The organism is Botrimarina mediterranea (assembly GCF_007753265.1).
Classification (GTDB): Bacteria; Planctomycetota; Planctomycetia; order Pirellulales; family Lacipirellulaceae; genus Botrimarina; species Botrimarina mediterranea.
Genome location: NZ_CP036349.1, coordinates 3,269,129 through 3,384,471, shown reverse-complemented (window position 1 = coordinate 3,384,471; position 115,343 = coordinate 3,269,129). Strand labels below are relative to the sequence as shown.

Below are 115,343 nucleotides of genomic sequence, written 5' to 3'. Positions count from 1 at the left end.
GTACCCGGCGTCCGAGGCGATGCTGGAAAGGATCCCGACAAACGCCAGGATGTACGTGAGCGCCCAACCGGGCGAGATGGCCACCAGCGTACGGATCAGCACATTGATCAGCCCCGACTCTTCCGCCACGCCGACGCCGAGCATCGCCACGATCAAAAGCCCGATTGCCGAGAAGCCCATGAAGTTCGGCACCAAGCCAGTCACCATGTTGCGGACGCCGTCCGCGGTCAGCAGGCTGCGGGCCGCGGTGGTGGCTCTTTCGATCTTGTGCGTCTCCGGGTTGATGACGTCATAGTTGACCTCTGCGCCCGTAAGGTAGAGCGCGTGCGAGAGCCCGATCACTAGCAGGATCAGGGCCAAGAAGATTAGCACCGGATGCGGGACCCGATTGCCGACGCGTTCGACGAGGTCGAGCGTCCTTTGCAGCAGCGATAGACGTTTCTCTTCCTGCTCGCCCGCCATCGTGATCCTGCCAGCGGTCTGAGTTTCGAAACGACGTTATTCTTCCAATCAACTGAAATCGATCGAGCGCCAGCAGCGCTGGATTAGAAAGCCAGCGAAGAGCGTGTTCAACGATAGGCCGCGGCTATTTGCAGCAATAAAGTCACGGAAGCGGTGGAGCCAAGGGAAGCAGCAGCGGCACCAGCAAGACGCTCGCCACCAGCACGATCAAAGTGAACGGCACCCCGACCTTGACGAAGTCAAAGAAGCGGTAGTTGCCCGGGCCCACGACCAGTGTGTTCACCGGCGAAGAGACGGGCGTCATGAACGCCGCCGAGGCGGCCAGCGCGACAATCATTGCAAACGGGTAGGGGGAAGCGTCCAGGTCCCCGGCGAGCGTGATCGCGACGGGCGCCATCAACACTGCTGTGGCGGTGTTGGAAATGAACATGCCGAGGATCGCTGTCAACGCGAAGAGCGTCGCGAGCACAACGTAGATCCCCGCTTCGCCGATGAGGTCCATCAGGCCGTTGGCAGCCAGATCGACGCCCCCGGTGCGGTCCAAGGCGATTGAGAACGGGAGCATACCGACGATCAAGACGATGGTCTTCCAGTCGATCGCTTTATAAGCGGTGTTGAGGTTGATGCAGCCAAGGGCCCCCATCAGCAGGCAGCCGAGGAGCGCGGCCTGGACGTTGGGAATAAGGCCGCTGACCATCAGCCCCACGACCAGCAGCAGACACCCTACCGCTACGGCGGCCTTGCCCGGGACCGGCAGCACCTCGTCCATTTCCGCAGGCAGATTGAAGACCACTAAATGGCGTCGATCGACTTGTAAGCCGCGGACAGCGTCCCACGGACCAGTTACCAGCAGCGTATCGCCGGCGACGAGCGGCTCGTTCTCGATCGACCGCGTAATGGCCGTGGTCCCGCGCCGCAAGCCGATGACGGTCAGCCGATAGCGGTGACGGAAGTCCGATTCGACGAGCGACTTACCGATCAGGTTGGACGAGGCCGGGACCACCACCTCGGCCATACCAATCTGCTGCTGGTAGTCGCTGAAGTACGCTCCGGTCAGTGGCAGCGGTTCGAGAGAGAACTGTCGACGCAGAGCGTCCACGTCGGGGTCTTCGGCGTAGAGATCGACAAAGAGCACGTCCCCGTCGTGGAGTTCGGTATTGGCGTGGGGTTCGATAAGCCGGCCATGGCGTTCGATTCCGATAAGGCTCGCGCCGGACGTATCCCGCATCCGTGCCTCGGCCACCGTGTGGCCTACAAGCGAAGAGTCCGCAAGGACCCGCAGGCGGTGCTCTCGGGCGGACAAGCCGTACTCCCTGATCCAATCCGAAAGCGTCGGCTTGCCGCTGGCGGCGGCGCCCCCCTGTTCACCGGCCGGCAGCCAGCGCTGGGCGATGAGCATATACACCACCCCCAGCACGAGCACTACCGCGCCGAACGGCGTGAAGCTGAAAAAATTAAACCCGTCGAACCCGTGGCGCACCAGTTCGCTATTGACCACCAAGTTTGGCGCCGTAGCGATCAGCGTCATCATGCCGCTGATCAAGGCGGCGGAGCTGATCGGCATCATGAGTTTGCTAGGTGCTACGCCCGTGTTCTGAGCGATGCGCAACCCGACAGGAACGAAGATCGCTGTCACGGCGGTTGAGCTCATGGTGGCTCCTAGGCCCGCGACGACAACCATCAGCAGCATCAGCAGCAGCGTGTTGCTCTCGCCCGCGCGGGCCAGCAGCCAGTCTCCCAATGCCTGGGCCACCCCGGTGCGCACCAGGCCATCGCCAAGCACAAAGAGCGCGGCGATCAGCACGATGTTCGAGTCGCTGAATCCCGCCAGGGCTTCGCTCATCGACACCACCCCCGTAAACGGGAGCAGTGTGAGCATGATCAGCGCCACCGCATCCATCCGCGGCTTATTGACCGCGAACATCACGATCGCTGCCGACAGCAGGCCAAGAACGATTCCGAGCTCGGTGCTCATACGCAGACGATTCGTGGTAAGAAAGTCGCCAGCTCAGCTGAACACGTCACGGAGGGCGCTCAATAGCTAGGTGGCAAGAGGCCACACAAGCTGTTTCACGTGCAAGGAGCAGGCCGGACGCAATCGGCGAGCGTAGCTTAACCCGCACCCTGCGAATGTCCACCATAAACCCGGTTAGCCACGCGGTTACCCGCCGCGCCCCGTCGACGGTTGCGACTAAGAACCCATCAAGAGGTCATCACCCCGGACAATGTGCGAACTCGTTGTGCGGGTCTAGCTGCGCGGATTAGAATCGGCTCTAAAGCGGCATTGCGTCTTTCGTGTGCGGAGGCGATCCCCAGAGACCTCATGTCCGAACCAATGGTTCCGCTGACCTTCTGGCAACGGATATCCCGCACCTACTTGACCGGCATCCTAGGCGTTCTGCCCCTAGCGCTCACGCTGGCGGTGTTGGCCTGGCTTGTTGTGTTTCTTCACAATCTTGTCGGCCCTTCCAGCAGCTTCGGCAAGCTGCTTCGCTCGGCAGGCATGACGGTCTCGGCGTGCGAAGCCACCGCCTATGTCATCGGGCTGGTGGGCGTGGTGCTGATGATCTACCTCGTGGGTATCTTGGTCGAACGTGGCCCCGGCCGGAGTCTGCGCGTCGTCATGGACAGCGCGCTGGGTCGGGTCCCGGTCGTCAACACCGTCTACGATGCGTCGAAGAATCTCACCAGCATGTTCGATCGCAAGCAAGATTCGATCGAGGGGATGGCGCCCGTCATCTGTTACTTCGGCGACGACCTCTCGGCAGGCATCCCCGCTCTCATGCCCACCGCCAAGCTCATCCACATGAACGGCGTGGACTACCGGGTAGTGATCGTTCCCACGGCGCCCGTCCCCTTCGGTGGCGCCCTCTTGTGCGTCAAGGCCGAGTGGGTCAAACCTGCCGGCTGCTCCATGGACGAGTTATTAGGGATGTACATGTCGATGGGCATGAGCGCGCCGGCGCATCTCAACGAAGAACGTTCCGAGAACGAGACCTCGTCCACTTAACACGCATCGAATTGGTCCCGAGCCAAGTCACCTTTGAGGACTCCCAGCAATGTCCAGCCCAACCATCGAGTCGGTGGCCGCTTCCTTTCGACGGCTCGGTTGGACCGGGGTCTTCGTTCAGTTGGCGCTGGCCATCGTGCCGCTGGCGACGCTGGGCTACTTCTTGTTTGGCAGAGCGACCGGCGTCCGCAGCGATCCCAGCGTTACCGACGTGCTCGCGATCGGCGGGCTGGCGATCCTGCTGTTCACCACCTTTTGGTCGTACCGCTACGCGTCGCTGGGCGCACGTATGGCTGATCCCGCGCGGCGTCCCCCCTACAAGAAGTTGGCGCGCGTGCTATGGGTCGGGCTGTGGGCCGGCGTGCTCGGGATTGTTGCTTCGATGCTGCTGCTCATCGTCGGGGCCGCGCGTCTGCTCTACTTGTTCATGAAGGCGCCCCAAGGGGGCGTGCCGGTTATCCAGACCTCCGCCGAGAATCGCAGCTACTGGGTGTCGTCGATGGACATCGTCAGCCAGCTGGCGGAACTCTGCATGCTGGCCGGCGAGCTACTGGTCGTCGGCATGACGCTCTGGCTGCTATACCGCTTGTCAAAGACGGCTAGCCTTTACAACGGAGGCAATGCCACTCCCGAGAGCGAAATAGCAGCGGACACGACTTGAGGCGGAGATTCGAGGAGTCTCTGAGGTCGGAGACGCTAGGCGAGCTTGCAAGGACAAGGTGCTAGCCAACTCGCAGCCCTACTTTTGCTTGGCATCTACAACCGTAAGGCGCCTTCTATCTATCGATTTACGTAGCCGCCGACAAAATTAGACTAATGGAGAGATGTCTTGCGGACTCACCGGCCCGCAGGCCAGTGAAGCAAGCCACGGCAGAGAAAAGACGTCTTCGGCGCCCGAAGGCGCTAGACGACGCCGGGCGTGAAATCCCGGCAAGAAAAGTGGAGGCGGCGGGAATCGAACCCGCGTCCCGCGATCGCTCCACGGGAGCTTCTACGTGTGTAGTCAGTTGATTTGATTTTGCTTATCGGGCGCCCTTCCTGACACGGCTACCGACAAACTATCCGAGTACTTCAGTTAGCAGCGGGCGTGCCCGGAGGGTTGACCCGCAAGCGATCCGGAGGGGGTTATACGTTCCGTCCACAGGCTCCGGCGGCCCGTGGGGGTACGTTGGCTATGGCCTAGCGTTAACTAGGCAGCCAAAGCGTAGTTACCTTCGGCAATTGAAGGTGTGTAATCGGCTTTTTACGTGGGCCACCGATCAACCACGACACGCCACTCACGCTTCGACAACCCGGTCGAACCCAGTTCGCCCCCAGGAGGTCAGCGGACGCCACGGCGGCATCCGATCCCGCATTCTAACAGCTACGGACTCCGAGAGAAGCCGTCTCTACGCGGACGCTATCTTTACGGAGATAGCCGTCGATCGGTTCAAAACGAGGCGCCACGGCGGTAGACGATGCGGCGCCAGCCGGCGAAACTGGCGGCTCAGATTAGTCGATCCCCTGCCCTGCCCTCGCTCCTGGTTGCCGATGTCGCTCCCTCCGATCCTCCTCAGCGGCTTTGCCGACGAGACTTCTTCCACCAAGCTCGCCGGCGAACAACTGGCCGCGATGGCCGCTCTTGGGCTGCGTCGCTGCACCCTACGGTTCGTGGACCTCGGCGACGGCGTCAAGAACGTCATGGCCCTCACCAAGCGCGAGGTCACGCAGCTCTCGAAGCTGCTAGCGGACTTCGGCCTCGAGGTCGCCACGCTCGGTTCGCCAATCGGCAAGGTCAAGCTGCAAGACGTCGAAGACGGGACGGCGAACAAGTACGTGTCGTTCGACAAATACCTCAAGCAGGATGTCTCGAAGGCGTGCGATCTGGCGGCCTCGCTGGGGACGAAGCTTGTCCGTGGCTTCTCGTTCTACCACCCGAAGGGGACCGATCCCGCCGAGCACCTGCCGCAGGTCGTCGATCAGCTCGGCCAAATCGCCGAGGCGTGCGCCGCCGCGGGGCTGGTGTTCGGCCTCGAGGTCGAGGCGAACCTCGTCGGGCAGACCGGACAGCTTCTCAAAAAAGTCCACAAGCAGGTCAACCACCCGGCGATGGTGTTGATCTATGACGCCGGCAACCTGCTGACTCAGGGGTATTCCCCCGACGAGTGTTTTGCAGAGTACGAGGCGATGAAGCCGGGGCTCGGCTGGATTCACGTCAAGGACTACCGGCCGCTTCAAACATCGTCGCGCGGCGGTCATATCGACGAAGAAGCCCTCTGCGAGTACCGTCCCGTCGGCCGCGGCAGCGGCGTCTACGAACGCGTGCTACGCGACCTCATCGAAGGGGGCGCTACGCCCGTGCTCAAGCGAATGAAGAAGATCGGCCTGCCCGGCGTGCTGCTGGACCTCGAGCCGCATGTGAAGGGTGGCGGCCAGTTCGGCGGCTACAGCGGCGCCGACGGCATGGGCATCGCCCTGCGGTCGCTCACCGACCTACTCGACTACCTCGGCCTGTCGCACGACCTGAAAACGGCCGACAACCTTTCCTAGTTCGATTCTCGATATGCCCACAGCGTTGAAAGAAATGACCAATGACCAATGACCAATGACCAAGCCCCAATGACCAATGCAGGCTCCTGGATTCATTGGTCATTCTCAAATTTCTTGCTCTGTGGTTAACCTGTACCCACGATAGACATGCCCAAACACCGCATCGGGATCATCGGCGTCGGCGCTATCGCCGGGATGCACGCCAAGGCGATCCGTGACATCGACGGCGCCGAGGTTGTCGCCGCTAGTTGCCGCACCGAAGAGACGGGCCGCCACTTCTGCCAGGAGTATGGCGGTGAGTGGTACGGCTCGTATGAATCGCTGCTCGACGAGGCGAAGCCCGACGTGGTGACGATTTGCACGCCCAGCGGCGCGCACCTCGAGCCGACACTTGCGGCGCTCCAGCGCGGCGTCCATGTGCTGTGCGAGAAACCGATCGAAATCAATCTTGACCGCGCGCGTCAGATGATCGAGGCGGAAGCCGAATCAACGGCGACGCTCGGTGGGATCTTTCCGCAGCGTTTCAACCCGGTCGTGATGGCGGCGCACGAAGCGGCCGCGGCGGGGCGGCTGGGGTCGCTTGGCGTGGCGTCAGCGTATGTGCCTTGGTGGCGCGACGACGCTTACTACGCGCCGTCGCGATGGCAAGGGACGAAGGAACTCGACGGCGGCGGCGCGCTGATCAATCAATCGATCCATGCGATCGACGCGATGCTTTGGCTCGCCGGAGCATCCGGCGCCGGACGCGTCGTCGAGGCTTTCGGCTACACGGCCCAGCGTGGCCATGACCCTTCGCTGATCGAAGTCGAAGACGCCGCCGTGGCGTCGGTGCGTTTCGAGAACGGCGCGCTCGGCGTCATCCTCGGATCGACCGCCATGTGGCCCGGCGGGGCGATGCGGTTTCATCTCGGCGGCCGCGACGGCACGATCGAGATCCACGAACAGGAACTAGTGACCTGGAAGTTCCGCGATGAGAAGGACAGCGACGTCACGACGCGCGACCAGTTCGGCGGCAAGAAGGGCGTCGGCGGCGGCGCCGACCCGATGGCGATTGACTACTCGAACCACACCCGCAACATCGCCGACTTCCTCACCGCGATTGACGAAGGCCGCCCCTCCGCGATCAGCGGCGCCGAAGCCTGGAAGTCGCTCGCGGTGATCCGCGCGATCTACGAGTCGGCCGAGAGCGGCAAGCCCGTCGCTGTGGCTGCCATCTAATTGATGCAATGTAGGAGGGGTCTCCAGACCCCGATTACGCGCACCATGCCGTATTGGAATGGATACCGTATTCGGCGTCTGGAGACGCCTCTCACAGCTAATATCACCACGGAGCCACAGAGGGCACTGAGCGACGCAGACAGAAGGGTCCTCTGTGCCTTCCTCCGTGCTCTCTGTGTCTCCGTGGTTAATAAAAGCCCGACGAGATTGTATTCGCCATGAAGTTCGCCATTTGCAACGAGACCTTCGCCGACCGTTCGCTCGCTGACGGCTTTCGTCTGGCGGCGGAGATTGGCTATACGGGCGTGGAACTGGCGCCGTTTACGCTCAGCGACCACGCCGCGACCGGCGCAGGTGAACTGAAGGACGTGCGGCAGTTGTCAGCGTCCGATCGCGCACGCATCAAGTCGGCTGCCGCGGACGCGGGCGTCGAAGTCGTCGGCCTGCATTGGTTGTTGGCAAAGACCGAGGGCTTCTACCTCACGTCACCGGACCCCAAGGTGCAGCACGCGACGGCCGACTACCTGGCGTCGCTGGCCGTGCTCTGCGCCGATCTCGGCGGCAAGGTGATGGTGCTCGGCTCGCCGCAGCAGCGCAACCTCTTGCCGGGCGTTTCTCTGGAAGAGGCGACCGATCACGCGGCGACCGTGCTCGGCGCCATGCTGCCGATCTGCGAGGACCGTGGCGTGACACTTGCGCTGGAACCCCTCGGCCCCGCCGAAGGTGATTTTATGAATACGGCCGCGGAAGCCGTGGCGTTAGCCGATCGTTTGGGTTCACCCGCTTGCCGCGTGCACCTCGACGTGAAAGCGATGGCCAGCGAGCCGACGCCGATCGTCGAGATCGTCCAGCTGAACGCCGCCCACACGGCCCACTTCCACGCCAACGACCCGAACCTCCTCGGCCCCGGCATGGGCGAAGTCGATTTCCCGCCGATCTACCAAGCCCTGCAAGCAACCGGCTACGACGGCTGGGTATCGGTCGAAGTGTTCAAGTACGAACCGACGCCCGAAGCGATCGCGCGGACGAGCTACGCGAACTTACTTGCCGCAGCCAAAAGTTAACCGCAGATGAACGCGGATCAACGCAGATAGCAATCATCCACGAAGAACCATCTGCGTTTATCTGCGTCCATCTGCGGCTAAATTCTTAGATCGTCCAAAGGCCGAGAGCTGGGTTGCGGATGAAGTAGAACGGTTTGCCGTCGGGGGCGTCTTGCCAGCCGTCGGGCGTGGACTCGTTGACGCCGAAGGCCGCCATCACTTCGGCGAACGGGCGGTGGTTGTAGCCCACGCTGCGGACTTCTTCGGCCGAGAGGCCGTCGCCGGTGCAGTAGGTGACGTTGAACCGTCCCTCCGTCGAACCGTGAATGAGATGCGCGGCGGCCGACAGGTTGGCGGCGATCTCGGGATCGGTCTCTAACGCCGCCAGTGTGCCCGGCGTGCCGCAGTAGCCGTGGCGGCGGATCAGTTTGTCGATCGTCTTGTCTTCGCCGAAGGTGTCGACCGCCGGCGCGAGGACGATGAGCTCGCCGCCGTCCGCCATCGCCTTGCGGGTGCGGTAGACCGATTTGTTGCCGAGCCACGTCGAAGTGAACTCGCGCGGGTCGAGCCACACGACGCAGCGAGTCAGCGGGCGATCGACGCGGTTGAGGTTCTTCTCGGCCGAGATCGCGGCCGCCCAGTCGAAGCACGCCGTCCCCGCGCCCGCGGTCATCGCGGCGAGCTGCGGCCCGGTCGGTTTGTCCTCGACGACGGTGAGCACGAACCGCACGTCGGCTTGGGGGCGGACGAACTCATAGAACCCCTGGTTCATCAGGCGGCGGACCGGATTGTCGGCGACGCCCAGCACATCTTCGATACCGCACACGGCGCCGAGGAAGTGCGACTGGTGTAGCATGCCGCCGCCGCCGCAGCCGATGCAGACGTTCTTGCTGTGGTTGGCGAAGCCGATCACCTCGTGCGGGACCACTTGGCCGATCGATAGCGCCAGATCGTACTCGCCGCTGACGATCCGCTTGTTGACGGCGACCTCGACGGGGTCGGTCATCCGTCCGCCGGAGAGCTCGCTGAGTCGTTCACCAGGGATGATTCCGAGCGGCTCGAGGTCATCACGCCAGTTGTGCGCGATGAAACGCTCCAACGGGATGTCTTCACCGAACATCATCCGCAACTGCGCGGGCTTCATCGGATGGTGCGTTCCGAGCGCCGGCATCACGTCGATCGCGACGCGGTCCGACAGCAGCCGCCATAGCGCCGCGGTGATCCGCCCCGCCTGCGAGTAGAGTCGCGTATGGTCGGGCGGCAGCAGCAGCAGACGTTCAACGCCCGCCTGCACCACCCACTTGTCGGCGATCCGTTCGACGATGTCCTCAAAATTGCAATCGTCGAGCCCCTCTGACCCAGGGTATTCAGACAACAATGACGGTTCGTCAGCGGGGTTCATTCGGGATGCTGGTGGATGAGTTTCGGAGAAGGAGATAGGGGGATGTTGGTGATAGGGGGGATCGCAAGCGGAGGGTTGTGCTATTCGGTCAGCAATCTACCACCTACTGGCTAAGTCGAATGATGTGCCTTTGGAGATAGCTGGGCACTCGCTTTGCGAATGCCCAGCTATCTTCAAATCGAAGCAGTGAAGGCTCACTGGCTAAGAAAAGCATCGAAGCGAGTTCGAAGTAGCCACCCGCTTGCGATCCCCCCTATCACCAACATCCCCCCTTATCTCCTTTACACAAATCAGCCTAGCGACTGAGCAGACTGGCGACGTTGCCGTGGAGGAGGCGGTGAGCGTCGCGCTCGATCATTCTATCGGTTATCGGCAGGCCGGCGTCGGCGAGTTTTGCATACTGGTCGCCCAACACCGCAGCGATCGCCCGCCGCGAGTGGTCCCACTTGTAGATCAGCTGCTCCAGCACGCGGCAGTCGGAGTGCTGCGGGATGAACGTGGGGCCGAGCAGTTCGAGCCGCATCCGAGTGATCTCGTCGATCAGCGACGGGTTGTTGAGGAACCACCAGCAGCCGAACGGCGTCAAGTTGGCGAACTTGCGGGCCGTTACGGCGAGCTCGTGCTGGTTCTCGCGCGACAGCATTGTCACCAGGAATCGCTGGTGCGGGAATTCGCGGCAGAGGTGCGCGACCGACGCGACATCGGCGGCGCCGACCGTGTCGCCGGCGAGCTTCGCCTCCGGGTTGATCTGCCGCGTGACGCCGATCATCAGCGCCAGCGGCAGGCCGTGCTCGCCACAGGCGGGGAGGATGGCGTCGGTGAGGCAGCGGGCGCCCTCGTCGGCGCCAGGGAACCGCCACGTTGGCGGCAGGCTCATCGCGCAGTAGACAGGCCGCAGACGGGCGATCCACTCTTCGAGCATCCGCCGCACTTCGTCGATCGCGCGGGGCGAAAGCTCTTGATCGACCTCGTAGCCCCACGATTGCAGCCGCGGCACGGCGTGCTCCCAATCGGTCACCAGCGCGTCGAAGCGCAGCACCGTCGGGAATCGTGAGTCGGCCCGCAACAAGTCGGCGTCCGCCAGCCAGCGCTCGCGCTCGTTGCCGTCGAACAGGTCGTTGGTCATCGTGACCTTTTCGACACCGGCGATCTCGAGGACGCGGTCGATCTGTTCGTCGGGCGATTGCTCGGCGAACCACTTGCGGTACGCGTCGAGCGTCGTCTCGCCAGGATCGAGCCCGAGCCGCGTCAACGTCGTCACGACGCCGCGGCACGCCTCGGAGAGGGGCGTCGCCTCGACGAACAGCTTCCGCCAAATCAAGTCCGCCTGCTCGGTCTTCGAGAGCGAATAGAACCGCTGCGGCGTCAGTCCTTCGCCGGCGCCTTCGCGGAGCACCTCGGCGATCAGGTAGTGGTAGGTCAGCAACTCGTCGATGCCCCACAGCATCAGGCCGCGCGGGTCGTGATCGACGCCGCGGCCCATCGGCGTGCCGAACGCGGGCGTATAAAGATGGGTGTGAAAATCCCACACGGGCGCCTGGGCGACGGCCTTTTCTACCGCGGTTGCAAGATCGGGCCCTGCAATATTGGGAAGGCGGATTTCGCTAGCGGGCATCGGCATCGTCAATCGGGGGTCTCGGTGCGGGTGGCGTCCTAGGCCGTCTCCGTACAGACTATCCGGACGGGACGCCGGGCGGTACGGCGTCCCCCGCCCTACTCGATACGTGGAACAGCAGTCCGATGGCGTCGATCTTTGAACTTAATGGCCGGGTGGCAGTCGTTGTCGGCGGCACCGGCACGCTTGGCGGAGCTATGGCCGACGCGCTCGGGCAGGCGGGCGCTCGGGTCGTCGTCTGCGGTCGCAATGAAGAACGGGGCCAGGCGCGTGTCGCCGAACTCGCCACGTCGGGCGTTGACGCCAAGTTCTTCAGCCTCGACGCCCTCGACCCTGAGGCGGCCGCCGAGACGGCCGCGCGCATCGAGTCGGACTTCGGACCCGTCCACACGCTGGTGAACGCCGCCGGCGGCAACCGCCCTGACGCGACGCTCCCGCCCGGCGCCGACTTTTGCGAGCTGCCGCTCGACGCTTGGCGTGACGTGTTCGACCTCAACCTGGTGGGCGGTTCGCTGCTGCCGTCGCAGGCCTTCGGCCGCAAGATGGTTGAGCGCGGAGCCGGGTCGATCATCAACATCGCGTCGATGAGCGGGATGATCCCGCTGTCGCGCGTCGTCGCTTACTCGGCCGCTAAGGCGGCGGTGATTAATCTTACAATGTTCCTCGCCCGCGAATGGGCCGAGCGCGGCGTCCGCGTCAACGCGATCAGCCCGGGCTTCTTCCCCGCCGATCAGAACCGCCGGTTGCTGATGAACGAGGACGGCAGCTACACCGACCGCGGCCAGCAGATCATCCAGCACACGCCGATGAAGCGGTTCGGCCGGGCCGAAGAGCTCGCCGGCGCGGTGGCGTGGCTGTCGTCCGACGCGTCGTCCTTCGTGACGGGCCAAAACATCGTCGTCGATGGCGGCTTCTCATCGACAACGATCTGATAGGCCACGACGTCTCGCGCAGAGACGCGGAAACGCAGTGCAACAATCCATTGCGAAAGACCCCAGCCGCGGGCGGAAGCCAGCGGCGGCGCCACAAACCGCTTCGCCCCCTCTCCAATTTTTCCGCGGCGCCCTCGCAGGGGCCACGGGTTAGGGAATCCAGACGCCTGTCCTGGACCTCCCTAACCACCCCAGCACTTCGCATGAAGTCCGCTCTTCACTGCGCAACGGCCGCTACCTTCGCTCTCCTGCTGGCGCCGCTCATCGCCCAACCGCCCGACGGCTTTGGCGGCGGGCCTCCAGGGGGTCCCAGCCGTGAGAAGGCCAAGCTTGTCGAGGAGTTCGACGACAACGACGACGGTTGGCTCAACTCCGACGAACGCGCAGCCGCCCGCAAAGCACTCGCCGATCGTCCGCAACGTGAACGGCGTGGTGGGCGCGGCCCGGGTGGGTTTGGCCCGCCGGGGGGCTTCGGCCTGCCGGGCGGCTTCGGAGGTGGCGGTGACCGGACGCCCCCTGAACCCGGTCCGCCGATCGACGCTGGCGAGGTCGTCCCCTACGCCGACGCGCCGCTCTACGACACGGACGTTCTGCGAACTGTCTTCATCGATTTCGAGTCGGACAACTGGGAGACCGAGCTCGAGGCGTTCAAGGAGACGGATGTCGAAGTCCCGGCGACGCTGACCGTTGACGGCGTGGAGTATTCCGGCGTCGGCGTCCGCTTCCGCGGGATGTCGTCCTACATGATGGTTCCAAGGAGCTTTAAACGCTCGCTGAATGTCTCGCTCGATCTGGTTGACTCGGGCCAGCGTCTTTACGGGTACAAGACACTCAACCTGCTCAACGGCAATGGCGACGCTTCGATGATGAGCACGGTGCTCTACTCCGAGATCGCCAACCAATACACCCCCGCGCCGAAAGCGAACTTTGTCGAGGTCGTCATCAACGGCGAGAGCTGGGGCCTCTACACCAACGTGCAGCAGTTCGACAAAGTCTTTCTCAAGGAAAGTTATGGCTCGTCCAAGGGAACCCGATGGAAGGTCCCCGGGAGTCCCGGCGCTGACGGGGGCTTGCGGTATCTCGGCGACGACCTCGACGAGTACAAGTCGCGCTACGAGATGAAGTCCAGCGACGGCAAGAAGGCGTGGCGGGCGCTGGTAGAGCTGTGCCGTGTGCTCAACGAGACGCCGCTCGACCGCTTGGAGGAAGAGCTAGCGCCGATCCTCGATATTGACGGCGCCTTGCGTTTCCTCGCTCTCGACGTGGCGCTAGTGAACAGCGATGGCTATTGGACTCGCGCGAGCGATTACTACCTCTTCCGCGACGGTGAGGGCGTCTTCCACCTCATCCCGCACGACATGAACGAAGCCTTCCACGGCGCCGGCGGGCCACCCGGATTTGGGGGACCTCGTGGCTTCGGACGCGGTCGGCCACCGGAAGGCTTTGGGCCGCCGCCGGGTTTTGGTCCGCCGGATGACGCGTTGGACCGTCGGGCTGAGCGTAGCAATCGGTCGGGCGAAGGGCGACGCGGTGGTCGTGGCGGTCACGGCTTCGGCCCTCCAAACCATGGTAGCGTCGATCTCGACCCGTTCGTCGGCCTCGATAACGACCGCACGCCCTTACGCAGCCGACTGCTGGCAGTCCCTGCGCTGAAGGAGCGTTACTTGGAGTACGTCCAGCAGATCGCAGGCGATTCGCTGGCATGGGACCATCTCGGCCCGCAGGTGCACAAGTATCGCGAACTGATACACACCACGGTCGAGCGCGACACGCGCAAGCTCACTTCGACGGAAGCCTTTCTTGCCGCGACCTCCTCCGATGCGGTGAAGCCGAAAACAGGCCTCGAAGGGAAGGGCCGAGGCGGCGTCTCGCTGCGAGGGTTTTCCGAAGCGCGGACGCGTTATCTACTGAACTACCAAGAGCCTCCAGCCGCACCATCCGAAGTGTCACGCCCGCCGCGAAAAGAACGCAGCGATGATTGAGCCCCCTGCGTCGTTTCGCCGCGTTCGTACAAATCGGAGTGACTACGGTCACCGCCAAGCGAATAATGGGGTGAGCGGCTCCTGGGCGTCATCGCTTCTACAAGAGCGGCAGAGACCTGTCCCGTGGCGGCGCGATCAACGAGGAGCCTACTCGTCATCTCGAACCGGCGCTCAGCGCCAGGGGGCTCCTCATGACCGCGGAAAAGATCCTTTACGCGACCGACTTCTCTCCCGCCAGCGACTCCGCCCTCGGCTTCGCCTCGTCGCTTGCTTCGGATTCTGGAGCGGTGCTGCACATCGTGCACGTTGGCGTGTCACACGCGGACGCTTTCGCCACCACAGCGCCGTACGGTTACGCCATCTCCGAAGAGGTAGAGCTGCGCGAGCGTCGTGAGCGGCAACAGAAACTCAACAGCCTACAGCCGACCGTGGCCGGCGTGACCTGTGAGCACCACGATCTCGAAGGAAACCCCGCAGAAGAGGTGCTTCGCTTCGCCGAGGAAGAGGGGGTTGATATGATCGTCGTTGGCTCCCACGGCCGAACGGGCCTGTCACGGATGCTGATGGGAAGTGTCGCCGAGGAGATCGTCCGGCGCGCCGACTGCCCAGTGCTGGTCGTCAAGCACGCGGCCTCTCTCACTGAGTGACAGCGAGGATTTAACTTCTCCAGGCTTTGGCCCGGCAATTGCATCACCGTGCCGCAGGCTGAACTTGTCTCTTTACGTTCGATCGCCCTGAGCCAGTGCGGTCCAGCACGGCTCGGTCTATCGATGCGTATTTCTATTCTTGCAAGGATGACCCCGCTTGATGGCCGTTACAAAGACTCTCTGCGCGCCTGCAACAATCAAGACGCTGCAATCATCGACCGCTGCGCAACTTGCCGCCTCAGGATCGCTCCTCGAATCGCTTCGGCTGACCCATTGGGGGGCTGGCTTCAGTGATATCAGCGTGGTGATCGAGGAGAACGTCGTCTACTTGCGCGGTAGCGTGCCGTCTTATCACTTGAAGCAGATGGCGCAGACGCTTGCCGCGCGACTCAGCGATGGCTTGCCGGTGGTCAACTGGCTCGTCGTGCGTTCGGCCGATTGGCCGTCATTCGAGCAGCCCCATCGCCCGCGGTAACCAGAGCGACAGGTCGGGCACGGCGGCGATCACGGCGACCGCGGCGATCATCGCCAAGATGAGTGGCGTCAACGGCCGTACGATCTGCGAGATCGATGTCTTGCCGACGCCGCAGCCGATGAACAGGCACGTCCCCACCGGGGGGGTGCAGAGGCCGATGCAAAGGTTGGCGATCATCATCACGCCGAAGTGAACCGGGTGCATGCCGAGCTGGACCGCGATCGGCAAGAAGATTGGCGTGAAGATCAGCACAGCGGGCGTCATGTCCATGAAGGCGCCCACGACCAGCAGGATGAGGTTGATGATGATCAGGATCACCCAACGATTCTCGGACAGCCCCAGCAGCGCCGCGCTAACGGTCTGCGGCAGATTCTCGGCCGTCATCACCCAGCTCATCGCCTGACTGGCGGCGATCAGAAAAAAAATGACCGAGGTGGTGATCCCCGTCTGCAAGCAGATGCGCGGCAGGTTCTGCAGCGGGATTTCTCGGTAGACCAGCACCGACAGCAGGAACGCGTAAAGCACCGCCACGGCGGCCGCCTCGGTCGGCGAGCACACGCCACCAAGGATCGCCCCTAGGACGATGATGATCAGCAACAGGCTCGGCAGCGCGTCCAGCGCGGTCTTCAGGATTGAAGGCTGGGCGCACGAGTCGTCGTCGAGTTCCTCTGGGCAGATGAAGCGGCAAGCGATCATGATCGCCAAGCCGACAAGAATTCCCGGAAGGACGCCGGCCATGAAGATCGCCGCGACCGACACACCGCCCGCCACGAGGGCGTAGACGATCATGATGTTGCTCGGCGGGATAATGAGGCCCGTTGTCGCCGCCGTCGTCGCGATGGCGACGCTGAGCGGCCGGCTGTAGCCTTTGCGGGCCATCTCGGGGATCATCATGCCGCCGACGCTCGAAACCGCCGCCGCGGCAGAGCCGGAGATAGCGCCGAAGAGCATACAAGTGATGGTGCTCACATAGGCCAGCCCCGCGCGGCGCCTTCCAACGATCGCCGAGGCCAAGCCCACCAGCCGTCGGGCCATGCCGCCCTCGCCCATGAGGAAACCGGCGAGAACGAACAGCGGGATCGCCAGCAGCGGGAAGCTCGCGATGCCGGTGCTCATCCGCTGGGCGACCGTGTAGAACGCCGGGCCGTCTCCCATCGAGATCAGCGTCAGCACCGCGCAAACGCCGATCGCAACAGCGATCGGGGTACCGAACACGAGCAGGGCAAAAAACGACACCAACAGGATGGCGACTTGCGGGTCCACTACGGTTGCGGCGCCTCCGGCTGAGAGTCGCTGGCTGTTGCTAGGAGGCGCCACAGCCGATCGACGCCAACCAGCACCAAGCCAAGCCCGCCGATCGGTGTCGCCAGATAGGCGTAACCCATCGGGATGTTGAGCGCCGGGGTATTCTGCCCAGCCCGTAGCGTCTCGGCGACGAGGTAGCCGCCCCCAATCAGAAGCACGGTCAGCGAGAAGACGAGCACGACGATCTCACTGAAGAGAGCGACGCGCCGACGCGTTGCCGGGTCGAGCGTATCGACGAACACTTCCAGCCCCAAGTGCTCGTGTCGCGCCAACGCGACCGGGGCGCCGAGCATCGTCAGCCAGATCAGCAGCAGCCGCGCGGTCTCTTCGGTCCACCAGCTCGGCGCATCGAACAGAAACCGCGTCGCCACTCCCCACAGAACGATGAGCACCAGAGCCGCGACGATCGCCGTGAGGGCAAACTCCAGCAGCCGACACAGTCCGCGGCACGACGTTGAGAAAGCTTGTTGCATGGCGCCTACTCCTCGGCTTTGATCCGTTCCATCAAATTGCCCACGACCGTCCCCTTCAGCGCGTCGTGCATCGGCTGGACCCGCTCGATGAACGGCCCCTTGTCGGGACGCGTGACGTTGACCCCAGCCTCTTCGACGATCTTTAGCGATTCGGCGGTCTTCTCGCGCCACAGCTGACGTTGGAAGACAGACGACTCTTCGGCCGCCTGTTCGACCCAAGCTTGCTGCTCGGGGGAGAGCCGATCCCACCAACGGGTGCTGATCAGCAATACGTCAGGCACGAGCGAATGCTCGTTGAGCGAGTACTCTTTGCAGACCTCGAAGTGCCGGCTGGTCTCGAAGCTTGGTGGGTTGTTCTCGGCGCCATCGACGAGCCCCTGCTGAAGGCCCGTGTAGAGCTCGCCGAAGTTCATCGGCGTCGGCGAGCCGCCAAGCGCCGTCACCATCTCAAGCGCCGTGCGGCTGTCTTGGACGCGGAGCTTGAGTCCCTTGAGGTCGTCGGGCGAATGGATCGCTGTTGATTTGGTGTAGAAGCTCCGCGCGCCGGCGTCGTACCAGCAGAGGCCATGCAGTCCGCTGTCTCTGCCGGCTTGCAGCAGTTCCTCGCCGATCGGCCCGTCGAGTGTCTTCCAAAACTGCGTTTCATCCCGAAACACGTAGGGCACCCCGAAAACCGACATCGAAGGGATAAACGCTTCGAGCGGCGCCGTCGAGGTCTTGGTCATCGCGAGCGCGCCGCGTTGCAGCAGTTCGATGCACTCGACTTCCGATCCGAGCTGACCGTTGGGCGAGATCTGCACCGTCATCGTGCCGCCCGACTTCTCTTTCAGGCGATCGGCAAACTCGACGATCGCCCGGTGGACCGGGTGCGTCTGGTCGAGCCCGTGGCCGAGCGTCAGCACCAGCGGACCGCCACTCGAACCGCCGGCGGAGTTCTGCGACCGTTCAATGAACGCGTACCCCAGCGTGGCGAGAAACGCCCCGATCACAACGCCGGCGAAGAGGGTTGAGGCAGCGGCCTTGTTCACAACCGACAACTTAGTTTGAAGGAAAAGAGAGGTTCACCGGCGGCGACCCGGAAGTAGCCTAACGGCCCCTGTCGCGAATGCCAGTAGCCACCCGCAGGGCTCGGGTACGCTTGAAGTCGCAGCCAACCCCCTACTGCTGCCAAAAGCGCTGGCCCAAATCGAGTAGTCCGCCGCGGTAAACATGGTCCCCAATCCGTCACGCCAGACGGTGTAGTCGGCGGCGTCAACCGAGCCGTCGTAGTTGAAGTCTCCCGGCAGCGAGGCGAGGTAATCGCTCAGCGTTGCAGAGTTGGCGTCGATCGTTAGCAAGAAGCTCCCCCCGGAAACTGGTATCCGGTCACCGATCGCATTGTCGAAGGCCCCTGACACCGCGGCCGCTTCGATGATCGTGTAGGTGTCGGACGGCGTCGGCGTGAAGCCATTGAGGTCGACGACAAGGCCTCCGCCGAGTGTTACCGAGTGTTGGGCGAGGATACTCGTTGCTCCGTCGAGAGGCGTGATATCGATGAGGATAGCGCCGTCGTTGACAGTGAGGCCGCCGGCAATGAGCAGAACCCCCGTGGTCGCCCCGGGCGCCAGCGTGCCGTCATCGACGACGAGGTCGAAGTCCGCCGCATCGACATGCAGTTCTCCACCGGTCAGTGAGAATGAGCCATTGGCGTCCTTCGATAGTCCCGGAGTGTGCAGCGCCCCGCCGCTGACGGAAAGCGAGCCCGCCGGGCCGATCGTCGTCACCTCGGCGACCTTTAACCAGCCGTCCGTCACGCTCAGCGACCCCGCCGCCGCCGCGCCGACCGTGATGTCGCCGGCGTTCTGGCCGACGGAATCGACGACCGCCAGGCCACTGATCTGGACTACGTCGTAGTGCGAGGGCTGCCAATTAGAACTTGTGGTAACGGTCCCTTTTCCTTGGATCGGCAAGGAGACGCCCGACACCGTCCAGTTCTGTATCTGCGCGTAGCGGCTGTTCACTCCGCCTGTGAACTGGATCGGCGCCGGTGCGGGCCAGGCGGCGACATCGTTGAGATACTCTTCGAGGTTCGTGTAGCCGTCGTTGTCGAAGTCGCCGTTGTTGTCGCTTGCCAGTGGGTCGAGGCCGTGTTCAAGCTCCCACCAAGTCGGCATGCCGTCGCCGCCACCGGCCTCTTGATCCCAATTGGTGTCGCGCGTGAACGGCGCCGCGCCGGTCCCCGTGTCAGCGCGATACGAGAGCATCTCGCGCCACTCGGTCCCTTCGGTCGGATCGGGATCGAACGGGTCGTCCGCCCAGGCTTTGATCTTGCCCGTGCCGGTTCGGACCTCATTGATCAGCCGTGTGTCGACGGGACTGCGATTCCACCAGTTGGCGCCGACATGGTCGAGCACGTTGCTGTAGGCGGTCGTTGCGGATGTCGTGACACCGATGTTGACGTCATACGCTTGAGTAACGTTTGCCGAGCTGAGGGTCGCGGCGGACGCATCGAGGGCGTCGCCATCTTTGTTGATGTCGCGGAGATTGCCGTTCTGATAGACCTGATTGGTGCTGTTGCCACCACCAACGCCGGTGCCGCCCGCGCGGTTGGTGACGCCCGGATTCGACCCGCCTATTGGGTCTTCACCGCCGGGGCCGGCGAGGTAGAAGTTGCCGATGAAGTTGTTGAAGCTGCGCTGCCCGCTGCCGGCCTGCGTGGTGCTGCCGAGCCAGTTGTAGAAGACGTTGTTGCGGAAGTCGTTGAACGGCCCCGACCCCACTTCGCTGCCGACCCGCGGCAGCCGGGCCTTCATGTGGGCGAGCAGGTTGTTGGCGACGGTGATCTTTGCATTGCTACCGGCTTGCAGCAGCATGCCAAGGCCATGGCCAGTGAAGCTGCCGCCCCCTTCGGCGTCGGCTTGCGGATAGTTTTGCGCCTGCGCCATCGTCGAATACTGGATCGTGACGTTGTTCGCCAGCTCGTTGGCGGAGATCGTCTCGTCGGTCGCGTAGACGGTCGTGACGTGGTCGATCATCTGATCCGTGCCGCTGATGTCGATCGCATCGTAGACGTACGAGTCGGGGAAGTCGCCCGGCGTGGGTTCGATTCCTTCATCGGGCTTCGAGAAGTTCCGCATGCCGTAGCCCGGCGCGATGGTGACATTGCGGAGAATCGTGTTGTTACCGCCCGCTTTGACGACGCCCCCCATGATGTACACCGGACCCGGCGCGGTCTGGCCGGCGATCGTGACATTGCTTCCAAGACCGATGCGTGACTGCGTGTCCCAGCCGTTATCGTGGCCCTGGTCGGCGCCGAAACGCCCTAACCAGAACGTCCCGGCGACATCGAAGACGATTGTCCGCGGCTGGCTACCGAAGTTGGAGTCGTTCAGGCCGTAGCGGAGCGTCCCCGGCCGATTATCGCTGTAGTTCTGGTCGAGTAAGGTGACGTGGTAGACCAGCCCGCCCCGACCACCGCTGACGTTCGCTGCCGCACCGTCGGCCCCCGGGAACGCCGGCAGCGCTTGTCCCAACGAAACAGCAGGGAGCGCCATCAGCAGTGTATGACCAGCGAGCCGTTTCATTCGACTCGCCAATGTGCAACTAGCCATACGATCGCGGAATAGATGAACGATAAGGGGCCGCGGCGACGCCGACAGCGAGCACGCCTGTTCCGACAGATGCGTGCCAATCTTTAGTCTTATCGAACCGGCCGCCGCGGTCGACCACAGCGCCGCAGGGCTGCGCGATTTCAACCGCCCTTTGCAAACAGACGCAGGTGTATGAACAGTTCTAGAACAATTTGCGACAATTTTAGAGCAGTTTGCGATAGTCGCCTGGTGTCACCCCGAACGCCCGCTGGAAGGCCGCGGACAGCTGCTTAACGGACGAGAACCCGGTTCGCTGGGCGATGCGATAGACCTTCGCGTCGGGCTCTTCGGTGAGCAGCCGCTTCGCCAGCAGCAGCCGCTGTCGTTGCAGATACTGGTACGGCGTCTCTCCCAATGCGTCGCGGAACGCGTACTCCAGCCAGCGGCGCGACACATCGACGTGCTCCGCCAGTTCTTCGACCGTGATCGGGTCGGTGACGTTGTCGAGCAGGTATTCCAGGGCCTGACGCAGTCGCGTGTCGGCGACGGCAAACGCCGCCGTCGACTCGCGGGAAACGACCTCAAGCGGCGGCACGGGTTCGTCGGCGTCGGCGGGGGCTTCGCCCCGTAGGCAGCGGTGCAACAGCTCGGCGGCCCGGTAGCCCTCGAGCGTGTCGTTTCGGGCCACGCTGCTGAGCCGGGGCACGACGTGGTCGCAAATCACTTGTTCGTTATCAACGCCGAGCACCGCCACCTGCTGCGGCGAGGGGATGCCCGCCTGCTCGCACGCGTCCAGCACGTGCCGCGCTCGGTAGTCGGAAACGGCGAACACCCCCACGGGCTTCTCAAGCGACTCGAGCCAGGCGATCAATTCCTCATGTTGCTTGATCCAGACTTTGCCTATGAAGCCGAAGGTGGGCGTCGCCAGGTGCTTCTGTGGCTCGAAGCCGTTCTGGGCCAGCCGCTGGTTGAAGCCCATCCAACGCCTTTTCGAGTACTCCACATCGCGGAGTCCGTAGAAAGCGAACTGCTGCAGGCCTCGCGTCAACAGGTGCTCAGCCGCGATCCGCCCGACCGCGACGTTGTCAACCATCGAACGTGGCGAAGGGGATTCCGCCAGCGTGCTGGAGATGTTCACCACAGGAATCGACATTGCCGCGGCGTGCTCGGCCTCCTCGGCCGTGTTAAGAGCCGCCAAGACGCCGTCACCTGGCCAATCCACGAGGTCGAGGACCGAGAGTGTCAGCGATTCCGGCGCGATCGTGTAGGACCAGCCGAGATTGTGCTCGGCGGCGTAGCGGAATACCCCCTGCATGAAGGCCTCTTGATGGGCCCCCCGGGGAAAAGCAAGTGCGATGCGGGGACGTTTCGCCAATGTCGTTTCTGTCGGTCGCCAAACAAGCAGCGGGTGAAAAGCGGGGACTCGCAGTCCCCTAGGGTTACCAGCCCGCCCGTCCAGTGACAACGACGCCCTACGCAAATCGGGGGCCGCTCGTTGCTAAGTTGGCTGGTTCCGAGGCGAGAAATATCGCTGTGGCTCTCTAGTTTACTTAACCCGACCGTCCAAAGATCCCTGCCGTCCCAATTCAGTCCCCTTGAGTCCCCCTCAGGAAACTCTGATCCCCAAGTGCTGACTCTTGACGTCCCCCGGCCCCCTTTTCCGCCAATGCGGTGGGACTCGGCCGTTCCCTGTGCGAAACTAGGGGATTGCTCCTCCTGTTTCCGTGGAACCCGCCGGTGACTCTTTCGTCGCCACCACCGATCGGCGTCGTCGGCTTGGGCCTGTTAGGCTCGGCCCTGTGCGAACGGCTGCTCGACGCCGGACGGCCCGTGCGTTGCTGGAACCGCACGCGCGACAAGGCCGAACCGTTGTTGGAACGCGGCGCCGTGTGGTCGAACAACCCACTGGCAGAGTGCGACGAGGTCGTCGTTTGCCTCTACACGTCCGATGTGGTGCGCGAAACATTCGAGGCAATGGCCGAGGGCGTTCATGCGGGGCAACTGATCGTTGACGCAACGACGGGCGGCGTGGAGGACGCTCGGCGAATCGGTGGCTGGCTCGCCGAGCGTGGAGCAGCCTACCTAGAAACCCCGATCGCCGCATCAAGTGAACAGACCCGCCGCGGCGAGGCGGTCGCCTTTGTCGGGGGCCCACACCGCGACTTCGACTGCGCCGCCCCGCTGTTAGCCGATCTGGTCGCCCAGGCCCACTATGTCGGCGAGTGGGGCGCCGCTGCGAGCTTCAAGCTCGTTAATAACTTGATTCTCGGTCTCAACCGCGCCGCCCTAGCCGAGGGGCTTGCGCTTGCTGAAAGACTCGGACTCGACCTTGCGCAGACACTGGCGGTCTTGCGACAGAGCAACTCCTACTCGGGCGTTATGGACACGAAGGGCGACAAGATGGCCGCCCGCGACTACGCCACGCAAGCGAAGCTCACGCAGCACGCTAAGGACGTCCGCATCTTCGTCGCCGAGGCGCGGCGGCGTGAGTTGGAGCTACCAATGTCCGCGACGCATCTCGCTCTACTGGAAGCCGGAGAGCACGCCGGTCTGGCGGACGCGGACAACTGTGCGATCTTTGAGGTGATTTCCCGAGGGATGAAACCGTGATGGATGTTCCACGTCGAACCTTCTTGATGGGCATTGGCGGCGCTGCGGTCGCGGGCGCGGCCAAGCGATCGTGGGGCGCGAGTCCCGCTGAGCGGGTGCGTATCGGCCTGATCGGGTGCGGCGTCCGCGGTCGGGCCTTTCACGGCAAAGTCTCAGCGGTCTGCGACCCCGATCCGAAGCGCCTCGGCGAGGCGGCAAGGGCCGCGGGTGTGGCGTCGAAAGACGCCGTTAGCGACTTGCGCCGGCTGCTCGACGATCCGACTATCGAAGCAGTCGTGATCGCTACGCCTGACCATTGGCACACGCCCGCGGCGCTGCTAGCGCTCGACGCCGGGAAGCACGTCTACGTCGAGAAGCCGTGCGCTCACAACTTCCGTGAAAGCCAGTTGCTGCTAACCGCCGCTCAGAACAGCAACCTTGTTGTTCAACACGGCACCCAGTCGCGATCGCGGCCAGCCATGCAGGAGGCGATCGCCAAGCTTCGTGACGGCGTGATCGGCGAGGTCCTTGTCGCCAAGGCCTGGAACATCCAGCAACGCGGCACAATTGGGCATGAGAAGCCGACGTCGCCGCCGGCTGGCGTCGATTACGACCTGTGGGTCGGTCCCGCCGAGTGGGCGCCCTACCAGGCGAACCGGTTCCATTCCGATTGGCACTGGTGGCACAACTTTGGCACGGGCGATATTGGCAACGACGGCGCCCACGAGATCGACTACGCCCGCTGGGGACTCGGCGTCGATTCGCTGCCGTCACGTGTGATGGCGATTGGCGGCAAGAGTTTCTACGACGATGAGCAGCAATGGCCCGACACCGCCACCTGTGCTTGGGAGTACGACATCCCTGGCGGCAAGCCGAAGCAACTCGTCTTCGAGATGCGGCTCTGGTCCACCAACTACCCGATGAACTGCGATTCGGGCGTCGAGTTCTACGGGACCGAGGGCCAGATGTTCCTCAGCAAGCGTGGCAAGTTGCGGGTCCTCGGGCCGCGGAACGCAAAGATTGAAGAGGCCGCTTTCGGTCGTGAGTGGGGCTTCGCCCACTTCGACAACTTCCTTTCCGCCATCCGCGGAGCCGCGAAGCCTAACGCGCCGATGATCGACGCCCATCGCAGCGTCGCTGCAATTCACTTAGCGAACGCCGCGATCCGCTCCGGTGCGTCGTTCGACTTCGATCCACAGAACGAGACGATTGTCGGCGACAGTCCGGCGAAGGAGTTCCTGGCTCGCCGCTACCGCGCGGACGGCCACTGGGCGATCCCGGAGAACGCATGATGTGGTCAGTTCTAATTCTGCTCACCGCGCTTCTCAGCGCGGCGCCCCTATCGGCTTCCGCAGCGAGCGGCTGGTCGGTCGAAGAGGCGGATGGCGCGTTGCGAGTCAGTTGGCAGAAAACAGCGGTCGCGCGATACGTCTACGACGATCCGAAGATCACGCGGCCGTACTTCTGTGACCTCTGTTCGCCGGCCGGTGTTCAGGTGACGCGGAATCATCCGCCGCTCGCCGACGCCGATCGGATGGACCATCCCGAGTTCCACCCCGGCGTCTGGCTGGCGTTCGGCGATCTCAACGGCGCGGACAACTGGCGTTTGAGAGCGAGAGTTGTTCACGGTGCTTTCATCGCCCGAGCAACGCAGCAACCCAACGGACCCCTGAGTTTCATTGCCGAAAATCACTATCTCGACGCGGACGGAAAGCTGATCTGCAAGAGCAACGCTCGTCACACGCTCGAAGTCACGCCACGCGGATTGCTCGTCACCTATGACGAGACTTTTTCTTCGGAGGAGGTATTCGTCTTCGGAGATCAAGAGGAGATGGGTTTCGGCGTTCGCTTGGCCACTCCCCTGCGTGTCGAACTTAGCGGGCCCGACCCAGCGCCTCCGGGAACGGGAGAGATGGTCGCCGATGGCGGCCGCCGCGGTTCGACAGAGATCTGGGGCCAGCCCGCCAAGTGGCTCGACTACCGCGGCCAAATCGATGGCGAACCCGCAGGCGTTGCCATCTTCTGCCACCCCGACAACTTCCGCCCTTCGCGGATGCATGCCCGCGACTACGGCTTCGTCTGCGCCAATCCCTTTGCAACCGCCGCCTTCAAGGGCGGCGACCCTAGCCGCACGGTCGTACGGCCTGGCGAATCGCTACGGCTACGTTACGCGGTGCTCTGCCATAGTGGCACGGTGCTGAACGAGTCGCAACTCGATGCGGCTTACAAGCAGTACGCCGATGGTGCTGAGGAGTAGTCGAAAGAACCGATGGAGGGGATGCAATCGATCGACTGGGCGATGCTGCCGATCTATCTAATCGGCGTGACGGCGCTCGGCATGTGGACGGCGCGGAAAGTAAAGTCGTCAGGCGACTTCTTCATGCCGCGGCGCTTCGGCAAGGCGATGATGATTACTTTCGCCTTCGGAACCGGCACGTCTTCCGATCAGGCGGTGTCGGTGGCGTCGAGGACAATCACCAACGGCCTCTCCGCGATCTGGTGGCAATGGCTTTGGCTTCCGGCGACGCCGTTCTACTGGCTTCTGGCGCCTATCTTCCGCCGCTTGCGAGCGACAACGACGGCCGATGTGTACGAGTTGCGTTTCGACCGCAGCGTGGGCGTCCTTTTCGCGATCGTCGGAGTCATTGGCCTTTCCGTGAAGATCGGCTTGTTGCTGAAGGGCGCCGGCGCGATGGTCGACTCCTGCACGGGCGGTGTCATCGACGCCAATTGGGCGATCGCTGTCACGACGGTCTTATTTCTTGTCTACGGTATGGCAGGGGGGCTCGGCGCCGCGGTTGTGACGGACTTTGTCCAAGGCCTGATGACGATTCTGTTTTCATTCCTGCTGTTGCCCTTCGTGCTACAAGCCACCGGCGGCATCGCCGGCATGCGCGAGACGGTCGCCGCCCACGACCCCGCAATGTTGTCGCTCGTGGCCCCACAGACGATCGGACTGTTTTTCATCACGATGTACTCCATCCAGGCGCTGGTGGGCATCGTGGCCCAGCCGTTCATCATGGGCGTCTGCGGCGCCGGCCGGAACGAGATGGACGGCCGCGTCGGCTTCATGGTCGGCAACATCGTCAAACGCGTTTGTACGATGGCCTGGAGTCTGACGTCGCTCGCCGCTGTCGCGTGGCTCTTAAATCGCGGCGTCGAACTTTCCACCGTGAAGCCCGATCACTTGTATGGCGAAGTCGCCCGGGCGTTCTTGCCAAGTGTCTTTCCCGGGCTACTCGGCGTGTTCCTGGCTTGCCTGTTGGCGTCGATCATGAGCTCGTGCGACGCAATCATGATTAGCGCGTCGGCTCTGTTTACTCAGAACCTCTACCGCCCGTTGGCGCCCGACCGGCCCGACCGCCACTACATGAACGTCGGCCGCATCTCCGCCGCCGGGGTCGTGGCGATCGGCGTCGCGTTTGCTTATTGGGTGCCGTCGGTTGTCGAGGCTCTCGACATCTGGTTCAAAGTGGCGCCGCTGGTGGGTATACCGTTCTGGATCGGTCTCTTCTGGCGAGGCGCGACTCCGGCGGGGGCATGGGCGAGCGCCATCGGCGCCATCGTGACATGGCGACTGGCGACGCTGCCTAGCGTAGCGACTTGGATGGCGGGGTCCCCAACGCTTGTTGAGTGGGGCGTTGTCAAACCGAGTGAAGCGGACGCTGCTGTGAACGACGCATGGCTGATCCTCGCTTACCTCGTTGTTGGCGTCGTCTCCTGTGTGTTGGTGAGTCTTGTCACCGAGCCGACCCCGGATGAGAAACTCAATCGCTTCTACACCCTGACGCGGACGCCGGTGCGAGAGGACGAGGTGGTCGAGGCGCCCTGCACGCTGCCGGTCGGGGCTCCGCCGCCCAACCGCCGCATGCTCGTCACGAGTTGGGGTCTCGAGATCCCGGCGCCGTCGACGACCGCCGTGGTGGGCTTCTTGGCGGGCTGGGTGATGGTCGCGGCGCTAGTCGCCGGGTTTATGCTGATGGTTGGCTAATCTTCTCTGCTGCGGAGTCCTCCGATGCCAATACGCTACTCGCTCATGATTGCGCTCGCGGTTGTCGCTGCTCTTACTGTCGGGGCGACGGCCATTGAGGTTCAAACTCTACGCTGCGAGCAGCTAAACAACCCTCACGGCATTGACACCCCGGCTCCACGGCTCAGTTGGACGTGCCGATCGAAGACTCGCGGAGACAAACAGACGGCCTATCGCGTCCTCGTCGCTACGACCGCTGAGAAGCTCGCTACGGGCGCCGGTGACGTATGGGATAGCGGGAAGGTGGAATCCGATGATAGCGTGCTGGTTCTCTACGGAGGTCGCCTGCTGCGGAGCCATGAGCGGCTGTATTGGAAGGTCCGCGTCTGGGACGCCGCCGGCGAGCCGTCCGCATGGAGCGACCCCGCCGACTGGTTGATGGGTGTCCTCGGTGAACAGCGTTGGAATGCCCAATCGTGGGAGGCGCAGTGGATTGGTAAGCCGGTCCCCGATCGAGAGAGATTCCTCAGCGACGCCCAATGGATTTGGTTTGACGAAGGCGACCCGCGTAAGTCGGCGCCGCTCGGCCACCGCTGGTTCCGCCGTACGTTCGAGCTGCCCGCGCAGGCGATTGTGACCGGCGCGGTATTCCGTATCACCGCTGATGATCAGGTCGATATCTATCTCAACGGCCGCTTGATGGGATCGCGCAGCGGGCATACTTCGTTGAAGGAACTCGACGTCACGCACCTCTTGCGAGCGGGTCGTAACGTCATAGCCGCCCGCGCCGAGAATCGTGGTAACGCCCCCAATCCTGCCGGCATGGTTGCTTGGTTACAAGCCGAACTCGCCGATGGATCGAAGGTGACGGTGACGAGCGATAGGGATTGGCGTTCCCACAACGAAGAGGTCGCCGGGTGGGAGCGGTTCGACTTCGACGACGGCGCCTGGCCCGCAGCGAGAGTGCTCGCCGAAGTGGGCGCCGAGCCGTGGGGGCAAGTGCGATACGCCGAGTCACGCCGCTTGCCGGCCCGCTATCTGCGGAAGGAATTCAAGCTCGGTAAGCCCGTCGTCCGCGCGACGGTGTCGTTTGCCGGGTTGGGCCTTTCCGAACTCTTCGCCAACGGCGAACGCGTCGGCGATCAGGTGATGTCCCCCGCGATGTCGCAGTACCCCGAACGAGTCTATTACATCACGCGCGACGTGACCGACGCATTGAGACAAGGCGACAACGCATTGGGCGTCACGCTCGGCAACGGCCGCTTCTACTCGCCACGCAGCGACGTGTACGCCGGCATGCCGAACTACGGCTCGCCGACGCTGCTCTTGCGCCTAACCGTCAAGCATCCCGATGGCACGACAACCGTCGTCACCAGCGATGATTCTTGGCGGCTGACCGATGAAGGGCCGATCCGGGCCAACAACGAGTACGACGGGGAGAGCTACGACGCCCGCCGCGAATTGGGCGACTGGTCAAACGCCGGCTACGACGACAGCGAGTGGGCGAGCGCGCAGCGGCTCGATCCGCCGACGAAACGAGTCGTCGCCGAGCCGATCGCCCCGATGCGCGTCACCGAGACCCTGCCCGCAATCGCGATGACCGAGCCGAAGCCCGGCGTTTACGTCTTCGACCTTGGCCAGAACATGGTTGGCTGGGCGCGTCTCCGCGTCTCGGGGCCCGAGGGCACGAGGGTCCAACTGCGACATGCCGAACGGCTCACCGCTGACGGCGAGCTGTACGTCGAGAACCTCCGCGGCGCCAAGGCGACCGATGACTACACCCTGCGCGGAGGTGGCGAAGAGGTCTGGGAGCCGTGTTTTACGCTGCACGGCTTTCGCTATGTCGAGGTGACAGGCTATCCCGGCCGTCCTGAACTCAGCGCGATCGAGGGCCGTGTCGTGCACGACGACATGGAGCCCGTCGGCGAGTTCGAGTGCGCGAACGGAATCGTCAATCAGGTCTACCGCAACGCCGTGTGGGGCATCCGCGGCAATTACCGCACCGTGCCGACCGACTGCCCGCAGCGCGACGAGCGACAGGGTTGGCTCGGCGACCGGCTTGAGACGGCCCGTAGCGAGAGCTACGCCTACGACGTCGCCGCGTTCTATCGCAAGTGGCTCGCCGACATCCGCGACTCGCAAAAAGAGAACGGCAGCCTTCCCGACATCGCCCCGGTTCACTGGCCGCGTTACAGCGACAATGTCGTGTGGCCGAGCACCTCGGTTCTATTGCCAGGCATCCTCTACGAGCAGTACGGTGATCTCCGCCCGATCGCCGAGCAGTACGAATGCAACACTCGCTGGATCGACCACATGGCGAGTTATATGCGTGACGACGGCCTGATCGCCCGCGACTCGTACGGCGACTGGTGCGTGCCGCCCGAATCGCCCGAGCTCATCCACTCGCGCGACCCCGCGCGGATCACCGACACGACGTTCTTGGCGTCTGTCTTCTTCTACTACGACCTGAAGTTGATGGAGCATCACGCTTGGCTGCTTGAGCGGAGTCGTGATGTGGTGCGATTCAATAGGATGGCGGCTGAGCTGGGGGAAGCCATTAATCGTGCCTACTACGACAGCAAGGCGTCGCAATACAGCAACGGAACGCAGACATCGAGCGTTTTGCCGCTGGCCTTTGGGTTGGCGCCACAGGGAGAAGCCGAAGCGCTCGTCGCGACACTTGCCCGCCATGTAGATGAACGCGACAGTCGGGCGATTGCCACGGGGCTCGTCGGCGCGCAGTTCCTCTGTCGGACGCTGACCGATAACGGACGCTCCGATTTAGCGTTCGCGATCGCGTCGCGCGAGGAATACCCAAGCTGGGGTTACATGGCGAACCAGGGCGCCACGACCATCTGGGAGCTCTGGAACGGCGATACGGCGGACCCGGCGATGAACTCGGGCAACCACGTCATGCTCATCGGTGACCTCGTGACGTGGCTCTACGAAGACCTGGCGGGCATCGCCGCCGACCCCTCGGCGCCGGGCTTTCGCCGTATTCAGATGCGACCGCAGATGGTTGAAGGTCTCGACTGGGCGCGAGCAAGTTTCCAATCGCCTTACGGAAGGATCGAGAGCGATTGGCGCCGCGACGGTGATACGCTCCGCTGGCGGATCGTCGTGCCGCCAGGCGCCACAGCCCTGGCCCACCTGCCAACCGCCGATGAGTCCGCCGTCACCGAATCGGGGAAACCGGTTGCCGAGGTCGCAGAGATTACCGACGCCCGCCTTGTCGATGGCCGTGTGGTGGTTGATGTCGCCAGCGGGTCCTACGAGTTTGCGGTGAGAGAGCCTTAGAGAGTGCTTCACTTGGCCGTAGCGTTTCTAGCCTCGCTCTGATCCACGGAGCAACGTGGGGACGTCTCGCGCAGAGACGCAGAGCTGGATGCCTTCAAGACTCGCGCAAAGCCGCCAAGACGCGAAGACAAAGTCGTTGAGAAATGAGCGCAGCCGCAAACGATCAAACAGCAACACGTTCTTTGCGCCTTGGCGCCCTTGCGTGAGTCTTCGCTGCTTACCCTCTGCGTCTCCGCGTCTCCGCGCGAGACGCTACGGCAATATGAAGTACGCTATAAGAGTTGGTAGGATTAGCTGTGCAGAACCCTCGCCACACAGCCGAGTCAGCCACACGCAGAGTCAATAGTGCGGTCCGTTCAGCGGACACTACGAATCGGTTTACCAACCGTGCTGATCACGTAGCCATTGGACCTGCGCTGTATGGTGCTTCGCGTGCCAAGGATAGTAGTTCAGCGTCGTCCAGAGGCTAACGTTCTTGCCCGACTGCGGGTGATGGAACTCCCGGGCGAAGTCGGCTTCGCCCATCGTCTCCATGAGCTGCGTCCACTTGGCGTGCAACGCCTCCAGCAGCGCGAGCGCCGGCGCCGTGTCACCGAGTTTCGAGTCGGTGAGCTCGACCCAGTCGGCTTCTTCGTAGGCCTTGATCGTCGGCGTCGCTTCGGTGAGCGTCCACTTGAAGCGGATGTAGATGTGGGCGTGGCTGTCGGCGAGGTGATGGACGATCTGGCGGATCGTCCAGTTCTTGTAGCGCTGGTCTAGCTGCACGTCGGATAGCCCCGCGACCGCCGCCTGCAACCGCGCTGGCGCCGAGCGGATCGCATCAATCAGTGCGTCCCGCGAGTCGTCTGAGTAGGACGGCGTTGGCGGCGGCGGGCCGGCGGGGTTGTCGGGCGGCGTGGACATCGGTCGGAGACGCGTTGAGGACGCGTCGATGGCGGGAAGGGGCGTCACCGAACAGCCTAGCGAATCGCCGCCTGACGGTCATGGCGCCGGGCGAGTCGGCCGCGTATCGTTGGAGAGTCGAGCCGCTGTCAGGCGAGAGGAAGTCCCCACAGGAACACAAGCAGGAGGTCCCGCAATGAGCGACACCGTCAAGCAGCAAGAGGGCTTTGTCTACGTCCAAGACGGCAAGCCGATCACGATCGAGCAGTTCTGCGAGAGCCAGACCGAAGCCGAAGCGAAGGCGGCGGCCTTCGCCAAGAACAGCAACCTTCCCGTGATCGTACTGCCGGCGGTGGTTTACCATCCTTAGCACGTAGACGTTCCGCGATACTCTGATGATCCGGCCCTACCAGCCCGGCGACCACGAGGCGATCGCCGAGGTCTTTACCCGCGCGATACATGAGATTGCATCGCAGCGTTACACGACACGGCAGTGCGAGGCGTGGTCCGGTCGCAAGCCGAACCCGGAGCATTGGCGGCAGCGTTGCGATACAAAGCAACCGCTGGTCTACGTCGTCGATGGCCAAGTCGCTGGCTTTCTCGAACTCGATCCCGATGGCCACATCGACTGCCTCTTCGTGCACCCAGCTCACGGCCGTCGCGGAATCGCTAGCGCTCTAGTGCGACGTGCTATAGAGACTTGTGTCGCGAAGGGGCTTCCGCTGGTGTACGTCGAGGCGTCGCTCTGTGCGAGGCCGCTCTTCGAGGCAATGAGGTTTGTGACGCTGCGTGAGAACGTCGTGCGGATTGGCGATGAAAAACTAGTGAACTTTTCCATGGAACTACGGCTAGTTCCCGAGGGCTCATCGAGTGCAACGTACTAGAGGGGTCCGAAGCCCTACAGCTCGATGTGCATCACGCCGCCCACCTCGTCGAAATGGGCGATCTTGTGTAGCACGCCGGGTTGGCTGGGGAACTCGGCCACAAACGCCGGGTCGCACGCCGCCACTGCGGGCGTAATGGCGATGCCCCACTGGTAGAGGTTGTAGGCGTGCCAGGCGCCCATCGCGAGCGTCGCCCACCACGGGGACGATCCGGCGGCGAGCAGCAGCAGCTGGTCGCGCTTCGCCTGCGACAGTTTCTTGTCGATGCTGTACTTCTCGATGACCCGGGCCTGCTGCACCGGGTTGGTGAGTGCGAGCATCTCGTCGAACGTGCAGCCGTTGGTGCGGCAGCGGCGGTGCATGTTGACGGCGTCCATCGCCGTCTTGCGGCGCTCGAACTCTAGCCGCGCTTGGAACGCCGCGATCGCTTGCTGCCGTTGGCGGACATAGAAGTTCATCAGATAACGCGGCGCCGCCAGCGTATAGTTGGCGGCGATCCTCAACACGTCCTGCGTCCGACGGAACGGAGCGCGGCGCTTGTACTCGGCGAAGATCTCGTTCTGGACCTTGGAGACAACCGCCATCAGGTCCTCGCGCGAGGTGAGGATCAAGTCGTCGCCCACCTCGACGCACAGCGGCTTCAGGTACGAGACCCGCAAACCGGGCTTATCGCCATGTTCATAGAGGAACTCGTCGAGCCGCGTCTGCACCGAATCGGGGATCGTGTCGGTGATCTTGTCGAAGTTCTTCTGCTCGGTGACGGCGACAAAGAACTTGCCCTGCGGCAGCCGGATCGAGGCCCGCGGCAGATCGATTTCACGGACCTGGGTGAACTCGTTCTTGTGCTTGCGAACCACCGCCTCCCAGCGCTTCTCCATCGAGGTGAAGGGCTTCGATAGCTTCACCATCTCGTCGGCGAGCGTCTCGGCCGAGTCTAGCGGCGGCGCCCAGATTGGTTCACTGGCCCACGCGCCGAACGTATCGAGCTCTTGCCGGGGCGATTGCCATTGCGGGTCGTCCTGGCGGAGTGAGCTCGGCCGGACCGACTCCGAATCAAAAACGCTGCGCCGCGACGCGGTGCGATCGAGGACGAGGGGCATGCGAAACTCCTTGGCGACAGCGTGAGGGGGACTCCGCCGCTGGCGTCGTTGTGACGCCGGCGGCGACGGGCCGTGGCTTGATCAAAGGAGTCTTCGTCGCGGGTGATTTGTTCTTGTCTTAGCGGATTTGTTTGGAGAAGTCGAAGCAATTCCGCAAGGATAACCCGGCAGAGGGGCGTGCGGCTCGTTCTCCGCCTTAATCGACCTTCGAGACAACGACAACGGAGTTCGACAACGCATCGCCGAAGCGCTCGAAGTCCTTGTATTGCCAAACCACTCGTTTGTCGCGCGTGACCTCGAGAATCTGCGGGTTGTCGGGGCCGGCGTGGCAGTTGCCGACGATGACGTTGCCGTTCGCAAGCGGCTGCAACGTGGTCACCCAGGCGAGCGTGACGCCCGGCAGGTCGTTCTGCTTCAGGCGCCAGACGATCTCCTTCTGCGGCGTCACCTCGATAATGCTGTGCCCGTTGCCGGTCGCGATGAGCGTGTTGCCGCTGGGGAGTCGCTCGGCGGCGAACACGGCGTTGCCCCACGCCGCGGCGCCGTGACCGCCACGCGGCTTCTTCCCAAACAGCGGCACGGCGTAGTCCCAAACGACCTTGCCTTCGCCGTCGTACTCCCGGATCGCGCCGTCCCCTTCCTGTGCGACCAAGTAGTTTCCGCTAGCGAGCTTGCGCACCAGCCGCGTGTCGCGGTGCGGATCGGGGTGATCAACCTTGAGGGCGAACTCTCGCTGGAGCTCGCCGGCCGCGTTCACCTCGATGATCCGCCCCGGTCCCGACTCGGCGATCATCGTGTCGCCATTCGGCAGTCGCTGGAACGAGTGGACCTCGACCCGCTTGCCGCGGTTGCCGTTCGCCTCGGCCGCGTCGTACTCCCATACCACGTCGCCACTGAGGGGATCGACCTCGACGATCCGCGTCCAAGTTGTCTGGAACAGCACGTGGCCGTTGGGGAGCCGTTGCAAGTCATGGATCGACTCGATCGGGTATTCCCATTCGACGCCGCCGTCGACGTCGATGATCGCAATGCGGCGCGTGCTGTAGTCGGCCGCGAGCAGGCGGCGCCCCGGCGCGGCGGGCGGCTCGGCATGGGTCGCCGGCGATAGCAAGAACAGCAGGAGGGCGGCAAGCCGAATGCTCACAATAGATCGATGACGCATCAGGGGGTCTCAACAGAGAAGGAAATCGGACGATTGCGCAGCTTGATTCCGTAGTGCCACGGCGGCAGTTCACGCGCTTCTTCGACGGGAGACAGGCCCGCTTCGCTCGCCCATTCGATCACCTGTTGAGGCGCCGGGCGTATCGATAAGTCCGGGCCACGGGGGGTGTCGCGGTGTTGCCAATGGATGACGTGAATCTGGCCCTCCAAGTTCAACGCCTCCGCCGCCAGCCTCAGCAGTCGAACCGGGTGGTCGCAGTGCAGGATATTGAACAACAGCACCCGGTCCGCCCGGACGCCGAAGCCGTCAGCCAGCACGTCTCGCTCCCGGCACTCGACCCGAAGCGACGCCGCTCGCTCGCTGGTGCGAGCCAACATCACCGGGTCGATATCGAAGGCGTGTACCACACCGTCGATCGCTTTGGCGATCGGAATGGTGAACGTGCCAAAACCGCATCCGAGCTCGGCGACCGAGTGCCTGTGGTCGAGGTTCATCCAGGCGAGGATCGCGGGGATATCGAACAGCGATTCCCAATACGTCTCCTCCGGCATGCCGCTGTCACGTACCTTCATGCCGCTACTTTAACGCATCGGCTGACCGGTCGTAACGATACGGTCGCAACGGGACAAGACGCGGGTTCACTCGACGTAGAACGCGTACTTCCCCGATTCAATTCGGAACACCGCCCTCCCCTCCTCGCGGCCGAGCGCTGTTGCGCCTACCGCTTGCGTAATCGGCTTGCCCGATTCAGTGACGGTTTGGTCATCGCTTGCCGGTACATAGACCGTAGCCGTGGTGTTCGCTGGGATCGTGACGGCTAGTTTGAACGCGTCGCCGTCCTTCTCCCAGCGGACATCAATCGGGCCGCGGACGGAGTTGTGTGACGCCTCGGCCCACTTCAGGTCGCTCACCGGAGTCGGCCGGATAACGATCTTCTCATAGCCCGGGCCCTCGGGGTCGCACTCGATCCCCACGAGGTCCTTGTAGAACCACTCGGTGATGTGGCCGAGCATGAAGTGGTTGTGCGACGAATTGTGATTGGCGTCCCACGCTTCCGTGAGGCTCGTTGCGCCGTGGGCGAGCTGGTAGCCGTATCCGGGGCGCTGCGTCTGGTTGATCATGTCGTAGATAACGTCCGAATGGCCGCCCTGCGCCATGGCTTGCAGCAGGTAACGGAACCCGACATCGCCCGCCGTCATCGCGTCGCCGCGGTCGCGGACATCCTTCACCAGAGCCTGGAGCGTGGCGTCACGGTCACGCTCTTCGGCAAGGCCCATCACCAGCGCGATGGCGTTTGAACACTGCGAGTCGGTGGCGTACGTGCCGTCGTTGTTGCGGTACTTCTTACGCCAAGCTTCTCTGATCGTTTCGGCGAGCTCGTCGTACCTCACGGCGTCGTCATCCTTGCCGATTAGCTTGGCAATCTGCGACATCGTCTGGACGACTTCGTAATAGAATGCGGTTGCCGTGATCGCGGGCGGCGTGAGGTGGGGGAATCCGGGGCGTTTGCCGGGCAGGATGTCGTACCAATCGCCGAGGCCCTCTTCGACGATCGAGTCCGTCGCCTTCGAATCGAGGTATTCGACGTAGCGTTGCATCGTCGCGTAGTAAGTTTCGAAGAGTTGCTTGTCGCCGGTCGCCTGGTAGTGCTGCCACGGGACGAGCACCACGGCGGCGCCCCATTCGGCGGCGGCGCGGAACGTACCGTCGAACTTGACGTACTCCGGCGCAATGTTCGGCACCAAACCGTCCTCGGTCTGCGAGTCGGCCATATCACGCATCCCCTTGATGAACAGGCGATGCGCGTCGAACTCGTACCGCACGCCCGGGCCGTTGAGGTGGTACTGCTCAAGCCAGCCGAGCTTCTCCCGGTGCGGGCAGTCGGTCAGCACCGACACGAGGTTGGACCGCTGCGCCCAACGCACCAGCGTACGGATGCGGTTGAGCAACTCGTTCGAACAACGAAACGCCCCCGCGGGTGGCGCGGTGGTGTGGACGACGACGCCCTCGACACTGACGATTTCTGGCAACGCTTCTCCCTCCGCTGCCGGCGTCTGGTCGACCTGCAGGTAGCGGCAGCCGGCGTAGAAGAACTTGGGGAACCATGTCTCTTCCCCGTCGGACGCCTTGGTGTACTGCCAGTACGCAGGGCCACGGTTGCCGCCGCACGTGCCCCGGTCAATTTGGCCATTCTCGTCAAGCACCTCGGCGTGGGTGAGCCGCACGCTGCTGCCGGCTGGACCACTAACGGTAACGCGCGGCATGAACGACGCGTTTTGTCCAAAGTCGAACACACTACACGAGTCACTCGAGCGGCTGATCTGCTTGGCGGGCATCTTTTCGATCGCCCCGATCTCCGGCGCCGAGAAGGTCAAGCCTCGCAGCTCGCCGCTGGGGCGAACCAGTTCAACCGCGTGCGGCCAATCCGAATCGTTGAAGCCGCCGGTATCCCAGCCCTGCGGCAACCGCCGGGCGTCGTAGTCCTCGCCGCCGTAGACGTCGTTGTAGGTGATCGGTCCCGCGTCGACACGCCACGAGTCGTCGGTGACCACGCGCTCGGTCGAGCCGTCGGCGTACTCCAGCTCGATCTGTAGGATCGCGCGCTGTGGGCCGAAGGTGCCTTGGAACTTGCTGAAGCGATGGCGACGTTCGGTGTGATACATGCCATCCCCGAGGACAAGGCCGATGGCGTTGGCGCCCTCTGTAAGTAGCGGCGTTACGTCATGCGTCTCGTAGAGGCAGGTCTTGTTGTACTTCGTCCAACCCGGCGCCAAGAGCCCGTTGCCCGACTTCTGGCCGTTGAGGCTCATCTCGAAATGCCCCAGCCCACAGACGTGAGCGATCGCGCGCTGGAGGCCCGGCTTCACCTCGAAACCCTTCCGCACTAGCACCGACTCGGTCTGCCATGGCGCGACGATCCACTTCGCCGACCAGTCCTCGGGCTCTAGGACGCCCATCGTGAACGACGCGGGCTTGCTCCATTCACTTGCTGCACCGTTCTCGTCCCAAGCTCGCACCCGCCACGAGATGCCTTGTGATGAGCGAAGGGGCTCGCCAGTGTAGGGAATGAGCTGCGACGACGGGCCGTCAAGCTTGCCACTGTCCCAGAGCTTGGCTCCGTTGTGATCGGTGGCGGTGATCTGGTAAGCCGTTTGTTTGGCGCCCCGGCGGTCGGACTGTAGCCGCCACGAAAGCCGCGGCGCCGCCACGTCAACTCCCAGCGGATCAACAGCAAACTCACACGTCAGCCCGATGACGCGCAGCGGCTCGTCGGCGTACGTGATCGCGGCGAGCATGACGACGCCAAGAGTCAGAACGCAGCGGGACACAGGCAGGTGCATCGAGAGCATCTCTAAGAAGTGGTTTCAACAAGTTAGGGCGCCAGGGTATCGGCAAGTTTCTCGACGGCGGACTCTAGGGTCGCCCCGGGTCGTAGTCGGATCAAGCGTTCGGCCGCGCCCGCAGCAGCGTAGGCCTGTGTGGCGATCGAAGGCGTGTCGTCCGCCGGTTCACTGAGTACGATCGTCGGCCGCGGGGCGCCTTGGGCCAACAGACCCGGCACGTCGCCGTACTTCACGGCGCCGGGCAAGAAGTCGGGGTCACGCCATGAGCGGACCTCGTCGAATCGGAAGCCGCCCGTATCGATCACCGCCGCGTCAACCGCGTCACCGGCCACCGCAAGTGCAGCGGCGCCATACGACGCCGCTTCGGGTTCGACGATCACAACGACCTTTTTGATCGACGGCTGCATGTCCTTCGCGGCCGCGATCGTTGCGAGCAAGTCACTCGCCCGGTGCGCGACCGCCGTGCGGTTGTAACCGAAGGTGAGCGACGCGACCGGGCGTTGGTTAGCGACCACCGGCATTTCGGTGAGGGGGCCATCGTCTGGCGCCAGTTCGCCTTGGGCGAACAGATCGACGCCCAACACACCGATCCCCTGCTCGAGCAGCGCCGCGGCGAGAGCTGTGGGCAGTGTGTCGACGGGCCCGATCGCGGTCTTGCCGGCGTCGCTGACGACAACGGCGATCGTCTCGACGTTCCTCGGTAGCCGCGCAAGCGCCGGCAGTTCGACGCCCGCTTCGGCGCCCGTGATCAAGAGGGTGATGACCGCATGACCGTCCGCACGCTGCTGATCGATCGCGTTGGCCTGGGCGTCCCTCAGCGATTTCTCAGCGCCGTCGAGCAACACATGCAACGCCTTGCCGATGATGTTCTTGTACTTGTTCAGAGAATCGGCGTCCGTCGGCGTGAGCTTTGCGAGGGCATCGGCGGAGCTGGCTTCTACCGCCTTCATCAGCGCGACCTCGTGGCCACGGCCGATCGCGGCATCCTCGATCGGCGCGACACTGCGAACCTCGTCGGGAGTGACCGAGACATAGTCGGTCTCTACAGCGAGGTCGCCTGCCTCAAGTCCCAGCCAGCGGTCGAGCCACGGGTACATCGCCGCTCGGCTGGCATAGTTGTAGTTGTGCGGAAACTGGATGAGCGACGCGTGCATGACGCGATCAGGAACACCCAACAGTGCGTAAAGCTCTTGCAGCTCGGGGTACCCATCGGTGGCCGTGTTCCGCGTCCAGTCATCCGCCGACGCCATTCCCAACGGCCGCGGCGCCATCAGCGCCGCGAATTCGACGTTCGAGGTTCCCAGCCGCAGGCAGCAGGCGTTCTCGCAGCCGCAGCCCCCCTGCATCGCGGTCGAGACCATCACCACCGGGAACGCTACGGCGGGGCGATCATCCACCGCGCAGAGCATGAGGGTCTGCGTGGCGCCGCTGCTGCCGCCGGTGACGCCGATCCGCTTCGGGTCCACCTCCGGCAGCGATTCGATCCAGTCGAGCACGCACAGCGAGTTGTAGGTCTGCACACCCAGCGGGTTTTGCATCCGCAGCTCGGCCTGCGTGCTGTAGAAGCCCCAGGCGTTGTCGGCCGTGAGAATGGAATCCTCACTCGGGGCGTGGATCGCTTGCTGCGAGAGTTGCCGGCTGTCGCCGTATCCGAGCATGTCGTAGAGGAAGACCACGCAGCCCATCCGCGCGAGCGTCACGCAGCGCGCTTGTAGGGGGGTGCGGCCGCCGGCCTCGTAGCGCTCGGCCCCCGACTCGATCTGATCGATGAGGGCGTCGTCCTGGAACGCATGGAACCGACCCTCGGGCCAGTGCCCATGCGGGCAGAGCACCGCGGGCCGGCGTGATTCCGTGGCATCCGCGGGTCGATAAAGACTGCCGGTGACGTAGTGCCCCGGATAGCTCTCGAGCCGCACCGCCTCGACCGTGTAAGCGTCACGCTCGACTTTTCGCAAGACTTCGGCCTTGGGCGCCGGACGTTCGGGCATCGGCCACAAGCCGGCCGCGACGAACACCTGACGCCGCACCTCTGCGGATCGCTGATTCCACTCTTCAACCGACGTTGGCGGCGTGAAAGGGAAACGGTCGGTCCGCAGGTTCACGAGTCGGCCCAGCCGCGGGTCCGCCGCCTTCACCGTTACACCGAGCACCGCGAGGCCCACAGCCAACAAGAAGCATGCGTAGCGTGCGTAAGGGCCCGGCCCGAGGGATTCCGGCATTTCAACCTTTGGCACCCGGACGGCGGGATTCGATCCGTTTGCGATAAGTTTCGACATCGTCCTGGCGGATCGGTTCTACGCTGATATGGATGGCGCCCCGGCCAACGACCGGCAAAAACTCTTCTTCACCGCGGCAGAGGTAGCTGACCATCTTGACCGCCTCGTAGCCGTACTTGTACGCGTCTTGAGCGACAGCCGCGAAGACACGGCCTTCTTCGATCGCTTGCAGTATTTTATCCGATGTGTCGAAGGCGATCATCTTAACTTGGCCACTATTTTTGAGTTCTTGAAGAGCATCGAGCACCACGGGCCCTTGCCGTGAATTGAGCGTCACCACACAGGCAAGGTCCGGGTGTTCTTCGAGCACCTCGGCGAGCTTCGCCTTGCAAACTTCGTCGTCGCCGCCGTCTGGATAGAAGCCGACGATCGTGTAGCGCGGATCGACCGGCGACTCCGCCGGATCGGGAGACTCGGCGATGCGCGTCCGCAGGCCGCCCTGGCGTTCGATCAGGTTCTCTTTGGTCTCGTTGGCCATGAAGACCGCGATCTTGCCCCCCTCGGGAATCGCCGTTTTCACGAGGGTCCCCGCGACCAGCCCCGCGCTGAAGTTGCTCGTGCCGATATAGCCGTGACGGGCGGACTTCGAGGCGTCGGAGTCGTAAGTCACCACCGGCTTGATGCTGGCGATCTGGGTGATGAGCGGCGTCACCCGCTCGGGGTCGATCGGGCTGATCGCCACGCCGTTGGCGTTCGACATGCTGGCCACCGACAGCGCCTGCATCTGCTCTTCAACGCTCTCGGGGCTCTTCAGCTTGACGACGCTGAGCGTGATCCCCTGCTGTTCGGCGGCGTCTTCCGCGCCTCGGACCGCCGCGTCCCAGTATTCGCCGGCTCCCGCAGTGATGAAGGTGATTTTCAACGGCCCGTTCTTCGGCTCTTCGGTGGGACTAGCCGCCGAGCGTACGTAAACAACGGCGGCGATCGCCGCCACGACCGCGAACCAGAAGGCCTTATTCTGCAACATGATGAGCTTTGAAAAGAGAGAAGAGGCGAAAGAGACTCAAAGCCCAATTTCAGCTTTACGTGTCGCGTTTGCAATACAGAGTTTGAGTTAATGCCGCGTTTCACCATCGTTGCGGCCGCCGAGCAGTGCAAAAGTGATCGGGTCAACGTCGAAGCCATACAAACGCACCGATCCGTCACAAAACGCCATCAGAATTCCAGCGGGATGCGCCGAGCCGAAACGCAGTTGCATGACTTTGTTTGGCTCGCCATCTTTGACTGGCGGGAACGTCATTTGAGGGTTGCTTTCTGCCGAACCGAGCCAAAAGCCTTCTCCCGTGTACGCGGCATTGTCCTTGTCGTGCCCGGAGTAGAGGCATTGATCGTTCGCAGCGTCGGTTCCGGTAGCGTAGTCCTTCGGGTGCAGCGCCTTCTCACCAGCGAACACCGTACGCGACGTGCCATCGGTTATTTGCCCGACGCGGACCTCACTACGCAGGTAGCTGACGCCGTTGTAGATCGTCGGTTTCGGCTTAGCGAGAAAGGAGGCAATTTCACCCGGCGCCGGCCCGTTGTTGTCCGCGCGGTTCTTATTGCCGGCACAGACGCGGTAGTCGCCTCTGGCGACCGAACACTCATTGGCCTTGCAGTCTTCGGCGTTCCAGGCAACCACCCCCAGCGATCCGTCAACAAAGGGGTAGGCGATGACTTCTCTTTTCGACGGGCACATAAAAAGCTCTAGCGGCGTCGTGACGAGTGTTCGCATCTCGGCCCGTTGCTGGTCGGTACGGGGCTGACCTCTCGTGAGAGCTGCGAGCACTCCCTGACCGAGGTCGCGCAGCGCATAGTGCTCGGTATACGCCAGTAGGTTGTAGGCCCAACTGCCGGGCTGCTTCTCGCCGTAGCCCGAGTCCGCGGCGCCTACCCAGTGGAAACCCCATCCTCCCGTAGGAAAGTGGCCGTGCGTCGAAACATGGTTCAACGAACCCAGCGCCAGCTGTTTGAGGTGATTAGCGCATTCGGTCCGCCGCGCCGCTTCTCGTGCGGCTTGAACAGCGGGCAGCAGCAACGCCACCAGCGTGCCAATGAGTGCGATCACCACCAGCAGCTCGATGAGGGTAAAAGCCCCCGCAAATTGCCGGGGCCTGTTGCGACGGAATCGTCGATCCGCTTGCATCGAGGCTTAGCGTAACGTCACACCGGCGCTGCAGTGGGACTGACGACTTTCGTCAGGTCTTCCGCGGCTTCGACATCGCGAAGAATGGCCCGCACCATGTCGATCTCGCCGTTGCACAGGGGAGAAAAGGGGCTGCAAAGCGTCGCCGCACAGACGCCGCGCTCAGCGAGCGCGGCCTTGATGCCTTGGATCACCGACAACGCGGGATTCGAGCCCAGGCGGTAGAGGTCGCCAAGCCGATCGACGCGGCTGCATAGGGCCTGCGAGGCAGCGGCGTCGCCGGAGACGCACGCCTCGAAGAGGCGAACGAAGAGCCTTGGGAAGACGTTTGCGCCGCCACAGACGCCGCCATCGCCGCCGATAGCGACGGTCTCGGCGAGCAGGTGCTCGGGCCCCGCCATCAGGCTCCAATCGCTTCGCTGCCGCATCACCTCGCGCATCTGGCGGAAGTAGGCGAGGTCGCCCGAGCTGTCCTTCAGTCCGATGACGGTTGGTTCATCAGTCAGCTGACGGACCGTTTCGGGCTCGATGATCGTCTTGGTGAGGGCCGGCATGTTATAGAGCATCACCGGCAGCGGCGACTCAGCCGCCAAGCGGCGGACGGCGCTCGCTAGGTCATCCTGGTCGATCGGGAAGTAGCACGGCGGCGCGAAAACCACGGCGTCGGCGCCCGCCTCGGTGGCGACGAGTGACATGTCGATCGCCTCGGCTAGCGAGGTATCGGTTACGCCCACCAGGACTGGCACACGGCCCGCAGCGATCTCGCAAGACGCCTCAACCATAGCGCCTCGTACGCTGTAGCTGAGCGACGGACCCTCGCCGGTCGTTCCAAGGACAAACAACCCGTGAACGCCGCCGGCGATCACGTTCTCGACTAGACGTTCTAGCGCATCGCGGTCGAGCTGCTCGTCCGGTGTGAGCGGCGTGACGAGCGGGGGCACAATGCCGCGCAGTGGTCCGTCAGTGAGTCGTTGGCCCATGCCGAAATCCTATGCAGCAACGCGTTGTTAGGAAGACGCTCGCACCGAGGCGACCATCGTGACGTAAACCAATAAGCGGCCCCCAGCAGCCACGCCGTAAGGCGCATCCGCGGCGAAATCATCGAGCTTCATTCGACGCCTGCTTCTGTGTTGGGCCATTCCTCGCCGGTAATTGGGGGGCCATCGAGTTGCTTCGGGTCGAGCACCACGTGTTTGATCCGCTCCCGACGCCAAGTGTACGTGATGTGGACAAGCCCGTCGCTCGACTGGATGACGGCAGGGTACGAGTAGCCGGCGTCGTGCTCTTTGTCGTCCTCGAGCACGAGCGCCGCCCGCCAGGACTTCCCGTCATCCGAAACAGCGACATTCAGCGGCGAGCGGCCCTTGTAGTTGGGGTTGTGGTTGTAGACGAGCAAGTGACGCCCATCGGCGAGGGTTACCGCGTCGGTTCCCGAGCTCGGGTTCGGCAAGCCCGTGGTCGACATCTCACCCCAGGTGCGGCCATTGTCGCACGACCAGACCTGGAAGACGCCGCTGTCGCGGGTGCGGCCGATCGCCTGCAAAACGCCGTCACCGTGACGCAGCAGGCTCGGCTGGATAGCGCGGATATCTTCGGGGTCGTTGACCGGCGGTGTTACTTCCCAGGTCTTGCCATGGTCAGCGGTGCGTTCGAAGTGGACACGCCAGCCGTCATGTTCGCTGCTCGAGGGGCACAAAAGGACGCCGCCCTCGAGTTCGATCGGTTTGTTCTTGATTGGACCTAGCACCTCATCCGGTAAACGCTGCGGTTCCGACCAAGTAAATCCGCCGTCTTCGGACTTGATGAGCATGCCCCACCAATCCTGTGGTGTCGGGCCTACTTTGTAGAAAAGCAATAACGGGCCTGCCGACGGCTGGAACAGAACGGGGTTCCAACTGGGGTAACGCTCACCCTGGAACACGCCGTTGGCCACTTCAATCGGCTCTGACCAGCCCTCCCCCTCGTTGCGGGCGACCCAGATGCCGACATCGGGATGGCGTTCGTGCGTGCCGCCGAACCACGAAGCCACCAAGGCGCCATCGACCTCGGCGATCGTCGAGGCGTGGCACGAGGGGTACGGCGCTGTCTCGTATAGGAACCCGCTCGACACCACGGCCTCACGCCCCTCGCAGCGAACTGAGCCACCCGTAAGCAACATCGTAATGGCACAGCCCATTAGGGTGCGGAGGCGGGTCGAGCGGAAGGATGTTGCGACAAGGTGGACCAAATCCCGCTCCGAGGATGAGTGACATCACGAAACGCGACCGTTTGTGGGTGCGCGGCTCGTCAAATGTTCCTTCAGCATATTCGCAAGTCTTTTGTCTGTGCGTTTGTAAGGCAGCCCCTCTTTAAGACACCGCACCGAGCAGAGCTTTCGCGACAGTTTCAGCTGCGCATGACAACGCAAGCGGCAAAGTTCGCGGCCGGCAGGGCAGCCGGCCGTCGAAACCTGAGATGCGTTGAATCGCACTGAGAATGCAATCGGGCGCCCCCCGCGTTTGTTGACGATCCCCTGCGACAAACTGACACTACAGTGAGACGCTACTGGAATTCCAGTGACGTGGTAGAGCGTTCCGCCCTACATCTGCTTTTCCCCTAACTTTTCCAAAACGCCGAGAAATCCCCTCTGAAGAGTGGTGTCCGGTGGCCTACTTCTAGCGGCTTGTAGCGATGCACAAGCGTGTCAGTCGATCGAGCGAGGCCTACAGCCGCCTCCGCGAACGGATCACCACCGGGCAGCTGCCGCCTGGTTCGGTGGTCTCTGAGGCGGCCCTGGCGAAAGACCTGGGCCTCAGCCGCACCCCCATCGGCGAGGCCCTGCGACGGCTGTCCCATGAAGGGCTGGTCGAGCAGGTCCCTCGTTACGGCACGATCGTTCGCGAAGTCTCCAGCAGTGAGCTGGTTGAGCTCTTCGAGATCCGTGAGGCCCTGGAGGGCATGGCGGCGTCGAAAGCGGCCGAGCGAATCAGCCCCGAGGCTCTCGGCGAGCTTGGGTCGCTCTGCGATTCGATCGAGGCCGAAGTCGCCTGCGCTACCGCCGCGAACAGCCTCCGACTGGATGGCGAGTCGCTGCGGAGATTCCTGGCAGCGGACATGGCCTTCCACATGTTGATCATCGCCTCGGCCGGCAACCGTCGCCTAACGGACCTCATCGAGAATACCCGTAGCATCTCGTCGATGTTCAACGCCCGCCGCGGCGAGCACTCAGTCGAACGTATCCGTAACGCCAATACGGCCCACCGCTCAATCGTCGAGGCCCTCTCGGCACGCGACTCCGACGCCGCCCAGCGTCTGGTGGTGAACCACATCCGCACGTCGCGCGAGCAATCGCTCCAACAGCGTGAGAACGGATCACCTGTGCGACTGGGAACGATCAACCTGCCCGACTTCGTCCGGCAGGACCTGCCGGGCGCCTAACGCCGGGCCTTTGCTGCTGCTTTTCGCTACCGCTTTTCTACACCGTCGATTTCACCCCCTTGGACAACGCCATGACCACGATCTGCTCGGGCGTTCTCATCAATCGCAGCGAGATTACGCGTCTCGATGTGCGACCCACTGCGAAGCGGTCGGGACGCGAATCGGACCGCGTTCGCCCCGCCCGCGTCACTGGACCGGGTCAGGGCGCCGCGCGGTTCTTCCGTTACCTCCCCGACCGCAACGGTGATGTCACCCAGAACCGCGTCACCGGCGTCGGCCGCGACGAGGTCCGGCCCGGCGACTGCTATCCCCCACGCAACCATCCGACGCTTTATGCCTACAGCTGGCGGACCGGACGGACTTTGCCGGAGCATCAGGTGCTCCTACTGACGGGCGCCAACGGCGAGTTCGAGTCCGAGGCGACGGGTCCGATCCGCCTGATGGGAGATGTCTTGATCTTCCTGCTTCCCGGCGTCTGGCATCGCTACCGACCCATGCCCGGCGGTGGTTGGACGGAGCGTTGGGTCTCACTGCACGGCGATGCGGTCACCCGTCGACTGCGCGCGGCTCGTGTCAGCCCGACTAACTGCGTCTTCGGAATCGACCAGTCCGCCCGGCTGCGGGGCGGCTACGACGGCTTGATCGATTTGGTGCAGCGAGGGCAAGCAACGGGCGTCGGCGTCATGCCGTTCGCCTTCTCTCTGCTCGACGAAGCCCTTCGCCAGTCAACGGAAACCCAGTGCCAGGCGACAGAAACCCAACCGGTTGTGGAGGAAGTCATGGCCCCTCAAGAAGAGCAGGTCCAAGACGAGATCGTACGGCAAGCGTTGGAGATCATTTGGAACCACGAGCACAACCCGCCGTTGGGAGTGAACGATGTTGCCCGCAAGTTGCCGGTGACGCGGCGGACGCTCGATCGGCGGTTCTCCGAGGTGCTCGGTCGCACAGTGCTCGACGAAATCAACGCCTGCCGCTTGAGCCGCGCGAAGCGTCTTCTGGCGGATACCGACTCGCCGATCAAGGCGGTGGCTTACCTCGCTGGATTCCCAAGTCGCGAGCGGCTCCGATTGGCGTTCCTGACGCACGAAGGGATGCCGCCGAGCGAGTACCGCGAAGCGATCCGCAAGGCTCGTCCCGCCTCAGTAAGCGAGTAACGCCGTGGCGGATTGTCTGGAAAGCAGGCTGCCGTTCTGCAGCGATTTTAGAAGCCAAAATGATACGATTGGAACAATCAAGAGGCGTCGGCCCGCGTAGGCGCGGGTCGAGCGTCAGACTCTTCTGGAGTGCTCGTCAGATGAATTGCGTCACCTTGCGTTCAGGTCTCCTCCGCGGTGAGAAGCCCCGCGTCGGCTTCACGCTCGTCGAACTGCTGGTCGTGATCGCGATCATCGGCATTCTCGTGGCGCTATTGCTCCCCGCCGTGCAGGCGGCACGCGAAGCGGCGCGGCGGAATCAGTGCAAGAACAACTTGAAGCAACTGGCATTGGCATGCCTAAACTACGAGTCGACGCATAAAGAAATGCCTTCAGGTGGATGGGGATTCCAGTGGACAGGCGATCCCGACTGGGGCGTAGGGCAGAAGCAGCCGGGGAGTTGGATCTTCTCCATCACTCCTTTCATTGAGGAAACTTCAACTCAGCAGATCGGAGCCGGTTTGGGAAATTTCATTGGCGCCGAGACTACCCCCAAGAAAGACGCCCTAATGCGTCTGATCGCAACACCGATTGCTTCGGTTCTCTGCCCGTCCCGTCGCGCCGTGAAGGCGTACCCCGTGTCAGAACAGAACTTGATGTTCAATGCGTCTCGGACTCCCACTGGAGAGTATGCAAAGAACGACTATGCAGCCAATGGTGGCGCAACTCCGCACACACCTGGCCCGGGCCCGCAGTGCTACACCCTATATCCCAATTGCGGCACGAATGGTGCTGAGGTCAAGCCGTTTCCTCAAAACGGAGTCGTAGGGCCGCGGTGGGGCGTGAGATTTAGTCAGATCACGGACGGCACTTCAAAGACTGCCATGGTTGTTGAGAAGTACTTGCCCGTCTACCTCTACGAGACTGGTACGCATGGCGGAGATGACAACACCGTGTATCACGGATTCGACACCGACAACGCGCGGAGTTTCGGCGAGAGGCCAAGGCAAGATAGCGACCTGCCGCCCAACATGAATCCAAGCAACTTGGATAGTATACGGGGCGCCTACCACAAGGCAGCAGGGTCGGCTCACCCGGGAGTCGTCCAGGCCGCTCTCTGCGATGGCTCCGTCCACACCTACGGATTGGATGTAGAGAAGTATGTATGGAATAACCTCGGCGACCGCAACAACGAAGAGTCAGCCGATCCCGCAGCCGCATGGCCGGACTGAGTTCACGGCATATGGTATCTACGGATCGCATTCTGCGACTGGCTCGTCAATTGCTGCGACGGCACGGAATGGCGCTGCTTGCGGTTGCCTTGTGCTTTGCAGCTAACGGACAGCCGGCCTATACCATCGAGGCGGCGGACTCCGTTTTCCTCTTCACGTCCTTCGAAGAACCTGCCGACGCCGGTCTTCGGTTTGTGTGGAGTAAGGACGGGTTCAACTGGAAACGCGTCCCCGGTGTCTTCCTCAAGCCCTGGGCTGGGTCGGGTCAGTTGATGCGTGATCCGAGCCTCGTCCGTGGGCCGGATGGAACCTTTCATCTGGTATGGACGACCGCTTGGCGCGGCGATCCGGGCTTCGGCTACGCCTCGTCTCAGGATCTCGTGCACTGGTCGCCGCAGCGCTTCCTGCCGGTGATGGAGCACGAGCCGACGACGGTCAACGTCTGGGCGCCAGAGGTTGTCTACGACGAACCCCGCGAGCGGTTCATCATCGCCTGGGCCTCGACGATTCCTGGCCGCTATCCCGATGGTCAGGAGAAGCACCACAACAATCATCGGATGTACTACACGACGACGCGTGACTTCCTGGAGTTTACGCCCGCCGAGCTCTTCTGCGAGCCGGGCTTTAGCGTCATCGATGCAATCATCGTGCCGTGGAGTAGAGAGGGCGAAGCTTCCTACAAGCTGGTGCTTAAAGACAACACCCGGCCCGTGCTCGCGTTACGCGTCGCCGAAGGGGATTCTCCTACGGGCCCCTGGCGTAACGTCTCTGATCCCATCACCGAGTCGATGACAGAGGGACCCACCGTCGCCCGCGTCGGCGAGGAGTGGCTTCTCTACTACGACAACTACGGCGTCAAGAAGTATGGCGCCCTAGCGACAAAGGACTTCGTCAACTTCACCAACGCGCCGGTGACTTTCCCTGAGGGCCACAAGCACGGGACCGTATTCAGGGTCACGCAGAAGGAACTCGACTACTTGCTGCGTGTCGGCGCGGAGCAGACCCCGGGCCTGGGGCAGCCATTTGTACCGCAGCTGTCGCCCGAAGAGATCACAAAGCGACTGGAGGAGATCGATCGTGTCGCTGAGGCCGGCCCATTCAAGCCGACCTGGCGGTCCCTCAAGGGTTTCGAGACGCCAAGTTGGTACGCCGACGCCAAGTTTGGCCTTTTCATCCATTGGGGCGCTTACAGCGTGCCGGCGTTCGGCAGCGAGTGGTACCCACGCAACATGTATCGCAAGGATTCGCCCGAGTACGAGCACCACCTCAAGACCTACGGTCCGCACACGAATGTCGGCTACAAGGACCTCATCGAGCAGTTTGAAGCTGAAAAGTTCGATCCTGCAGAGTGGGCTGAGCTATTTCGCGAGTCGGGTGCTCGATATGTCGTGCCTGTGGTGGAACACCACGATGGCTTCCCGATGTTCGATAGCCGGCTCACCGAGTGGAATGCGGCGAAGAAAGGACCCGAGCGTGACTTGATCGGCGACCTCGCCGCCGCGTGCCGCGAGCAGGGAATAACCGTCGGCGCTTCGTCCCATCGTGCAGAGAACTGGTGGTTTTACGGCGGTGGCCGTCAGATCGAATCGGACGTGCAGGACGAGGATTACGCCACACTCTACGGCCCGGCGCACGGCAAACGCGTTGCGGAGAACCAATCCGAACCGCCATCGAAAGAGTTTCTCGACGACTGGCTGCTGCGTTCGTGCGAGATTGTCGATAAGTTCGAGCCCCGCGTCATGTACTTCGACTGGTGGGTCTGCCAGCCAGCGTTCCAACCCTATCTACAGCGCTTCGCGGCTTACTATTACAACCGGGCCGCTGAGGCAGGCTACGAGCCGGCAATCAATTTCAAAGAGTGGGAGGGCTATTCGTTCCCCCGAGGCACGGGCGTGCTCGACGTCGAGCGCGGCAAGTTTGCCGGCATCCAACCCGAGCTGTGGCAGACCTGCACCTCCGTTTCGCGAAACTCCTGGGGCTACATCGAAGGACAAGACTACAAGCCGACGGGCGAGATTATCGACGATCTCGTCGATGTCGTCAGCAAGAATGGAGTCATGCTGCTGAACATCGGCCCCAAGGCGGATGGCACGGTACCCGAACCGGAGCAGCAGATGCTGCGTGAGATCGGCGCGTGGTTGCGCGTCAATGGCGAAGCAATCTATGGCACGCGGCCGTGGAAGCGGTTCGGCGAGGGCCCCACGAAAGAGGCGGCCGGCTCGTTCACCGACGGCGAACGCCCGGAGTTTACCGGCAACGACATTCGATTCACAACGAAGGATGACAAAGTCTATGCAATCGCCCTTGCGTGGCCCGATGACGGCAAGTTGGTGATTGAGTCGCTTGGCGAAGCGGCGGTCAAGGCTTCGATGGTACGGCTGCTCGGCAGCGATGAAGCCGTCCGCTGGCATCAGAGCGATGAGGGGCTTGAAGTAACCCTTCCGGTGGAAGCACCAAGTCGGTTTGCTCACGCCGTTGAAGTGAAACTGGAAGAGTCTGCTAATAACGCCACTCGGCGCGAATAAGAAGTGAGACAACAGGTCACCTACTGCAATCATTCGTGCTTGCACTCGTCATTCACGGGCAGAGAACGATCTAGTTAGATTCACACATATCCGTTCGCAAGACGCGAGCAACTCATGCCAAATCGCGGCGTTAAATCAGGCGGCGTGCCCAAGTTGGGCGTCATCGTCGGCAACCGAGATTTCTTTCCCGACCAGCTCGTTACCGAGGCGCGGGCCGATCTCGCTGCGCTCCTTGCTAAGCTGGGTCTTGAACCGGTCTGGCTGGGGGAGGAGGATTCGAAGCTCGGCGGCGTCGAGACGCACGCCGACGCGCGGCGGTGCGCTGAACTCTTCCGCCAACGCCGCGACGAAATCGATGGGGTACTGATTTGCTTGCCTAACTTTGGCGATGAGAAAGGCGTTGCCGACACGCTCAAGCTTGCCGGTCTCAACGTGCCAGTGCTCGTGCAGGGCTATCCCGACGACCTCAATCAACTCGGCGTTTCGCGCCGCCGCGACGCCTTTTGCGGCAAGATCTCGATCTGCAACAACCTTAGCCAAGCCGGCATCCCGTTCACGCTTACGCAGAAGCATGTCTCGACGCCAGCATCGGATAACTTCCGCGAGGACTTACGAAAGTTTCTAGCCGTGTGCCGCGTGGTGAATGGCCTGCGGGGGGTGCGGCTTGGCGCCGTCGGCGCCCGACCAGGGGCTTTCAACACGGTGCGCTATAGCGAGAAGATTCTTGAACGCAACGGCGTCGGTGTCACAACCGTGGACTTGTCGGAGTTTATCGCCCAGGCGAATAAGCTCGATTCGACCGATAGTCGTGTAGTCGCGAAGCTCGACGACATCCGCGCCTACGCCGCGGCGCCGGGAGTGCCCCACGAGAAACTCGTGCAAATGGCGCGGATGGGCGTCGTGCTTGCTGATTGGATGGCGGATAACGCCCTCGACGCAACGGCAATCCAGTGCTGGACCTCGGTGCAGCAGAATCTTGGCTGCAACGTCTGCACGCTGATGAGCATGATGAGCGAACGCTTTATGCCCAGCGCCTGTGAGGTCGATGTCACCGGCACGTTGACAATGTACGCCATGCAACTCGCCGCTGATTCGCCTGCCGCGTTAGTCGATTGGAATAACAACTATGGCGACGACGACGAAAAGTGCGCTCTGTTCCACTGCGGCAACTGGGCGAAGAGCTTTATCCCCGACGCCAAGATCGCCACGGCGCCGATCCTCGGCAGCACGCTCGGCGTCGAGAACACCTACGGCGCCATGGAAGGTCGCACGCCAGCCGGTCCATTGACGTATGGACGCCTTACAACCGCCGACAGCGAAGGCCGCATCTGTGCGTATGTTGGCGAAGGCCAACTCACTGACGACGTTCTCGATACCTTCGGCACCCGAGCCGTCGCCCACGTGCCACGGCTGCAAGCATTGCTCAAGCACGTCTGTAAGAATGGATTTGAGCATCATGTTGTCATGACGCAGTCGCATTCGGCGGCGGCGTTGGTTGAGGCGTTCGAGACCTACCTCGGTTGGGAAACTTACCATCACGAGGGAGGGGGCGCCCCATGACCCGCCCTGCCCTCACCGACCAACATCTGCGGCGCAAGAGTGCCGAGTATCGCCGCGACGTGCTGCGTGCGATCTACCACGCCGGCGCCGGCCACACCGGCGGCAGCCTGTCTTGCATCGACATCCTCAACGTGCTCTACAACCGGGTGATGAACATCTCGCCCGTGAACTGGCGCGACCCGCTTCGCGATCGTTACGTGCAAAGCAAGGGGCACTCGGTCGAAGCGCTCTACGTCGTGCTTGCGGACAAGGGCTTCTACCCATTTGAATCGCTAGAGAAGCTCTGTCGCGGCGGTTCGTACTTCGTCGGGCATCCGACGCGAAAGATTCCCGGCATTGAGATGAATACCGGCGCCCTCGGGCACGGCTTGCCTGTTTCAGTCGGCATGGCGATCGCCGGAAAGCTTGATGCGGCGTCCTACCGTGTCTTCACGCTGCTGGGCGACGGCGAACTCGCCGAGGGCTCGAACTGGGAAGCCGCCATGTGCGCCGCTCACTACAAGCTCGACAATCTAACAGCGATCATCGACTGCAACACGTTGCAAATCACCGGCGCCACGCGCGATGTCTGCTGCAACGAGCCGCTAGATGAGAAGTTCACGAGCTTCGGGTGGGAAGTCTTGTGTATTGATGGTCATGACGTCGCCGAACTCACGACCGCGTTGTCACGCCCCGCTGCTTCCGGCAAGCCGACGTGCATTATCGCAAGAACCGTGAAGGGCCGTGGCGTTAGTTTTATGGAGGGCGTCGTTAAATGGCATCATGGCGTTCCTTCGGCTGACGAGTTTGCTGTGGCGATGGCCGAGCTAGAAGGAGCGTTGAAATGAGCGCTCCCGCCCCCAGCCTCCACTCCGCCGAGGCCAAAGCACGCGCCGAGCGCCTGGGCCTGCGCTTAGGCAAGGCGAACCTCGATGTCTTCGCAGAAGCACTCACGGAGCTAGCGACGGCTGATCGCAATGTTCTCGCCGTCACCAGCGACTCGCGCGGCTCTGGCAAGCTCAAACCGTTCGGCGAGGCTTTACCGAAGCAGATCGTCGAAGTCGGCATCGCCGAGCAGAATCTCGTCGGCGTGGCGGCGGGGATTGCTTCGTGCGGCAAGACCGTCTTCGCTGTGTCGCCGGCGTGCTTCTTGGCGACGCGGTCGCTGGAGCAGATAAAGAACGACGTCTGCTATTCAGACCTGCCTGTTGCGCTAGTAGGCATTAGCGCCGGTGTCAGCTACGGCGCCCTCGGCAGCACCCATCATTCCTTGCACGACTTCGCGGCGCTGCGGGCGATCCACAACGTCACTGTGCTCGCCCCGGCAGATAATCGTGAGACGCGCTCCTCGATCCGCTGGGCGGCGACGCACGACCGACCCGTCTACCTTCGATTCGGCAAAGCGGCGCTCTACGACCTTTCAGACGAACCCGCGCCCAGGGACCCGCGAGTTGCTTCTCTACTTCGCGACGGCGATGACGTGGCGTTGATCGGCGCCGGCGAGACGGTCATTCACTGTCTACTCGCTGCCGATCTGCTTGCCGAGCACGGCGTCGAGTCCCGTGTTCTGAGCATACCCTCAGTCAAACCGCTCGATGAGTCGGCGTTGCTAGCCGCGGGGCGAGAGTGTCGCGTTGTGCTCACGGCAGAAGAGCATTCAGAGCACGGTGGACTGGGCGACGCGGTCGCACGGCTCTTGCTCGGAGCTGGGATGACGCCGGTGTTCCGTGGCGTCGCGATCCCGGATGAAGACACCTACACCGGTAGCCAAGCCGACATCTTTGGCCGCTACGGTCTGTCGATGGAGGGCATCGCCGACCGCGCCTTGAGAGCACTCGACGCGGCGAGGGTGGTTCTGTGAGTTATCTCATCGCTATCGATCAGAGCACCTCGGCGACCAAGGTCCTTCTCGTCGATGCCTCGGGCGCCGTCGTAGACGGCTGTTCGCTAGAGCACGCCCAGCACTATCCCCAACCAGGATGGGTCGAGCACGATGCGGCCGAAATCATCGGCAACGTCTTCTCGGCGGCGCGGGAGTTGTGCGGTCGTCATCCCGATAAACTCGCGTCGGTGCGGGGAGTTTCGATCACTAACCAGCGCGAGACGGTTGTTGTCTTTGACCGAACGACAGGCGAGCCGTTACGGCCAGCGATTGTCTGGCAGTGTCGACGGGGCGATGCCATGTGCCAAGAGTTGCGAAATGCGGGTGTCGAACCGGAGGTCGCTGAGAAGACGGGCTTGCGGATCGACTCCTACTTTTCTGGTTCCAAGATCGCATGGGTGATGCGAGAAGAGCCTGCGATTGCAGAGGCGGTCCGCTCGGGCGCGGCGTGCATCGGCACAATCGACGCTTATCTGGTGCATCGCTTGACGAGCGGGCAGGCGTATGCGAGTGATCCAACGAACGCCAGCCGTACGCTTCTCTACGACATCGGGCGGCTCGCATGGGATGCGTCCTTATGTGAGCGTTTCGGCGTTCCGGTCCGTGCGTTACCGGAGGTGCGTGACTGCAGTGCGACCTTTGGCGAAACCACTTTAGGAGGCGCCCTGCCCTCGGCGGCGCCGATCTGCGGCGTTATGGGCGACTCACAGGCGTCGCTGTTCGCACAATGTTGTTACGCACAAGGCGACGCCAAAGCGACCTTTGGCAGCGGGACCTCCGTGCTCGTAAATATCGGAGAACAGTTCCGACCGGCGCCTTCCGGGATGGTCGGCGCGCTTGCTTGGATCGTCGCGGATCAGCCGACTTACGCTTGGGAAGGGCTGATTAACTATTCGGCGGCGACGCTGGCCTGGCTCAAGGATCAGCTTGGTTTACTCTCTTCGATTGACGATGCAGAGGCTCTCGCATCATCTGTTAACGACTCAGGCGGCGTCTACTTGGTGCCAGCGTTTGCGGGGATGGGGGCGCCTTACTGGAAGCCCGACGCTCGGGCCGCCATCCTCGGCATGTCGGGCTACACCCGTCGTGAGCACGTAGTGCGGGCCGCCCTCGAATCGATAGCCTTTCAAGTCGCGGATGTCGTGGAGGCCTTCGCACGTAGCGGCGCCGCCGTGCGGTCCCTGCGAGTCGATGGGGGCCCCACCCGCAATCACTTACTGATGCAGATGGTCGCTGATATGTCGCTTTGTGAGTTGCAAGCGACAGATGAGTCCAACCTCTCCGCACTCGGCGCCGCGATGGCGGGCATGCTCGGTCTTGGCATGCAGGGCTCGCTCGACGGCCTGCGTAAGTTGCCGCGGTCGGGCCGCATGTTTATGCCTACCGAAGGCGAGGCGGAGGTCAAGCGCAGGATGACCGGTTGGCGCAACGCCGTCGAGCGAGTCTTCTAGGCGCTTTCTCCTCAAACCGAATCCCTACGATGAAGCTTCTCTCGATTAACCTTGGATTCGCTGGACTGTTGTATTTGGCAGGTCTGGTTGGCTGTTCTCAGCAAGCCGAGACAACACCATCGGCGCCTGCTGCGACACGAGAGTCGAGTAGCGCCAACGCCAAAGGCAAATTTGCCGTTGTCGTCTCGACGCTCAACAACCCCTGGTTCGTCGTGCTTGCCGAGACTGCCAAGGCCCGCGCCGAAGAGCTCGGTCACGAAGCAGTTATCTTTGACTCGCAGAACGATACGGCCACCGAAGCGGGACACTTTGACAATCTGATCGCCGCCGGATACGACGCGGTGCTATTCAATGCTACCGACTCCGAGGGCTCAGTCGCCAGCGTCCGCAAGGCGAAAGAGAAAGGCGTGCCGGTCTTCTGCATCGACCGGGAAGTCAACGCCGATGACGTCGCCGCGGCGCAGATCCTGTCGGACAACTACGCTGGCTGTGTGGAGTTGGGGCAGTACTTCGTTGAAGTTGTTGGCGAAGAAGGCACATACGCCCAGTTGCTCGGCATCCTTGGCGATAACAATACCCGCGACCGATCCGAAGGGTTCCACAGCGTCGTGGATACTTTCCCCGGGTTGAAGATGGTCGCCCAGCAGAACGCCGACTGCGACCGCTCGAAGGCGCTTGAAGTGACCGAGTCGATCCTCCAAGCGAACCCCGACCTCGACGCAATCTTTTGCGGTAACGATGCGATGGCGATGGGCGCCTACCAGGCCGTAGCCAGCGCCGGCGCCGCAAACAAGATCAAGGTCTTTGGGTTTGACGGCGCCGCGGACGTGATCGACTCCATTCGTGACGGCAAAATCGTTGCCACAGCCATGCAATTCCCGAAGACGATGGCCCGACAGGCGGCAGAGTATGCGGACGATTGGATGAGGGGACACCGTGACTTTCAGCAGAAGACACGCGTCGCGGTCGAGTTGGTGACCCGCGACAATATCGAGCAGTACGTCGCGTACGGCGCGAAGGAGTGACGTGCCGATGGGCGCCTGGGGATTCCGAATAGCAACCATTGTCGCGGCGTGCGTGCTGCTCTACTTCGCGCCACTTATTCACGTCACGAGAATTGAACCAGCCGATGTAGAAGGCCGTTTCGACGCAGTAGAGTTTGCCGAGGCTTTTTGGACGGAGAGGCTGCTTCCCGCTACAGCCGACGCCGCTAGCGCCACCCAAGTCGCCGCTGCAATGGAAGAAAGCGCCGCGAAAGCCGGCGAGCAGTATGGCGTGCGGGTCGGCGTCAGCCGTGGCTTTCTGCTTTTTCTGCGAGGCGTCGGAGAGGTGCAGGCCGCGGATGACGTAGGGGTGCGACTCTCGCTCGATGGCGGCGGCGAGGTGCGACTGTTGAGTAGAAAGGTGTTCGGTTCAACCATTCGTGATGCGACAGGCTTGCTCAAACCGAGCGAATCGCCAGGCTCACGAGAGTACAATCTCATCGCAAATGAGATCAACCGCCTTGCCACCGAGAGAGCCATCACAAGGCTCGAAGGTATCGCCGTCGGCGATCGACTGCGGTTTGCCGGGTGCACCAAAGTGGTGAGTGCAGCGGGCTACAAGCCGCCGCTAGAGATTATCCCAGTTCTGGTGGAGGCGGCCAAGTGACGTCCGCCACGCCGCCGCTGCTGGAGGCCCGCGGGATCGTCAAAGCGTTCCCCGGCGTACGTGCGCTCGACCACGCGCAGTTGCGGTTATACGCCGGACGCTTGATGGCTCTCATGGGCGAGAACGGCGCCGGTAAATCAACGTTGATGAATATCTTGGCTGGCGTCTTCACCGCCGATGAAGGCGAAGTGCTGCTCGACGGCAAGCCTGTGCGGTTCCGCACGCCTATCGAGTCGCAACGCGCGGGCGTCGCGATCATCCACCAAGAGCTCAACCTAGCTGGCAATCTAACCGTCGCGGAGAACCTCTTTCTCGGACGCGAACCGCTGACGTCGCTTGGCTTGGTGGACAGCCGCCGAATGCGACGAGAAGCCGCAGTCTTGCTAGAACGCGTCGGCGTCGATCTTGACACCGAACTCCCGGTTGAACGACTTTCCGTAGCGCAGCAGCAGGTTGTCGAGATAGCCAAAGCGCTGTCTCTCGACGCGCGGGTGTTGATTCTCGACGAGCCGACGTCGGCGCTTACTAGCCATGAAGTAGATTCGCTATTTCGAATTATCCGACAACTGAAGGCCGGCGGCGTCGCCCTCGCTTACATCACGCACCGCTTTGAAGAGCTGGACGAGATTGCAGATGAGGTCACGGTATTTCGCGAAGGCAAGTACGTCGCCGAGCGTCCATATGAAGAACTGACCCGCGAGGAGCTCGTGCGATTGATGATTGGTCGCGACGCGCCAATGGACGGATCGAAGGCTGTCAAGCCGCAACCGAAGCCATTACTTTCGGTGCGTGGATTGACGTTGACGTCGAGCACGCGCGGGATAAGTCCGGTAGTAGACGGTGTCTCGTTGGAGGTGGGTGCCGGTGAGATCGTTGGGCTGTTCGGTCTCATGGGCGCGGGGCGGACCGAATTGCTGGAAGCCCTCTTTGGCGTTCACGCCTCAAGAACCCGCGGCGAGATCTTGATCGACGGCAGTCCCGTGATGATCCGTCAGCCACGAGACGCGTACCGCGCGGGACTCGCGCTCACACCCGAGGATCGCAAGGGCGCAGGGCTTGTGCTTGGCATGAGTGTAGGTGACAACACGACGATGGCGTGCCTAAGTCGCTTCGTGCGTAGCGGCCTGTTAGACGTAAGGGCTGCCAATCGTTCCGCGCAGCGATTCGTCGAACGGTTTCGCGTCCGCACGCCCTCGCTGCGCCAGGCTGTGAGAAACCTCAGCGGAGGCAACCAGCAAAAGGTAGTGCTCGCTAAGCAACTCGCCACTGGTCCACGTATCCTCCTTCTCGACGAGCCGACCCGCGGCGTCGATATCGGAGCCAAGCAAGAGATCTACGCCCTTATCCATGAGTTCGCCGCCGAAGGGATGGGGGTGCTGGTGGTTTCGTCAGAAGCTTGGGAGGTACGGATGCTCTCCGATCGGGTGCTCGTGATGTGCGAGGGCCGTTTAACGGGCGAGTTCACTGCCGCCGATGCGGACGACCAGAGTCTGCTCGCAGCCGCTTTGCCCGAAGGCGGGGCGAGGAGGTCGGCATGAGTGATTCGCGATCGATAGGTACCTATGCCGCACGGCTTCAGTCAGTTGCTGCTCTTGCGCTGCTGATGATCGGACTCTCACTAGCGACCGAATCGTTCTTGCACTTGGACAATGGAGTCAATGTCCTACGGCAGATTTCAGTGAATCTCTGCCTGTCGATTGGGATGACGCTCGTGATTCTCTCGGGCGGAATCGACTTATCGGTCGGTTCGGTCTTGGCGTTATCGGGCGCGGTTGGTGCAGGGCTTCTGAAACATGGGGTCGATATTGCTCCACTCGATTTGCATGTTGCCGTAACGCCTGTTGGCGCCGTCGTCGTAGGTGTCGTCGTCGGCCTGGTGTGCGGCGCTTTCAACGGCGTAGCGATTACCCGATTTGGTCTGCCGCCGTTCGTCGCAACGCTCGGCATGCTTAGCATCGCCCGCGGTCTCACGATGCTCTGGACCGGCAGCCACCCGATCACCGGCCTTGGCGCGGACTTCGGTTACCTTGGAGCCGGTCAGCTCCTCTACTTGCCGACCCCGACCTGGATTGTCCTCGGCCTTGTCGCCGTCTTCGTTGTGGTGACGCAGCGGACTCGATTCGGCCGGCATCTCTACGCGGTGGGTGGCGCCGAGCGAGCAGCGGCTCTCAGCGGTATCAATGTCGGCCGTGTAAAGCTGCTTGCTTACACTCTCTGCGGCGGGCTCGCCGGCATGGCGGGCATCTTGGTGGCGGCACGGCTTGACTCGGCGACTCCCAACGCGGGCGTCGCCTACGAGCTCGACTCGATCGCTGCGGTTGTAATCGGTGGCGCCTCACTCTCAGGGGGACGCGGCTCAGTGCTCGGGGCCGTGCTGGGTTGCCTGATCATTGGGGTGCTGAACAACGGGCTAGTGCTGCTGGAGGTTTCCCCCTACTGGCAGCAAGTCATCAAGGGGGGGGTGATCTTGGCGGCGGTGGCGATTGACCGTGCGACGCGGAGAGAGGACTGAACTCATGAAGCGCGATCCTAACCGCCTCTACGCCAGCTACCGAGTCGAGACCCCGCTCGCGCTGGCCGACGCAGCTGCCCAACTGGCAGGCGAGCAATCGTCTGGCACCTTCGTTGCAGTACCCGGAGAAAGCGAGGAGCTTAAAGCCCGCTTTGCTGCTCGCGTCGAAGGCATCATTGAGCTGGACATCGCCTCAAGCCCAAGCCTTCCCGGAGGACGGCCGGGCGACCGCTTCCAACGCGGTGAAGTGACGGTGTCCTGGTCGGTCGAGAACTTCGGCGCCAACCTGCCGACGATCGTCTCGACCGTGGAAGGCAATCTCTACGAGCTACGCGGCTTTACCGGAATGAAGCTGCTCGATTTGGAGTTCCCCGATTCGCTCATAGCCGCATACGCCGGCCCAAAGCATGGCGTCGAAGGGACAAGAAGGCTCACCGGCGCTCAAGACCGGCCGATGATTGGCACCATCATCAAACCGAGCGTTGGACTCTCTCCCACGGAGACCGCCGCCCTGATCAAGCCGCTCGTCGCCGCCGGAATCGACTTCATCAAAGACGACGAGCTAATGGCGAACCCGCCGCACTCGCCCTTTGACGAGCGAGTGGAGGCAGTGATGCGGGTCGTCAACGAGCACGCCGGCAGGACCGGCAAGCACGTGATGGTTGCATTCAACGTGACCGATGACCTCGATGCGATGCTCCGCCATTACGATAAGATTGTCGCCATGGGCGGAACTTGCGCAATGGTCAGTATCAACAGCGTCGGTCTTTCTGCTGTGAAGAGGCTCTGCGAGCATGGCGAGTTGTCGATCCACGGTCACCGAAACGGGTGGGGCATGCTCAACCGGCACCCGATGCTCGGTGTCGAATTCCCCGCCTATCAGAAGTTCTGGCGACTGGCGGGCATCGATCAGCTGCACGTTAACGGCATCGCCAATAAGTTCTGGGAGTCGGACGACTCGGTGGTGCGCTCGATCCAATCGTGTTTGGCGCCACTCGGTTCGACGCGTGGTCTATTGCCGGTGGTGTCATCGGGGCAATGGGGGGGCCAAGCATTTGAGACTTATCGGCGGACCCAGACCATAGACCTGCTCTACATGGCGGGCGGAGGCGTCATGGCTCATCCGGGTGGGCCGGCAGCGGGCGTGGCGGCGCTGCAACAAGCGTGGTCCGAAGCCGTCGCAGGCAAGACGCTTGCCGAAGCAGCCGCTACGCATGCCGAGTTCCGTCAAGCAGTCGAGAAGTTCGGCGACGCCGAGGCGAGGCGCCAGATCGCCGGAGGTCATGCGTGACGCTCCGCCTTGCCTACTACGCCGACGACTTTACCGGCGCCACCGACGCCCTCGAGCAACTCGAGAAGGCCGGAGTGCGGACACGCTTGTTTATCGAGCCCCCAAGTCGCGAGTCGCTCGCCAAAACGCCGGAGGTTGAAGCTATCGGCGTCGCTGGCCGCACACGCAGTTTGCCGACGACCGAGATCGACGCTGTGGTCCGCCCGGCGCTGCGCGCGTTACGCGATCTTGGCGTCGCGAATGTCCACTACAAAGTCTGCTCGACATTCGACTCATCGCCCGAAACCGGCAGCATTGGACGCGTGATCGATGTCGGAGCGGATGAACTAAATCGTCAATTCGTACCGCTGGTAGTTGGAGCGCCGAGTCTCGGTCGGTGGTGTGTCTTCGGCAATCTGTTTGCGAGCTACGGGATCGGCGCCAACACGCCGGCGTTCCGCTTGGATCGCCACCCTGCAATGAGCCGCCACCCTGTGACCCCCGCCGATGAATCGGACTTGCGGCTACATCTTGAAAAACAGACGAACAAGCGTGTGGCGCTTATCGACATCCGCACCGTTGATCGCGGCCCTCAGGCTGTGGTCGCCGCTGTTGAGCGAGCTCGTCGAGAAACGGCCTCGCCAATCGTTCTCTTCGATTGTTTGACAGAGCAGAACGTGACGACGATCGGCGCCGTCCTTGAACGGTTTGCTAGCCCCGTCAGCCCACTGTTCTCGGTCGGTTCTTCGGTGATCGAAGCAGCGTTGGCTTCACAGTGGAACTTACCCACGAGGCGCCATGACCAGCCGTTGCCGAGAGGCAAGTTGCTCATCATGGCGGGGAGTTGCTCTCCGATCACCGCAACACAAATCGATGTCGCTGTCCAAGCTGGCTTTGCCTTAGTTACAATCGATGCTAGGTCGATTGAGAGAGGCGATACATCAGCAATACGAAATGCCGCGGCAGACACCTTGACGGCCTTGGATGAAAGCCCCGGAGTTATTGTCAGTAGCCAAGGAATAGATCGCAACGGCCTGCAGCTTTCGGCGGAGCGGCTGGGAACGGCATTCGCTACGATCTACGATCGTGTGATTGAAGCATCCGAACTTTCCCTGTCGCTTGTGGCTGGCGGCGACACGTCGAGTTACGCGGCGCGGTCGCTCGGAATCGAGTCGCTTTCGTACCACGCGCCGTTGTCGCCCGGCGCGCCGATATGCCGGGCTCACTCGGCCAATCACCTTGTCGACGGCAGCTATCTCGTCTTCAAGGGAGGCCAGGTCGGCCGACCGGATTTCTTTGCGAGTCTCCTTCGCCAACCCTGAAAAGCGCAGCATGAAGAAACTCGGACTAATCCACACTTCGGCGACGCTCGTGCCAGTCTTTGCTGACCTGTGCAGTGAGTTACTCCCGGGCGTTGAGACGTTCAACATCGCTGACGACAGCCTAATCAAGGAAGTGATCGCAACCGGCCGACTTACACCGAGCGTATCGCACCGTGTCGCTAGCCACGTTTACGCGGCTCAAGAAGCGGGTGCGGACCAAGTGCTTGTGACGTGCTCATCGATCGGCGACGCAGTCGAGCGATCAGCGGCGTTGGTCGATATCCCGGTGCTGCGAGTCGATCAGCCGATGGCGGACGAAGCGGTGCGTATCGGTGGAAAGATCGGAGTCGCCGCCACGCTACCGACGACGCTCGATCCGACCACCGACCTCATCCGCCGTTGCGCCGCTGCGGCCGGCGCTGCGCCGATGATTGTCAGTCGTCTGTGCGATGGCGCCTTCGATTGCCTGATGTCTGGCGATTCCGAGAAGCACGACTCGATGGTCGCCGAAGCGCTGTTGGACCTCGCTTCGACCTGCGATGTGGTGGTGCTAGCGCAGGCGTCGATGGCCCGAGTCGTGAGTCAACTCGGCGACACAGCTCCGAAGACGCCAATCTTGTCGAGTCCCCGGCTTGCGATCTCTTACCTAGCGAAGAAGTGATCTCTGCGCTGATCCACCAATTGTTGCGGGCCTGTCTCGCCGTTGCGCTAGCGCTAGTTGCCTGTGCGGCAGGGCTGTATGTAGCTGGGTCCTATGACGGCGCTACGCTCGCACTAACGTCGGGTCTCGTGGCGCTGGCCTGCGGCTTCTCGAGCATCCCGGCATTACGTACGCTAACGTTTACAGCCTGGATCGTGGCGGCGGTCGTTACTGCTCTCCTGTCCCCGCAGGTGTTCCAACCTTTCGCGCCAGGAACGCCTCACTACAAGCTGCTCCTGCTGGTAGTGATTCAGGCGGTGATGTTTGGCATGGGGACTCAGATGGGGATTCGCGACTTTGTCGGCATCGCCCGGACGCCGTTGCCCGTGATGATCGGGCTCCTCTGTCAGTTCACCATCATGCCTCTTGTAGGCTTCGGCATCGCAATTGGCTTCCGGCTGCCGCCGGGGATCGGCGCGGGGATGGTCCTGATCGGGTCGTGTTCGAGCGGCTTAGCGTCGAATGTCATGGCCTACATCGCGAAGGCAAATCTAGCGCTATCAATAACTCTTACCGCCGTGGCGACGCTCTTGGCGCCCATCGTAACGCCCTTCTGGATGAAGACGATGGCAGCGTCGTTACTGGAGGGCACTGACGTTACGATCAGCTTCGTGAGCATGATGGCGAGCATCGTCAAGATTGTGATCGTGCCGACAGGAGCGGCCCTGGTGCACGATTATCTCCTTCGCGCCGATGTACGCGGAAAAGCGATAGCCTGGGGCGCCGCCCTAGCGGGCGTGGTGTTCTGCTCAGTGTATGTTGGCGGCGGCATTGTGATTTCCAGACCGAGCATCGCTCTCGGTGTCGATTTGTTCGCCTGGGTGCTCGGTGGGATCGCGTTTGGCGTCATCTACCACATCGTAGTTAGCGCCATGCCGCAGATTGCGAAGGCGATGCCTGCTCTCTCGATGGCGGGCATCATCTACGTTACGGGCATGACCACCGCCGAGGGCCGAGATCATTTGCTTGCGGTTGGCGTCGTGCTAATCGTCGCCGCTGGCATGCATAATTTCCTGGGATATCTGCTCGGATACGGTGTTAGCCGCCTCTTGGGGATGAACGAGCAGTCAGCGCGGACTGTAGCGATTGAAGTCGGTATGCAAAACGGCGGCATGGCGACCGGAATCGCCGCCGATATGGGCAAACTCGCCACGCTCGGCCTCCCCGCAGCGATCTTCATCGCTTGGATGAACGTATCGGGATCGCTGCTCGCCAACTACTGGCGCCGCCGGCCGCCCGTTGTCGTGGAATCCCATCAAGAGGTCGAGGCATGAAGACTTTCAGAATGCTTGCGCTATTATTTCTACTTTGCCCGGCGCCACCGGCTGTGGCCGCTTCGCCATCCGCGCCCGTTTCGCTCGGCGAAGAAGGCGAGCTAACGTATCAAGCTAACGAAAGAGGCGACCGAATCCCCGACTTCTCATCGTGCGGATACGCCGGCGCCGACGTTGACATCCCCTCGCCTCCGGCGCGAGTTCTTGTTGACGCCATCGAAGGCGACAACGGCGAACGCATCCAGGCGGCAATCGACTACATCGCTACTTTGGCGCCCGACGAAGACGGCTTTCGTGGGGCCGTTCTGCTAGGGCAAGGCATACACCGTGTCGCCGGTGAACTACAGATTGCAACAAGCGGCATCGTCTTGCGTGGCTCCGGCGCCGATCGCACGACGCTTATTGCGACAGGCAAAGGACGCAGGCCGGTAATTCGTATTCGGCCGTCTGGACACGATAGGTTGGCGACGGGTGAGCCGATCGGCATTCTTGACGACTACGTACCAGTCGGAGCGACGATCCTCAGGTTGCCGCCGGCGAACAGCCTAAAAGTCGGTGACGCCGTGTTAGTCACGCGCCCTGCCACCGCGGAATGGATCGAGGCCCTTGGCGCACGGGCGGACGGAGTTGGCTGGCGACCCGGAAGGTGCGACGTTCGCTGGGAGCGGACGGTTGCGGCTATCGACGGCGACCGCGTTACGCTTGACGCACCGGTGACGACCGCCCTTGACCGGAAATTCGGTGGCGCTCAAGTCGCGCTCGTGACGGAGAACCATCGACTACGTGAGATCGGCGTCGAAGACCTCACCCTGCGTAGCGAAACAGTGAGTGACAACCCGCTCGACGAGGAACACAGCTGGCACGGCGTCATCGCCAATGACGTGGAGAACCTCTGGTTACGCCGGATGCGCTTCGAGGGCTTTGCTGGTGGAGCCGTGCTGCTGCGGGAGGGGGTACGACACGCGACGGTCGAGGATTGCCTCGCGCTAACGCCCGTGTCTGAGATCGCCGGGTACCGCCGGCAGTCGTTCTTCACGCAAGGCCAGCAAACGCTCTTTCTACGCTGCTGGGCAGAAGAAGGCCGAAACGACTTCGCAGTCGGTCACTGTGCGCCGGGTCCAAACGCGTATGTAAACTGCTACGCCTACAACGCCCACGGCGATAGCGGGCCGCTCGAGAGTTGGGCCTCCGGCGTGCTCTACGACAACGTCCGAATCGACGGCGCCGACCTCGTTTTCACCAACCGCTGGCTCGACCCGCCCGGCGCCGGTTGGTCGGCCGCCAATTGCGTGGCTTTCCAATGCCAAGCCGCCCAACTGCACTGCTTCTCACCGCCGACGGCCCAGAACTGGGCCATCGGTTACTGGGCGCAGCCCGTGGGTGACGGGGTGATGTCAGGCCTCAGCGACTTCGTCCGCCCGCGAAGCCTATATAAGGCACAGCTTGCTGAGCGAATCGGCGAGGACGCCGCGAAGCGAGTGGAACCGCTGTTGCTTGACCCCGTCGAGTCCACCAGTCCGACCCTCGAGGAGACGCGACGTTTTGTCCAGCGATCGAATCGTCCCCTCAAGACACTGAGAGACGCGATCGAAGAGCGACTGTCGGCGGTCAAACCCCCCGATGATGACCGAAAGTTACATTTCAATTTGCTCGTCAAGACTCTAAGCAGTAGGCCGGCCCCGGAACGGCATGATTTGAAGATCGTCAATGGCTGGTTGACGATCGATGGTCAGGTGCTGACAGGAAATACCCTGAGCCCCACTTGGTGGAGAGGGGTAGTCCGGCCGGACGACGCCGTGGAATTCGGGCCGTCGATAACGCGCTGGGCGCCCGGCCGGTACGGCGTCGGACTAACCGACGATCTCGTCGCGGTCGCTGACGGTATGCGCGCCGCCGGCATCTCTGCGTACGACCATCATTACGGCCTCTGGTACGACCGCCGCCGCGACGACCACCTGTTGGTCCGCCGCGGGACGGCGAGCGTGGCTCCACCCTTCTTCGAGCAACCCTTCGCCCGCAGCGGCCAGGGCCGAGCGTGGGACGGGCTCAGCAAGTACGATCTGACGAAGTTCAACGCTTGGTACTGGGACCGGCTGCGAGACTTCGCTGAGCTCTGTGACGAGCGCGGACTCGTGCTGATGCATCAGTGCTATTTCCAGCACAACATTCTTGAGGCGGGCGCGCACTGGGCCGATTCCCCTTGGCGTCCGGCGAACAACCTCAACGAGACCGGTCTGACCGAGCCGCCGCCCTACGTCGGTGACAAACGCATCTTCATCGCTCATCAGTTCTACGACCCTGACAATGCAGAGTTGCGCAAACTGCACCGTGGCTATTTAGCGAAATGCGTTGAGAACTTCGTCGATAATTCGAACGTGATCCAGTTCACCAGCGATGAGTACACCGGGCCGCTAGAATTCACCGAGTTCTGGCTCGACCAGATGAAGGCGGCCGGCGCTCGTAAGCCTTTCATCGCTATCAGCGCCGCCAAGGACGTTCAAGACACACTGCTCGCCGACCCGAAGCGTCGCGACGCCATCGATGTTATCGACATCCGCTACTGGTGCTACGGGCGCGACGAGTCGCTATACGCCCCGCCGGGCGGCGCGAACATGGCGCCGCGACAGCACCTGCGACAATCGAAGGTCAAAGCCGGTGACTTCGCCTCGGTCGCCAGAGCCGTGCGCGAGTATCGCACCTATTACCCGACCAAGCCCGTGCTCTTCAACGCCAACCGATTCTGCAACACCCCCCGCGACGGTTGGGCCGTGCTGATGGGCGGCGGTTCGCTTGCCGACGTGCCCCCGCTGCCTGAGGAGTTGAAGCGGGCGCTCGTTGCAATGCGCCCCGCATGGAACCCTGGCGAGTCCGCGATGCGACTTGCCGACGACCGCGGTCACGCCGTCTGCTATGGCGTCGCTTCTGACGCTAGCTTCGTCGTAGAGCGACCAAGTCGCGTGCGATGGATCGACCGAAGTTCGGGAGAGTTAAGCGACGATGTCCGGGTCAGCAAAGGCGTGCGGCTTACGCTCGACGGTCGCGTCGCTTGGGTGACACCACTATATTGATTGACCCGAAGGGATAACAACGGGCATCGTCACACAACATTGCTGCCTAGTCAGGCGTCTTCCCGCGGGGAACCCACACCGTCATCTCTTCCCCGCCGCGGTTTCCCCAAGCGTAGTAGGGAATGAACTGCGCTCGAATCGTCCGCGTCGCTGTTTCAGTTGCCGGTCGATAGAGCGAGTCCCACGACTCCGGCTCGACCATCGGCAAGTCGGCTTCGATCACGGCCATGCCGTTGAGCAGATCGTCGTCGTAACGGACCGCAAAGTCGGCCGTGGGGTCGAGTCGCAGTTGGCCAACGGTAACCCCCGCCGGTAGATCGGCCGACTCGAGGCAGTAGACAATCGGCCCGCGCTTGATGGCGAGTTGTCCGCGGGTCTCTTCAACCAGGGGGTGTGACTCAAGGCAAACCACGGGCATCGGAATGGTCACGGAGACTTCATCACCAACGTTCCACGCGTGGCGAACCACGGCGAAGCCATCAACGACCTCGACCGCAACCGCTTCTCCGTTGACCTTCAACGACATATCAGCAGCCCAGCTAGGCTTCCGCAAGCGTAGGGTCCACGGTTGCTGAGGCGCGGTCTCGATCCGTATCCGGACGTGGCCTGACCAAGGGAACGCGGTTTCCTGGACCAATCGCAGCGTCTCCCCTTTGAGTTTCGTCTCTAGAACGCTCGCGCCATAGAGATTCACGGAGACAGCCTCGTCCGCCTTGCCGTAGGCATAGCCACCTAGTTGAGCGACGGTCCGCACGACATTCGGCGGGCAGCAGTACGACACGACAAACGGCTCACGCTGCCGTGACCACCGCAACTCAAGCGGCGGCGGGTCGGTGACGCGCAAGGGGTTCGTATAGAAGTAGTCGGTCCCCTCGAGACTCACCCCAGCAAGCACCGCATTGTGCATGGCGAGTTCGATCCAATCGAGGTGCCGCCCCTCACCCGTCGCTAGGTAACGCCGCCAATTCCACATCACCGCGCCGATCGCGGCACAGGTCTCGTTGTGAGCCGTCTCGCTAGGGAGTTGGTAGTTGCGGCCGTACGCCTGATGAATGCGGGTGATCTCATTCTGCTTGGGCGAACCGTCCGGTGAGGCCCCGTCGAACAAGGCGCCGCATGCGCCGGTGACATACAGCTTCTTCCGCGTCACGTTGTGCCAGACCGCTTCTAGCGCCGGCAGCAATCGCTCGTCGCCCGTTTCAAGGTACATGTCCGCGGCGCCGGCAAAGAGGTAGTTCGCGCGAACCGCGTGACCAACGGCTTCGCGTTGGTCAACGAAAGGGATGCGGTCCTGATTGTCATCCCCTCCCCCACCGCCGACGCCCGCGGCGACGTTGCGAAGGTCGATTACCGTCTGCGCCAACAGCAGGTAGCGGTCATTCCGCGTGGTGCGATAGAGTTCGATCAGCCCCATGTAGTGCGAGGGGCATACCGCCTGCCGCGACATCTGCGGCGTCGGGTTGGCGAAGGCCTTTTCGAGGAATTGCGCGGCGCGCTCGGCGGTGTCGAGCAATTCTCGCTTTCCGGTTGCGCGATAGTGCACGCAGCCGGCTGTCATCAGGTGACCGAGGTTGTAGACCTCGAAGTCGTTGCGGTCCGCAAACGGCTTCGCCGCAGCGTCACCATTCCGCTGGCGGATCAGAACGGGTGTGTGCAAGTAGCCATCCTTTCGTTGAGCGGCGACGACGGCGCGGACTGACTTATCAATGGCGGCTTCCAACTCGGCGTTCGGCTCGCAAGCAATAGCAGTCGATGCCGCCTCGATCCACTTGTAGAAATCGCCGTCATTCCACGGGGCGCCGTGGTAGTCTCCCTCCATATCGCCGGCGGCAATCAGGAAGTGCTCATAAAACGGCTTGTACTTTGAGCCCCGCATCAACTCCCACATCGCGGGGATTGAACGCTCTCGGCACACTCGCGCCCGGTCGGCCCAAAAGCCGTCCGTCCAAGTCACCTCATCGACGGCAACCGGCTGAACAACGGCGCGCGGGCTCGCCGCCACGTCCGCGACGACAAGGGATTGGGCTTGCGTCCTTGTGCTGAACGGCGCCACGACGGCAACGATCAATGCGAGCGATCTAAGCAACTCAGTTCTCCTGCACCCGTGTGATCCGGAGGGCGATCCACGGTTTGCCGGGTAGGTCGACCAACTTGCCCGCCTCGTCCTTGAACAGATACTGTGAGTGCTGCTTGGTAACGAACTCGCCTTCGACCGGCGAGACGGTCATGTTCCAAGTGTCGAGCACCTCGACTTTGAACCGCATGCCATCTGCTAAGTCGTGCTTCGGGAGACAGAACTCCCACGAATCGGGCGTCTGTTCGCCCAGGTAAACCAAGTAGTAATCTCCCGGCTGTCCGGCGATGTTCGGGTGCTGCCACTTGTCGATCTGATCAATCCCCTCGGCGGGTGAGCCATCGAGCACCTTCTTTAAGAAGGCGATCCGCTGCGGGCTCTCGCCCTTGAGCACGCCTCCCTTTGCCCACCAGAGCACATCGTCGTCCGCTAAATAGCACTCGCCGTGAGTGACGTAGCAGCCGGCGATCGTCCCTTCCCAGAAGCGATGCACCATCTCCTCCGCAGAGAGGTTGCCCCATCGCAGCGGGATGTCGCCCTCATACTTGACCTCATCGAGCAGAATTGGCTTAGGGTAAACGTCGCGGTACAGCGCCGCGCGGCCCGCTTCCTCGGCGGCCGAGCCATTCTGGATGCTGGCGTGCGTCAAGTAGGGATGGTTGTGGTCGTAGAGCTCCCAGCCGTTGTGAATTCCGAGCAGCTTGCCGTAGGGGTCGGCGTCATGCACAACGCCGATCATCCGCGTCCAGTCGTCGCGAGTCTTGTTCTTGTCGAAGTCCCACTCGTTCGCCATTGACCACCACACATTGCGATAGGCGCCGAGCCTCGCGACGATGTACCGCAGATAGAAATCGCAAGCCTCCGGAGGCATGTTGTCGAAGCCCCAGCGGCCATTATCGTAGGGGTGCAACAAAATCAGATCGACTTCGATTCCCATCTCGCCAAGCTGCGTGATCCGTTTCTCAAGGCTACGGAAGAAGGCGGGATTGAAGCGCGAGAAGTCCCACTGGTTGGGCGCCGTCCCCTCGTAAGCGTACTGTGGCGGATCGACTTCGTTCCACGAGTACCACTTGGGAAAGACGCACATGCGGATCTTGTTGAACGGCGCCGTGGCGAGTGTTTCGAGCGTCTTCTCTTGAAGCTCTTCTGTCTGCGAGGTCCAGGCGTAACAGGTGGTGCCGACCGGCTTATAGGCCGTGCCGTCGGCGTAGGCGAAGTGGGCTACGTGCGCCACCTCGACTGGCCCGTGGTTGCCCTCGGACAGCGCGCCGACCTCGAAGGTCCCTTCCTTGCCTTTCAATTCAGCGGCATTGCTCACCGTCGAGTACGACCACTCGCCGGTCGTAGGCGGGCAGAACCGAATGCGATAGGCGCCGTCCCCGTCGTAGAATCCGGTGACGTCGATGCGACGATCACCCTGCTCGAACGTTGCCGATAGGTTGACGCCGAGAAAAGGGTTACCGGCCGTCGGGCCCTTCAGTTCGATCTCATAAACGCCCCATCGTTCGCAGTCTGCGGCCAGTAAGAATGTAGGGGCGAGCACGAGGCAGCATACCAGAAGTGATCGGGTCGCTTTCACGGCTTTCGTAGTGGCTCGAGTTGGTCGGGAGGACTGGCAAACGCCCAACGAGCATCGCGTGTGATCGCGAGCGTCGATTGATGGCGGTGTATCGAAGGCTGTTGCTGGCTTATTCGCGAACATTCTCGTTATTATCGGGAGCTCGTTTCGAGGAGGTCGGCGTCAAGGCTTGTCGATTCGTTACTGCCCAGGTGCAGTTGCACTTGTAGGTCGCCATAAGCCAGCGTCGCGGGCTTGCCGAGCAGTGACTTGACGTGGCACTCGGAAAGTACGCCGTCAAGCCATTCGATAGCCACTTCGAAGCCGTCGCGCGTGCGGAGGCCGCTGACTTTGCCCTCGGGCCAAGCACTGGGCAGCGCCGGGAGCAGTTCAATCAGTCGCTCGCCATCAGCGGTAACGCGGTGCGACTGCACGAGCATCTCGCAGACCCCAGAGGTCGCCCCGTAGTTGCCATCGATCTGAAAGGGCGGGTGGGCGTCGAACAGGTTTGCGTAAAGGCCGCCGCCGCGGTGCTTCGACTTGGGCGACCCGGTTAGCGTCATCAAACCATCGAGCACTTTGTAAGCGTGATCGCCGTCACGGAGTCGCGCCCAAAAATTTACTTTCCAGGCGCGCGACCAGCCGGTGCCCTCATCCCCTCGCATTTCGAGCGATCGCTTCGCCGCCGAAAACAGCTCAGGCGTCTCGGGGGAAATCTCAACGCCAGGGTGCAGCCCCCACAGATGTGAGACGTGGCGGTGATCATTTTCCGGATCGTCAACGTCCTCGAGCCACTCTTGGAGCTGGCCATGCTTGCCGATCTGGTTAGGAGCGATACGGGCTCGCAGAGCGAGAAGTTCCTTCCGTAAGTCGTCATCGACTTGCAGGACTTCACTCGCCGCGATGGTATTCGCGAAGAGGTCACGGATGATCTGGTGGTCCATCGCGGGCCCCATGACCAGGCCTCCCTGCTCTGGCGAATTGCTCGGCCCACTGATCAACCACCTGTTTTCACTCCGCGGGTCTTCGGCGAGATACGCCGCGAAAAACTGGGCCGCGCCTTTCATCAACGGATAGGCCGTTTCACTTAGAAACGCCTCATCCCCCGTGTAGAGGTAGTGCAGCCAGAGGTGTTGACAGAGCCACGCGCCGCCAGTGGGCCAGATGCCGTGATTGCTGGCGTTGATCGGCGCGGCGCCGCGCCAGCGGTCGAAGTTGTGGTGAAGCACCCACCCCGGTGCCGCGTAATGTTCGCGGGCGACTTCGGCGCCGGACTCAGCCAACTCGGAAAGCGCGGCGAACAGCGGCCCGTTACACTCACCGAGGTTGCACGGCTCGGTGAGCCAGTAGTTCATCTCGGTGTTGATGTTGACCGTGTACTTGCTCCCCCACGCCGGAGAGAGGTCTTGATTCCACAAGCCCTGCAAGTTTGCCGGCTGCCCTCCAGGACGACTCGATGCGATCATCAAGTAGCGGCCATAGTGAAACACTAGCGCCGCGAGATCCGGATCAGCCGTCGTCTTCGAAGCGATGAGCCGTTCGTCGGTCGCCTGCTTGAGCGCGGCTTCAGAGGTCCTGCCGATTTGGAGGTCGACACGATCAAACAGTTCGCGGTGGTCAGCGACATGCCGGCGATATAAGTCGCCTGACGAGCGTTCGGAAGCCGCGTCGAGATCAGTGGCGGCGAGCGCCGACGGATCAGCCGTGAGATCGCGGAAGTCAGCAACGTTAGTCGCCGCCGCCAGCAAGAGCGTCGCATGCGTCGCCCCACTGACACGCATTGAATCGTTGGAAACCACAACCTCACCGTCTGTCTCGACAACCCGTAGGCGAGCGGCGAACCGTACTTGCCCCTCGGCGCGATCGGCGCCGCCGATGTTGGCGTCGTTCACCAGTGCGCGACGTTCGATCGTCGTCTCGTCAACAACGGCCGCTTCGTTGCGAGTGTGAGGAGTCGGCAGACTCGCGGTGAAGGCAAGGGCGCCGACCTTTTCGGCCTTGAGCGTGACGACGACGACCTGGTCCGGAAAGCTGGCAAAAACCCGTCGCTCGAAACGGACATCGTTTGCCGTGTAGGTAGTCGTAGCGGTTGCAGTCTTTAAATCGAGATTCCGGTGGTAGCTCTTCACCTGCTCAGGGTCGATCCCTTCGAGCTTCAGTCGAAGGTCCGCCATCGGTTGGTAGAACTGCTGACGCAGTGGCACGGACATGAACTCACGCTCGGCGAGTTGCTCTGCCTCACGCTGTTTCCCCTCGAACAGCAGCTTGCGGATCTCTCCGAGATATTGAGCGGCGCCGGGGCGGGCGTAGCTATGCGGACCGCCGGTCCAAACAGAACTCTCGTTGACTTGCAGCCGTTCCTCGGCGACTCCGCCAAAGACCATGGCGCCCATCCGCCCATTCCCAACCGGAAGGGCTTCGACCCATTCCTTAGCGGGTTGATCGTAGAGCAATTTCCAACGGCCATCGGCGTAACTAGGCGATGTCCATAGAGCAACGATTAGCAAGAGGAACAGACGCATCATTCTGAAGAGGTGCCCCGGGATAAGTTCACCGCCAAGCGGCCTAGCTGCGGAGAGTGAGCCTCCATTTTACCATCAATCCACACGGAGAGACCGGCGATTCGGTCATAGCGAGTTCCATCGCGATCCCAGAGGATGCATAGTTGGCGGCCCCGATATGGTACGCCGTCGAGGCAGAACCAATCCCAGGCGTCGGCGGGCAGCATCGGGTCAACAACAACCCTGCTATCGTCCTGCGGTATCACCCCGGCGAGCCCCGTGATAACGAGGTCGCAGAACGTCGAGTGATTGTAGTAGCGACTCCGCTTCTCTTTTTCGCCGGTGATCAGCCAATCTCCAGTGACCTCGTCGTGGTACTCGCCGATATAAGCCACGCCGTCCCTCTGATGCGATGCGGCGTAGCGGATTAGGTGCTCGAAGTAGTCGCGACGCGTGACATTGGTTTGCTCAGGGCCCCGGAGCACGACCGCCATTGCCCCGAGCGTTTGACTCGTAGCAAACGGCCAGACGGCGCCGTCCCACTCGCACGTGCCAACCCCCCGCGTACGGAACGACGGGTGGCGGCGTTCTGCGGTCGTCAGCCCGGCGGGAGCCCAGAAGCCATCGTGATCTTGTGTCTGTCGCCAGGCCTCGCTGTGGGCGGGGCCCGCTAGGCCATGAAGCCAAGGGAGGTATCCGATCGCCTCGCGCGCGTCCGAGAGCTTATCCGATTCGAGCCGCACCTTAAAGAAATTGGCTTTGGCGTCCCACATTGCCTCGACGGACTTGGCGGCGAGCGTGTTGGCCTTCTCTTCAAACTCGACGGCAACCTCGCCGCGACCTGCGTCACGAGCAATGTGGGCGATTGCGCGGGCGTTGCCCACCATGTAACTGTTGATCGTCGGCCGCACGTTCTGCACATGACGCCCCCCGCTGATGGACTCCTCCATGCCGTCGGCGACGTCGCGCTGCCAGAAGAGACCGCTGGGAAGTAGACGTTCCTCTTCCCAGCTGTAGTAGTCAGCTACCAACGCGTCGAGCAAATCGATCGCGAACGCGTCATCGCCTGTCACTCGACGCCGCCCGTCGATCGCGGCTGCGATCCAGCCGCTGAACTTGTGCAAATGCGGCTGCGGTCCACCGTTGGGACCTTCGGTGAACCAGAAACGCAGGTACTCGTCGAGCAGAGCCTTGTCCGCCAGCCAACGCCCCTCGGCGATGTGATGACCGATCGCGCAAGCGATCGTGTTGTGAGCGCCCGCATGGCTGACCGGCGTGATAAACTCCGTCAGGACGCGGCCATCGGGCGTCGCCTTGATGTGCTTGCGATACGTCCACCAGCGGTAGTAGTACGTCTCGACGAAGCGGCCCGAAGGGCAGTCGAACCGAGGTGTATTCGAGGCGATCCACTCCGCGGCCGCGGCGTTGGGAACGAGATTAATAGCCGATTCGTTGTCGGCGGCGTTGAACCGCTTAACAAAGTTGGCGCTGTGGTCGCGAGGAAGGATGGCGTCGCTTGCCGGGGCGACGGCCGCGCCTACAGCAAGCGAGGCGACGATCGACACGCGAGCGACGAATCCCTTCGCAAGCTCAGAAGCTCTGCCAGAAGAGATCGACATAAGTACGTGGGGCGGGCCAGTCTTTCAGCGGCGCCGTCGGATCGATGCCGTTGACAAAGTCTTCGATGTTGGTGTAGCCGTCGCCGTTGAGGTCGCCGCCGGCGTCGGAAGCATCGTTCGGATTGAGGCCGTTGGACTGCTCCCAATCGTCGGGCATCCCGTCAGAGTCGGCATCGGCATAGGGCTCGCCCTTGTACTCGGGATAACCCCCAACCTGCGCGATGTCGGTGATAATCCCATTCCCTTCCTCGTACGTCACCGTCCCCGTGCGGACCATCTCGACGATCCGCTCATCGACCGGGTCTCGCTTAGGCAGCGTCGCGCCGGCGTTCTTGAGCACCGAGGCGTAGGCGTCCTGCGCCGACTCGATCTCCAAGTACGAGTGCGGATAAGGCTCTTCGGAGCGGATCATAGTGAGGGCCTCGTCCTGCGAGAGGACGCGGACGCCCTTCTTCAGCGGTTCGCGCGGCTCGGGGATATCGACCTGCACGCCGCCATCCCAGTTGTCAGCCGTAACGCGCTCGTTCCCTTCGACAATGTTGCCTTCAACGTAGGCCTTACCATAGTCGAGCAAGTAGTACGAACTGCGACGTTGTTCGGGCTTGAGGATCCGATGGCCGATAGGCTCATCCCGGGGCGTCACCGGTCCCGGTTTGTAGTAGTTGTTGATAATCGAATAGAAGCTGAGGTGATCGCCGCCATCAACGGTGCGGTGACGCCAATTGTAAAGCACGTTGTTCGCAAACGTGAAGTCGTAGTTCATTCCGACGCTCGGGTTGCGGCCCGTGTTGCACGCCCAGAGATTGTGGTGGAATGTGCTGTTGTACCCGCCGAGCGTGCTGCCGAAGGCGTGGTTGTAGGTGTCGAGGCCCTCACTGAAGATCGAGTTCTGGATCGTGATATTCACAGTCGGCAGTTTCAGCTGGGGACCACCGTCGGGCGGCTGATACATGTGGCGGTACATCGACAGGTTCTCGTCGAGGCCCCAACTCGCTGAGACGTGATCGATCATTATGTTGCCGACCGGGTTGCCGCCGAGCGAGTCGTTGCGATCGCCGACCCAAGTGTCGCCGCGGCGGAACCGCAAGTGACGGATCACCACATCGTGCGTCTCGAGTTCGACCGTGTCGCCGGCGATGCAGACGCCGTCGCCTGGAGCCGTGGCGCCGTTGATGGTGATGTACGGGGCGCGGACAATCAGGCGGCTCTTGAGCTCGATGATCCCCGCGACGTTGAAGACGACAATCCGCGGCCCGCCCGCTTCGAGCGCCTCGCGGAAGCTCCCCGGCCCGCTGTCGGCGAGCGTCGTGACGACAAACACCTTGCCGCCGCGACCGCCGAAGCTGTACATGCCGCCCCCATGGGCGCCGGGGAAGGCCGGGATATCGGCTTGAGGCAGGTCTTTCGGACGCCGAGCGCCGGGTAGGTAAGGTTTGCCGGCCTTCTCGCCCGCATCGATCGCCGGTAGCGCCTTCTCCCACGCCTCGTCCGAGCGGCGGAAGACTTCATCCAGCCGAACGCGGCTCTCAGCAGCCACGTCCTGTGTGATCTTCGGATACTGCCCTTCTGCCAATGGGCAGACGGATACGAAGAGGGCGACTACGCAAAGTAGACGAATACTCAAAGCAAACTCCCATCTGGTTCGGACGCGTTGCAGGCGTCGCGCATTACTTCGCTTGTTCGGCCGCCCGACGCTTGGGCAGATCGCGTTCGGCCTGCTTAAGATCGATGCCGGCGGCGGACAGGCGGTTGTTGATCCGGCCTTTGTACTTGCCAAACCAGCCGTGCTTCTCGTCAGACGAGCCCGCGTCCATCGCATATTCGCGTGCTTCCAACAAGTTAGCGAGGATCATTCGCTTCTGCTCGTCGCTAAGGTTTGGCACAAGCCGCAGATACCCCTCGTAGGTTATCGGAACCACACCGTAGGTCATGCCGTTCTTCACGCCATCCACTTGCTGCGGCGTCAGCTCTGCCGAGAGAGTTGCAATGAACTTGCGATGGTGTTCGACAACAACGCGGTGCGACGCGTCCCGGATCGCCTGAGCGTCTGAGCCCTCCTCTTCTAGGGCGGCGTCACGAGCGGCGTGCGCGTCGCTTAAGTCAACGTATTGGTCGGCGATCAAACCGACAACGCGATCACGCTGCCCGCTGTCGGAGATATCGAGTGCTGCGACGATCCGCTCGGCGCGTTGCGTGACGGTCTTTCGATAGGCGTCGTTGGTCTGTGCGACGGCAACGCCGCTACCCATCGCCGTCCCCATGCCGATCGCGGCAAGAAGCAGCGATCGGCTGAAAGCCATGCAGACGGCCCCTTTCATCCCGCGGTTCATGCCGCCTTCCGACGCGAAAGGAAGCCGACGGCTGCGATGCCGGCTAGCACGAGGGCAGTCGGCTCCGGAACACTGAGCGACGAAGCTTCGGCGGGCGGCGGCTCGGTGGCGCCGTAGTTCTCCGCCCACTGCGTGTACTGAGCCGCCCCGACGACGCCACCGACCAGGTCGTTGATGAGCGTTCCATCGGGCTGGCCGACATTGTCGCGGTACACCGTGTAATCCGCCGCGTTCACAATGCCATCGTTGTTGTAATCGCCCGGGATGGCGGTAAGGACCAGCTCGGTGACATTAAGAATGCCCGTGCCGGCGAAGTACGAGCTCTTGAACATGGCCGACGAGGCGAGCGAGCCATAGGTGCCGATCGCCTGCGAGGCCCCGTCGAGGAACAGTGCGCCGATCGTATCGGAACCGACGAAGCTCAGGTCGAAGATCGCGCCGCTGTCGATCATCACGTCAGCCGTATCCGCAAGATACGCATTCGTGATGCTCAGGGTGCCCTCTTCGACCATCGTGTCGCCCGTGTAAGTATTGGCCGCATCCAGGATCCACTTGCCCGAGCCGGTCTTGGCAACGTTGACGGCCGCAGTCGGAGAATCGGCAATAACCGGACGCAGAGTGTTATTCGCGGTGCTGCTGCCAGTGAGAGTGAAGGTACGCTCGACGTCGATGAACGTGAACTGCGAAGGCGTCGACGAGCCGGCAAAAAGGTTGACGGGGTCGCTGAACTGAACGCGAGTTGGGCTCTGAATCGCGGTAATCGTGATCACCTCGTCGTCATCCGAACCGCTTTCCGTCAAGTGCTGATGGGCGATCTGCATCCCGGGCACCAAGTCGCTGGTGTCTGCAATCCCGTACGCGACCGATTGGCTCGACGGCGTAATGCCGGCTTGGAAGGAGAAGGCGAAGCCATTGATGACGCCATCGCGGGCTTCGGCGGTGTCGATCGTCAGGGCGCCGGTGTTGTTGAAGACCAACGCGCCCGAGCCCGAGGCGTCGAGCGTCGCCCCCCGAGTACCAATCGTGAAAAGTCGATCGGTGCTCGCCGCGGCGCCCTCGTATCGGAGGGTGCCGCCCTGAATGTGTAGATTGCTTGCTGCATTGCTCGACGAACCGATGCTGCTGGCGGCGCCGCCGTTGGCGAGCGAAGTGACCGTCAGCGTGGTGCCATTGAACTGGCTGCCGGCGACGCCTGCGTCCACAGCGGCGGCGTCTTGGTTGGTCGTCATCGAGCGCCCTTGAATGCGTGTGGCGCCGGTGTAGTTGTTGTTGGCGGTAATGCGAACGCCGCCCAGTCCTTGCCGATCACCGAAGTCATGACCATTCATGACGACCAGCGAGTTGGCGCCGGTAAGCTGATTCGCGTTCGGAAGGGTAATGACACCCGACCCGCCGCCGAAGCGGTAGGTGTTGTTTGCCGGCGTTACCGTGCCAGTGTACGACATTCCCTGCTCTGGAGCAGCGACCGACATATCGGCGGCGTTGACAAGATTGCCGGCAGTGAAATTGAGGTTCACTCCCGACTCTGACGCCGTGAGCATCAGACCGCCGGTTGCATAGTCATCCGTGCGAACCACGTCGCCTTCCGGGGGCAGGGCCCGTTGGGCTCGGTTATTGAGTTTGCCCAAGAGAATGGAACTATCGGGACCGGTGGCCGTGCCGTTGTCGAGTCCCACGGCGCCCCCGGTCGATTTAATTTTCTGCGATGCGCCCAAGTCGGCGCCCGTCGCGAAGTGGACATTCGCCCCTTGCACGTAGGTGAAGCCACGGTAGGTGCTGATCTGCGGCGTGTCCTGGATGCTCCCTTGCAGGTAAACGGCGCCGGTGCCGCGGAAGCCGAACGAACGCTCGGCGTTGGCGTTCTCGGGAAGGTCGTCAGACAGATGGTCCTTCATCAGGCCCGTGACCACGGTCTTCCCCGAGCCATCGAACGTATAGATGGTGTCGCCGCCCGGGATGGGATTGGTGTCGGCCGGACTCTGGTCGTCGGCCGCTTGGGTGCCCGATAGCGTCAGGGTCTTGCCCGCGGGTAGCAGGTTGATGAAACCGCGCGAGTTGGTATTCGCAACGTCGCCAGTGAAGGTCAGGCTGTTCTCGCCCTTAATCGTCACCCACTGTGACAGTTGAACCGGCGCGCTAACGATGCGGCTGTCGCTGTCGGAGATCAGGTTCACACCGAGCGTGTTCGTTTGATTGTTCTGCTTGAAGTTGCCGGTCGTTTCGGACCCGAGGGCGGTGTCGCTGGCAAGCAGATACGTGCCCCGCCCGATGCTGATCCCGCCATTCAGGTCGCCGTTGTCGCCGCTGATGACAACATAGCTGGAACCGCCACCCGTCCGGGGGCCCACCTGCATGCTGCCCGTGCCAGAAAAGTTGCCCTGGAGTAGCAATGTACCTGTGGACGAGGTGCTCTGATTAAAGGCAAAGTCGACCGGATTGGCGCCCTCTGTCGATGTGAAGAGGTCGTCAATCGTATGATCGCCTGTAACCGTCAACGTCCGTCCAGGCGCTCTCATACTCAGCACGGTCGTACGATCCGTGTTGGTGAATTGGATCGGCCCACTGATGGTCAGGTCGTTGGTCATGAGGTCGTCCCCGTAGGAGCCGACCTCCAGCACGTCACGGATCAGGATTGGCGCCGTGATGACGTTGGTCGAGCCGGCGACTCCGCCGCTGATGATCAACGCGTTGCTGTTGTTGTAGGAGGGGGTGATGTCGTCGGGTTCGCCGGGGGTCGTGGGGACGACGTAGTTGTCCTCGTTGTTCTCCATCACGAGCCGACCACCGGCTCCGGCGGAGATCGTCGTCGTCACTGGGCCCGCCGTGCCGCCAAGTTTGAGCGCAGCCACCGTGACGTCGCTCGTGCCAACGCTGAGGTTGAGGTCGGCGCCCAGCGGAACCGAGACGTTGGCGCCGGTGACGTTCTCAATCACCTCTGGAACGGTATCGACACGACCGGGATCGTTGGGGAACGTCGCGGGGCTCCAGTTGCCGTCGATCTGCCACTCCTGAGAGCCGGTCAACGCGGGGTTCCAGTTGGTGTAATCGATCTGCGCGAGCGTTTCGCCATTCGTCAAGCAAACAAGCGTCGTCGCAGCCGTGACGAGAAATCCCCAACGAGCCATGGGAAGCGTGCCTCTATGCGGGAACTGAAAAGAAGGATGGCAGAAAAGGGACCCGCCGCTGGCTGAGTCCGCCTCTCGCTCTATTCTAGTCAACGAGGTCGAGCGACCGCCCGTTGCGCGTGGGCTTATTTCAAGACAGCCAACGCCTGAAAAGAAACCGGGGCCCCCAAGCGATGCCTGGGAGCCCCGGTAGTCAGATCAAGTCGAACTTCCAGCGGCTGCGATCAACCGCGGCGACGGGCGCCCGCCAGACCGGCCAGGGCGCCGAGGCAAAGCAATGCGGCGGTCGGCTCAGGAACCTGAACCAGCAGCAACGCCGGCGAGAAGGCGCCGGTGCTGTTGTCGGCGGACGACCAAGGACTGCCCAAGGCGTTGTTGGCGTCGAGCACGTCCGCGTCGAAGTTCGGGTCGGCATTCAGCGTGACCTGTTCCTTGGGATTGAACAGGTAGTTGAAGTTGATCCACTGGGTGAGATACGAGAACACCGGATCGCCGCTGTGAAGGACGTGCGAGACGATGGTCACTTCCGAGTCGCCGTTGTCGATGGCCGCTTGGACGAAGGCGTCGAGCGCAGCGCTCTCGAACTTGAACTCACCACCGACGGGGTTCCAGTTGGACCCCGCAATTCCCAAACCGGCGTCGCCAACGTCCGAGAAGGACTTGGTGCCGAGGAACGTCAAGTCGGAGTTCAGGTCGCGGGTGCCAACGTTCGCGTCGCCAGGGAAGTTGATGCCAGGAGCGTTCGCGTACGTAATCGTCGATTCATCCCAGGTTTGTCCGGACGCCAGACCGTAGAATGCCATGCCCGTACGAAGCGCGGGGTTCGGCGTCTGGAGGTCCATGACGCGGGCCGACGTCATGTTGTTGTTACGGTACGTCATCCGGAACGCCGTCTTGCCATCGCCGGGCATCTGGGCGTTCGTCAGGTCGATCTTCACGTAGATCAGACTATTACGGTCGCCGCCATCGCCGGGATCGCCCTGCGGCGCGGTGTTCTTGATCCGCGAGGCAATCTCGGTGCTCGTGCCGCGGTTCTGAGTCGGGGCCGATTCACGGACTTCGGCGTCGGCGCCATTCCCGTAGTTCGTCGGCACCCAGATCGAGGCCGACAGCGCAGGTGCGCAGAACGCTCCCGCTAGGAAGAGGGAGAACAATCGTGTGCATCTCATGAGGTCACTCCGCGGAAATGAAACTAGGCGTCGAGGGATGAGTTGCCGTGAGGCTTTCAGACAAGGGGGGAGGCCGTGATGCTAGCCCAGCGATCAGCAGCGTACGCTACTGGACTCGCGTAGCAAAGCCGACCTGCCTAGCCGAGCAGCCCGATGAGGGCCCCTCAGATGGGCGGGCAAGCCTCCATCCGCACTATCACTCTAACCAGGGTGAGTTGAATTCCGACACACTAGGACAGCCCTATTTTAGGACAATTGGATGCAGGCTTAAGTGCTTTTGCCACAAAGGGTTAGGGGGCCTGCTATTGCCGCAACCGTGAAGCCACATCGCGGGATGTCTTGATCCGGGGCTAACCAATCGCCTCGTAACTCAGACCGAATCCATCTCGCGGCGATGTTCCCCCCAAACGGACGCCCCGGTTCGATCCTTACACTGCCTAAGTGCCCAACAAGGACCAAAGGGGTTCACAATTCCGCCAGATTCGCCCTAAAAGCCTCGAAGATGTCATCCATCGATCAGTTCGCCGCCGCCCCGGCGGCCAAGCCGGTGAAACCCGTCACGTGTCCCGCCCCATCGCGCGGACTCGATTTGAGGCTCGTTTGCGGCGTTTCGGAGTCGCTAGTCCTTGCTATCCTGGAAGGATGCGACCTCTTCAAACGCCTCTTCAAGCTTGGCTTTTCGCCGGCGCATTGTTAATCACCCTCGGCGCCGCCAAGTTTGCCATCGCCGGGGAGCCTGCGCGGATCGACTTCAACCGCGACATCCGGCCGATCTTGTCGGACAGCTGCTTCGCCTGCCACGGTCCCGGCACGCAAGAAGCGGGGCTGCGGCTCGACAGCTTCGAGCACACCACCGAGTGGGCCGTCGTCGCGGGCGATCCCGATTCGAGCGAGGTCCTCGCCCGGGTCTTGTCGGACGACCCCGACTACCAGATGCCGCCCCCCTCGGCGAACCGCCCGGCCGTCACCCCGGCGGGCGCCGAGAAGCTGCGGCAATGGATCGCTGAAGGCGCGGAGTACCAATTGCATTGGGCCTACCTGCCGCTGAAGCGAGCCGAGCCGACCGCGGCTGAGACCGATACTTGGTCCCGAAACGCGATCGATCGCTTCATTCTCGCCAAGCTCGCCACGCAAGACCTACGGCCTTCACCCGAAGCCGATCGCGAAACGCTCGCCCGCCGCGTCTATCTCGATGTGACGGGACTGCCGCCGACAACGGCTCAGCTCGATGCGTTCTTGGCCGACAACCGCCCCGACGCGTACGAGCGCCTCGTCGATTCGCTGCTCGAGTCGCCGCGATACGCCGAGCGGATGGCGACGTGGTGGTTCGACCTCGTGCGTTTCTCCGACACCGTCGGCTACCACGGCGACCAGGACCACCGCATCGCGCCGTACCGCGATTACGTCCTCAAGTCGTTCCATGAGAACAAGCCGTACGACGAGTTCACCGTCGAGCAACTCGCCGGCGACCTCTTGCCGAACCCCGATCTCTGGCAGCGTGTCGCCACGGGCTACAACCGTCTCCTGCAAACCTCCCACGAGGGCGGCATCCAAGACGACGAGTACCGCGCCAAGATGATGGCCGACCGGGTGCGGAACGTCTCAGAGGTGTGGCTCGCCGCGAGCATGGGCTGCGCCGAGTGTCACGATCACAAGTTCGACCCGATCAGCCAACGCGACTTCTTTCGCATGGGGGCGTTCTTCGCCGACGTCGATCACTACGCGTCGTTCGTGCCGATCGCCGAGAATACGTCCCCCGCGATGCGTCCGCCGGAGATGCTGGCGTGGACGCTGCCCGTCTACGAGCAATTGCAGAAGATCGACGCCCAGATCGCCGAGCTCGAAAAGCAACTCTCGGGCAAGATGCCCTCGCCCGACAAGACACCCGAGCTGATGAAGAAGCTCACCGAGATGCGCCATCAACGCGTCGATCTCGAGGCGAAGTTCACGCCGACACTCGTCACGGAAGCCGTCGAACCCCACGAGGTCCGCCTCTTGCCACGCGGTGACTGGATGGACAAGTCGGGGGAGGTGGTAACGCCGGCGACACCCGCCGTGCTGAATGGGCCGGCCAGCGACGAGAACAGTCGGCTAACGCGCCTCGACCTCGCCCGCTGGCTCGTGTCGGGCGAAGAGAACCCGGTGACGCCGCGTGTCGTCGTCAATCGCTTATGGCGGCTTTACTACGGTTCGGGCTTTACCAAGACGTTGATCGACATGGGCTCGCAGACCGAGCCGCCAACCTATCCCGAGTTACTCGATTGGCTCGCGCTCGAACTCGTCGAGAGCGACTGGGACCTCAAGCACGTCATCCGCTTGATGGTTACTTCCAGCGTCTACCGCCAGGACTCGGCGCCGCGATACGAGTTGCAAGACCTCGACCCACAGAACCGCCTGCTCGCCCGGCAATCGCGGATGCGCCTCGAAGCCGAGCAGCTCCGTGACACGGCCCTGCAAGTCAGCGGCCTGTTGAAGCACCAGTTCGGCGGAGGATTCGCCTATCCCTATCAACCGGAAGGCTACTACGCCCAGCTGGCGTTCCCCGAGCGGGATTACCAAGCCTCGCAGGGCGACGACCAACACCGCCGTGGCGTCTACACGCACTGGCAGCGGCAGTACCTGCACCCGTGGCTGTTGGCGTTCGACGCCCCGACGCGCGAAGAGTGCACCGCCCAGCGCCCTGTGTCGAACACCCCCAGCGCCGCCCTGGTGCTGCTCAACGACCCCTCGTTCGTCGAAGCGTCGCGCGCCTTGGCGGCTCGCGCGCTGACCGAACCGGCCAAGCCGGCGACCGACGACGCGCGGCTCCGTTGGGCGTGGCGCGAGGCGACCGGGCGCCAGCCGCACCGTGACGAAGTGGCGGCGCTCGCCGACCTGCTAGCGAAGCACCGCGACCATTACGCCGCCGAGCCACAAGCGGCCGAGGAGCTGCTCGCGGTCGGCGTGGCGCCGCGGCCCGAGGGCGTCGCCACCGCGGAACTCGCCGCCTGGACCTCGGTCGGACGGACCCTCATCAACCTCAGCGAAACGATCACCCGCGACTAATCGTGCCCAGCCAACGGGTCGCTCTCATCAAGTGGGTCACTCCCAGCCAGCGGGAATCTTCTATGTCGATCAATCCATACGACCTCTCGATGCAACGCCGCACGTTCCTCGGCCAATCGGCTCTGGGCTTGGGGGCGCTCGCCTTGTCGAACCTGTTGGGCCGCAGCGCCTTAGGATCGACGGCGCCGACCGACCCGCTGCTGGCGACGAAGGGCGCGTTGCCCGTGCTGCATCACGCCGCGCGCGCCAAGCGCGTCATCTTCCTCTGCATGGCGGGTGGGCCGAGTCATCTTGAGCTTTTCGACGAGAAGCCCGAGCTCGCCAAGCTCGACGGCCAAGCGATGCCCGAGAGCTACACCGCCGGTCAGCCGATCGCGCAGCTGCAAGGCAAAGAGCTGCTCTGCTGGGGCCCGCGCGCGAAGTTCGATTCGTACGGTCAATCGGGCCAGCGCATCGGCCACTTCCTGCCCTCCATGGCGCAGCACGCCGACGACATGTGCATCGTCCGGTCGATGGTCACCGAGCAGATCAATCACGACCCGGCTCACACGTTCATGAACACCGGCACCAGCATCAGCGGTCGGCCGAGCATGGGCGCCTGGATCAACTACGGACTCGGGTCCGAAGCGGACGACCTGCCGGGCTTCGTCGTGATGACCAGCCGAAGCGGCCGTTACCCGCAGCCCGTCTCGTCGCGCCAGTGGCACAGCGGCTTTCTGCCGAGCAAGCACCAGGGCGTGACGTTCCATTCGACGGGCGAGCCCGTCCACTACGTCAGCAACCCGCCCGGGGTCGATACACAGCGGCAGCAAGACGTCGTCGAAACGCTCGGCGCCCTCAACCGCCTGCACAACGCCGAGGCCGACGACCCGGAGATCGCCGCGCGCGTCTCGCAGTACGAGCTGGCGTTCCGCATGCAGGCGAGCGTCCCGACGCTCACCAACATCTCCGACGAGCCACAGCACGTCCTCGACGCCTACGGCGTCAGCGGCGCCGACGGCTCGTTCGCCTACAACTGCTTGCTCGCCCGACGCCTCGCCGAGCGGGGCGTGCGCTTTGTGCAGCTCTACCACCGCGGCTGGGACCATCACGACAACCTCGACGGCTTCATGAAGCAGTCTTGCGAGTCGGTCGACAAGCCGACCTCGGCGCTACTGTCGGACCTCAAGGAACGCGGCATGCTCGAGGACACGCTCGTCGTCTGGGGCGGCGAGTTCGGCCGCACGCCGATGGCGCAGAAGAAGGCCGCGAACTCGAAGCTCGGCCGTGACCATCACATCAAGGGCTTCTCGATGGCCCTTTTTGGCGGCGGCGTGAAGGGTGGCGTCACCTACGGCGCCACCGACGAGCTGGGCTACAACGCCATCGAGAACGTCGTCCACGTCCACGACCTGCACGCCACGATGCTGCACCTCTTGGGCGTCGATCACAAGCGGCTTACGTACCGCTACCAAGGCCGCGACTTCCGCCTCACGGACGTCGCGGGACACGTCGTGAAAGACATCCTCGTCTGAGCCGGTGATCACGCTCGCCCCCACCTGAGATCGAGATGAAGCCCTCTTTGTTGTTGCTCGGCGCGGTCATCGCCGGATGTTCGAGCCTGGCGGCGGCCGCCGAGCCGACGACGCTCTCCGTCCGCGGGCCCGGCAAGCCAATCAGCTCGGACCTGTTCGGCGTCTTCTTCGAGGACATCAACTACGCCGCCGACGGCGGGCTCTACGCTGAGCTGATCCAGAACCGTTCGTTCGACTACAGCCCCATCGAAAGGACCGATTGGAACGCGTTGAGCTTCTGGGAAGTCGTCCGTCGCGATGGCGGCGAGGGGAACGTCGCGCTCGACCTCGCGCGCCCGCTGCACCCCAACAACCCGCACTACGCCGTGCTCGAAGTGGGCCGCGTCGGCGGGGGCGTCGGGCTTGCGAACGCGGGGTTCGACGGCGTCCCCGTCGAGGCCGCGAAAACCTACCGCGTATCGTTCTTCGCGATGCCGTTGTATCTCGACCACCGCTGGGGCGGTCGCCAAGCCAACGACCAGACGCCCCCGCACCGACTCATCGCGCGGCTCGAATCGAAAGACGGCAAGCCGCTCGGTGAGACGACGTTTGAAGTCACCGGCTCGAAGTGGCGGCGCGTCACGGGCCAGATCGAGGCGACCGACACCGACCCCGACGCCCGCTTCGTCCTCCTCAGTGAGACGCAGGGCGGGATCGCGCTGGACGTGATCTCGCTTTTCCCCTCCGACACCTTCAAGGGACGTGTGAACGGCTTGCGTCGCGACTTGGCAGAATCGATCGCCGGCCTCCACCCTCGCTTCGTCCGCTTCCCAGGCGGCTGCCTCGTCCACGGCAACGGTCTGCCCAACATGTATCGATGGAAGGACACCGTCGGGCCGATCGAGCAGCGTCGCGCGCAGCCGAATATCTGGGGCTACCACCAGTCGGTAGGCCTCGGATACTTCGAGTACTTCCAGTTCTGCGAAGACATCGGCGCCAAGCCGGCGCCGATCGTGCCCGCGGCCGTCAGCTGCCAGAACTCGGCGCACACGGGCGGCGCCGGTCAGGACGGTCTGCCGATGGAAGAGATGCCCGCCTACATCCAGGAGATCGTCGATCTGGTGGAGTGGGCGAACGGCCCACCCACCAGCCGCTGGGGCGCCGTTCGCGCCGCCGCCGGCCACCCCGAGCCCTTTGGGCTGGAGTACCTCGGCGTCGGCAACGAGGACCACATCACGCCGGAGTTCGAAGAACGCTTCGAAATGATCGACGAGGCGCTGCGCGAGCGCTGCCCCGAGATCACGGTGATCGGCACCGTCGGTCCCTTCCCCGACGGAACCGACTGGGAGGAGGGTTGGCGGATCGCCAATCGGCTGCGTGTGCCGATCGTTGACGAGCACTACTACCGGCCGCCCGGGTGGTTCCTTGAGAACGCCGGGCGTTACGACGCGTTCGACCGATCGCGCTCGAAGGTTTATGTCGGCGAGTACGCCGCCCATGACCGCGACCGCCAGTCCACGCTGCGCTCGGCGCTCGCGGAGGCGGCGTACATGACGCAGCTCGAACGCAACGGCGACGTGGTCGTGATGGCGTCGTACGCCCCGCTGCTGGCGAAGAACGGCCACACCCAATGGCGGCCCGACCTCGTCTACTTCGACAACCAGGCCGTCTACCCGACGATCAACTACTACGTGCAGAAGCTCTTCGGCGCCAACGCCGGCGACAAGCTGCTTGAGCTCGATCTGACTGGCGAAACGGGCCTGTTCACTTCGGCCGTGCTCGACAGCGCTACGGGCGAAGTCATCCTGAAGATCGTGAACCCTGAAAGCGATTCGAGGGCGTTGCGACTCGATCTCACCGCTCTCCCCTCCCCGGCCAAGCGGGCGAAGGTCTGGACCCTCGTCGGCGACCCCGACGCAACGAACCCCACCTCGGCTCAGGAAGCGAGTCCACCGGTCCTCGAGCCTAAGGAAGCGACGATGGCGATCGCAGACGCCGCCCATTTGACCGCGCCGGCCCACTCGCTCACCGTGCTGCGGTTCGCCAGCGAAGAGCCCTAGTGAGAGACCGGCCAAGCTAAGGCCGCTGTGTTGCGACGGCGACTCCAAGAAGGGCCTCGTGAGACGCGTCAGGAGGCCCATAGACGCAACCGAATAGCCGATCGACCAAATGTCGAGAGAGCCCACAAAGTCGCTGCAGACGGCTTGCGAGAGCCTCCCAGAGGCATGCCTGAGGCTGTCTCCGACGACTTCCTCATTGCGGCCCCTTCCTACCCCTATTGGAGGCCCCGCGGTCAACTCGGCGCCGCGGCGGACCAGCTGCCACCCCACAGGTACAGCTTGCGGAAGACCGCCTCGATTGCCAGCACCGCGACGAACGAAATCACCAGCGGCGCCCCGGTGACCCGCTGGTCAATCACCGTCCAGGCGTACTGCCCGACGCAGAGCAGCGAGACGATCACCAGCGTCGGGGTCCGCGGAAGCAAGTTGACCACCAGCGCCCCGATCGGCGCCCCGAGGGCCACGATCGGCGCCGCGGCGAGCCAGTTGGCGAACACCTCGGGGTCGATCGCGTAGCGGCTCGGCATCAGCTGGGCGAGGGCCGCGTTGGTCACGATCCCGAGCAGCGACGCCGCCGCCATGATCACCACCGAGGTTGGCACCGCGGTCTTGAGGTCGCTGCGGTAGAGGAGCACCAGCACGGCGTAAAGTATCATGTCGATGCCGACCCCCGTCACGGCCGCAGCGACGCCGCCGAGCAGCCCAACGGCGTAGCCTACCGGCCGCTCGTAGGGCTTGGGCAGGTCGGGGTCGCTCTTGGCGGCGACGATCGCGCGCATCTTCACGAGGTGCATGACTCCGAAGCTCGCCCAGATCACCGCGAAAGCGAGCTTCACCCACAGGTCGGGGAGCGCCGGCGCCACCACCGCCGCGCCGAGCGGCACGCCAACAATCATCCCGCGGAGCGCGGGCCAGAGGACGCCCCAGTCGAGCGGCCGCCGCGCCGACAGCAGGTAGATCGTCGCCGACACCATGCCGATCGATTGGATCGCCAGCGCAAAGTTCCGGCCCAGTGAACTAGGGAAATCGAACAGCAGCACCAGCACCGGGAAGCCAACCGTGCCGCCCCCCATCGGCGTCGAGCCGGCGACGTACGAGCCGAACCCCATCGCCAGCGCTATCGGCCAGTGCTCTTTAACCACCTCCCAGCGCCCGCCCGTTGAGACCAGCACCAGCCAAACCGTGTAGAAGGCGGCTAGCCAAAGGAGGAACGGCCAGACGCGGGCGGGCTTGATGACTTCGTTGGGCATTGCGGCTGGCGTAGGGCTCGGCGGGAATGCCCACAGCATAGGGACCGCCCATACGGCGGGTAGTGAGCGGGAACACGCTGCGCAGCGTTGATCAATTGCTGTTCAGCCGACGCTACGCCAACTGCCTCGAGGCCAAACGCTGATAGGCAGCCGCGCGATCGCCGCGTATGTTGTGGAGAACCCGGAGCCTTCACATGGAAGCCGCCCCCCCTGCCCCGTCCATGCCTGCCGCCGCGCCCGTTGAGGAAAAAGCTGCCGCCGCGCCGCCACGCACCTGGCCGGTCGTCGTGCTGCTGGTGTTGATGGCGCTGACGCGGTTCGCGCCGCAGCTCTTGGACGACAACGGCCCGCCGTGGGTCTGGATTGTCGCCGCGATGGGGCCGCCGATCGGCGCCCTGTTGATTGGGCTGTGGTGGATGCTCTTCAGCCGCACGAAGAGCTGGGACCGAGCGCTGCTCTTTTTCGGCATGATCGGCGCCTTCGCGCTGACGCTCGCGGTGATGCATCCGACGATGCTCGGGCCGGGCGTGCTGGTGATGACGATCCCGATCGGCGGCGTCCTCTTCGCGTTGGCCGCCATCTTGACGCGCGAGCTCCCCTCATTCCGCCGCACCATGATCGTGCTCGCCTGCGGCGCTGTTGGGATGGCGACCTCGACGCTGGTGCGCAGCGACGGCATGTGGGGCAACTTTCTGTTGGGCGTCGACTGGCGGTGGACGACAACCAGCGAAGAGCGCATCGTCGCCTACGCCGCCGACCGCGAGGCGAAGCAGGTCGATGCGGCGAGCGTGGCGGAGTCTCTCGGCGACATCCGCTGGCCCGGCTTCCGCGGCCCCGACCGCGACAGCAAGCAGCACGGCCCGGCGATCGCGACCGACTGGGACCAGACGCCCCCCGAGCTGCTCTGGAAGGCGCCGGCGGGGCCGGGTTGGTCGTCGTTCGCCGTCGCCGGCAAGCTGCTCTTTACGCAAGAGCAACGCGACCAGGCCGAGACCATCGTCTGCTACGACGCCGACTCGGGCAAAGAGATTTGGACCCGCGCGTTCGAGGGCCGTTTCGACGACCCCCTCGGCGGCCCCGGCCCGCGGGCGACGCCGACGCTCGCCGACGGCGGGCTCTTCGTGCAAGGCGCCACTGGAATCGTGGCGTGCCTCGACGCGGCGACCGGCGAGGTGATCTGGCGCCGAGACCTGCAAGAAGAGGCCGACCGCAAGCCGCCGATGTGGGGCTTTAGCGGCTCGCCACTGGTGGTCGATTCGCTTGTGATCGTCTACGCCGGCGGCGACGGCGACAAAGGCGTCCTCGCCTTCGATGCGACGACCGGCGAGCCACGCTGGGGCGCGCCCGCCGGCGAGCTGGCGTACACGTCCCCCCAACTGGCGACCGTCGCCGGCAAACGCGTCGTGATGAGTCTCAGCAACACGGGCCTCGACCTGCTCGACCCGGCAACCGGCGAGCTGGTTTTACGCCACGACTGGCCCATCGATGTCCACCGCAGCGTCCAGCCGCAAGTGCTCGGCGACGCCGACATCGTCATCCCGTCCGAACTCGGCAAAGGGACACGACGCATCCACGTCGAAGAAAAGGAAGGCACGCTCGTTGATGAAGTGGTTTGGACTTCGCGCTCGTTGAAGCCCGACTTCAACGACTTCGTTATTTACGAGGACCACGCCTACGGTTTCGACGGCAGGATTCTTGTCTGCGTCAAACTCGCCGACGGCAAGCAAGCCTGGAAAGGCGGCCGCTACGGCAAAGGCCAAGTGCTGTTGCTCGCAGACGCAGGCCTCCTGCTGGTCGTCAGCGAGCAAGGCGAGCTCGTCCTGCTCGAAGCCACGCCCGAGCGCCGCGTCGAGCTCAGTAAGTTCCAGGCCCTCGACGGCAAGACGTGGAACCACCCCGTCGTCGATGGCGATCGGCTCTACGTCCGCAACTCGCAAGAGGCGGCGGCGTATCGGCTGCCCCTGGCGGAGTCGGGCGAGGAAATCGTCGTGCGATAGTCTTTGGGAGTTATCGGCGAGCCGGGAGCGTCAGCGACCGGAGTAACCCGGGTACCCGCTTCAACTCCGGTCGCTGACCCTCCCGGCTCGCCGACTCATTTTATCACTTCACGAGACTGTTGAGGTAATCCTCAAGGTTCGTATACCCATCGCCATCCGCGTCCGCGGCGCCGTCGCTCGCGTCATCAGGGTCGAGGCCGTGGGAGACTTCCCACTCGCCGGGCATGCCGTCCCCGTCGGCGTCCCAATCGGCGGGGCGATGGACCTCGGGGTAATCATCCCAGCCGCCGACGTCTTCTTGCGTGTCGGGGAGGCCCGGCAGGCCGCTGACGCTCCCCCTGTAAGTCGTCTTGCCCGTGCGGACCTCTTCGATGACGCGTTGGTCGTGCTTGTCGAGCGTCGGGACATTGCAGCCGATGTCGGCGAGCACGTCGTGGTAAGCCTTCTTGGCCGAAGTGGTCGCGACATACGGCTCGAAGAACGGCTCGTCGGAAATGAAACCTTCGATTGGATCGCCGTTGTCGGCCTTCACGCCGGCGTAGCGGTCGCCCGCGCCGTACTTGCCCTCCATGACGTTGCCCTTGACGTAGTAGTCCTGCGGACCGAAGGCGCCTACCCACTTGCGTTCGGGCATCAACACGTGGAACACGCGCGACGCGGGGCCGGGCTTGTAGTAGTTATTGACGAACTGGACCTCTTTGGCGCCGCCGTCGGTGGTGCGGTGATCCCAGTTGAAGACAACGTTGTTGCGGATATCGAGCCGGCCCATGTGGCGGTTCGCTTGATCGACGCTGCCGGCAAGCGACCAGTTGCGGCCCGCGCAGTGGGCAAGCAGGTTGTGATGGAAGCTGCCGATGTCGCCGCCGATGCTCGCCGCGAAGCCGTGCGACTTGCCCTTCTCGTACTTCTTGTGGCCGGCGATGTTGAGGGCCTCGCTGATCAGCGTCCGCTGGAGCGTGATGTTCTTCGCGCCGCGCGAGCTGAACGACTCGTCCTGCGTCCAGCTGATCGAGCAGTGATCGACAATGGCGTGGTCGCAGCTGGCGAGTCCCATGCCGTCGAGCGTCTTGCCCGAGGGATCGCCGGGGCGGACTCGCATGTAACGCACGATGAGGTCCTCACAGCCGAGGCCGCCGAGGTTGTAGTCCGAGAGGCAAACGCCATCGCCTGGCGCAGTCTGACCGGCGATCGTGAGCTCATCGTTTCGCATGATCAACCGACTCTTCAGCACGATACGGCCTGACACATCGAAGACGATCGTCCGTGGCCCTTCGGCCTCGACCGCATCGCGAAGACTGCCCGGACCCGCGTCGTCGAGATTAGTGACATGCAGAACCCGTCCGCCGCGGCCGCCGCGGGCGAAGCGGCCGTAGCCCTCGGCGCCGGGGAAAGCGAGGTGACGGACGCGGAACGTCCAGACGTCGCCGTGGATGACTTCGCCGTCCTCCATCACCGTATCGACGCGCCAAGCATGGTTCGTCAGGCTATCGCTTGCCGCAATGGAGACGGTTGTCTCAGCCTTGTCGAGTTCACCTTGAGAATCGTCAGCGACATTGGCTTGGCTCTTGGCTTCCGCGAGGTCACGGTCGTGCGCGACGTAGAGCCGATAAGACTTCGCCCCTTTGACGGGCCGCCACGAGAGCATCACTTCGCCCGACTCAGCATCGACGTGGCCATCCCAATTGGCTGGTGAAGGAGCCGCCGCGCGCTTGGCGGGATCGGCGGCGCCGATCTCCAGAGCATTGAGGACAAGCGAACCTTGCTCGGCGGTGAGGCGGAGCTTCGTGGGTTCCCCTTCGGCGGCGTCGAACTTGACATAGGTCGCGGCGCCGTCGTTGTTCGTCTCGGCGTTGGTCGATGCGGTCGCCGTTGCTTCCGTGTCGTTGGGGCCGTTGAGCCGCAGAGCGGCGGGCTTCTCGTCGCCGGTGACGTTGTGAAACGCGGCGAGGCTGTGCGGGCCGGCGGGCAACCCTTCTATGATCAGCTCAATCGCTTCGCCCTGACACCGAACGCCATCGGCGACCAGAGTCGCGCCGCTGGGGAGGCCGGGCTTGTACAAGAAGCCTTCGAGCGGCGCGCCGACGCCGCGGAGCGTGACCTTAACTGTGCCGATAGTTGTCGAGGCCTCCTCCTCGCTACCGATCTCCCAGTTCTGCCAGCCGAACGTCTTCGCGTCGGACCGGCCCGTCGTGGCGCTGAGGTCGAGGCGGAGTGGCTCTGCTGCGTGCAGTGTTGCGGTGCAGGCGACTAGGGCGACCGCGGCCAAAGAAGCGAATTTCATGGGTAGCGAAGAGTTGTGAGAAGTGTTGGTCTCAGCGGGGCGCCGATGGCGGCGCGAATTCGAGTTGGATCGTTGCGGGGGGTACGCCCTCGGCCTCGGCGGTGACCTTCACGGCGCCCGGTTTACCACTGCTACGCACGATCACCTGCGCGCGGCCGCGGTAAGTCGAGAAAGAGTTGCCGGCGTAGACGCCGTGATTGGTCAGGTCGACGTTGCCGACCGCTTGAATCGTAGCGGGGCCTTCGACCTTGAACCGCACGACTCGGTCCGCCAGTGGATGAACGACGCCGTGGTCATCGACGACATCGGCGTCGATGAAGACCAGGCTTTGCCGATCGGCGATCGCATCGGTGCGGTCGGGAGTAAGCCTAATCGCTCGTGGCGTGTTAGCGGTGCGGAGGCTGAAGCGTTCCGCCTCCGCGCCTTCTTCCTTCAAGCCAACGACGATTAACTCGCCGGGTTCGTAGGGAACGGCGATCGTGGCGCGAAACTCTTCGGCCTCTGTCGTCACGGCTTCGCCGACGGACTTCCCATTGAGTAGCACACGCACCTTCGGCCAGCGCGAGGAGACGACAACATTGAGAGGCGTCCCCTCTTCCACTTCCCACGTCCACGATTCTTCCGACGGTTCGACTGACCACGGCGTTAGACCCCAATCGCCTTCGTGCGGGGGCTCGACGGCGGCGTGCAGTTTGGCGCCGCGGTCCCACACGATCTGCCGGTAGTGCGAGACGGGCTTTCGATGGCCGAGAAGGTCGATATCGCCGCATACGGCGCCTCGCCACGGCCACATGTCGGCCTCCCAGGGCTTCTTCGGCGGCTGACCCGGCGGGAAGACGCGGCCGAGACCCGCTTCGCCGAGGTAATCGATCGCAGTCCAGACGAAGTCGCCAACGACCCACGGCCGCGTGGTGGTCTCATGCCAATGGACGAATGCCTCGTCGGCGTAAGACTCCGTCCCCATCATGACACGCCCCGGCAGCCGTTCGTGATCGAGGGCGTATTGCTCCGGCGCGTAGTTGTAACCAGCCATGTCGAGCGGCGCGAACAATGCATCGAGATCGCTCCACGACCGCGATCCAAGGCCGTTGACGCCGACCGTGACGGGCCGTGTCTGGTCGAGGTCACGGATTAACGCCGCCATCTCTTTCGAGAGCTCCACCGCGTAGGCGTCGCCGCGCTCGAACATCTCGTTGCCGATACTCCAAGCGAAGACCGAAGCGTGGCGTCGGTCTCGCAGAACCATCGCCGCCAAGTCCTCGCGCCAGTGGGCGTCGAAATCTTCGCTGTAGTCGTGTTTGAGTTTGGGCTTCCGCCAGCTGTCGAAGGCCTCGTCGAGAACGAGCATGCCCCGTTCGTCGCACGCGTCGAGGAACGCCTCCGACGGCGGGTTGTGCGATGTGCGGACCGCGTTGAAGCCCGCCGCCTTCAGCAGCCGCACCCGGCGGCGCTCGGCATCGTCGAACGAAGCGGCGCCTAGAGGGCCGTGGTCGTGGTGGACGTTGCCGCCGAAGAGGACCACTCGCTCGCCATTCAGCAACAAGCCTTGCTGGGGATCGATCGATATTGTGCGTAGGCCGCAGCGCTGTGAGACCGAATCGATCAAGACTTGCTCGCCGTGCTCTGACACAGCGAGCAAATCAATCTGGGCTGCATAGAACGTTGGCGTCTCGATAGACCACGCTTGTGGAGATGCGACCTCGAAGCCGATCACCTGCGGCGCCCGCTCGCCAGCGGCCGAAACCATTCTCTCTGTCGTCTCGGCAACGATGGCGCCGCTCGTGTCGCGCAGCGTGACGTGGGCGAGCAGATCGAGATCGCGCTCGGTCGCGTTGTCGATGTCGTAGGCGACTTCGACAGCGGCACTCTCTGTCCTCAGCTCCTTAGTGCGGACCCACAGGCTATCCGCGGGGACCGTGACCTCGCTGCTCGTCCGTAGCCAGATGTGCCGGTAGATGCCCGAGCCGCTATGCCAACGGCTGTTGGGTTGCCCCGAGTTATCGACGCGTACGGCGATCACGTTGGGCCGGTCGAAGCGGACCCGATCGGTCACGTCGAAAGAGAACGGCGTATAGCCGTAGGCATGCTTGCCGAGCGGCCGGCCGTTGAACCAGACTTCGGAGTTGCGATAGACGCCCTCGAACTCAAGGCGGATGACGGCGCTAGGGGGCTGCGGCCGGAGCTTCGACGCTTCGAGTGGCAGCTCGCGCCGGTACCAGCCGACGCCGGCGATGTGATAACCGCCGCCGCCCTCGGACATGGCGTCTTTCGTAGGAGAAGACTCAACGCTCCAGTCGTGCGGCAGATCAACACGGCGCCAAGCGCGGTCGTCGAACTCAAGCCCCTCGGCGCCCGAAACGTCCCCTTGATGGAACCGCCAGCCCGAGTCGAGCAGCCGCCGCTCACCAGCAATCGCAGCGGAGGCGAGGCAGACGGCGAAGAGGGCAGCGATTCGCATCGAAGGGCGCATCCTTCGATTCAACCCTGCCCGAGGGCTCTGTGGCAACGGTTGGAGGGGTAGAAAAGCGGACCCGAATCCGGACGCGGACAGCGTTTGTGTTGCTTGCCTAACTGTTGAGCTGAATCGTCCGCACGATCGCGTCGAGTTCGTTCTCGACCTGCACCGCGCGGTTGGCGAACGCGGCGGTCGTCACGCCGCGGCTCCCCAGGACGCGGTTGAACTCGTTCTGGTCGCTCGAGTGGTAGGCGACCGTCGCGGTGGGGTCTTTCAGTTGGTGACCCGTCAAGACGCACACCACGCGCTCGTCGGGATCGATGACGCCCTGCTCGCAAAGGATCTTCGCGCCGGCGACGCTCGCGGCCGAGGCCGGCTCGCAGCCCAGCCCGTTGGCGGCGATGCGGGCCTTGGCGTCGAGCATCTGCTGGTCGGTCGCTTCGCGGACGACACCGTCGCAGCACTCCAACGCTCGCAAGCATTTCATCAGGTTTACAGGGCGATTGATCTCGATCGCGCTGGCGATCGTGTCAGCGCGCTTGGCGGAGGCGTCGAGTTCGGCGTAGTAGCTGTCGATGGCCGACACGTCGGGCGCGCCGCCATTCCAGCGGACTCCGAGCTCGTTATAGAGGGCGTTTAACGTGTTGGCGCCGGCTGCGTTAATAATCGCCACCCGCGGGACGCGATCGATTAGGCCTAACTGCTTCAACTCATGGAAGGCTTTTCCGAAAGAACTGGAGTTCCCCAGGTTGCCGCCCGGGACGACGATCCAGTCCGGGATTTCCCAGTTGAGCGACTCTAGCACCCGCAGCATGATCGTCTTCTGGCCCTCGAGCCGGAACGGGTTCACGCTGTTCACGAGATAGATGCCGAGTTGCTTCGACACCTGGCGCACCCGGTGCATAGCGTCGTCGAAGTCGCCGGCGATCTGCACCGTGAGCGCGCCGTAGTCGAGCGCTTGCGAGAGCTTGCCGTAGCTGATCTTGCCCGAGCCGATGAAGATCACCGCCTGCATCAGCCGGCTCATGCCGCAGTACAGGGCGAGCGACGCCGAGGTGTTGCCCGTCGAGGCGCACGCCGCGCGCTTGGCGCCGATCATGTGGGCGTGGGTGAAGGCGGCGGTCATGCCGTTGTCTTTGAAGCTGCCCGACGGGTTCATGCCCTCGTACTGCAGCAGCGCATTCCCCGGCTTGAGGCCGATGTAGTCCGCCACGCCCGCCGACGAATGGAGGGGCGTCTGGCCTTCACCGATCGTGACGATCTTGTCGTCCGGCGCGAACGGCAGCAACTCGCGGAACCGCCACACGCCCGATCGTTCCAGGGGCTCATTGCGGCGGGCCCACTTCTTCTCGAAGTCCTTGAGCGAACCCGGGACGGGGAGCCGGTCCCAGTCGTAGGCGATGTCGAGCAACGCGCCGCACTCCTCGCAGCTCGTCCGCTCTTCGCCAACGTCGTAGGTGGCGCCGCACGAGGGCATCACGCACTGTTGGAACGCCAGGTCGGTCTTGGTCTGAACAGCGGGCATGGAAGCGGTTGGCGGTTAGGCGACTGGTGATCGACCGGCGAGGGGCAGCTGACGCTGACTCTGCGACTTAAATCTGTTGTATCCGTTGCGGCGAGCGGGGGCGAGCGCGGGGCGCCGGGGCTCTCTCGTAGGTATCGGCAGTCCTCTAACCGCTGTCCTGCAAACGACTTACATAAAGTGTAGTTTCCAGGTCGCCGTCTAGCAACGCGCTAAGGCCGCCAACCCGCCGGCGTTCCCACGGGGCCGGGATTCGGGCGAACCGATGGACGCCGTCGGCGAACTCTGCCTAGACTGGTGAGTCTACCCCCGTCCGGCCGGAGGCTAGCGGGGCCTCGACGATTCACAACTAGGCGATGACGAGGACCGGAGAACGCGATGAAGAAGGCTGATATGCAGGCTTTCAAGCAGAATCTGCTCGTTCTGAGAGCCCGCTTGCGTGGAGATGTGAAGGCGATCGCGGACGTGGCGCTCAACGAATCGAACAATTCGTCGATGCCCATCCACATGGCCGAACTTGGCAGCGAGAACTACGAGCAAGAGTTCGCCCTCAGCCTTATGGAGTCCGAAGAGGACACCCTCGTAGCGATCGACGAGGCCCTGCACCGCATCGAGAACGGCGAATACGGAAAGTGCGTTGGGTGCGACAGCATCATCCCCAAGACGCGTCTCAACGCGATCCCTTACGCCGCAATGTGCGTCCGCTGCGCCGAGCAGCAAGAGGGCGGCTGACCGACTCTTACGGAGTGACGACGATGTCCGAGGGATTGGACACCCAACCCGTGACACTGCCGCCGGTGGCGCCGAACCGTTACGTCGCCTTTGCGCTGATCGCGTCGGTCGGGCTAGCGGCGGACCTTGTCACCAAGGCGGTCGTCTTCTCGTGGCCGGGTAAGCTCACGGGCCAGGTCTACTGGCTGTGGGAGGGGTACGCCGGCTTCCAGACCAGCCTCAACGAGGGCGCGCTGTTTGGCCTGGGATTTGGCCACGTGCCCGTCTTCGCGGCGATCAGCGTGCTCGCGGCGATCGCGATCCCGGTCTGGCTGTTCGTCTTCCGGGCCGCCAACGACTGGTGGCTGACCGCGTCGCTCGGTGCCGTGATGGCGGGCGTGTTGGGTAACCTCTACGACCGGCTTGGATTGTCGGGCGAGGTCTGGCCCGCCTTCGACCCCCGCGCCGGCGAGACGGTCTATGCGGTGCGCGACTGGATTCTCTGGCAGCTCAACGACGAGTGGCGTTGGCCCAATTTCAACCTTGCTGACGCGTTTCTTGTAGTCGGGGCTGGCGTGCTGTTCTTGCGGGCGATGTTCGAACCGACACACGCCAGGGGCGGCGGGTCCGAACCGACCGCGGGCCGGCCGGCCGCTGAGTGACGGGCGTCACTGCGTCACCGAGGAGAACCCCCCCCGGGCGCGGCTCGAGGTCACGCCGATCGGTGAGCCATCGGTCTTGAGGAATTGAGCGACGCGAAATCCGCGCTCGCGGAACCGGTTGACGATGGTTGCGGACGAATCAAAGCTGTCGGCATAGATGTAGAGCTGAATCACAACGAACTTCGGGTCTAACAACTCGATGCGCGAGCTGACGTAGCCTCCTGCTGAGAAGGCTTGTTCGGGGTCCTCGCCCCGCAGTGGCGTCACCTCACGTAAACGGAGCATATTGACCACCGGGAGAGGGCCCACCCGACCGCCAACGGAGCGGATCGACCAGCCGATCTCGGCCTCGCCGACAAAACCTTCGATCGGCCCAATGGTTTCTCGGGTGACGACCGGCTTGGCGGGATCGATCAGGGTGGGGATGTGAATCCCTTTGGAGAGGTCCTCCGCGAGCTCATTGAGAGGCACATAGACGAGCCGTCCCTTTTGGAGGCGGAACGAGATCAGTTCTTCCGCCTTGCCGTTGACGATCGGTGTCGGGGCGACCTCGACAATCTCGGCGTCGGGCTCCGGTTCGACCGAGGAGAGAGCGACTTGTTCGCGCGTTAGCCGGTCGAGTCGGAGTTGGGCCTGCGCGATCGCGTTGTGTGTCTCGAGGCTGCGCTGGTCGCCTTCGTTGAGGGACGTGCGGGCTTCATCAAGCTCCGCTCGAAGCTTGGTGTTGTAGAGCGCGGCCGATTCCCGCATCGCGTTGCGTCGATCGACTTCATCGAGGGTCGTGGCGACTTTGCCCACGAGCTCGCTGATCTCACTCTGCTCGGCGTGGGCTTGGCGGACAATTTCGCTGAGCTTCGTCTGGAGCGCTACGGTGGATTCGGCCTGCTCAGCGACGACAGCCTCGGGCGTAAAGATGACGCGGCCGGCGCGGACGCCAACAACCACCACCAACAGCACAAGGATGCCGACGATGTTGGCGACGATGTCCAGGAAGGAATCGCCTCCGGGGATATCGTCTTCTTCGTTCTCAACGGCGCGACGCATCGGAACCTCCGCCGGGATTAGCCGCTGTCGTGACGGGGTAAGCCTGGACCTTCACTCCCGCGGCTTCGAGCAAGCATCGCACGTCTTCTGCGCGATCGGCCCCGTTGCCCGCCACATTGAGGACCAATCGGGGCTCCCAATACATGCCGTCGCCCGCCATACCCCAGGTGTCGGCGTGCTGCTTGAGCACGGCAATCAAGTCGTTGATTTGACCTGTGGTGGCGCCGTCGAACTGAATCGCTTGCGTACCCGCCGACGCCCGTTCCATGTCGCTAACGGTTCGAACCGTATCGGACAGCACAACAGCGCGGTCATGCGACACATAAAGCCGGATCGGGCGGATCATCGGCAGGCCGTCACGCGTCGTCGTCTGTCGCTGAGCCCCACCGCCGGCCGTGGCGTTTTTCGGCGCCTGAGTCCTGCTCGATCCCGCATTGACGCTGGCTTCGCCGTGCTCCTTTGGCGAGGCCGGGTCGGAGGCGACACCGGTTGTGGCGAGAACGCTGCGGCTATCCTCGGGTGGCGGCTGTGCGCCAACGGAGGCCTTCGCGGTCGCAACCGTGCCCGTCTCTTGCCCTGGCGTTTCAACCGCCGCTTCCTCTTCGGAAGATGGCTCAACCGCCGTCGCTGCGACGCCCGCCGGCCCGGTGGAGCTAACCGCAATATTCTGTGAGCCAGCAGCTGACTGGGCCGAAGGTGGCGTCATTTCCGTGGCTTGCGGCATGCCCGTTATCAGCGGCGACTGCTTGGCGCCTGGGACAGGCGCTTCGCTCAAGGCCGAAGCGGCCGGCATGCCTCCGCTGTAGCCCGAGCCGCCGACCTCGCCGGGGAGCGACCCCTCGATCCGCAGGCCTTCGAACGGGTTGTTCGAACGCGGGTTTGCTGGCCGGACGCGGATGCCCGTTTGGTTGGTGGCGACGCGACCGGCAGCCGTGTTCCCGGCGAAATCGGCGGCTCCGGCGTCGGATGATTGTCCATGGGAAAGAGCGATCACCATACGGGCTTCCGACTCAGCCGAGGCGAGGGCCGCCCCCACTTGCGGGATCACCTTGGCGAGACCTTCGCGTTCGGCACGGGCCGTTCGAACGGCGTCCTCAACCTGGGCTGCTAGAACGGGGTTGCTCTCGCCGTACTCGAGCTCCCAATCGTCGGCGACCGGTTGATAGCCGTAGTCGACGTCGGCCCCCTCCAGCGCCAGTCGGGCTTGGTAGTAAGAGAGGACGCCATCGGGACGGACGATCAGCAGCGGGTAGGGGCGACCCGATTCGTTGGCGGCGCGGGCCTCTGGGTGCTCCTCGTAGTACCGTGATACGGCCCGGGCGGCCGCGTTGACGGGGCTGCTGAAATCACTGGCGACAAGGTCTTGCCAAGTGAGATGCACGCCCTCGGGCTGCAAGACGATCCCCGTCTTGGTGCACTCGTAGTAGACTGGCGGGCGGAGCGTGCCGGCGCGGCCATCGCGGAGCGGCACGACAGCGAACTTCCGCTCGCGCCCTGCGGCGGCGTGCTTGAGTTGCTCGATTTCGTCTTCGATCTCGCCGGCGAGTTGGTTGAGCCGTTCCAGCTCTTGATCGGCGATCTTCGCGTCGTCGTAGTGCTCGTCCTCGACAGCGATCAGCTCCTTGGTCTCAGCGACGAGCGCCTCCGCCTCGTCGCTGAGGCGACGCAGGTGGTCTTCGATGTCGGAGAGCCGTTGTTGCTCTTGTCGTAGCCGTTGCTGGCCCTCGGCCTTGGCGAGGCGGAGTCGGCTGAGGACGCCCGCTGCTTCGACGATTTGCGACTCGAGCTGGCGTCGCTCGGGCGAGTCTTCGTCAACGCGCGCTGCTTCAGCGGCGACGCGGGCCGCCTCGGCTTCGACCTCGGCCTTCTCTCGTGAGATTTGCGCCATCGCGACCAGCAGCACGACCAGCGATCCCATCGTGCACAGCAGCACGGCCAGGAACGGGAAGAGCGAAAACGCCGACGGCTCTCCGCGGGCGGAGCGTCTCATGCGGCCTTGTGCTGCTGAACGGTCGACGGCGAGGGGGTGATCGCTTTCGGGGCGCTCGACTCACGCCCGACGCGGGCGCTGAGCAGCTGAATCGCCGCCGAGAGGTTCATAAGCGTCTCTTCGAAGTTGTGGGCGCGACCGAGCGAAGACAGGTTGCGGTTGAGCGTCTCTTCGAGCCGCTGGACGTGCCCGGTCGAATCGACAACCTTCAGAAGCACCTCGCCTTGTTTGACGAGTTCCTTCTGTTGGTCGATGGTCGCGCCGGCGGCGGAGACCAGCGCTTGTTGCATTTCGCGGAGGACCGCTTCGCTCTGGCGGACGAGTTTCTCTTGGCGATCGGCGGCGATCACCATCGCCTCGCCCATCGCCGCTTCGACTTCCGAGAGGTGGCGGCGGTTCTCGCTCGCCAGCTCGTTCTCGGCCTCGGTGAGCGTCTCGCCGTGCTTCTGCAGGGCTTCGACGAGCAGTTCGGCCATCCGCTCGAGGCCGTCGCGGAGATTGCCGAGCAGGCCATCGGCGCTAGTGACGAGTCGTCCGGTTTGTACCTCGCTGGTTTCATGCAGTCGCTGGGCGTGTTCTTTTTGGAGCCGTTCGAGCGAGACGAGCTGCGTCTTGACGGCGTCTGCGACTAGCGACTGCTGCTTGTTGAGCGATTGCGCCAAGCTGTTTAGCTGCAACTCGACCCCCGAGGTGAGGCCGGTGGCGTGGTCTTTGAGACCCTCCCGCAGGCCGTTCGCCAGGGTGGTGGTAAGTAGCTCGCCTGCCGAGGACGTCGCGTTGAGCCAGCGTTCCTGCATGTCGTCCATGAGGATCTGCCAAGTCAGCGCTTGGCTGTGGGTCAATTGCTCGACCGACTCGATCACCTGCTCGCTCATGCGGCGGATCGCAGCGACATTGGGGTCCTTCTGCGACCCGAATTGCTGGAAGCGGCCGATCAGTTGCTTAGCCGTGACACGATCGACCTCGTCGAGTAGGCGTTCTTCGGTGCTTTCCACGACGTAGACACCGAACCAGGTGATGAGCATCAGCACCATCGCTTGAGCGGTCGTGTCGAAGGCGACGGCGAGCGACGCCATCACCTGGTCGAGGGACTCCTCGAGGCTCTCGGGCGAGAGCTGGGCGATCGCCATCGTGATGCCGACGATCGTGCCCAGCATGCCGACGATCGGCAGCATCGCCCGCATGAGCTTGGGCAACGTGTAGCCGGCAGCGGCTTTGTCTCGATCGACTTGCGCGAGGTGCTCAAGGTGCGATTCTAACGTGTCACCCGAGCCGACGTTGACGACGTAGCCTAGAGCGGCACGCAAACGTCGAACAAGCGGCGTTCGTTGCAATGGTCCGGAAAGCGAATCGAGCTTCGCCAACAGTTGTGGCGCCTCGCCAACGGACTGACCCTCAGCGGGCGTTGGGCCCAGCGGCTCGACACGTGTAGCGCCGAGGTGGGCGAGCACCGCTGTCAGGCGGATCGCGAGCGCCGCCATGGCGACGAAGAACAGCAGCATCGAGGTCACTTCGACCGGATGCAATGCGCAGTATCGGGCGAGGATCGGCGAGCCGATCATGCCGCCCTGCATTGCCGCGTAGAACGCCAGGGTAGCGAGCCCACCCCAAAGGAGGGGCAGCCTCAGCAGCCAGTTTGCTATCGAAGTGATCGGGGGCATCATGCCTGCTTCCGTGCGGTTTATGCTCCTGACCCCGGACGCCAGCGCTGCTAGCGCCCCGGGCAGACACTCATTAATTCTGTATTCGGCGCCACCGGTAGATCCGTCTTAGGTTTTCCAGCCGGAATGGATTGCCGGGCCCTCAGGGTCCCTTTGCCGGCGCATCCGGCAGGAGCGTACGCCAATCGCGGAATATTGCACGCGTGTGGAAGGTTTTCTGGGCCAAATCTCTCGCATTTGTCGGGAATCTACCGACCAATTTGATTCTCCCTAAGAGCAAAGTTCGCGTAGAATGCGAGTCGGAGGAGGTGTCGGAGTGGGCGCCTGCTTTGCCAGCTTCTTGTCCGTTGCACATCGACGTCGCCATCGGAACGGTGACGGAGGACCCCAGCTTGTCGCACACGACCTTCTATTCGATTCGACTTACATCACTGCTAGCGGCGGTGCTGGCGTTTGGCGTTGCGCCGTGCGACGCGCTGATCGTCAAGACGTGGAACGGCGCCGGCACGCCGGCGCTAATCAACACGACGCCGCCGGTGGACGACCCGGGATCACACAACCTGCCCACGAACAAGACGGGCATCTATCTCGGCGACAACTTATTTCTGACCGCCTATCACGCCGACACGGCGACGAGTGGGAGCGTCGAAATAGCCGGAGGGACATTTCCGATCATTCCGGGCTCAGCGACGAATTTGGCGAACCCGTCGACCTTCGGGTCAACACGCAGGACATCGAATGGCAGCCTTAACATCAGCTCGGACTTGCGGCTCTATCGAGTCGGCGTTGATACAACGACCGGTTTGTCACCTGAGGAACTCGATCCCGAAATCCGACGGTTGACGCTTGCGTCCCGGCTGCCCAATACCTCGTCAGAGCAATTAACAATCTTTGGCAAGGGTCGCATACGCACCCTCAACGACGCGAACGACACGAACGGCCAGTTCTACTACAACTCATCGGGGTCCGTGCTGAACGATCCCGCTGACTGGCCAACTTCGTCCTACCGCGGTTTCGGCTTCACGAACTCGCCGGTGTCCCCCACCCCTTGGCAATGGGGGACCAATCAACGCAGCTCAACAACTCCCAACGGCGTCGTTAGGGTCAGCCAGAACATGCTGATGGAGGGAAGTTTCTTAGACACAATCGGGTTTGCTATTCGGTTCGACGAAAACGGCCTCCCTGACGAAGCGCAAGGCGTGGCGGGCGACTCCGGCGGGCCGGTCTTCTGGAAGGACGGGGACGAGTGGGTGCTCGCCGGTTTGATGCATGGCATTTACTTCGGCAACGGTCAGCCCTCCGTGCTTTCCTTGTTCGGTGGGTTTACGGGCATCTCGGACCTCTCTTATTCGACTTATGCTTCGCAGATCGACGATGCTAGGACGACCTTTTCGAAAATGGGTGATATCGATCTGGACGGCCAAGTCACCGGCGGCATCGTCAATGGTGTTGCTACTGGCGACCTCGGCATTCTGGTCGACAACTGGTTGTCCAGCTCGGTAGACGTGAACGTTCACTCCTGGATGAAGGGCGACCTCAACCTCGATGGGAATGTTGATCTCGGAGATTTCGTCCTGATGCGTGAGGCCTTGGGCGGATCGATCTCGTCGTCGGCCTTCGCTCAACTCGTCTCGGCCGTGGCGATCCCCGAGCCCTCCGCCCTCGCCCTCGCAGCGTCGACAGTTCTTGTTGCGATGCGTCGTCGGCGCCGCTGACTCGAGGGGTGGCCGGCGGAACTGGGTTGCCGGACGCAATCGGGCTGGCCGATACTCTAGCCTAAGCGGCTGTCGCTCCTGACGGCGGCTGCGGGACACGAGCATCAAAGGTCGGTATGTCGACACACGAGAAGCGGCGGGCGAATCTGCGGAAGCTGTTGCGGCGCCAAAAGGTAGACGCGCTGCTGGTCACCAGCTTCCATAACGTCACTTACCTGACGGGCTTCACCGGCGACGACAGTTATCTGCTCGTCACCGGCGACGACGCCGTCCTCGTGACCGACCCGCGCTACACGACTCAGCTAGAGGACGAGTGCCCCCGCTTGCGGCTGCTAGTGCGTGAGCCCGGCGAACGCATCTTGCCAACGACGGCAAAGCTCCTGGAGAAGAAATCCGTCGGCGTCCTTGGGTTCGAGGAAGACTCGCTGACGGCTGGTTCACTGCGGCAGCTCAAGGAAGAGGCGCCGGCCGTCCGGTTCGAGGGTCAGGCGGGGCTCGTCGAGTCGCTCCGCGCCGTCAAAGACCGCGAAGAGGTCGAGGCCATCCGCCACGCCGCCTACGTCGCCAAGCGGGCCTTTAACGTCGTGAGGGCGGCGTGGACACCCGACGCCACCGAGGCCGACCTGGCGCGCGAACTCGAGTACCAAGCCCGGCGTTTCGGCGGGAAGTGCCTTAGTTTCCCGGCGATCGTCGCCGCCGGCCCCCGCGCGGCGCTGCCTCACGCCTCGCCGACGGACGCCGTGGTGGGCGACTACGACTTCACGCTCATCGACTGGGGCGTTTTCGCGCCGCTCTACGCCAGCGACCTGACGCGGATGGTGTTCCACGTTGAGCCTTCGAAGAAGATGCAGAAGGTCTACAGCATCGTTCTGGAGGCCCAGCTCGCCGCGATCGACGCCATCCGGCCGGGCGTGAAGTGCGAGGACGTCGACGCCGCCGCCCGCAACGTCATCACCAAGGCTGGTTACGGCAAGGAGTTCGGCCACGGCCTGGGCCACGGCGTCGGCCTCGAGATCCACGAGGGGCCAAGGATGGGCCGCAACATGCCCAACGAGCTCGTCCCCGGCATGGTGGTGACCGTCGAGCCCGGCATCTACCTCCCCGGCTGGGGCGGCGTGCGGATCGAGGATGACGTGCTGGTTACCAAAACGGGCCACGAGCTGCTCTCGGATGTGCCGAAGTCCATCGAAAGTAGCGTGCTTTAGTCCCTCAAGACCCACGTCCTGCGAACGGGGTGGCGTGAGCCCCCGGAGGGAAGCGCTGTCTCTATCGGCGAAAATGCAGTTTCCTTCGGGGGCTGACGCCACCCGGCTCGCCTAAAGATTCGCTCCCGGGTCCGGTCTAGTGACGCCCCCCCTTGGCGGGTAAACTGCGGGGCCGTGGGCGACCGTAGCGGTCCGCCTGTGCACGTGCCGAGAGACGACGAGAACCCCGACCGTGGCTGAAGACAGCAAACAAGACCCCACCGAAGCCCAAGACGTCTTCGACGTCCGCCGTGTCCGTCGGCTCGTGGCTTTGATGAACGAACACGACCTTTCGGAGATCGATCTCCGCCAGGGCAACCAGCGGGTCCGCCTCCGCCGTGGGGCCGATCAGCCGGTCTTCACCGCGACGCCGGCCTATGCCCCCGCGGCGGCGCCTGCCCCGGCTCCTCAGGCGGCCCCTGCCCCAGCGGCGGCGCCCTCGGCCCCCGCGGCCGCTCCGGCTGGCAAGACGATCAATAGCCCGATGGTCGGCACGTTCTACCTGTCGTCGAGCCCCGACGCGGCGCCGTTCATCAAGATTGGCGACCAGGTCGGCCCCGACACCACGATCTGCATCATTGAAGCCATGAAAGTCTTCAACGAGATCCCCGCCGAGACGAGCGGCAAAATCACGGCGGTGCTGGTCGAGAACGGCATGCCGGTCGAATTCGGCCAGCCGCTCTTCCGTATCGAGTAACTAGGTTCGAATCGAGTAGCCCGCCGCCCTGCCCTCCCCCTCCCGGAACCGTGACGCGAACGCGTCCCCGCTTGCCGGGCCTTCGCTAGAACACAAGACGCTGCCTCGATGTACCGAAGGATCCTGATCGCGAACCGCGGCGAGATTGCCCTGCGGGTGATCCGCGCTTGCAAAGAGATGGGCATCGAGTCGGTCGCCGTCTTCAGCGAAGGGGACCGCGGCTCCAACTACTTGTCGCTGGCCGACGAGGCCTACTGCATCGGCCCGGCGAGGGCGTCGGAGAGCTACCTCAAGATCGCCAACGTCATCGCGGCGGCCGAGGTCGGCAACGTCGAGGCGATCCACCCGGGCTTCGGTTTTCTGTCCGAGAACGCCCACTTCAACGAGATCTGCCGCAACTGCCAGATTGACTTCATCGGCCCCTCGCCCGAGGCGATGGCAAAGCTCGGCGATAAGAACACAGCCCGCGAACTGGCCCGTCAGGCCGGCGTGCCGGTGGTGCCCGGTAGCGCGGGGTGCATCAGCGAAGAGTCCGAGGCGGTGAAGTTCGCCCACGAGGTCGGCTTCCCCGTGCTGATCAAGGCGACCGCCGGCGGCGGCGGCCGCGGCATGCGTGTCGCCTCGAACGACTTGGCGCTCAAGTCGGCGTTGCAACAAGCCCGCGCCGAGGCCGAGGCCGCGTTCGGCAACGGCGACGTCTACCTCGAGAAGTACATCGAGCACCCGCGCCACGTCGAGGTGCAAGTCCTCGCCGACAAGCACGGCAACGCCATCCACCTCTGGGAACGCGACTGCTCCACCCAGCGGCGGCACCAGAAGCTCATCGAAGAGTCGCCGAGCCCGAATATCAACGAAGAGACGCGGCAGGAGATGTGCGAGGCGGCGGTGCGCCTCATCAAGGCCGCCGATTACTCCAACGCGGCGACCGTCGAGTTCATCGTCGATAAGGACGGCAACTTCTACTTCATCGAAGTCAACGCCCGCATCCAGGTCGAGCACCCGGTCACCGAACTAGTCACCGGCGTCGACCTGATCAAGGCGCAGATCCGCATCGCCGCGGGCGAAGAACTGTGGCTCAAGCAGGAAGACATCCCGCGCTTGGGCCACGCGATCGAGTGCCGCATCAACGCCGAGGACCCCGCGAAGAACTTCCAGCCGTCGCCGGGCAAGATCGAGCGGCTGGTGATCCCCGGCGGCTTCGGCGTGCGGTTCGACTCGCACGCCCACTCGGGCTACGTCGTGCCGCCGTACTACGACTCGATGATCGGCAAGCTCCTGGTGCGCCAGGCAACCCGCGATGAGGCGATCGCCTCGATGCTCCGCTGCCTCGCCGAACTAAAGGTGGAAGGCATCAAAACGACGATCCCGCTCCACAAAGAGATCCTCAGCCACACCGCGTTCAGCGAGGCCCGGATCGACACGACGTTCGTCGAGCGGACGTTCACGGCGGGCGGCTGATGTGGTTGGCGTGCTGCATATCACGGTAGGAACAAGGCGTTCCTACCCGCCCAGCAGATTGTTTTGCCTGCGTTGGTTGCTGCGGTAAGATAGGCTGGTGGAAGCTCTCCGCAGGAGTACCTCATGTCGGAAGTCATCGATCTTAGTGACGCCTCAGAAGCGGTTCGCGAACTCGTGGCGCGAAGCCAAGGCGAGCCGATCGTCTTCGTGGAGGGGGATCGAGAGGTCGCCATCCTGTCTTACTCGGCTTTGCCGAAGAGTGAGGCGCAGAAACGTCGCCTACCCGGTCAGATGAAGGGGCGGCTCCGGGTCATCGTCGAGGACGACGAGCACCTCGAAGGCTTCAAGGATTACCTGCCGTGAAGCTACTGCTCGACACCCACACGCTGCTCTGGCTTGTCGAGGGGGATGCAAAGCTCACGGAGCGTGCTGCCGATGTGGTTGCCGACTCCGAAGCCGAACTCTTTTTGAGTCCTGCGAGTTGTTGGGAGCTAGGGATCAAGGTCGGGCTGGGAAAGATCCAGCTCCAAGAGCCGCTCGTCGATTACCTGCACGACGCCGTCCGGCTATACGAATTGACCGTTCTGCCAATCGGGTTTGCTCACGTCGCCCGAGTCGCCACGCTGCCGCATCACCACAAAGACCCGTTCGACCGATTGTTGGTTGCTCAGGCTTTGGAGAATGGGCTGACTCTTTTGAGTGGCGACAAGCAACTCGACGCCTACGGCGTGGCGCGAATCTGGTGACAGTCCATTGTCGCCTAGCACGCGGCGAAGTGACGCTTGACCTAAGCCCTGACGCAAGACGCTGAAGCATTAAGAATGGCAAGTCTCAGACGGATTGCTGGCTTATGAAGTTGCCAATAATTCCGCTCCGGCTCACCGACGACGAGTTGGTTGCACGGCTTGCAAGACGCATCCATTCATATAGACGGATGCGATGGTGGATGGCGACTTTTTGCGCATTCGTCGCCTCGTGCCATATCGCCGTATTCTTTGCTGTCTCCAAAATGTTGATGGATGGCTGGGCTGAAATCGAGCTTGATGGTGTCCATGCCCCCTTCTACGTGGGATCGTTCGCAGGCGGGTTTCTCGGCTTGGGACTCGGCCTGAGCCTTTCGTCGGTGCTCGCCGGCTTGGTGCACTACTTAGCTGAATACCGCATCGCGAAGCTTTTGACAGAGCACTACAAATCCCACGATTCCGTCGCTCCCTGACGGTCGCGGCTCGGAATCTGGATCGGATTCGCGATGAGCCGGCCCATTAACGCCCCGGCTCCCGGCGGGTAAACTCTCCGCCTGAGAGAGCTTTCCCACCTCCGTCATCCCACCCCCAACTCCCGCCGCGACGACATGGCCAAGAGCAGCCTCGCCCGTCCCACCAAGCACGACCACCAGTTCAAGCGGGTCGCCATCCTGTTCGCCGGTGGCCCGGCGCCGGCGGCGAACGCCGTGATCTCGGCCGCCGCCGTCTCGTTCCTCCGCAATGGCGTTGAGGTCGTCGGCGTCAAGCACGGCTACTCGAGCCTCATCGACTACTCGGCCGACAAGCCGCTCGTCGAGGGGAGCGACTACGTGATGATCGATCACAAGCTCCTCAGCCGCACCCGCAGCAAGCGGGGCATCATCATCGGCACCGCCCGCGCGAACCCCGGCAAGATGGTCTCGCACCCGTCGCACCTCGAGGACCCCGAGCGTTCGGCGCCGCTGAAGAACGTCTACGAGGGGCTCTCGTCGATCGGCGTCGACGCGCTGATCTCTATCGGCGGCGACGACACGCTCAAGACCGCCAACAAGTTCAAGCTCTACCAGGACCGCCTCCCCGAGGGGGCGAAGAAGATCCCGGTCGTCCACCTGCCGAAGACGATCGACAACGACTACTCGGGCATCGACTTCACGTTCGGCTACTTCACGGCGGTCGATTTCCTCGCCCGCGAAGTGCTGAACCTGCTGGCCGACGCCGAGGCGAACCGCAACTACTTCCTCGTCGAGTCGATGGGCCGCTCGGCCGGTTGGTTGGCGTACGGCGTGGCGATCGCGGGCGAGGCGAGCCTCGTCATCAGCGTCGAGGACATCAGCGGCAAGTACCGCACGACCGAAGAGTACACCGACCCTGCGACGGGCCAGACGCACTCGCGCGAGGTGATGAACCTCGATGAAGTGATCCGTCGCATCGTGCTGACGATGACGACGCGCGAACGCGAGGGCAAAGAGTACGGCGTCATCGTCATCGCCGAGGGCCTAGCCGAGCTGCTGCCATTCAAGCACCTCGAAGGCGTTTCGCGCGACGACCACGGCCACATCAAGGTGTCGGACGTCAGCCTCTACACGCTGTTCGCCAAGCTGATCGAGGCCGAGTACAAGAAGCAGACCGATAAGAAAAAGCAGGTGAAGCCGGTGCAGCTCGGCTACGAGGCCCGCTGCACGGTGCCGCACGCCTTCGACGTGATGCTCGGCAGCCAGCTCGGCGTCGGCGCCTACCGGGCGCTGGTGGAGCAGAAGGCCAACGGCGTGATGGTCTCCTGCCAGGGTCAGCTGCAACTCCGCTACGTGCCGTTCGACGAGCTCGTCGATCCCGAGACGCTCGTCACGGTCGTCCGCTACATCGAGCAGGACAGCGACTTCCACAAGCTGACGCGGTTCCTCGAGACCTACGTCAACGAAGAAGAGTTGGGCTGATAAGTTCGCTGTCGGCCGTCGGCTATCGGCCGTCGGCTAATGGATTCCCGATAACCTTAGCCGATAGCTGACAGCCGAGAGCCAACTGCCCCTATGAGCTTCCCCCAGCCGTTCTTTCGTTGGCGCCCGCACCCTTGGCACGGACTTGAGATCGGCCCCCAGCCGCCGTCGATCGTTCACGCCTACATCGAACTGACGCCGTTCGACCGCGTTAAGTACGAACTGGACAAGAAGACGGGCTACCTGCGGGTCGATCGTCCCAACCGGACGTCGGCGTTCGCCCCGACGTTGTACGGCTTCATCCCGAAGACGTTCTGCGGCAAGCGGGTGAAGGCCCTCATGCCGGAAGCGTCGGACGGCGACCGCGACCCGCTTGACATCTGCGTGATCAGCGAGCGCGCGATCACCAACCCCGAGACGATCGTCAACGCCCGCATCGTCGGCGGGCTGCCGATGCTCGACCAGGGCGAGGCGGACGACAAGATCATCGCCGTCCTCGAGAACGACCAGATGTGGAGCGGCGTCAACGACGTGTCGGAGCTTCCGAAGGTCTTGGTCGATCGCCTGCGGCATTACTTCAGCGTCTACAAGGCGCTGACCCCCGACGAGGCGGGCCGCGTCAAGATCGACGCCGCCTACGGCCGCGAGCACGCCGAGCTGGTCGTCGAAGCGGCGATCGCGGACTACATCGAGGAGTTCGGGGAGTGAGCGAGCCGAACTGTATCGGCCCAGAGGCGGGCAATGTGTGTTGCTGCGCAAGCCACTAGCCACCTCAAGCCTATACGCCCTAACTCAGGTAGCAGGTCGATGTTGCATCATGCGCGAATCGCAGCGGCTTTCTGTTAGTTGGTCTGTGAGGAATTCACCAACGACAAGAAAGCCCGTCGTTGCTCGTCTGTTTCAAAGGCTCGGTGCGCAATCCGTACGAAGCCACCCTTTTCGAAGGCTAGGTCAATCGCGTTCTCTCCCTCGTTACACTCCACGAGCTTAGTCCAAGAAAACAGTAAAGCTGTTTCAGACTGTTCGACCTCAATCCTCTCTGAGTCAATCTTGTAATTGACATCGAATGGCCCTTCTGATCCGTTGACCTCCACAAGGTGCCTCCGAAGGTTGCGCTGCACAGCGCTCCGGTAGTACCAGGGGTAGAGGAGCCCAATCGTGACGGCAAACACGCCCGCTACGACTAGCCGGTATTGCAGGGGCTCATCAATTAGCAGGGCGATTAATATTGGGCAGGTGACGACCATCGCCACTATGGATCGTCGGCGTCGAGCTCTATGTGATGGCAATCGCTCCAAGGCCGTTTGGTAAGTGCTGACAACCTCGTCAAGTGGGATCTGGTCCTTGAGAATCATGGAATGAGTATACTGCCTGATGGTTCATGCCGCGTGCGAGTATTCTGACGAGTTGAGTTGACTTTATACTTCCGAGGGCTTGAGTGTCACCATCAGCTCTGCCTAATCTCGACGGGTCCCTTCACCACCATGCGCCGCCCTTGACTCGCTGCTCGATACTCTTGCTGGGCCTTGCCGCGAGTGCGGCCTGCGCGGCGGCGCCGTTTCGCATCGATATCGTCGATGACCAGAACGGCTGGCCCGTGCCTGCGGTGGAGTTGAAGACGACGCACCACGCGCGCTTCGTGTCGGACAACGCCGGCGTTATCGCCTGCGACCTGCCGGAGTTGATGGGCGTCGAGACGTGGTTCCACATCGAGGGCCACGGCTACGGCGTCAAGGCGGACGGCTTCGGCTACCGCGGCGTGCGCCTGACGCCGACGCCGGGCGGCAGGGCGACCGTGAGGGTGCATCGCGAGCTTCCCGGCAAGCGGCTCGGCCGCCTCACCGGCGCCGGGTTGTTCGCCGAGAGTCAGCGGTTCGGCCGCGAGTCGCGTTGGCGTGAGCAGGGCGTGCTCGGTTGCGACACGGTTTACGTCGCCAAGTATGGCGACCGGCTCTTCTGGCTGTGGGGCGACACGACGCTCGCCAAGTACCCGCTGGGCATCTTCGACACGCTCGGCGCGACGACGCGCGGCAACCCTCTGCGGAGCTTCGAGCCGCCGCTGCAGCTGCGCTACGACTACATCCGCGACGGGAACGGCCCGATCCGCGGCATCGCCCCGATCGAGGGCGACGGCCCGACTTGGCTGAGCGGTCTGATCACGCTCAAGGATAAGCAGGGCGCCGACCGACTGGTCGCCGCTTACGCCAAGATCCGCGGCATGCTCACGGCCTATGATGTCGGGCTCTGCGAGTGGAACGCGGGCAAGCAGGTCTTCGAGCGGACGAGGGTCGTTTGGAAGAAGGAGACCGAGTCGGATAAGCCGCCGCTCTTCCCCGACGGGCATGTCGTGCGGTGGACCGACGGCGATGGCGAGGAGTGGCTGCTGTACGGCGACCCGTTCCCACGCCTCAAGTGCCGAGCAAGCTACGAGGCTTGGTCGGACCCGGCGGCGTGGGAGAAGCTCGAGCCGCAGAAGGTCGTGAAGTCGCGCGACGGCGCCGCCGAGGTGACGACGCACGGCGGGTCGATCGCTTGGAACGCCTACCGGCAGAAGTGGGTCGCCATCTTCACACAGTTCGGCGGCGACTCACCGTTGGGAGAAATTTGGTACGCCGAGAGCGACGCCCCCACCGGCCCGTGGGGATCGGCGGTGAAGGTCGTGACGCACAAGAACTACACGTTCTACAACCCGCTCGTGCACCCGGAGCTGACGCCCGACGGCTCGCCGATCCTGCTCTTCGAAGGGACGTACACGGCGACCTTCGCCGACAAGCCCGAGCCCACACCGCGGCACGATTACAACCAGGTATTGTACCGGATCGATCTGGACGACCCGGCGTTCAAATGAGCCTTCAGCGCTATAGCGTCCTTCAATTTGCCGTAGCGTCTCGCACAGAGACGCGGAGGCGCAGAGGGTAGGCAGCGAAGTCTCACGCAAAGCCGCCAAGGCGCTAAGGCAAAGATTATAGAAGAAAGAGCGCAACGGCCTACGATCGCGCAGGAGTGCGTTCTTTGCGGCACATCGCCTTTGAGTGAGTCGTAGAAAGTACATCCATCTCTGCGCCTCCGCGTCTCTGCGCGAGACATCGCCAGGTTTACTTCATGGGTCGGCGTGAGGCGAAAGAACATTACGGCGAGGCGAAGCACGCTCTTGCCGTGGGTAGCCCCGCCGAGTTACTCCGCCACGACTTCAAGCCGCTGGTCGTCCTTCAACAGTCGTTCTCGCAGCGCTTCATACGAAACCTCCTGGACTGGTATCACTTCGTCGATCGCCAGCGACGCGGCCGTGGCGGCCGACTGACCGAGGATCATGAAGACCGGCTCCATGCGGATCGATCCGAACGCGATGTGCGTCGAGGACAAGGCCCAGGGGACGAGCAGGTTCTCGCACTCGTCGGCGCGCGGCGTGATCGCGCGGTAGGCGATCTTGTAGGGGCCGTCGGTGAGACGGAGTTGCACGTCCCCCTCGTTGCGGACCACGCCATCGACGACGCAACGCTGCGTGTTGTGCGAGTCGAGCGTGTAGGCGCCCATGCCGATGGGGTCGTCGATCGGCAGCTGGTTGCGGCAGTGTCCCTCGGTCATGACGAAGTCCGACGCCATCCGCCGACCTTCGCGGACATAGATCGCGTACGGCCAGGTGTCGTTGTCCTGGTACTCGTCCGCCGCTAGGCCCCACGGGGCGACACGCCGGCGAATCTCGGCGGGGACGCGCGGGTGATTCTGGAGCGTCCACAACAAG

85 protein-coding genes and 1 other RNA gene (2 of these 86 running past the window's edge) are annotated in these 115,343 nt (G+C 63.1%); 49 read left to right on the top strand and 37 right to left on the bottom strand.

What is annotated here, in order from left to right; all coding sequences use genetic code 11:
* Positions 1-462, bottom strand: the 5' end (the start) of a protein-coding gene (locus Spa11_RS13050; protein ID WP_145112917.1) for an AbgT family transporter. It extends 1,083 nt beyond the left edge of the window; 462 of the gene's 1,545 nt are visible here — the first part of the coding sequence; its start codon is at positions 460-462; the stop codon falls past the left edge of the window.
* Positions 463-604: 142 nt separating this feature from the next.
* Complete coding sequence (locus Spa11_RS13045; protein ID WP_145112915.1) at positions 605-2,437, bottom strand: SLC13 family permease; 1,833 nt, start codon at positions 2,435-2,437, stop codon at positions 605-607.
* A gap of 348 nt (positions 2,438-2,785) precedes the next feature.
* On the opposite strand from Spa11_RS13045, the gene Spa11_RS13040 reads away from it, so the two are divergent.
* Together Spa11_RS13040 and Spa11_RS13035 are read left to right on the top strand one after the other, a co-directional pair.
* Positions 2,786-3,472, top strand: a complete 687-nt coding sequence (locus tag Spa11_RS13040) for a DUF502 domain-containing protein (protein ID WP_145112913.1) — start codon at positions 2,786-2,788, stop codon at positions 3,470-3,472.
* A 49-nt stretch (positions 3,473-3,521) separates the two neighbouring features.
* A complete protein-coding gene (locus tag Spa11_RS13035) occupies positions 3,522-4,133 on the top strand; it encodes a DUF3611 family protein (protein WP_145112911.1) in 612 nt (203 codons plus the stop codon).
* A 276-nt stretch (positions 4,134-4,409) separates the two neighbouring features.
* Here the strand turns inward: Spa11_RS13035 and ssrA are convergent.
* Positions 4,410-4,787: a transfer-messenger RNA gene (ssrA, locus tag Spa11_RS13030) on the bottom strand.
* A gap of 215 nt (positions 4,788-5,002) precedes the next feature.
* On the opposite strand from ssrA, the gene Spa11_RS13025 reads away from it, so the two are divergent.
* From Spa11_RS13025 to Spa11_RS13015, 3 genes are all read left to right on the top strand, one after another.
* Positions 5,003-6,001: a sugar phosphate isomerase/epimerase family protein gene (locus Spa11_RS13025; protein WP_145112909.1), complete on the top strand. Its 999-nt coding sequence runs from the start codon at positions 5,003-5,005 to the stop codon at positions 5,999-6,001.
* Positions 6,002-6,148: 147 nt separating this feature from the next.
* Entirely contained in the window at positions 6,149-7,219 is a 1,071-nt protein-coding gene (locus tag Spa11_RS13020; RefSeq protein WP_145112907.1) for a Gfo/Idh/MocA family protein, read from the top strand.
* A gap of 218 nt (positions 7,220-7,437) precedes the next feature.
* Positions 7,438-8,283, top strand: a complete 846-nt coding sequence (locus Spa11_RS13015; RefSeq protein ID WP_145112905.1) for a sugar phosphate isomerase/epimerase family protein — start codon at positions 7,438-7,440, stop codon at positions 8,281-8,283.
* 85 nt (positions 8,284-8,368) lie between these two features.
* On the opposite strand, the gene Spa11_RS13010 is transcribed toward Spa11_RS13015, so the two are convergent.
* Entirely contained in the window at positions 8,369-9,664 is a 1,296-nt protein-coding gene (locus Spa11_RS13010; RefSeq protein ID WP_145112902.1) for a lactate racemase domain-containing protein, read from the bottom strand.
* A gap of 295 nt (positions 9,665-9,959) precedes the next feature.
* Positions 9,960-11,279, bottom strand: a complete 1,320-nt coding sequence (locus Spa11_RS13005) for a glucuronate isomerase (protein ID WP_145112900.1) — start codon at positions 11,277-11,279, stop codon at positions 9,960-9,962.
* A gap of 125 nt (positions 11,280-11,404) precedes the next feature.
* On the opposite strand from Spa11_RS13005, the gene Spa11_RS13000 reads away from it, so the two are divergent.
* The 4 genes from Spa11_RS13000 (at position 11,405) to Spa11_RS12985 (ending at position 15,315) form a co-directional block, all read left to right on the top strand.
* Positions 11,405-12,211, top strand: a complete 807-nt coding sequence (locus Spa11_RS13000; protein ID WP_145112898.1) for an SDR family oxidoreductase — start codon at positions 11,405-11,407, stop codon at positions 12,209-12,211.
* 203 nt (positions 12,212-12,414) lie between these two features.
* Positions 12,415-14,193, top strand: coding sequence for a CotH kinase family protein (locus Spa11_RS12995; RefSeq protein ID WP_145112896.1), 1,779 nt, complete (start codon positions 12,415-12,417; stop codon positions 14,191-14,193).
* A gap of 191 nt (positions 14,194-14,384) precedes the next feature.
* On the top strand, positions 14,385-14,840 hold the full coding sequence (locus tag Spa11_RS12990) for a universal stress protein (protein WP_145112894.1): 456 nt from the start codon (positions 14,385-14,387) through the stop codon (positions 14,838-14,840).
* 160 nt (positions 14,841-15,000) lie between these two features.
* Positions 15,001-15,315, top strand: coding sequence for a BON domain-containing protein (locus Spa11_RS12985; protein WP_145112892.1), 315 nt, complete (start codon positions 15,001-15,003; stop codon positions 15,313-15,315).
* Here the strand turns inward: Spa11_RS12985 and Spa11_RS12980 are convergent.
* From Spa11_RS12980 to Spa11_RS12960, 5 genes are all read right to left on the bottom strand, one after another.
* Positions 15,286-16,578: a TRAP transporter large permease gene (locus tag Spa11_RS12980; protein ID WP_145112890.1), complete on the bottom strand. Its 1,293-nt coding sequence runs from the start codon at positions 16,576-16,578 to the stop codon at positions 15,286-15,288. The genes Spa11_RS12985 and Spa11_RS12980 overlap by 30 nt on opposite strands.
* Positions 16,578-17,093 (bottom strand): TRAP transporter small permease, encoded by a 516-nt coding sequence (locus Spa11_RS12975; protein ID WP_145112888.1) that lies wholly within the window; start codon positions 17,091-17,093, stop codon positions 16,578-16,580. The genes Spa11_RS12980 and Spa11_RS12975 overlap by 1 nt, the downstream gene beginning before the upstream one ends.
* A gap of 5 nt (positions 17,094-17,098) precedes the next feature.
* Positions 17,099-18,121, bottom strand: coding sequence for a TRAP transporter substrate-binding protein (locus Spa11_RS12970; protein WP_145112886.1), 1,023 nt, complete (start codon positions 18,119-18,121; stop codon positions 17,099-17,101).
* Between the two features lie 33 nt (positions 18,122-18,154).
* Positions 18,155-20,656 (bottom strand): hypothetical protein, encoded by a 2,502-nt coding sequence (locus tag Spa11_RS12965; protein ID WP_145112884.1) that lies wholly within the window; start codon positions 20,654-20,656, stop codon positions 18,155-18,157.
* Positions 20,657-20,885: 229 nt separating this feature from the next.
* Complete coding sequence (locus Spa11_RS12960; protein ID WP_145112882.1) at positions 20,886-21,977, bottom strand: AraC family transcriptional regulator; 1,092 nt, start codon at positions 21,975-21,977, stop codon at positions 20,886-20,888.
* Between the two features lie 392 nt (positions 21,978-22,369).
* Between Spa11_RS12960 and Spa11_RS12955 the strand changes: the two genes are divergently transcribed.
* From Spa11_RS12955 to Spa11_RS12935, 5 genes are read left to right on the top strand one after another with little or no spacing between them, the layout of a single operon-like run.
* On the top strand, positions 22,370-23,272 hold the full coding sequence (locus Spa11_RS12955; protein ID WP_197529373.1) for an NAD(P)-dependent oxidoreductase: 903 nt from the start codon (positions 22,370-22,372) through the stop codon (positions 23,270-23,272).
* Positions 23,272-24,543: a Gfo/Idh/MocA family protein gene (locus Spa11_RS12950; RefSeq protein WP_145117005.1), complete on the top strand. Its 1,272-nt coding sequence runs from the start codon at positions 23,272-23,274 to the stop codon at positions 24,541-24,543. Before Spa11_RS12955 ends, Spa11_RS12950 begins: the two co-directional genes overlap by 1 nt.
* Complete coding sequence (locus tag Spa11_RS12945; RefSeq protein WP_145112878.1) at positions 24,540-25,508, top strand: DUF6807 family protein; 969 nt, start codon at positions 24,540-24,542, stop codon at positions 25,506-25,508. The genes Spa11_RS12950 and Spa11_RS12945 overlap by 4 nt, the downstream gene beginning before the upstream one ends.
* A gap of 21 nt (positions 25,509-25,529) precedes the next feature.
* Positions 25,530-27,242 carry a sodium:solute symporter family protein gene (locus tag Spa11_RS12940; protein WP_197529371.1) on the top strand — a complete coding sequence of 571 codons (1,713 nt, stop codon included), beginning with the start codon at positions 25,530-25,532 and terminating at the stop codon, positions 27,240-27,242.
* A gap of 24 nt (positions 27,243-27,266) precedes the next feature.
* Positions 27,267-30,518 (top strand): family 78 glycoside hydrolase catalytic domain, encoded by a 3,252-nt coding sequence (locus Spa11_RS12935; protein WP_145112874.1) that lies wholly within the window; start codon positions 27,267-27,269, stop codon positions 30,516-30,518.
* A gap of 378 nt (positions 30,519-30,896) precedes the next feature.
* On the opposite strand, the gene Spa11_RS12930 is transcribed toward Spa11_RS12935, so the two are convergent.
* Positions 30,897-31,421, bottom strand: coding sequence for a YfiT family bacillithiol transferase (locus Spa11_RS12930; RefSeq protein WP_145112872.1), 525 nt, complete (start codon positions 31,419-31,421; stop codon positions 30,897-30,899).
* A 175-nt stretch (positions 31,422-31,596) separates the two neighbouring features.
* Between Spa11_RS12930 and Spa11_RS22970 the strand changes: the two genes are divergently transcribed.
* Both Spa11_RS22970 and Spa11_RS12925 read left to right on the top strand, forming a co-directional pair.
* On the top strand, positions 31,597-31,770 hold the full coding sequence (locus Spa11_RS22970) for a hypothetical protein (RefSeq protein ID WP_197529370.1): 174 nt from the start codon (positions 31,597-31,599) through the stop codon (positions 31,768-31,770).
* 25 nt (positions 31,771-31,795) lie between these two features.
* Positions 31,796-32,284 (top strand): GNAT family N-acetyltransferase, encoded by a 489-nt coding sequence (locus Spa11_RS12925; RefSeq protein WP_145112870.1) that lies wholly within the window; start codon positions 31,796-31,798, stop codon positions 32,282-32,284.
* A 14-nt stretch (positions 32,285-32,298) separates the two neighbouring features.
* On the opposite strand, the gene Spa11_RS12920 is transcribed toward Spa11_RS12925, so the two are convergent.
* From Spa11_RS12920 to Spa11_RS12880, 9 genes are all read right to left on the bottom strand, one after another.
* Positions 32,299-33,384 (bottom strand): hypothetical protein, encoded by a 1,086-nt coding sequence (locus Spa11_RS12920; protein ID WP_145112868.1) that lies wholly within the window; start codon positions 33,382-33,384, stop codon positions 32,299-32,301.
* Between the two features lie 196 nt (positions 33,385-33,580).
* The gene (locus tag Spa11_RS12915) at positions 33,581-34,546 is read right to left on the bottom strand and encodes a beta-propeller domain-containing protein (RefSeq protein ID WP_145112866.1); all 966 of its coding nucleotides are present in this window, start codon (positions 34,544-34,546) and stop codon (positions 33,581-33,583) included.
* Positions 34,546-35,118, bottom strand: a complete 573-nt coding sequence (locus Spa11_RS12910) for a class I SAM-dependent methyltransferase (protein ID WP_145112864.1) — start codon at positions 35,116-35,118, stop codon at positions 34,546-34,548. The genes Spa11_RS12915 and Spa11_RS12910 overlap by 1 nt, the downstream gene beginning before the upstream one ends.
* A 66-nt stretch (positions 35,119-35,184) precedes the next feature.
* Positions 35,185-37,875, bottom strand: a complete 2,691-nt coding sequence (locus tag Spa11_RS12905) for a family 78 glycoside hydrolase catalytic domain (RefSeq protein WP_197529369.1) — start codon at positions 37,873-37,875, stop codon at positions 35,185-35,187.
* A gap of 44 nt (positions 37,876-37,919) precedes the next feature.
* Positions 37,920-40,109: an alpha/beta hydrolase family protein gene (locus tag Spa11_RS12900; protein WP_197529368.1), complete on the bottom strand. Its 2,190-nt coding sequence runs from the start codon at positions 40,107-40,109 to the stop codon at positions 37,920-37,922.
* Between the two features lies 1 nt (position 40,110).
* Positions 40,111-41,133 (bottom strand): substrate-binding domain-containing protein, encoded by a 1,023-nt coding sequence (locus tag Spa11_RS12895; protein ID WP_145112858.1) that lies wholly within the window; start codon positions 41,131-41,133, stop codon positions 40,111-40,113.
* A gap of 87 nt (positions 41,134-41,220) precedes the next feature.
* Positions 41,221-42,288: a DUF1559 family PulG-like putative transporter gene (locus Spa11_RS12890; RefSeq protein ID WP_145117004.1), complete on the bottom strand. Its 1,068-nt coding sequence runs from the start codon at positions 42,286-42,288 to the stop codon at positions 41,221-41,223.
* Between the two features lie 17 nt (positions 42,289-42,305).
* On the bottom strand, positions 42,306-43,268 hold the full coding sequence (locus tag Spa11_RS12885; RefSeq protein ID WP_145112856.1) for a dihydrodipicolinate synthase family protein: 963 nt from the start codon (positions 43,266-43,268) through the stop codon (positions 42,306-42,308).
* A gap of 128 nt (positions 43,269-43,396) precedes the next feature.
* A complete protein-coding gene (locus Spa11_RS12880) occupies positions 43,397-44,446 on the bottom strand; it encodes a sialidase family protein (protein ID WP_197529367.1) in 1,050 nt (349 codons plus the stop codon).
* Between the two features lie 512 nt (positions 44,447-44,958).
* Between Spa11_RS12880 and Spa11_RS12875 the strand changes: the two genes are divergently transcribed.
* The 17 genes from Spa11_RS12875 to Spa11_RS12795 all read left to right on the top strand — a co-directional run bounded on the left by Spa11_RS12875 (position 44,959) and on the right by Spa11_RS12795 (position 67,263).
* A complete protein-coding gene (locus Spa11_RS12875) occupies positions 44,959-45,705 on the top strand; it encodes a GntR family transcriptional regulator (RefSeq protein ID WP_145112852.1) in 747 nt (248 codons plus the stop codon).
* 71 nt (positions 45,706-45,776) lie between these two features.
* Complete coding sequence (locus Spa11_RS12870; RefSeq protein ID WP_145112850.1) at positions 45,777-46,859, top strand: AraC family transcriptional regulator; 1,083 nt, start codon at positions 45,777-45,779, stop codon at positions 46,857-46,859.
* A gap of 140 nt (positions 46,860-46,999) precedes the next feature.
* Positions 47,000-48,070, top strand: a complete 1,071-nt coding sequence (locus tag Spa11_RS12865; RefSeq protein WP_197529964.1) for a DUF1559 domain-containing protein — start codon at positions 47,000-47,002, stop codon at positions 48,068-48,070.
* A 68-nt stretch (positions 48,071-48,138) separates the two neighbouring features.
* A complete protein-coding gene (locus tag Spa11_RS12860; protein ID WP_197529366.1) occupies positions 48,139-50,595 on the top strand; it encodes an alpha-L-fucosidase in 2,457 nt (818 codons plus the stop codon).
* Between the two features lie 114 nt (positions 50,596-50,709).
* Positions 50,710-52,155: an L-fucose/L-arabinose isomerase family protein gene (locus Spa11_RS12855; RefSeq protein WP_145112846.1), complete on the top strand. Its 1,446-nt coding sequence runs from the start codon at positions 50,710-50,712 to the stop codon at positions 52,153-52,155.
* The gene (locus tag Spa11_RS12850) at positions 52,152-52,982 is read left to right on the top strand and encodes a transketolase (protein ID WP_145112843.1); all 831 of its coding nucleotides are present in this window, start codon (positions 52,152-52,154) and stop codon (positions 52,980-52,982) included. The genes Spa11_RS12855 and Spa11_RS12850 overlap by 4 nt, the downstream gene beginning before the upstream one ends.
* Positions 52,979-53,995, top strand: a complete 1,017-nt coding sequence (locus Spa11_RS12845) for a transketolase family protein (RefSeq protein WP_145112841.1) — start codon at positions 52,979-52,981, stop codon at positions 53,993-53,995. Before Spa11_RS12850 ends, Spa11_RS12845 begins: the two co-directional genes overlap by 4 nt.
* The gene (locus Spa11_RS12840) at positions 53,992-55,467 is read left to right on the top strand and encodes an FGGY family carbohydrate kinase (RefSeq protein WP_145112839.1); all 1,476 of its coding nucleotides are present in this window, start codon (positions 53,992-53,994) and stop codon (positions 55,465-55,467) included. The genes Spa11_RS12845 and Spa11_RS12840 overlap by 4 nt, the downstream gene beginning before the upstream one ends.
* Positions 55,468-55,496: 29 nt before the next feature.
* Positions 55,497-56,492, top strand: coding sequence for a D-ribose ABC transporter substrate-binding protein (locus tag Spa11_RS12835; RefSeq protein ID WP_145112837.1), 996 nt, complete (start codon positions 55,497-55,499; stop codon positions 56,490-56,492).
* A gap of 7 nt (positions 56,493-56,499) precedes the next feature.
* On the top strand, positions 56,500-57,117 hold the full coding sequence (locus tag Spa11_RS12830) for a DUF2291 family protein (RefSeq protein WP_197529365.1): 618 nt from the start codon (positions 56,500-56,502) through the stop codon (positions 57,115-57,117).
* Positions 57,114-58,655 (top strand): sugar ABC transporter ATP-binding protein, encoded by a 1,542-nt coding sequence (locus tag Spa11_RS12825; RefSeq protein WP_145112833.1) that lies wholly within the window; start codon positions 57,114-57,116, stop codon positions 58,653-58,655. Before Spa11_RS12830 ends, Spa11_RS12825 begins: the two co-directional genes overlap by 4 nt.
* On the top strand, positions 58,652-59,629 hold the full coding sequence (locus tag Spa11_RS12820) for an ABC transporter permease (RefSeq protein ID WP_145112831.1): 978 nt from the start codon (positions 58,652-58,654) through the stop codon (positions 59,627-59,629). Before Spa11_RS12825 ends, Spa11_RS12820 begins: the two co-directional genes overlap by 4 nt.
* Positions 59,630-59,633: 4 nt before the next feature.
* On the top strand, positions 59,634-60,920 hold the full coding sequence (locus tag Spa11_RS12815) for a ribulose-bisphosphate carboxylase large subunit family protein (protein ID WP_145112829.1): 1,287 nt from the start codon (positions 59,634-59,636) through the stop codon (positions 60,918-60,920).
* The gene (locus tag Spa11_RS12810; RefSeq protein WP_197529364.1) at positions 60,917-62,221 is read left to right on the top strand and encodes a four-carbon acid sugar kinase family protein; all 1,305 of its coding nucleotides are present in this window, start codon (positions 60,917-60,919) and stop codon (positions 62,219-62,221) included. Before Spa11_RS12815 ends, Spa11_RS12810 begins: the two co-directional genes overlap by 4 nt.
* Positions 62,222-62,231: 10 nt before the next feature.
* Entirely contained in the window at positions 62,232-62,882 is a 651-nt protein-coding gene (locus Spa11_RS12805) for an aspartate/glutamate racemase family protein (protein WP_145112825.1), read from the top strand.
* Entirely contained in the window at positions 62,879-64,195 is a 1,317-nt protein-coding gene (locus tag Spa11_RS12800) for a bile acid:sodium symporter family protein (protein ID WP_145112823.1), read from the top strand. Before Spa11_RS12805 ends, Spa11_RS12800 begins: the two co-directional genes overlap by 4 nt.
* The gene (locus Spa11_RS12795; RefSeq protein ID WP_145382929.1) at positions 64,192-67,263 is read left to right on the top strand and encodes a DUF6298 domain-containing protein; all 3,072 of its coding nucleotides are present in this window, start codon (positions 64,192-64,194) and stop codon (positions 67,261-67,263) included. Before Spa11_RS12800 ends, Spa11_RS12795 begins: the two co-directional genes overlap by 4 nt.
* A gap of 46 nt (positions 67,264-67,309) precedes the next feature.
* Here Spa11_RS12795 and Spa11_RS12790 read toward each other — a convergent pair whose 3' ends face one another.
* The 8 genes from Spa11_RS12790 to Spa11_RS12755 form a co-directional block, all read right to left on the bottom strand.
* On the bottom strand, positions 67,310-69,349 hold the full coding sequence (locus Spa11_RS12790) for a glycoside hydrolase family 127 protein (RefSeq protein WP_197529363.1): 2,040 nt from the start codon (positions 69,347-69,349) through the stop codon (positions 67,310-67,312).
* 1 nt (position 69,350) lies between these two features.
* The gene (locus Spa11_RS12785; RefSeq protein WP_197529362.1) at positions 69,351-70,916 is read right to left on the bottom strand and encodes a DUF5060 domain-containing protein; all 1,566 of its coding nucleotides are present in this window, start codon (positions 70,914-70,916) and stop codon (positions 69,351-69,353) included.
* Positions 70,917-71,047: 131 nt separating this feature from the next.
* Positions 71,048-73,420, bottom strand: coding sequence for a glycoside hydrolase family 95 protein (locus Spa11_RS12780; RefSeq protein ID WP_145112815.1), 2,373 nt, complete (start codon positions 73,418-73,420; stop codon positions 71,048-71,050).
* A complete protein-coding gene (locus Spa11_RS12775; protein WP_145112813.1) occupies positions 73,417-75,015 on the bottom strand; it encodes an MGH1-like glycoside hydrolase domain-containing protein in 1,599 nt (532 codons plus the stop codon). Before Spa11_RS12775 ends, Spa11_RS12780 begins: the two co-directional genes overlap by 4 nt.
* Positions 74,987-76,639: a pectate lyase family protein gene (locus tag Spa11_RS12770; protein WP_197529361.1), complete on the bottom strand. Its 1,653-nt coding sequence runs from the start codon at positions 76,637-76,639 to the stop codon at positions 74,987-74,989. Before Spa11_RS12770 ends, Spa11_RS12775 begins: the two co-directional genes overlap by 29 nt.
* Positions 76,640-76,682: 43 nt before the next feature.
* Positions 76,683-77,315, bottom strand: coding sequence for a DUF3826 domain-containing protein (locus tag Spa11_RS12765; protein ID WP_197529360.1), 633 nt, complete (start codon positions 77,313-77,315; stop codon positions 76,683-76,685).
* A gap of 26 nt (positions 77,316-77,341) precedes the next feature.
* On the bottom strand, positions 77,342-80,470 hold the full coding sequence (locus tag Spa11_RS12760; protein ID WP_145112810.1) for an autotransporter-associated beta strand repeat-containing protein: 3,129 nt from the start codon (positions 80,468-80,470) through the stop codon (positions 77,342-77,344).
* 224 nt (positions 80,471-80,694) lie between these two features.
* Positions 80,695-81,639, bottom strand: a complete 945-nt coding sequence (locus Spa11_RS12755) for a hypothetical protein (protein WP_145112807.1) — start codon at positions 81,637-81,639, stop codon at positions 80,695-80,697.
* 642 nt (positions 81,640-82,281) lie between these two features.
* Between Spa11_RS12755 and Spa11_RS12750 the strand changes: the two genes are divergently transcribed.
* The 3 genes from Spa11_RS12750 (at position 82,282) to Spa11_RS12740 (ending at position 88,237) form a co-directional block, all read left to right on the top strand.
* Positions 82,282-84,684 (top strand): PSD1 and planctomycete cytochrome C domain-containing protein, encoded by a 2,403-nt coding sequence (locus tag Spa11_RS12750; RefSeq protein WP_145112805.1) that lies wholly within the window; start codon positions 82,282-82,284, stop codon positions 84,682-84,684.
* A 62-nt stretch (positions 84,685-84,746) separates the two neighbouring features.
* Positions 84,747-86,198, top strand: coding sequence for a DUF1501 domain-containing protein (locus Spa11_RS12745; RefSeq protein ID WP_145112803.1), 1,452 nt, complete (start codon positions 84,747-84,749; stop codon positions 86,196-86,198).
* A gap of 35 nt (positions 86,199-86,233) precedes the next feature.
* Positions 86,234-88,237, top strand: coding sequence for an alpha-L-arabinofuranosidase C-terminal domain-containing protein (locus Spa11_RS12740; protein WP_145112801.1), 2,004 nt, complete (start codon positions 86,234-86,236; stop codon positions 88,235-88,237).
* A gap of 233 nt (positions 88,238-88,470) precedes the next feature.
* Here Spa11_RS12740 and Spa11_RS12735 read toward each other — a convergent pair whose 3' ends face one another.
* Positions 88,471-89,487 (bottom strand): sulfite exporter TauE/SafE family protein, encoded by a 1,017-nt coding sequence (locus Spa11_RS12735; RefSeq protein WP_145112799.1) that lies wholly within the window; start codon positions 89,485-89,487, stop codon positions 88,471-88,473.
* Between the two features lie 221 nt (positions 89,488-89,708).
* On the opposite strand from Spa11_RS12735, the gene Spa11_RS12730 reads away from it, so the two are divergent.
* The gene (locus Spa11_RS12730; RefSeq protein ID WP_197529359.1) at positions 89,709-91,484 is read left to right on the top strand and encodes an outer membrane protein assembly factor BamB family protein; all 1,776 of its coding nucleotides are present in this window, start codon (positions 89,709-89,711) and stop codon (positions 91,482-91,484) included.
* A gap of 103 nt (positions 91,485-91,587) precedes the next feature.
* Here the strand turns inward: Spa11_RS12730 and Spa11_RS12725 are convergent, their stop codons facing one another.
* The 3 genes from Spa11_RS12725 to thrC all read right to left on the bottom strand — a co-directional run bounded on the left by Spa11_RS12725 (position 91,588) and on the right by thrC (position 97,745).
* Positions 91,588-93,765, bottom strand: a complete 2,178-nt coding sequence (locus Spa11_RS12725; RefSeq protein WP_145112795.1) for a T9SS C-terminal target domain-containing protein — start codon at positions 93,763-93,765, stop codon at positions 91,588-91,590.
* Between the two features lie 31 nt (positions 93,766-93,796).
* Positions 93,797-96,223, bottom strand: coding sequence for a glycoside hydrolase family 2 TIM barrel-domain containing protein (locus Spa11_RS12720; RefSeq protein WP_197529358.1), 2,427 nt, complete (start codon positions 96,221-96,223; stop codon positions 93,797-93,799).
* A 109-nt stretch (positions 96,224-96,332) separates the two neighbouring features.
* Positions 96,333-97,745, bottom strand: coding sequence for a threonine synthase (gene thrC / locus Spa11_RS12715; RefSeq protein WP_145112791.1), 1,413 nt, complete (start codon positions 97,743-97,745; stop codon positions 96,333-96,335).
* 375 nt (positions 97,746-98,120) lie between these two features.
* Here thrC and Spa11_RS12710 point away from each other — a divergent pair, with 375 nt between their 5' ends.
* Together Spa11_RS12710 and Spa11_RS12705 are read left to right on the top strand one after the other, a co-directional pair.
* Positions 98,121-98,474 carry a TraR/DksA family transcriptional regulator gene (locus tag Spa11_RS12710; protein ID WP_145112789.1) on the top strand — a complete coding sequence of 118 codons (354 nt, stop codon included), beginning with the start codon at positions 98,121-98,123 and terminating at the stop codon, positions 98,472-98,474.
* A 23-nt stretch (positions 98,475-98,497) separates the two neighbouring features.
* Positions 98,498-99,115, top strand: coding sequence for a signal peptidase II (locus Spa11_RS12705; protein ID WP_145112787.1), 618 nt, complete (start codon positions 98,498-98,500; stop codon positions 99,113-99,115).
* A 6-nt stretch (positions 99,116-99,121) separates the two neighbouring features.
* Here the strand turns inward: Spa11_RS12705 and Spa11_RS12700 are convergent, their stop codons facing one another.
* Genes Spa11_RS12700 through Spa11_RS12690 form a run of 3 tightly spaced genes read right to left on the bottom strand, consistent with a single transcriptional unit; the run spans position 99,122 to position 103,813 of the window.
* Complete coding sequence (locus tag Spa11_RS12700) at positions 99,122-100,159, bottom strand: hypothetical protein (protein ID WP_145112785.1); 1,038 nt, start codon at positions 100,157-100,159, stop codon at positions 99,122-99,124.
* A complete protein-coding gene (locus tag Spa11_RS12695; protein WP_145112783.1) occupies positions 100,143-102,149 on the bottom strand; it encodes a hypothetical protein in 2,007 nt (668 codons plus the stop codon). Before Spa11_RS12695 ends, Spa11_RS12700 begins: the two co-directional genes overlap by 17 nt.
* On the bottom strand, positions 102,146-103,813 hold the full coding sequence (locus tag Spa11_RS12690) for a MotA/TolQ/ExbB proton channel family protein (protein WP_145112781.1): 1,668 nt from the start codon (positions 103,811-103,813) through the stop codon (positions 102,146-102,148). The genes Spa11_RS12695 and Spa11_RS12690 overlap by 4 nt, the downstream gene beginning before the upstream one ends.
* Positions 103,814-104,139: 326 nt before the next feature.
* On the opposite strand from Spa11_RS12690, the gene Spa11_RS12685 reads away from it, so the two are divergent.
* The 9 genes from Spa11_RS12685 to Spa11_RS12645 all read left to right on the top strand — a co-directional run bounded on the left by Spa11_RS12685 (position 104,140) and on the right by Spa11_RS12645 (position 112,309).
* Positions 104,140-105,525, top strand: a complete 1,386-nt coding sequence (locus Spa11_RS12685; protein WP_145112779.1) for a hypothetical protein — start codon at positions 104,140-104,142, stop codon at positions 105,523-105,525.
* Positions 105,526-105,641: 116 nt separating this feature from the next.
* Complete coding sequence (locus tag Spa11_RS12680) at positions 105,642-106,730, top strand: M24 family metallopeptidase (RefSeq protein ID WP_145112777.1); 1,089 nt, start codon at positions 105,642-105,644, stop codon at positions 106,728-106,730.
* Between the two features lie 232 nt (positions 106,731-106,962).
* Complete coding sequence (gene accB / locus Spa11_RS12675; protein ID WP_231932923.1) at positions 106,963-107,466, top strand: acetyl-CoA carboxylase biotin carboxyl carrier protein; 504 nt, start codon at positions 106,963-106,965, stop codon at positions 107,464-107,466.
* Positions 107,467-107,574: 108 nt separating this feature from the next.
* The gene (gene accC, locus Spa11_RS12670) at positions 107,575-108,924 is read left to right on the top strand and encodes an acetyl-CoA carboxylase biotin carboxylase subunit (protein WP_145112775.1); all 1,350 of its coding nucleotides are present in this window, start codon (positions 107,575-107,577) and stop codon (positions 108,922-108,924) included.
* Positions 108,925-109,047: 123 nt separating this feature from the next.
* Positions 109,048-109,287 carry a hypothetical protein gene (locus tag Spa11_RS12665; protein ID WP_145112773.1) on the top strand — a complete coding sequence of 80 codons (240 nt, stop codon included), beginning with the start codon at positions 109,048-109,050 and terminating at the stop codon, positions 109,285-109,287.
* Positions 109,284-109,670, top strand: coding sequence for a type II toxin-antitoxin system VapC family toxin (locus tag Spa11_RS12660; RefSeq protein ID WP_145112771.1), 387 nt, complete (start codon positions 109,284-109,286; stop codon positions 109,668-109,670). Before Spa11_RS12665 ends, Spa11_RS12660 begins: the two co-directional genes overlap by 4 nt.
* A 200-nt stretch (positions 109,671-109,870) precedes the next feature.
* Positions 109,871-110,140 carry a hypothetical protein gene (locus tag Spa11_RS12655; RefSeq protein ID WP_145112769.1) on the top strand — a complete coding sequence of 90 codons (270 nt, stop codon included), beginning with the start codon at positions 109,871-109,873 and terminating at the stop codon, positions 110,138-110,140.
* 135 nt (positions 110,141-110,275) lie between these two features.
* Positions 110,276-111,601, top strand: coding sequence for a 6-phosphofructokinase (locus tag Spa11_RS12650; protein ID WP_145112767.1), 1,326 nt, complete (start codon positions 110,276-110,278; stop codon positions 111,599-111,601).
* 93 nt (positions 111,602-111,694) lie between these two features.
* Entirely contained in the window at positions 111,695-112,309 is a 615-nt protein-coding gene (locus tag Spa11_RS12645) for an inorganic pyrophosphatase (RefSeq protein ID WP_145112765.1), read from the top strand.
* 134 nt (positions 112,310-112,443) lie between these two features.
* Here Spa11_RS12645 and Spa11_RS12640 read toward each other — a convergent pair whose 3' ends face one another.
* Positions 112,444-112,956: a hypothetical protein gene (locus Spa11_RS12640; protein WP_145112763.1), complete on the bottom strand. Its 513-nt coding sequence runs from the start codon at positions 112,954-112,956 to the stop codon at positions 112,444-112,446.
* A gap of 140 nt (positions 112,957-113,096) precedes the next feature.
* Here Spa11_RS12640 and Spa11_RS12635 point away from each other — a divergent pair, with 140 nt between their 5' ends.
* A complete protein-coding gene (locus tag Spa11_RS12635) occupies positions 113,097-114,449 on the top strand; it encodes a hypothetical protein (RefSeq protein WP_197529357.1) in 1,353 nt (450 codons plus the stop codon).
* Positions 114,450-114,775: 326 nt separating this feature from the next.
* Here Spa11_RS12635 and Spa11_RS12630 read toward each other — a convergent pair whose 3' ends face one another.
* A protein-coding gene (locus tag Spa11_RS12630; protein ID WP_197529356.1) for an FAD-dependent oxidoreductase crosses the window boundary here: on the bottom strand, positions 114,776-115,343 show its final stretch. The gene runs 1,121 nt beyond the window's last position; 568 of the gene's 1,689 nt are visible here — the last part of the coding sequence; its start codon lies off the right edge, out of view — the gene reads right to left on this strand; it ends in the stop codon at positions 114,776-114,778.

What these genes read in the sequence shown, in the direction of transcription:
- Spa11_RS13045 (WP_145112915.1), bottom strand. Translation starts at nt 2,437, where the DNA reads ATGAGCACCGAGCTCGGAATCGTTCTTGGCCTGCTGTCGGCAGCGATC.
- Spa11_RS13040 (WP_145112913.1), top strand. Translation starts at nt 2,786, where the DNA reads ATGTCCGAACCAATGGTTCCGCTGACCTTCTGGCAACGGATATCCCGC.
- Spa11_RS13035 (WP_145112911.1), top strand. Translation starts at nt 3,522, where the DNA reads ATGTCCAGCCCAACCATCGAGTCGGTGGCCGCTTCCTTTCGACGGCTC.
- Spa11_RS13025 (WP_145112909.1), top strand. Translation starts at nt 5,003, where the DNA reads ATGTCGCTCCCTCCGATCCTCCTCAGCGGCTTTGCCGACGAGACTTCT.
- Spa11_RS13020 (WP_145112907.1), top strand. Translation starts at nt 6,149, where the DNA reads ATGCCCAAACACCGCATCGGGATCATCGGCGTCGGCGCTATCGCCGGG.
- Spa11_RS13015 (WP_145112905.1), top strand. Translation starts at nt 7,438, where the DNA reads ATGAAGTTCGCCATTTGCAACGAGACCTTCGCCGACCGTTCGCTCGCT.
- Spa11_RS13010 (WP_145112902.1), bottom strand. Translation starts at nt 9,664, where the DNA reads ATGAACCCCGCTGACGAACCGTCATTGTTGTCTGAATACCCTGGGTCA.
- Spa11_RS13005 (WP_145112900.1), bottom strand. Translation starts at nt 11,279, where the DNA reads ATGCCCGCTAGCGAAATCCGCCTTCCCAATATTGCAGGGCCCGATCTT.
- Spa11_RS13000 (WP_145112898.1), top strand. Translation starts at nt 11,405, where the DNA reads ATGGCGTCGATCTTTGAACTTAATGGCCGGGTGGCAGTCGTTGTCGGC.
- Spa11_RS12995 (WP_145112896.1), top strand. Translation starts at nt 12,415, where the DNA reads ATGAAGTCCGCTCTTCACTGCGCAACGGCCGCTACCTTCGCTCTCCTG.
- Spa11_RS12990 (WP_145112894.1), top strand. Translation starts at nt 14,385, where the DNA reads ATGACCGCGGAAAAGATCCTTTACGCGACCGACTTCTCTCCCGCCAGC.
- Spa11_RS12985 (WP_145112892.1), top strand. Translation starts at nt 15,001, where the DNA reads ATGGCCGTTACAAAGACTCTCTGCGCGCCTGCAACAATCAAGACGCTG.
- Spa11_RS12975 (WP_145112888.1), bottom strand. Translation starts at nt 17,093, where the DNA reads ATGCAACAAGCTTTCTCAACGTCGTGCCGCGGACTGTGTCGGCTGCTG.
- Spa11_RS12965 (WP_145112884.1), bottom strand. Translation starts at nt 20,656, where the DNA reads ATGAAACGGCTCGCTGGTCATACACTGCTGATGGCGCTCCCTGCTGTT.
- Spa11_RS12960 (WP_145112882.1), bottom strand. Translation starts at nt 21,977, where the DNA reads ATGCAGGGGGTATTCCGCTACGCCGCCGAGCACAATCTCGGCTGGTCC.
- Spa11_RS12950 (WP_145117005.1), top strand. Translation starts at nt 23,272, where the DNA reads ATGGATGTTCCACGTCGAACCTTCTTGATGGGCATTGGCGGCGCTGCG.
- Spa11_RS12945 (WP_145112878.1), top strand. Translation starts at nt 24,540, where the DNA reads ATGATGTGGTCAGTTCTAATTCTGCTCACCGCGCTTCTCAGCGCGGCG.
- Spa11_RS12940 (WP_197529371.1), top strand. Translation starts at nt 25,530, where the DNA reads ATGCAATCGATCGACTGGGCGATGCTGCCGATCTATCTAATCGGCGTG.
- Spa11_RS12935 (WP_145112874.1), top strand. Translation starts at nt 27,267, where the DNA reads ATGCCAATACGCTACTCGCTCATGATTGCGCTCGCGGTTGTCGCTGCT.
- Spa11_RS12930 (WP_145112872.1), bottom strand. Translation starts at nt 31,421, where the DNA reads ATGTCCACGCCGCCCGACAACCCCGCCGGCCCGCCGCCGCCAACGCCG.
- Spa11_RS22970 (WP_197529370.1), top strand. Translation starts at nt 31,597, where the DNA reads ATGAGCGACACCGTCAAGCAGCAAGAGGGCTTTGTCTACGTCCAAGAC.
- Spa11_RS12925 (WP_145112870.1), top strand. Translation starts at nt 31,796, where the DNA reads ATGATCCGGCCCTACCAGCCCGGCGACCACGAGGCGATCGCCGAGGTC.
- Spa11_RS12920 (WP_145112868.1), bottom strand. Translation starts at nt 33,384, where the DNA reads ATGCCCCTCGTCCTCGATCGCACCGCGTCGCGGCGCAGCGTTTTTGAT.
- Spa11_RS12915 (WP_145112866.1), bottom strand. Translation starts at nt 34,546, where the DNA reads ATGCGTCATCGATCTATTGTGAGCATTCGGCTTGCCGCCCTCCTGCTG.
- Spa11_RS12910 (WP_145112864.1), bottom strand. Translation starts at nt 35,118, where the DNA reads ATGAAGGTACGTGACAGCGGCATGCCGGAGGAGACGTATTGGGAATCG.
- Spa11_RS12900 (WP_197529368.1), bottom strand. Translation starts at nt 40,109, where the DNA reads ATGCCGGAATCCCTCGGGCCGGGCCCTTACGCACGCTACGCATGCTTC.
- Spa11_RS12895 (WP_145112858.1), bottom strand. Translation starts at nt 41,133, where the DNA reads ATGTTGCAGAATAAGGCCTTCTGGTTCGCGGTCGTGGCGGCGATCGCC.
- Spa11_RS12890 (WP_145117004.1), bottom strand. Translation starts at nt 42,288, where the DNA reads ATGCAAGCGGATCGACGATTCCGTCGCAACAGGCCCCGGCAATTTGCG.
- Spa11_RS12885 (WP_145112856.1), bottom strand. Translation starts at nt 43,268, where the DNA reads ATGGGCCAACGACTCACTGACGGACCACTGCGCGGCATTGTGCCCCCG.
- Spa11_RS12880 (WP_197529367.1), bottom strand. Translation starts at nt 44,446, where the DNA reads ATGTTGCTTACGGGTGGCTCAGTTCGCTGCGAGGGGCGTGAGGCCGTG.
- Spa11_RS12875 (WP_145112852.1), top strand. Translation starts at nt 44,959, where the DNA reads ATGCACAAGCGTGTCAGTCGATCGAGCGAGGCCTACAGCCGCCTCCGC.
- Spa11_RS12870 (WP_145112850.1), top strand. Translation starts at nt 45,777, where the DNA reads ATGACCACGATCTGCTCGGGCGTTCTCATCAATCGCAGCGAGATTACG.
- Spa11_RS12865 (WP_197529964.1), top strand. Translation starts at nt 47,000, where the DNA reads ATGAATTGCGTCACCTTGCGTTCAGGTCTCCTCCGCGGTGAGAAGCCC.
- Spa11_RS12860 (WP_197529366.1), top strand. Translation starts at nt 48,139, where the DNA reads ATGGCGCTGCTTGCGGTTGCCTTGTGCTTTGCAGCTAACGGACAGCCG.
- Spa11_RS12855 (WP_145112846.1), top strand. Translation starts at nt 50,710, where the DNA reads ATGCCAAATCGCGGCGTTAAATCAGGCGGCGTGCCCAAGTTGGGCGTC.
- Spa11_RS12850 (WP_145112843.1), top strand. Translation starts at nt 52,152, where the DNA reads ATGACCCGCCCTGCCCTCACCGACCAACATCTGCGGCGCAAGAGTGCC.
- Spa11_RS12845 (WP_145112841.1), top strand. Translation starts at nt 52,979, where the DNA reads ATGAGCGCTCCCGCCCCCAGCCTCCACTCCGCCGAGGCCAAAGCACGC.
- Spa11_RS12835 (WP_145112837.1), top strand. Translation starts at nt 55,497, where the DNA reads ATGAAGCTTCTCTCGATTAACCTTGGATTCGCTGGACTGTTGTATTTG.
- Spa11_RS12830 (WP_197529365.1), top strand. Translation starts at nt 56,500, where the DNA reads ATGGGCGCCTGGGGATTCCGAATAGCAACCATTGTCGCGGCGTGCGTG.
- Spa11_RS12820 (WP_145112831.1), top strand. Translation starts at nt 58,652, where the DNA reads ATGAGTGATTCGCGATCGATAGGTACCTATGCCGCACGGCTTCAGTCA.
- Spa11_RS12815 (WP_145112829.1), top strand. Translation starts at nt 59,634, where the DNA reads ATGAAGCGCGATCCTAACCGCCTCTACGCCAGCTACCGAGTCGAGACC.
- Spa11_RS12805 (WP_145112825.1), top strand. Translation starts at nt 62,232, where the DNA reads ATGAAGAAACTCGGACTAATCCACACTTCGGCGACGCTCGTGCCAGTC.
- Spa11_RS12795 (WP_145382929.1), top strand. Translation starts at nt 64,192, where the DNA reads ATGAAGACTTTCAGAATGCTTGCGCTATTATTTCTACTTTGCCCGGCG.
- Spa11_RS12780 (WP_145112815.1), bottom strand. Translation starts at nt 73,420, where the DNA reads ATGATGCGTCTGTTCCTCTTGCTAATCGTTGCTCTATGGACATCGCCT.
- Spa11_RS12775 (WP_145112813.1), bottom strand. Translation starts at nt 75,015, where the DNA reads ATGTCGATCTCTTCTGGCAGAGCTTCTGAGCTTGCGAAGGGATTCGTC.
- Spa11_RS12765 (WP_197529360.1), bottom strand. Translation starts at nt 77,315, where the DNA reads ATGGCTTTCAGCCGATCGCTGCTTCTTGCCGCGATCGGCATGGGGACG.
- Spa11_RS12760 (WP_145112810.1), bottom strand. Translation starts at nt 80,470, where the DNA reads ATGGCTCGTTGGGGATTTCTCGTCACGGCTGCGACGACGCTTGTTTGC.
- Spa11_RS12755 (WP_145112807.1), bottom strand. Translation starts at nt 81,639, where the DNA reads ATGAGATGCACACGATTGTTCTCCCTCTTCCTAGCGGGAGCGTTCTGC.
- Spa11_RS12750 (WP_145112805.1), top strand. Translation starts at nt 82,282, where the DNA reads ATGCGACCTCTTCAAACGCCTCTTCAAGCTTGGCTTTTCGCCGGCGCA.
- Spa11_RS12745 (WP_145112803.1), top strand. Translation starts at nt 84,747, where the DNA reads ATGTCGATCAATCCATACGACCTCTCGATGCAACGCCGCACGTTCCTC.
- Spa11_RS12740 (WP_145112801.1), top strand. Translation starts at nt 86,234, where the DNA reads ATGAAGCCCTCTTTGTTGTTGCTCGGCGCGGTCATCGCCGGATGTTCG.
- Spa11_RS12735 (WP_145112799.1), bottom strand. Translation starts at nt 89,487, where the DNA reads ATGCCCAACGAAGTCATCAAGCCCGCCCGCGTCTGGCCGTTCCTCCTT.
- Spa11_RS12730 (WP_197529359.1), top strand. Translation starts at nt 89,709, where the DNA reads ATGCCTGCCGCCGCGCCCGTTGAGGAAAAAGCTGCCGCCGCGCCGCCA.
- Spa11_RS12725 (WP_145112795.1), bottom strand. Translation starts at nt 93,765, where the DNA reads ATGAAATTCGCTTCTTTGGCCGCGGTCGCCCTAGTCGCCTGCACCGCA.
- Spa11_RS12720 (WP_197529358.1), bottom strand. Translation starts at nt 96,223, where the DNA reads ATGCGAATCGCTGCCCTCTTCGCCGTCTGCCTCGCCTCCGCTGCGATT.
- thrC (WP_145112791.1), bottom strand. Translation starts at nt 97,745, where the DNA reads ATGCCCGCTGTTCAGACCAAGACCGACCTGGCGTTCCAACAGTGCGTG.
- Spa11_RS12710 (WP_145112789.1), top strand. Translation starts at nt 98,121, where the DNA reads ATGAAGAAGGCTGATATGCAGGCTTTCAAGCAGAATCTGCTCGTTCTG.
- Spa11_RS12705 (WP_145112787.1), top strand. Translation starts at nt 98,498, where the DNA reads ATGTCCGAGGGATTGGACACCCAACCCGTGACACTGCCGCCGGTGGCG.
- Spa11_RS12700 (WP_145112785.1), bottom strand. Translation starts at nt 100,159, where the DNA reads ATGCGTCGCGCCGTTGAGAACGAAGAAGACGATATCCCCGGAGGCGAT.
- Spa11_RS12695 (WP_145112783.1), bottom strand. Translation starts at nt 102,149, where the DNA reads ATGAGACGCTCCGCCCGCGGAGAGCCGTCGGCGTTTTCGCTCTTCCCG.
- Spa11_RS12690 (WP_145112781.1), bottom strand. Translation starts at nt 103,813, where the DNA reads ATGATGCCCCCGATCACTTCGATAGCAAACTGGCTGCTGAGGCTGCCC.
- Spa11_RS12680 (WP_145112777.1), top strand. Translation starts at nt 105,642, where the DNA reads ATGTCGACACACGAGAAGCGGCGGGCGAATCTGCGGAAGCTGTTGCGG.
- accC (WP_145112775.1), top strand. Translation starts at nt 107,575, where the DNA reads ATGTACCGAAGGATCCTGATCGCGAACCGCGGCGAGATTGCCCTGCGG.
- Spa11_RS12665 (WP_145112773.1), top strand. Translation starts at nt 109,048, where the DNA reads ATGTCGGAAGTCATCGATCTTAGTGACGCCTCAGAAGCGGTTCGCGAA.
- Spa11_RS12655 (WP_145112769.1), top strand. Translation starts at nt 109,871, where the DNA reads ATGGCGACTTTTTGCGCATTCGTCGCCTCGTGCCATATCGCCGTATTC.
- Spa11_RS12650 (WP_145112767.1), top strand. Translation starts at nt 110,276, where the DNA reads ATGGCCAAGAGCAGCCTCGCCCGTCCCACCAAGCACGACCACCAGTTC.
- Spa11_RS12645 (WP_145112765.1), top strand. Translation starts at nt 111,695, where the DNA reads ATGAGCTTCCCCCAGCCGTTCTTTCGTTGGCGCCCGCACCCTTGGCAC.
- Spa11_RS12640 (WP_145112763.1), bottom strand. Translation starts at nt 112,956, where the DNA reads ATGATTCTCAAGGACCAGATCCCACTTGACGAGGTTGTCAGCACTTAC.